The 115,343-nt window shown below is 58.0% G+C and carries 99 protein-coding genes, 2 tRNA genes, 1 other RNA gene and 2 pseudogenes (1 of these 104 running past the window's edge); 57 read left to right on the forward strand and 47 right to left on the reverse strand.

All coding sequences use genetic code 11. The features are described 5' to 3' along the window. The 5 genes from AWM69_RS18230 to garD form a co-directional block, all read left to right on the forward strand. Nucleotides 1-366 (forward strand): FadR/GntR family transcriptional regulator (locus tag AWM69_RS18230; protein WP_218727845.1); only part of this gene is annotated, 366 nt, incomplete at its 5' end. Between the two features lie 261 nt (nucleotides 367-627). Continuing rightward, entirely contained in the window at nucleotides 628-1,539 is a 912-nt protein-coding gene (kdgD, locus tag AWM69_RS18235) for a 5-dehydro-4-deoxyglucarate dehydratase (RefSeq protein WP_048383523.1), read from the forward strand. Between the two features lie 57 nt (nucleotides 1,540-1,596). Further along, nucleotides 1,597-3,042: an aldehyde dehydrogenase family protein gene (locus AWM69_RS18240; RefSeq protein ID WP_131654926.1), complete on the forward strand. Its 1,446-nt coding sequence runs from the start codon at nucleotides 1,597-1,599 to the stop codon at nucleotides 3,040-3,042. Nucleotides 3,043-3,133: 91 nt separating this feature from the next. Then, nucleotides 3,134-4,498, forward strand: a complete 1,365-nt coding sequence (locus AWM69_RS18245; protein ID WP_131654927.1) for an MFS transporter — start codon at nucleotides 3,134-3,136, stop codon at nucleotides 4,496-4,498. 11 nt (nucleotides 4,499-4,509) lie between these two features. Continuing rightward, nucleotides 4,510-6,063, forward strand: coding sequence for a galactarate dehydratase (gene garD, locus AWM69_RS18250; protein ID WP_218727846.1), 1,554 nt, complete (start codon nucleotides 4,510-4,512; stop codon nucleotides 6,061-6,063). 118 nt (nucleotides 6,064-6,181) lie between these two features. Here garD and cobA read toward each other — a convergent pair whose 3' ends face one another. From cobA to AWM69_RS18285, 7 genes and pseudogenes are all read right to left on the reverse strand, one after another. Then, complete coding sequence (gene cobA / locus AWM69_RS18255; protein ID WP_256930422.1) at nucleotides 6,182-6,970, reverse strand: uroporphyrinogen-III C-methyltransferase; 789 nt, start codon at nucleotides 6,968-6,970, stop codon at nucleotides 6,182-6,184. A gap of 10 nt (nucleotides 6,971-6,980) precedes the next feature. Continuing rightward, nucleotides 6,981-9,698 (reverse strand): nitrate reductase, encoded by a 2,718-nt coding sequence (locus tag AWM69_RS18260; protein ID WP_218727848.1) that lies wholly within the window; start codon nucleotides 9,696-9,698, stop codon nucleotides 6,981-6,983. Between the two features lie 47 nt (nucleotides 9,699-9,745). Next, nucleotides 9,746-10,999: pseudogene (locus tag AWM69_RS18265) on the reverse strand (NAD(P)/FAD-dependent oxidoreductase); the annotation flags it as partial. Nucleotides 11,000-11,322: 323 nt separating this feature from the next. Continuing rightward, the gene (locus tag AWM69_RS18270) at nucleotides 11,323-12,993 is read right to left on the reverse strand and encodes a bifunctional protein-serine/threonine kinase/phosphatase (protein WP_218727850.1); all 1,671 of its coding nucleotides are present in this window, start codon (nucleotides 12,991-12,993) and stop codon (nucleotides 11,323-11,325) included. Nucleotides 12,994-13,000: 7 nt separating this feature from the next. Further along, entirely contained in the window at nucleotides 13,001-14,212 is a 1,212-nt protein-coding gene (locus AWM69_RS18275) for a NarK/NasA family nitrate transporter (RefSeq protein ID WP_218727851.1), read from the reverse strand. Nucleotides 14,213-14,531: 319 nt separating this feature from the next. Next, entirely contained in the window at nucleotides 14,532-15,107 is a 576-nt protein-coding gene (locus tag AWM69_RS18280) for an ANTAR domain-containing response regulator (RefSeq protein ID WP_218727853.1), read from the reverse strand. 15 nt (nucleotides 15,108-15,122) lie between these two features. Then, a complete protein-coding gene (locus tag AWM69_RS18285; protein ID WP_218727855.1) occupies nucleotides 15,123-16,334 on the reverse strand; it encodes a CmpA/NrtA family ABC transporter substrate-binding protein in 1,212 nt (403 codons plus the stop codon). Nucleotides 16,335-16,601: 267 nt separating this feature from the next. On the opposite strand from AWM69_RS18285, the gene AWM69_RS18290 reads away from it, so the two are divergent. The 6 genes from AWM69_RS18290 to AWM69_RS18315 are packed head-to-tail and all read left to right on the forward strand — an operon-like array spanning nucleotide 16,602 to nucleotide 22,550. Next, on the forward strand, nucleotides 16,602-17,513 hold the full coding sequence (locus AWM69_RS18290; protein WP_131654932.1) for a TauD/TfdA family dioxygenase: 912 nt from the start codon (nucleotides 16,602-16,604) through the stop codon (nucleotides 17,511-17,513). A gap of 36 nt (nucleotides 17,514-17,549) precedes the next feature. Next, on the forward strand, nucleotides 17,550-18,653 hold the full coding sequence (locus tag AWM69_RS18295; RefSeq protein ID WP_218727856.1) for an ABC transporter substrate-binding protein: 1,104 nt from the start codon (nucleotides 17,550-17,552) through the stop codon (nucleotides 18,651-18,653). Nucleotides 18,654-18,709: 56 nt separating this feature from the next. Beyond that, nucleotides 18,710-19,615: an ABC transporter permease gene (locus tag AWM69_RS18300; protein ID WP_218727858.1), complete on the forward strand. Its 906-nt coding sequence runs from the start codon at nucleotides 18,710-18,712 to the stop codon at nucleotides 19,613-19,615. After that, entirely contained in the window at nucleotides 19,612-20,397 is a 786-nt protein-coding gene (locus tag AWM69_RS18305) for an ABC transporter permease (protein ID WP_218727859.1), read from the forward strand. Before AWM69_RS18300 ends, AWM69_RS18305 begins: the two co-directional genes overlap by 4 nt. A 25-nt stretch (nucleotides 20,398-20,422) precedes the next feature. Continuing rightward, on the forward strand, nucleotides 20,423-21,187 hold the full coding sequence (locus AWM69_RS18310; protein ID WP_048383769.1) for an ABC transporter ATP-binding protein: 765 nt from the start codon (nucleotides 20,423-20,425) through the stop codon (nucleotides 21,185-21,187). Nucleotides 21,188-21,218: 31 nt separating this feature from the next. Beyond that, nucleotides 21,219-22,550, forward strand: coding sequence for an LLM class flavin-dependent oxidoreductase (locus AWM69_RS18315; RefSeq protein WP_218727861.1), 1,332 nt, complete (start codon nucleotides 21,219-21,221; stop codon nucleotides 22,548-22,550). A 21-nt stretch (nucleotides 22,551-22,571) separates the two neighbouring features. On the opposite strand, the gene AWM69_RS18320 is transcribed toward AWM69_RS18315, so the two are convergent. Beyond that, nucleotides 22,572-23,216 carry a helix-turn-helix domain-containing protein gene (locus tag AWM69_RS18320; RefSeq protein ID WP_218727863.1) on the reverse strand — a complete coding sequence of 215 codons (645 nt, stop codon included), beginning with the start codon at nucleotides 23,214-23,216 and terminating at the stop codon, nucleotides 22,572-22,574. A 281-nt stretch (nucleotides 23,217-23,497) separates the two neighbouring features. On the opposite strand from AWM69_RS18320, the gene AWM69_RS18325 reads away from it, so the two are divergent. The 3 genes from AWM69_RS18325 (at nucleotide 23,498) to AWM69_RS18335 (ending at nucleotide 28,428) form a co-directional block, all read left to right on the forward strand. Further along, complete coding sequence (locus AWM69_RS18325; RefSeq protein ID WP_218727864.1) at nucleotides 23,498-24,520, forward strand: aldo/keto reductase; 1,023 nt, start codon at nucleotides 23,498-23,500, stop codon at nucleotides 24,518-24,520. Nucleotides 24,521-25,078: 558 nt separating this feature from the next. Then, nucleotides 25,079-27,352, forward strand: a complete 2,274-nt coding sequence (locus AWM69_RS18330) for an FdhF/YdeP family oxidoreductase (RefSeq protein WP_256930423.1) — start codon at nucleotides 25,079-25,081, stop codon at nucleotides 27,350-27,352. Nucleotides 27,353-27,486: 134 nt separating this feature from the next. Beyond that, entirely contained in the window at nucleotides 27,487-28,428 is a 942-nt protein-coding gene (locus AWM69_RS18335; RefSeq protein WP_048383554.1) for a Dyp-type peroxidase, read from the forward strand. Nucleotides 28,429-28,453: 25 nt separating this feature from the next. On the opposite strand, the gene AWM69_RS18340 is transcribed toward AWM69_RS18335, so the two are convergent. Both AWM69_RS18340 and mobA read right to left on the reverse strand, forming a co-directional pair. Continuing rightward, nucleotides 28,454-29,350 carry a LysR family transcriptional regulator gene (locus AWM69_RS18340; protein WP_048383556.1) on the reverse strand — a complete coding sequence of 299 codons (897 nt, stop codon included), beginning with the start codon at nucleotides 29,348-29,350 and terminating at the stop codon, nucleotides 28,454-28,456. A 63-nt stretch (nucleotides 29,351-29,413) separates the two neighbouring features. Next, the gene (gene mobA / locus AWM69_RS18345) at nucleotides 29,414-30,076 is read right to left on the reverse strand and encodes a molybdenum cofactor guanylyltransferase MobA (RefSeq protein WP_218727866.1); all 663 of its coding nucleotides are present in this window, start codon (nucleotides 30,074-30,076) and stop codon (nucleotides 29,414-29,416) included. A 230-nt stretch (nucleotides 30,077-30,306) separates the two neighbouring features. On the opposite strand from mobA, the gene moaB reads away from it, so the two are divergent. Together moaB and glp are read left to right on the forward strand one after the other, a co-directional pair. Continuing rightward, the gene (moaB, locus tag AWM69_RS18350) at nucleotides 30,307-30,846 is read left to right on the forward strand and encodes a molybdenum cofactor biosynthesis protein B (protein WP_048383560.1); all 540 of its coding nucleotides are present in this window, start codon (nucleotides 30,307-30,309) and stop codon (nucleotides 30,844-30,846) included. Further along, the gene (gene glp / locus AWM69_RS18355) at nucleotides 30,843-32,048 is read left to right on the forward strand and encodes a gephyrin-like molybdotransferase Glp (RefSeq protein ID WP_218727868.1); all 1,206 of its coding nucleotides are present in this window, start codon (nucleotides 30,843-30,845) and stop codon (nucleotides 32,046-32,048) included. Before moaB ends, glp begins: the two co-directional genes overlap by 4 nt. A gap of 75 nt (nucleotides 32,049-32,123) precedes the next feature. Here the strand turns inward: glp and moaE are convergent, their stop codons facing one another. The 5 genes from moaE to moaA are packed head-to-tail and all read right to left on the reverse strand — an operon-like array spanning nucleotide 32,124 to nucleotide 35,272. Beyond that, nucleotides 32,124-32,576, reverse strand: coding sequence for a molybdopterin synthase catalytic subunit MoaE (gene moaE, locus AWM69_RS18360; RefSeq protein WP_218727869.1), 453 nt, complete (start codon nucleotides 32,574-32,576; stop codon nucleotides 32,124-32,126). Between the two features lie 3 nt (nucleotides 32,577-32,579). After that, nucleotides 32,580-32,831, reverse strand: coding sequence for a molybdopterin converting factor subunit 1 (moaD, locus tag AWM69_RS18365; protein WP_048383565.1), 252 nt, complete (start codon nucleotides 32,829-32,831; stop codon nucleotides 32,580-32,582). Then, complete coding sequence (moaC, locus tag AWM69_RS18370; protein WP_048383567.1) at nucleotides 32,828-33,322, reverse strand: cyclic pyranopterin monophosphate synthase MoaC; 495 nt, start codon at nucleotides 33,320-33,322, stop codon at nucleotides 32,828-32,830. The genes moaD and moaC overlap by 4 nt, the downstream gene beginning before the upstream one ends. 13 nt (nucleotides 33,323-33,335) lie before the next feature. Continuing rightward, nucleotides 33,336-34,235, reverse strand: a complete 900-nt coding sequence (locus tag AWM69_RS18375; RefSeq protein WP_218727871.1) for a bestrophin family protein — start codon at nucleotides 34,233-34,235, stop codon at nucleotides 33,336-33,338. A gap of 38 nt (nucleotides 34,236-34,273) precedes the next feature. After that, the gene (gene moaA / locus AWM69_RS18380) at nucleotides 34,274-35,272 is read right to left on the reverse strand and encodes a GTP 3',8-cyclase MoaA (protein WP_218727873.1); all 999 of its coding nucleotides are present in this window, start codon (nucleotides 35,270-35,272) and stop codon (nucleotides 34,274-34,276) included. A 443-nt stretch (nucleotides 35,273-35,715) separates the two neighbouring features. Here moaA and AWM69_RS18385 point away from each other — a divergent pair, with 443 nt between their 5' ends. The 7 genes from AWM69_RS18385 (at nucleotide 35,716) to AWM69_RS18415 (ending at nucleotide 42,153) form a co-directional block, all read left to right on the forward strand. Next, a complete protein-coding gene (locus AWM69_RS18385) occupies nucleotides 35,716-38,040 on the forward strand; it encodes an FdhF/YdeP family oxidoreductase (protein ID WP_218727874.1) in 2,325 nt (774 codons plus the stop codon). Between the two features lie 131 nt (nucleotides 38,041-38,171). Then, nucleotides 38,172-39,593, forward strand: a complete 1,422-nt coding sequence (locus tag AWM69_RS18390) for a cytochrome ubiquinol oxidase subunit I (RefSeq protein WP_131654946.1) — start codon at nucleotides 38,172-38,174, stop codon at nucleotides 39,591-39,593. Nucleotides 39,594-39,608: 15 nt separating this feature from the next. Then, a complete protein-coding gene (gene cydB / locus AWM69_RS18395) occupies nucleotides 39,609-40,625 on the forward strand; it encodes a cytochrome d ubiquinol oxidase subunit II (protein WP_218727876.1) in 1,017 nt (338 codons plus the stop codon). Beyond that, nucleotides 40,612-40,749, forward strand: coding sequence for a hypothetical protein (locus AWM69_RS18400; RefSeq protein ID WP_218727878.1), 138 nt, complete (start codon nucleotides 40,612-40,614; stop codon nucleotides 40,747-40,749). Before cydB ends, AWM69_RS18400 begins: the two co-directional genes overlap by 14 nt. After that, on the forward strand, nucleotides 40,736-40,897 hold the full coding sequence (locus AWM69_RS18405) for a DUF2474 domain-containing protein (RefSeq protein ID WP_218727879.1): 162 nt from the start codon (nucleotides 40,736-40,738) through the stop codon (nucleotides 40,895-40,897). The genes AWM69_RS18400 and AWM69_RS18405 overlap by 14 nt, the downstream gene beginning before the upstream one ends. Before the next feature lie 61 nt (nucleotides 40,898-40,958). Further along, nucleotides 40,959-41,198, forward strand: a complete 240-nt coding sequence (locus tag AWM69_RS18410; protein ID WP_048383578.1) for a hypothetical protein — start codon at nucleotides 40,959-40,961, stop codon at nucleotides 41,196-41,198. A 517-nt stretch (nucleotides 41,199-41,715) separates the two neighbouring features. Continuing rightward, a complete protein-coding gene (locus AWM69_RS18415) occupies nucleotides 41,716-42,153 on the forward strand; it encodes an acetyltransferase (RefSeq protein ID WP_218727881.1) in 438 nt (145 codons plus the stop codon). Nucleotides 42,154-42,207: 54 nt separating this feature from the next. On the opposite strand, the pseudogene AWM69_RS18420 reads toward AWM69_RS18415, so the two are convergent. Next, nucleotides 42,208-42,297 (reverse strand): annotated as a pseudogene (locus AWM69_RS18420) (transposase domain-containing protein); the annotation flags it as partial. 560 nt (nucleotides 42,298-42,857) lie between these two features. Here AWM69_RS18420 and AWM69_RS18425 point away from each other — a divergent pair. Next, on the forward strand, nucleotides 42,858-43,661 hold the full coding sequence (locus AWM69_RS18425; RefSeq protein ID WP_218727882.1) for an HNH endonuclease: 804 nt from the start codon (nucleotides 42,858-42,860) through the stop codon (nucleotides 43,659-43,661). A gap of 73 nt (nucleotides 43,662-43,734) precedes the next feature. Here the strand turns inward: AWM69_RS18425 and AWM69_RS18430 are convergent, their stop codons facing one another. The 10 genes from AWM69_RS18430 to AWM69_RS18475 form a co-directional block, all read right to left on the reverse strand. Then, nucleotides 43,735-45,606 (reverse strand): DUF2075 domain-containing protein, encoded by a 1,872-nt coding sequence (locus AWM69_RS18430; protein ID WP_218727884.1) that lies wholly within the window; start codon nucleotides 45,604-45,606, stop codon nucleotides 43,735-43,737. 24 nt (nucleotides 45,607-45,630) lie between these two features. Further along, nucleotides 45,631-46,014, reverse strand: coding sequence for a nucleotide pyrophosphohydrolase (locus AWM69_RS18435; RefSeq protein WP_218727885.1), 384 nt, complete (start codon nucleotides 46,012-46,014; stop codon nucleotides 45,631-45,633). 224 nt (nucleotides 46,015-46,238) lie between these two features. Further along, complete coding sequence (locus AWM69_RS18440; RefSeq protein WP_373274338.1) at nucleotides 46,239-46,460, reverse strand: integrase arm-type DNA-binding domain-containing protein; 222 nt, start codon at nucleotides 46,458-46,460, stop codon at nucleotides 46,239-46,241. 187 nt (nucleotides 46,461-46,647) lie between these two features. After that, nucleotides 46,648-47,039, reverse strand: a transfer-messenger RNA (tmRNA) gene (gene ssrA / locus AWM69_RS18445). Between the two features lie 76 nt (nucleotides 47,040-47,115). Continuing rightward, nucleotides 47,116-47,397, reverse strand: coding sequence for a hypothetical protein (locus tag AWM69_RS18450; RefSeq protein ID WP_218727887.1), 282 nt, complete (start codon nucleotides 47,395-47,397; stop codon nucleotides 47,116-47,118). A gap of 220 nt (nucleotides 47,398-47,617) precedes the next feature. After that, nucleotides 47,618-50,422, reverse strand: coding sequence for an FAD-binding and (Fe-S)-binding domain-containing protein (locus tag AWM69_RS18455; RefSeq protein WP_218727888.1), 2,805 nt, complete (start codon nucleotides 50,420-50,422; stop codon nucleotides 47,618-47,620). Next, nucleotides 50,419-51,090 (reverse strand): lactate utilization protein, encoded by a 672-nt coding sequence (locus AWM69_RS18460; RefSeq protein WP_218727890.1) that lies wholly within the window; start codon nucleotides 51,088-51,090, stop codon nucleotides 50,419-50,421. The genes AWM69_RS18455 and AWM69_RS18460 overlap by 4 nt, the downstream gene beginning before the upstream one ends. Further along, complete coding sequence (locus tag AWM69_RS18465; RefSeq protein ID WP_218727892.1) at nucleotides 51,090-52,547, reverse strand: LutB/LldF family L-lactate oxidation iron-sulfur protein; 1,458 nt, start codon at nucleotides 52,545-52,547, stop codon at nucleotides 51,090-51,092. Before AWM69_RS18465 ends, AWM69_RS18460 begins: the two co-directional genes overlap by 1 nt. After that, entirely contained in the window at nucleotides 52,544-53,368 is an 825-nt protein-coding gene (locus tag AWM69_RS18470) for a (Fe-S)-binding protein (protein WP_218727893.1), read from the reverse strand. The genes AWM69_RS18465 and AWM69_RS18470 overlap by 4 nt, the downstream gene beginning before the upstream one ends. Nucleotides 53,369-53,511: 143 nt before the next feature. Next, a complete protein-coding gene (locus AWM69_RS18475) occupies nucleotides 53,512-55,206 on the reverse strand; it encodes a lactate permease LctP family transporter (protein WP_218727895.1) in 1,695 nt (564 codons plus the stop codon). 258 nt (nucleotides 55,207-55,464) lie between these two features. Between AWM69_RS18475 and AWM69_RS18480 the strand changes: the two genes are divergently transcribed. After that, nucleotides 55,465-56,232 carry a GntR family transcriptional regulator gene (locus AWM69_RS18480; RefSeq protein WP_218727897.1) on the forward strand — a complete coding sequence of 256 codons (768 nt, stop codon included), beginning with the start codon at nucleotides 55,465-55,467 and terminating at the stop codon, nucleotides 56,230-56,232. Nucleotides 56,233-56,286: 54 nt separating this feature from the next. Here AWM69_RS18480 and smpB read toward each other — a convergent pair whose 3' ends face one another. After that, the gene (gene smpB, locus AWM69_RS18485; protein ID WP_048383611.1) at nucleotides 56,287-56,769 is read right to left on the reverse strand and encodes an SsrA-binding protein SmpB; all 483 of its coding nucleotides are present in this window, start codon (nucleotides 56,767-56,769) and stop codon (nucleotides 56,287-56,289) included. 140 nt (nucleotides 56,770-56,909) lie between these two features. Between smpB and AWM69_RS18490 the strand changes: the two genes are divergently transcribed. The 3 genes from AWM69_RS18490 to AWM69_RS18500 are packed head-to-tail and all read left to right on the forward strand — an operon-like array spanning nucleotide 56,910 to nucleotide 59,065. Then, nucleotides 56,910-58,313: a sodium-dependent transporter gene (locus AWM69_RS18490; protein WP_218727898.1), complete on the forward strand. Its 1,404-nt coding sequence runs from the start codon at nucleotides 56,910-56,912 to the stop codon at nucleotides 58,311-58,313. Nucleotides 58,314-58,320: 7 nt separating this feature from the next. Next, on the forward strand, nucleotides 58,321-58,755 hold the full coding sequence (locus AWM69_RS18495) for a type II toxin-antitoxin system RatA family toxin (protein ID WP_218727900.1): 435 nt from the start codon (nucleotides 58,321-58,323) through the stop codon (nucleotides 58,753-58,755). After that, nucleotides 58,748-59,065 carry an RnfH family protein gene (locus AWM69_RS18500; protein WP_218727902.1) on the forward strand — a complete coding sequence of 106 codons (318 nt, stop codon included), beginning with the start codon at nucleotides 58,748-58,750 and terminating at the stop codon, nucleotides 59,063-59,065. The genes AWM69_RS18495 and AWM69_RS18500 overlap by 8 nt, the downstream gene beginning before the upstream one ends. A 58-nt stretch (nucleotides 59,066-59,123) precedes the next feature. Here AWM69_RS18500 and AWM69_RS18505 read toward each other — a convergent pair whose 3' ends face one another. Beyond that, nucleotides 59,124-59,648 carry an outer membrane protein assembly factor BamE gene (locus AWM69_RS18505; protein ID WP_218727903.1) on the reverse strand — a complete coding sequence of 175 codons (525 nt, stop codon included), beginning with the start codon at nucleotides 59,646-59,648 and terminating at the stop codon, nucleotides 59,124-59,126. 98 nt (nucleotides 59,649-59,746) lie between these two features. Between AWM69_RS18505 and fur the strand changes: the two genes are divergently transcribed. Continuing rightward, nucleotides 59,747-60,160, forward strand: a complete 414-nt coding sequence (gene fur / locus AWM69_RS18510) for a ferric iron uptake transcriptional regulator (protein ID WP_048362124.1) — start codon at nucleotides 59,747-59,749, stop codon at nucleotides 60,158-60,160. 96 nt (nucleotides 60,161-60,256) lie between these two features. Here fur and recN read toward each other — a convergent pair whose 3' ends face one another. Further along, entirely contained in the window at nucleotides 60,257-61,936 is a 1,680-nt protein-coding gene (gene recN, locus AWM69_RS18515) for a DNA repair protein RecN (RefSeq protein WP_131654964.1), read from the reverse strand. A 250-nt stretch (nucleotides 61,937-62,186) separates the two neighbouring features. On the opposite strand from recN, the gene grpE reads away from it, so the two are divergent. From grpE to greA, 7 genes are all read left to right on the forward strand, one after another. Next, entirely contained in the window at nucleotides 62,187-62,753 is a 567-nt protein-coding gene (gene grpE, locus AWM69_RS18520) for a nucleotide exchange factor GrpE (protein ID WP_131654965.1), read from the forward strand. A 102-nt stretch (nucleotides 62,754-62,855) separates the two neighbouring features. Next, complete coding sequence (gene dnaK, locus AWM69_RS18525; protein ID WP_048383625.1) at nucleotides 62,856-64,772, forward strand: molecular chaperone DnaK; 1,917 nt, start codon at nucleotides 62,856-62,858, stop codon at nucleotides 64,770-64,772. Nucleotides 64,773-65,093: 321 nt separating this feature from the next. Then, on the forward strand, nucleotides 65,094-66,218 hold the full coding sequence (gene dnaJ / locus AWM69_RS18530; protein ID WP_048383627.1) for a molecular chaperone DnaJ: 1,125 nt from the start codon (nucleotides 65,094-65,096) through the stop codon (nucleotides 66,216-66,218). A 10-nt stretch (nucleotides 66,219-66,228) separates the two neighbouring features. Continuing rightward, the gene (gene dapB / locus AWM69_RS18535) at nucleotides 66,229-67,035 is read left to right on the forward strand and encodes a 4-hydroxy-tetrahydrodipicolinate reductase (protein ID WP_131654966.1); all 807 of its coding nucleotides are present in this window, start codon (nucleotides 66,229-66,231) and stop codon (nucleotides 67,033-67,035) included. Nucleotides 67,036-67,293: 258 nt separating this feature from the next. Beyond that, on the forward strand, nucleotides 67,294-68,430 hold the full coding sequence (carA, locus tag AWM69_RS18540) for a glutamine-hydrolyzing carbamoyl-phosphate synthase small subunit (RefSeq protein WP_218727905.1): 1,137 nt from the start codon (nucleotides 67,294-67,296) through the stop codon (nucleotides 68,428-68,430). A 115-nt stretch (nucleotides 68,431-68,545) separates the two neighbouring features. Beyond that, complete coding sequence (carB, locus tag AWM69_RS18545; protein WP_048383642.1) at nucleotides 68,546-71,767, forward strand: carbamoyl-phosphate synthase large subunit; 3,222 nt, start codon at nucleotides 68,546-68,548, stop codon at nucleotides 71,765-71,767. Next, on the forward strand, nucleotides 71,764-72,240 hold the full coding sequence (greA, locus tag AWM69_RS18550) for a transcription elongation factor GreA (protein ID WP_020299921.1): 477 nt from the start codon (nucleotides 71,764-71,766) through the stop codon (nucleotides 72,238-72,240). The genes carB and greA overlap by 4 nt, the downstream gene beginning before the upstream one ends. Nucleotides 72,241-72,526: 286 nt before the next feature. Here greA and yhbY read toward each other — a convergent pair whose 3' ends face one another. Next, a complete protein-coding gene (gene yhbY / locus AWM69_RS18555) occupies nucleotides 72,527-72,835 on the reverse strand; it encodes a ribosome assembly RNA-binding protein YhbY (protein ID WP_218727907.1) in 309 nt (102 codons plus the stop codon). A gap of 106 nt (nucleotides 72,836-72,941) precedes the next feature. On the opposite strand from yhbY, the gene rlmE reads away from it, so the two are divergent. The 16 genes from rlmE to AWM69_RS18635 all read left to right on the forward strand — a co-directional run bounded on the left by rlmE (nucleotide 72,942) and on the right by AWM69_RS18635 (nucleotide 88,949). Beyond that, the gene (rlmE, locus tag AWM69_RS18560) at nucleotides 72,942-73,592 is read left to right on the forward strand and encodes a 23S rRNA (uridine(2552)-2'-O)-methyltransferase RlmE (RefSeq protein WP_048383672.1); all 651 of its coding nucleotides are present in this window, start codon (nucleotides 72,942-72,944) and stop codon (nucleotides 73,590-73,592) included. 191 nt (nucleotides 73,593-73,783) lie between these two features. Then, nucleotides 73,784-75,694, forward strand: coding sequence for an ATP-dependent zinc metalloprotease FtsH (gene ftsH / locus AWM69_RS18565; RefSeq protein ID WP_048383682.1), 1,911 nt, complete (start codon nucleotides 73,784-73,786; stop codon nucleotides 75,692-75,694). 8 nt (nucleotides 75,695-75,702) lie between these two features. After that, complete coding sequence (gene folP / locus AWM69_RS18570) at nucleotides 75,703-76,554, forward strand: dihydropteroate synthase (RefSeq protein WP_131654968.1); 852 nt, start codon at nucleotides 75,703-75,705, stop codon at nucleotides 76,552-76,554. Between the two features lie 20 nt (nucleotides 76,555-76,574). Then, entirely contained in the window at nucleotides 76,575-77,912 is a 1,338-nt protein-coding gene (glmM, locus tag AWM69_RS18575; RefSeq protein WP_218727908.1) for a phosphoglucosamine mutase, read from the forward strand. Between the two features lie 66 nt (nucleotides 77,913-77,978). Further along, nucleotides 77,979-78,734, forward strand: a complete 756-nt coding sequence (tpiA, locus tag AWM69_RS18580; protein ID WP_218727910.1) for a triose-phosphate isomerase — start codon at nucleotides 77,979-77,981, stop codon at nucleotides 78,732-78,734. A gap of 2 nt (nucleotides 78,735-78,736) precedes the next feature. Then, on the forward strand, nucleotides 78,737-79,120 hold the full coding sequence (secG, locus tag AWM69_RS18585) for a preprotein translocase subunit SecG (protein ID WP_131654971.1): 384 nt from the start codon (nucleotides 78,737-78,739) through the stop codon (nucleotides 79,118-79,120). A 28-nt stretch (nucleotides 79,121-79,148) separates the two neighbouring features. Beyond that, nucleotides 79,149-79,234: transfer RNA gene (locus tag AWM69_RS18590), tRNA-Leu, on the forward strand. A gap of 96 nt (nucleotides 79,235-79,330) precedes the next feature. Beyond that, nucleotides 79,331-79,407 (forward strand) — tRNA-Met (locus AWM69_RS18595). Nucleotides 79,408-79,548: 141 nt separating this feature from the next. Then, nucleotides 79,549-80,007 (forward strand): ribosome maturation factor RimP, encoded by a 459-nt coding sequence (gene rimP, locus AWM69_RS18600; RefSeq protein WP_048383693.1) that lies wholly within the window; start codon nucleotides 79,549-79,551, stop codon nucleotides 80,005-80,007. Between the two features lie 47 nt (nucleotides 80,008-80,054). After that, nucleotides 80,055-81,536, forward strand: coding sequence for a transcription termination factor NusA (gene nusA / locus AWM69_RS18605; RefSeq protein WP_048383696.1), 1,482 nt, complete (start codon nucleotides 80,055-80,057; stop codon nucleotides 81,534-81,536). A 27-nt stretch (nucleotides 81,537-81,563) separates the two neighbouring features. Continuing rightward, nucleotides 81,564-84,065, forward strand: coding sequence for a translation initiation factor IF-2 (gene infB, locus AWM69_RS18610; RefSeq protein WP_048383698.1), 2,502 nt, complete (start codon nucleotides 81,564-81,566; stop codon nucleotides 84,063-84,065). Nucleotides 84,066-84,223: 158 nt separating this feature from the next. Continuing rightward, nucleotides 84,224-84,625, forward strand: coding sequence for a 30S ribosome-binding factor RbfA (gene rbfA / locus AWM69_RS18615; RefSeq protein WP_048383699.1), 402 nt, complete (start codon nucleotides 84,224-84,226; stop codon nucleotides 84,623-84,625). A 3-nt stretch (nucleotides 84,626-84,628) separates the two neighbouring features. Beyond that, on the forward strand, nucleotides 84,629-85,546 hold the full coding sequence (gene truB, locus AWM69_RS18620; protein WP_048383701.1) for a tRNA pseudouridine(55) synthase TruB: 918 nt from the start codon (nucleotides 84,629-84,631) through the stop codon (nucleotides 85,544-85,546). Nucleotides 85,547-85,707: 161 nt separating this feature from the next. Further along, on the forward strand, nucleotides 85,708-85,977 hold the full coding sequence (rpsO, locus tag AWM69_RS18625; RefSeq protein WP_048383704.1) for a 30S ribosomal protein S15: 270 nt from the start codon (nucleotides 85,708-85,710) through the stop codon (nucleotides 85,975-85,977). 225 nt (nucleotides 85,978-86,202) lie between these two features. After that, the gene (gene pnp, locus AWM69_RS18630; protein WP_048383708.1) at nucleotides 86,203-88,308 is read left to right on the forward strand and encodes a polyribonucleotide nucleotidyltransferase; all 2,106 of its coding nucleotides are present in this window, start codon (nucleotides 86,203-86,205) and stop codon (nucleotides 88,306-88,308) included. 287 nt (nucleotides 88,309-88,595) lie between these two features. Beyond that, complete coding sequence (locus AWM69_RS18635; protein WP_048383710.1) at nucleotides 88,596-88,949, forward strand: BON domain-containing protein; 354 nt, start codon at nucleotides 88,596-88,598, stop codon at nucleotides 88,947-88,949. Between the two features lie 174 nt (nucleotides 88,950-89,123). On the opposite strand, the gene AWM69_RS18640 is transcribed toward AWM69_RS18635, so the two are convergent. From AWM69_RS18640 to dksA, 14 genes are all read right to left on the reverse strand, one after another. After that, complete coding sequence (locus AWM69_RS18640; protein ID WP_218727912.1) at nucleotides 89,124-92,048, reverse strand: DUF748 domain-containing protein; 2,925 nt, start codon at nucleotides 92,046-92,048, stop codon at nucleotides 89,124-89,126. A gap of 110 nt (nucleotides 92,049-92,158) precedes the next feature. Then, a complete protein-coding gene (locus tag AWM69_RS18645; RefSeq protein ID WP_048383715.1) occupies nucleotides 92,159-93,172 on the reverse strand; it encodes a class I SAM-dependent rRNA methyltransferase in 1,014 nt (337 codons plus the stop codon). A 165-nt stretch (nucleotides 93,173-93,337) separates the two neighbouring features. Then, nucleotides 93,338-94,519, reverse strand: a complete 1,182-nt coding sequence (locus AWM69_RS18650) for an acetyl-CoA C-acetyltransferase (protein WP_218727913.1) — start codon at nucleotides 94,517-94,519, stop codon at nucleotides 93,338-93,340. A gap of 122 nt (nucleotides 94,520-94,641) precedes the next feature. After that, nucleotides 94,642-95,511, reverse strand: a complete 870-nt coding sequence (locus tag AWM69_RS18655; RefSeq protein WP_218727915.1) for an oxygenase MpaB family protein — start codon at nucleotides 95,509-95,511, stop codon at nucleotides 94,642-94,644. A gap of 48 nt (nucleotides 95,512-95,559) precedes the next feature. Then, complete coding sequence (gene pgi / locus AWM69_RS18660) at nucleotides 95,560-97,224, reverse strand: glucose-6-phosphate isomerase (RefSeq protein ID WP_218727917.1); 1,665 nt, start codon at nucleotides 97,222-97,224, stop codon at nucleotides 95,560-95,562. 263 nt (nucleotides 97,225-97,487) lie between these two features. Continuing rightward, a complete protein-coding gene (gene panC / locus AWM69_RS18665) occupies nucleotides 97,488-98,348 on the reverse strand; it encodes a pantoate--beta-alanine ligase (protein WP_218727919.1) in 861 nt (286 codons plus the stop codon). Beyond that, on the reverse strand, nucleotides 98,345-99,145 hold the full coding sequence (panB, locus tag AWM69_RS18670) for a 3-methyl-2-oxobutanoate hydroxymethyltransferase (RefSeq protein WP_048383725.1): 801 nt from the start codon (nucleotides 99,143-99,145) through the stop codon (nucleotides 98,345-98,347). The genes panC and panB overlap by 4 nt, the downstream gene beginning before the upstream one ends. A gap of 204 nt (nucleotides 99,146-99,349) precedes the next feature. Beyond that, a complete protein-coding gene (gene folK / locus AWM69_RS18675) occupies nucleotides 99,350-99,850 on the reverse strand; it encodes a 2-amino-4-hydroxy-6-hydroxymethyldihydropteridine diphosphokinase (protein ID WP_218727920.1) in 501 nt (166 codons plus the stop codon). Nucleotides 99,851-99,853: 3 nt separating this feature from the next. Beyond that, nucleotides 99,854-101,248 (reverse strand): polynucleotide adenylyltransferase PcnB, encoded by a 1,395-nt coding sequence (locus AWM69_RS18680; protein WP_218727922.1) that lies wholly within the window; start codon nucleotides 101,246-101,248, stop codon nucleotides 99,854-99,856. Nucleotides 101,249-101,989: 741 nt separating this feature from the next. Beyond that, entirely contained in the window at nucleotides 101,990-103,423 is a 1,434-nt protein-coding gene (locus tag AWM69_RS18685; protein ID WP_131654981.1) for a sigma-54 dependent transcriptional regulator, read from the reverse strand. Between the two features lie 22 nt (nucleotides 103,424-103,445). Next, the gene (locus AWM69_RS18690) at nucleotides 103,446-106,400 is read right to left on the reverse strand and encodes a sensor histidine kinase (protein WP_162199361.1); all 2,955 of its coding nucleotides are present in this window, start codon (nucleotides 106,398-106,400) and stop codon (nucleotides 103,446-103,448) included. After that, a complete protein-coding gene (locus tag AWM69_RS18695) occupies nucleotides 106,384-106,560 on the reverse strand; it encodes a hypothetical protein (RefSeq protein WP_003176118.1) in 177 nt (58 codons plus the stop codon). The genes AWM69_RS18690 and AWM69_RS18695 overlap by 17 nt, the downstream gene beginning before the upstream one ends. Nucleotides 106,561-106,638: 78 nt before the next feature. Continuing rightward, nucleotides 106,639-107,535, reverse strand: coding sequence for a tRNA glutamyl-Q(34) synthetase GluQRS (gene gluQRS, locus AWM69_RS18700; protein ID WP_131654982.1), 897 nt, complete (start codon nucleotides 107,533-107,535; stop codon nucleotides 106,639-106,641). Nucleotides 107,536-107,722: 187 nt separating this feature from the next. Then, nucleotides 107,723-108,163, reverse strand: a complete 441-nt coding sequence (dksA, locus tag AWM69_RS18705) for an RNA polymerase-binding protein DksA (protein WP_003439669.1) — start codon at nucleotides 108,161-108,163, stop codon at nucleotides 107,723-107,725. 322 nt (nucleotides 108,164-108,485) lie between these two features. Here dksA and AWM69_RS18710 point away from each other — a divergent pair, with 322 nt between their 5' ends. Both AWM69_RS18710 and sfsA read left to right on the forward strand, forming a co-directional pair. After that, entirely contained in the window at nucleotides 108,486-109,658 is a 1,173-nt protein-coding gene (locus AWM69_RS18710; protein ID WP_218727924.1) for a pyridoxal phosphate-dependent aminotransferase, read from the forward strand. Continuing rightward, nucleotides 109,658-110,365 carry a DNA/RNA nuclease SfsA gene (gene sfsA / locus AWM69_RS18715; protein WP_218727925.1) on the forward strand — a complete coding sequence of 236 codons (708 nt, stop codon included), beginning with the start codon at nucleotides 109,658-109,660 and terminating at the stop codon, nucleotides 110,363-110,365. The genes AWM69_RS18710 and sfsA overlap by 1 nt, the downstream gene beginning before the upstream one ends. Here the strand turns inward: sfsA and AWM69_RS18720 are convergent. Then, complete coding sequence (locus AWM69_RS18720; protein WP_218727927.1) at nucleotides 110,348-110,686, reverse strand: Rieske (2Fe-2S) protein; 339 nt, start codon at nucleotides 110,684-110,686, stop codon at nucleotides 110,348-110,350. The two genes, sfsA and AWM69_RS18720, sit on opposite strands and share 18 nt — an antisense overlap. A 172-nt stretch (nucleotides 110,687-110,858) precedes the next feature. On the opposite strand from AWM69_RS18720, the gene AWM69_RS18725 reads away from it, so the two are divergent. The 3 genes from AWM69_RS18725 to AWM69_RS18735 are packed head-to-tail and all read left to right on the forward strand — an operon-like array spanning nucleotide 110,859 to nucleotide 113,535. Then, nucleotides 110,859-111,734 (forward strand): hemin ABC transporter substrate-binding protein, encoded by an 876-nt coding sequence (locus AWM69_RS18725; RefSeq protein WP_218727929.1) that lies wholly within the window; start codon nucleotides 110,859-110,861, stop codon nucleotides 111,732-111,734. 50 nt (nucleotides 111,735-111,784) lie between these two features. Next, nucleotides 111,785-112,768: an iron ABC transporter permease gene (locus AWM69_RS18730; RefSeq protein ID WP_218727941.1), complete on the forward strand. Its 984-nt coding sequence runs from the start codon at nucleotides 111,785-111,787 to the stop codon at nucleotides 112,766-112,768. Continuing rightward, nucleotides 112,768-113,535 (forward strand): heme ABC transporter ATP-binding protein, encoded by a 768-nt coding sequence (locus AWM69_RS18735; RefSeq protein WP_218727931.1) that lies wholly within the window; start codon nucleotides 112,768-112,770, stop codon nucleotides 113,533-113,535. The genes AWM69_RS18730 and AWM69_RS18735 overlap by 1 nt, the downstream gene beginning before the upstream one ends. Nucleotides 113,536-113,770: 235 nt before the next feature. On the opposite strand, the gene AWM69_RS18740 is transcribed toward AWM69_RS18735, so the two are convergent. Together AWM69_RS18740 and AWM69_RS18745 are read right to left on the reverse strand one after the other, a co-directional pair. Beyond that, nucleotides 113,771-114,043 carry a TfoX/Sxy family protein gene (locus AWM69_RS18740; RefSeq protein WP_131654989.1) on the reverse strand — a complete coding sequence of 91 codons (273 nt, stop codon included), beginning with the start codon at nucleotides 114,041-114,043 and terminating at the stop codon, nucleotides 113,771-113,773. 302 nt (nucleotides 114,044-114,345) lie between these two features. Beyond that, a protein-coding gene (locus tag AWM69_RS18745; RefSeq protein WP_131654990.1) for a bifunctional aminoglycoside phosphotransferase/ATP-binding protein crosses the window boundary here: on the reverse strand, nucleotides 114,346-115,343 show its 3' portion. The gene runs 559 nt beyond the window's last position; the window shows 998 of its 1,557 coding nt (coding positions 560-1,557); its start codon lies beyond the right edge, outside the window — the gene reads right to left on this strand; its stop codon occupies nucleotides 114,346-114,348.

Raw genomic sequence — 115,343 nt, forward strand, 5'->3', positions numbered from 1 at the left:
CTGGCGGGCATGCGGGCGGCGCTGGATGCGTTGAACGACAGCGCTGCCCGTGAGGGCGATGCGGTGGCCTCGGATTTTCAGTTTCACCTGCAGATCGCGCTGTCGACCGGTAACCGCTACTTCACGGACATCATGACCCATCTGGGCACCAGCATTATTCCGCGTACCCGGCTCAATTCGGCGCGCCTGGCCCACGATGACCAGCAGCACTACATGACGCGCCTGAACCGCGAGCATGAAGAAATCTACGAAGCCATTGCCCGCCAGGACGCCGAAGCTGCGCGCGCGGCCATGCGCCTGCACCTGACCAACAGCCGTGAACGTCTGCGCCATGCCCATGAAGAGGCGCAAGCGCAACGGGGTTGAACTTCCCCTTGGCGAGACTTGATCTCGCCAGTTCTCCGACAACGTATCACTATCATTAAAAATATTTTCTAGTCCGCGATACTTCCTGAAACCCCTGTAGCCAAGGCTTTATCTGACTTTTAGTGATCAGGTAAAGCCTGCTTTTGCCCGCGATTTGAAGAAATGGGATTGACGATACTTTTTTAAGTTGTACGATGACGTACGACACAGCCAACCGCTGCCGTTTTTTTCATCACTACAAGCTCCCAGGGTGTTCGAATAATGAATCCACAAGAACTGAAGTCCATCCTCTCTTCCGGCCTGCTTTCCTTTCCGGTGACGGATTTTAATGCCCAAGGTGATTTTCACCGTGAGGGTTACATCAAGCGCCTGGAATGGCTGGCTCCGTATGGCGCCTCGGCCTTGTTCGCAGCAGGCGGCACCGGCGAGTTCTTCTCCCTGGCAGCCAGCGAATATTCGCAAGTGATCAAAACCGCTGTCGATACCTGCGCCAACAGCGTGCCGATTCTTGCCGGTGTAGGCGGTTCGACCCGTCAGGCGATCGAATACGCTCAAGAAGCCGAACGTCTGGGTGCCAAGGGTCTGTTGCTGCTGCCGCATTACCTGACTGAAGCCAGCCAGGACGGCGTAGCCGCTCACGTTGAAGCCGTGTGCAACTCGGTCAAGATCGGCGTGATTATCTACAACCGCAACGTCTGCCGTTTGACCGCGCCGCTGCTGGAGCGTCTGGCTGAGCGCTGCCCGAACCTGATCGGTTACAAGGACGGCCTGGGAGATATCGAATTGATGGTTTCGATCCGCCGTCGCCTTGGCGATCGTTTGAGCTACCTCGGTGGCCTGCCGACCGCAGAAGTTTATGCGGCCGCTTACAAGGCGCTGGGTGTTCCGGTTTACTCTTCGGCGGTGTTTAACTTCATCCCGAAAACCGCGATGGATTTCTACCACGCCGTTGCCCGTGAAGATCACGCCACCGTAGGCAAGATCATCGACGACTTCTTCCTGCCGTATCTGGACATCCGTAACCGCAAGGCAGGTTATGCCGTGAGCATCGTCAAAGCGGGTGCCACCATTTCCGGTTACAGCGCTGGCCCTGTGCGCACCCCGCTGACCGACCTGTTGCCAGAAGAATACGAAGCGCTGGCGGCCTTGATCGACAAGCAAGGTCCACAGTAAACAATTGCCCAAGGCCGCTGAGAAATCAGCGGCTTTTTGCGTTTAAGGAAGCCTACCGTGTCTGCTACCCAACGATTTGATAACTACATTGGCGGCCAATGGGTCGCCGGTGCCGATTATTCGGCCAACATCAATCCGTCCGATCTGGCGGATGTGATCGGCGAATATGCCAAGGCCGACCTGGCTCAGGTTCACGCCGCAATCGATGCGGCCCGTGACGCGTTCCCGGCCTGGTCGACCTCGGGCATTCAGGCGCGACACGATGCGCTGGATAAAGTCGGCAGCGAGATCCTTGCCCGTCGTGACGAACTCGGCACGCTACTGGCCCGGGAAGAAGGCAAGACCTTGCCTGAGGCCATCGGCGAGGTGACTCGTGCCGGCAACATCTTCAAGTTTTTTGCCGGTGAATGCTTGCGCCTGTCCGGGGATTACCTGCCGTCTGTACGTCCGGGCGTTCATGTTGAAGTCACCCGGGAAGCACTGGGTGTTGTCGGTTTGATCACACCGTGGAATTTCCCGATTGCCATCCCGGCGTGGAAGATCGCCCCGGCGCTGGCCTACGGTAACTGCGTGGTGCTCAAACCGGCCGATCTGGTGCCGGGTTGCGCCTGGGCACTGGCTGAAATCATTTCCCGTGCAGGCTTCCCGGCCGGTGTTTTCAACCTGGTGATGGGCAGCGGCCGTGTGGTGGGTGATGCATTGGTGCAGAGCCCGAAAATCGACGGCATCAGCTTCACCGGCTCGGTGGGCGTGGGTCGCCAGATTGCCGTCAGTTGTGTTTCCCGTCAGGCCAAAGTCCAGCTGGAAATGGGCGGTAAAAACCCGCAGATCATTCTCGATGATGCCGACCTCAAACAAGCGGTCGAGTTGTCGGTGCAGAGTGCGTTCTACTCCACGGGACAGCGTTGCACGGCCTCCAGCCGCTTTATCGTCACCGCCGGTATTCACGATCGGTTCGTCGCGGCCATGGCCGAGCGCATGCAGTCGATCAAGGTCGGTCACGCCTTGAGCGCCGGTACTGATATCGGGCCTGTGGTGTCCCGGGCTCAGCTTGAGCAGGATTTGAGCTACATCGACATCGGGCAATCCGAAGGCGCTCGCCTGGTCAGTGGCGGTGCCGTGGTGACGTGCGACACCGAGGGTTACTTCCTGGCGCCGACCCTGTTTGCCGACAGCGAGGCATCGATGCGCATCAGCCGGGAAGAAATTTTCGGCCCGGTGGCCAATATCGTACGCGTGGCAGATTACGATGCGGCACTGGCAATGGCCAATGACACCGAGTTCGGCCTGTCTGCGGGTATTGCCACCACATCGTTGAAATATGCCAACCACTTCAAGCGTCACTCCCAGGCCGGGATGGTCATGGTTAACCTGCCAACGGCGGGCGTGGATTACCACGTGCCATTTGGTGGGCGTAAAGGGTCCTCTTATGGATCCCGCGAGCAAGGTCGCTACGCGCAAGAGTTCTATACGGTCGTCAAAACGGCCTACGTCGGCTCATAACGCAACACCCTGCAGGCGCGAGCACGCTTGTGCCTGCAGGGAGCACGACAGTTTCACCCGCGCATAAAAATAATCAGTGGGAGTTGTTCACATGCAAGCGACCAAGCCAACGCACGTCCGCTACTTGATTTTGCTCATGCTTTTTCTGGTGACCACGATCAACTATGCCGACCGTGCCACCATCGCGATCGCAGGCTCCAGCCTGCAAAAAGACCTCGGCATCGACGCCGTTACCCTCGGTTATATCTTCTCTGCCTTTGGCTGGGCCTACGTGGCCGGACAAATCCCCGGCGGCTGGCTGCTCGATCGTTTCGGTTCGAAAAAAGTCTACGCCCTGAGTATCTTCACCTGGTCACTGTTCACCGTGTTGCAGGGCTATGTCGGTGAGTTCGGCATGTCGACGGCGGTGGTTGCGCTGTTCATGCTGCGCTTTTTGGTCGGCCTGGCCGAAGCGCCATCCTTCCCCGGTAACGCGCGCATTGTGGCGGCGTGGTTTCCGACGGCGGAGCGCGGTACGGCATCTGCGATCTTCAACTCGGCGCAATATTTCGCCACGGTACTGTTTGCCCCATTGATGGGCTGGATCGTCTACAGCTTTGGCTGGCAGCACGTGTTCATCGTCATGGGCATGATCGGCATTGTGTTCTCGCTGATCTGGCTGAAAGTTATCTACAGCCCGCGCCAGCATCCGATGATCAACGAGGCCGAGTTCAAGCACATTGCTGACAACGGCGGCATGGTCGACATGGACCAGGACAAAGGCCAGGGTAAGAAAGGCGACGGCCCGAAATGGGACTATATCCGTCAACTGCTCACCAACCGCATGATGCTGGGCGTGTACCTGGGGCAGTACTGCATCAACGGCATTACTTACTTCTTCCTGACCTGGTTCCCGGTGTACCTGGTGCAGGAGCGTGGCATGACCATCCTCAAAGCCGGTTTCATTGCCTCGCTGCCCGCCATCTGCGGGTTTATCGGAGGGGTGCTGGGGGGTGTGATTTCCGACTATCTGTTGCGCAAGGGCCACTCGCTGACCTTCGCCCGCAAGGCACCGATCATCGCCGGCCTATTGGTTTCCAGCAGTATCGTGGCCTGCAACTACGTGGACATCGAGTGGATGGTGGTCGGCTTTATGGCCCTGGCATTCTTCGGTAAAGGTGTGGGTGCGTTGGGCTGGGCGGTGGTGTCTGACACCTCGCCGAAACAAATCGCCGGCCTGAGTGGCGGCCTGTTCAACATGTTTGGCAACATCGCTTCGATCACCACCCCGATTGTCATCGGCTACATCATCAGCTCCACCGGATCGTTCAAATGGGCGCTGGTGTTTGTGGGATGCAACGCGCTGGTGGCGGTGTTCAGTTATCTGGTGATCGTCGGCCCGATCAAACGCGTGGTGCTCAAAGAGCCGCCCACCAACGGTCCGTCTGTTACCGAACTTTCACCTGCCCATACCTGAGGAGCGGCGCCATGACTTTGATTGAACATTCTGATTCGCCGCGCTCGATTCGGTTGCACCCGCTGGACAACGTTGCGGTGGTGGTCAATGACCAGGGCGTGCCGGCCGGGACCGAGTTGGCAGGCGGTCTGGTCACTGTGGATTTTGTACCGCAGAGCCATAAAGTCACGCTGGTCGACATTGCCGAGGGCGGCCAGGTGATTCGCTACGGGCAGACCATCGGTTATGCCTTGCAGGCGATCCCGCGTGGCAGTTGGGTCAACGAAGACCAACTGCGCATGCCGACCGCGCCGCCGCTGGACAGCCTACCGTTGTCCACCGATGTGCCGGCGCCGCCGGAGCCGCTGGAGGGCTACACCTTCGAGGGGTATCGCAATGCCGACGGCACGGTCGGTACACGCAACATCCTGGGTATCACCACCACCGTGCAGTGTGTGACCGGGGTGCTGGACCATGCGGTCAAGCGCATCAAGGATGAACTGCTGCCTCACTACCCACATGTCGATGATGTGGTGGCGTTGACCCACAGCTACGGCTGCGGCGTGGCGATCACCGCCACTGACGCCTACATCCCGATTCGCACGGTGCGCAATCTGGCCCGTAACCCGAACCTGGGAGGGGAAGCCCTGGTCATCGGGCTGGGCTGTGAGAAATTGCAGGCCGGGCAGGTGATGCACGAGAACGACAGCTCAGTGGATTTGAGCGAGCCGTGGTTGTACCGCCTGCAGGATTCCACCCAGGGCTTCACCGAGATGATCGAGCAGATCATGGCCCTGGCCGAAGTGCGTCTAAAGAAGCTCGATCAACGCCGGCGAGAAACCGTACCGGCGTCGGAACTGATTCTGGGCATGCAGTGCGGTGGCAGCGATGCGTTTTCCGGGATCACCGCCAACCCGGCGCTGGGGTATGCCTCGGACCTGCTGTTGCGGGCAGGGGCTACGGTGATGTTTTCTGAAGTCACCGAAGTGCGCGATGCGATTTACCTGCTGACGTCCCGGGCCGAAACCGAGGCAGTCGCCAAGGAACTGGTGCGGGAAATGGACTGGTACGATCGTTACCTGGCCAAGGGCGAAGCGGACCGCAGCGCCAATACGACGCCGGGCAACAAGAAAGGCGGCCTGTCGAACATTGTCGAAAAATCCCTGGGGTCGATCGTCAAATCCGGCAGCAGCGCGATCAATGGCGTACTGGGTCCAGGCGAACGCTTCACGCGCAAAGGGCTGATTTTTTGCGCGACACCGGCCAGCGACTTTGTTTGCGGCACGTTGCAATTGGCGGCCGGAATGAACCTGCACGTGTTCACCACGGGGCGGGGCACGCCTTACGGCCTGGCGATGGCCCCGGTGGTCAAGGTTTCGACCCGCACCGAGCTGGCCCAGCGCTGGCCGGACCTGATCGACATCGATGCCGGACGAATCGCTACCGGGCGAGCTTCAATCGAAGACCTCGGCTGGGAGCTGTTCCACTACTACCTGGACGTCGCCAGCGGCAAAAAGCACACGTGGGCTGAGCAGCACAAATTGCACAACGACATTACCCTGTTCAACCCGGCGCCGATCACCTGACCCTTGTAGATACGCGGTTGCCGGTCAAGTACCGCAGCCTTCGTACCTCCACCCGGCCTGCCGAAAGGGGTGGGCGAGACCGGAAGACCGGACGCGGCCTCGCTTCGCTCGACTGCTGCTACGGGTTTGGGGGGATTCTGTAGCCGCTGCCGCAGGCTGCGACAAGGGCCGAAGGGCCTTGGCTTTCATGAGACGCAGCCGCAGCGGCCACCACGCGGCCGATCACCAGAATGGCCGGGCTTTTCAGCTGGAAAGCCTCGGCATCGCTGTCCATCGCGGCCAGATGGCTGCGGCATTCACGCTGGTGGGGCAGTGAGGCATTTTCGATCATGGCAACCGGCATATCGCTCGGCATACCGCCTGCCATCAACTGCTCGCGAATCTCATTCAGTTTGGCCACCCCCATGTACACCACCAGCGTGGTGCCGCTCTGTGCCAGCGCTTGCCAGTTCACGTGGCTGTCATCCTGAGTGTGTGCCGTCACCAGTGTCACGCCTCGGGCAACGCCGCGCAGGGTCAGGGGGATATCGCATTGGGTCGCGCCTGCCAGCCCGGCGGTAATGCCGTTCACCAACTCTACGACAACACCGCGCTCGCGCAGCCACTGCGCCTCTTCACCGCCACGGCCGAAAATGCACGGATCGCCGCCCTTGAGACGCACCACGCATTTGCCATGCCGGGCGTAACGCAGCATCAGGCGATGAATGAATGCCTGGGGCGTTGAGCGACATCCGCCGCGCTTGCCGACCCGAATGATTCGCGCATCGGGGCAATGCTCCAGCACGGCGGCATTGACCAGGTCGTCAATCATCACCACATCCGCTTCCTTCAGGGCCCGCACAGCCTTGAGGGTCAACAGTTCCGGATCACCAGGGCCTGCGCCCACCAGCCAGACTTTTGCACTCATTGTGTTTTCCTCACGCGATGACGGCGACCGGCTGCGGTTTGGCAGCCAGCAAGCGTTTGATTTCCGGAACGCAGGAGCCGCATTGCGTCCCGCAGCCCAAGGTGTGTTTTAACGCCTGCAAGTCCATGCCTTGGCCGATAGCGGCGCACACGGCGCCCTGGCTGACGTTCTTGCAGTTGCACAGGATGTTGTTGCCGCCGGTCAGGGTCTTGCCGTTGCCCGGTGGCGCGCTCAGCGGCGCCAGTAGCCAGCGGCGCAATTGCTCATCGACACGTCCTTCCAGCCACAGGTTGTGCAGCCAGTGCCGGGCCAGGGTTTCGCCGGCAAGTCGAATCGCAGTGATGCGGCCGTCTTCGAGACGCACCCGTTTGCCAATCGAGCGCCGTGGATCGTCATAGGCCAGCACCGGCCCGTGGCTAAGCCCCAGGCATTGGTCAATATCACGCAAGAGTTGCGCATCCGGAGGGCTGGCATGGGCTGCGCGGATCAGCAGCGCGGGCCGTTCACGACCGGTAAGGCTGAGGCTGACGTAAGAAAAACCTTCACACAGATGTCGCAACGTCTCGAAGTTCTGTTGAACATTGCCTTCGATTAGTGCGAACAAATGCCAGGGCAAATTCACCGGTTCCAGGCAGACACCGCTGTGTTTGAGTTCGGGTTGTTTCGATAGCGGATCGAAGGCCGGCAAGGTCAGGCTGTTCACGCCCCCCTTGAGAAAACGGTCGCCCCAGTGCATGGGCAAGAATGCCTGTCCCGGCCGCACGCTGTCGTCGCTGCTGACTGGAAGGATGATGGCGCCACGCCGACTTTTGAGGCGGATCAAGTCGCCCGACCGCAAGCGGTGGCGGCGCAGTTCATCCGGGTGCAAGGTCAGCACGGCTTCGCTGACATGGCCGAACAGTTGCGCGGCGGTGCCGGTGCGGCTCATGCCATGCCATTGGTCGCGCAGGCGGCCAGTGATCAGGGTTAGCGGAAAGTGTGCATCGCGTTGTTCTTTGGCGGCGCGGTAAGGGTCGGCAACAAAGTTCGCCCGGCCGCTGGCCGTAGGGAATACGCCGTCCAGGTACAGGCGCGCCGTGCCTTCGCGGGCACCGGCCGGGAAGGGCCATTGTTGCGGGCCGATGCGATCTAGCAGGGCATGACTGATGCCGGACAAGTCCAGATCACGGCCGCGGGTCAGGTGTTTGTATTCATCGAACACTTGGGCGGCGGTTTCAAACGCAAACAGGCTGCTCTGGCCTGGGCGCAGATGTTTTTCCAGGCGTTGTGCGAAATCAACCGTGATCGCCCAGTCGGAACGCGCTTCTCCCGGCGCGGCAATGGCCTTGCGGACGTGTGAAATACGCCGCTCTGAATTGGTCACCGTGCCGTCTTTTTCGCCCCAGCTGGCGGCGGGCAACAGCAAGTCGGCGAAGGCGGCGGTTTCGGTGGTGTGAAAGGCCTCTTGCAACACCACGAACGGGCAGGCCTGCAGCGCAGCGCGCACGGCGATCTGATCGGGCAAGGATTGCGCCGGATTGGTACAGGCAATCCATACCGCCTTGACCTTGCCGCTGGCCATCTGCTCAAACAGCTCGATGGCGGTGAGGCCGGTATTGTCCGGGAGTTGCTCAACGCCCCAGTAGGCCGCGACCTCTGCCCGATGCTCGGCATTGCCCGCCTCGCGGTGCCCGGGCAACAAATTGGAAAGGCTGCCGGTTTCCCGCCCACCCATGGCGTTGGGCTGGCCGGTGAGCGAGAACGGTCCGGCGCCTGGACGGCCGATCTGCCCGGTGGCCAAGTGCAGATTGATCAGCGCGCTGTTTTTCGCACTGCCGGCGGTGGACTGGTTCAACCCCATGCACCACAGCGAGAGAAAACTGCGCGAGGTGCCGATCCACTCGGCGCACTGCTGCAATTGCTCGACGCTGATGCCGCACAGTTGCGACACCCTCGACGGGGTGTAATCGCGCACCCGTTGTTTCAGTTCGGGCAAGCCCTGGGTGTGAGCCTGGATAAAGTCCCGGTCAATCCAGTCTTCCCTTAGCAGCAGGTGCAAAATCCCGTGAAACAAGGCCACATCTGTGCCGGGAAGAATCGCCAGGTGCAGGTCAGCCAAATCGCAGGTATCGGTACGGCGTGGGTCGATCACGATGACTTTCATTTGGGGACGACGGGCTTTGGCTTCTTCCAGTCGACGAAACAGAACGGGGTGGGCGTAGGCCATGTTGCTGCCGACGATCATCACGCAATCGCTCAGTTCCAGATCCTCATAGCTGCAAGGTGGCGCATCGGCCCCCAGGCTGCGCTTATAGCCGACCACGGCCGAAGACATGCACAGCCGCGAATTGCTGTCGATGTTATTGGTGCCAATCACGGCCCGGGCCAACTTGTTGAAGGCGTAGTAGTCCTCGGTCAGCAATTGCCCGGAAATATAGAACGCCACGCTATCGGGCCCGTGTTCAGCGATGGTCCGGGCAAATACGCTGGCGGCGTGATCAAGGGCGCTGTCCCAGTCTGTTCGGCCACGCGCCAGGTTTTTGCTCAGGCGCAGTTGTGGATACAGCGCACGGGCATGCCGGTCGCCGGTCAGGTGCAGCGTGGAGCCCTTGCTGCAGAGTTTGCCGAAGTTGGCCGGATGCGACGGATCGCCTTTGACGCCGAGAATGCGCTCGCCGTCATGCTCGATCAGCACGCCGCAGCCGACCCCGCAATAGCAACAGGTGGAAGCCGTGATCTGGCGGTTCATCAGCTTGCATCCCGCAGAGCCAGCAGCACTCGGCCCGGATGGTTCACAGGGATGGCTTCGACTTCACTCTGAGCTTGAGGGCCCGCGTCATCCATGATGTTTTCACCAAACATCAGGTGATCGCGGATTTCACCAATGGTGTGGTGCTCACGGATCTGGCGGAAGTACCAACCGCCGTCGACCGTGTCGCCATACAGGCAGGCGCCGACCAGAACGTCGTCTTTGATCACCAGCTTTTTGTAGATCCCGCCAATCGGGTCCGAAAGGGTGATGGTTTCGGTGCCTTCGCCCCCCATAAAGTCGCCGGCGGAGAACAGGTCGATCCCGGTGACTTTCAATTTGGTCGAGGTCACTGAGCCTTGATAGCGCGCGAAGCCCAGTTGTGCGAGGTGGTTGGCGCAGACTTTGGCTTGCTCGAACAGCGGGGCAACCAGGCCGTAGGCGATGCCGCGGTGGCTGGCGCATTCACCGATGGCGTAGATGCGCGGGTCATAGGTTTGCAGGGTGTCGTTGACCAGAATCCCGCGGCTGCAAGGCAGGCCGGAGCGTTCCGCCAGTTCGGTGTTGGGGCGGATGCCGGCCGCCATAACAACCAGGTCCGCGGGGATGATGTCGCCGTTCTTGAATTGCACTGAGCCGACCCGGCCATTGCCGGCGTCATGCAGGGCCTGGGTTTGTTCGCTCAGACGAAAATGCAAGCCGCGGGCTTCGAGTGCAGTTTGCAGCAACTGGCCACTGGTGTTGTCCAGTTGCCGCTCCAGCAGCCACTCACCATTGTGCACCACGGTCACGTGCATACCGCGCAGCATCAGGCCGTTGGCGGCTTCCAGACCGAGCAGCCCGCCACCGATGACCACGGCATGCTGATGGGTCCTGGCGATGTCGATCATGGTCTGGGTGTCGGCAATGTCGCGATAGCCGATCACGCCCTCCAGCGTGTTGCCCGGGATCGGCAGCATGAACGGGGTCGAACCGGTGGCAATCAACAGGCGATCGTATTCGGCCTCTGTGCCGTCCTCGGCAATCACCCGGCGTTTCACCCGGTCGATGTGCACCACCTTGCGGTTGAGCAGCAGCGTGATGTTGTTTCCCCGGTACCACTCCAGATCGTTGAGCACGATCTCTTCAAAGGTGTGTTCACCGGCCAGAACAGGCGAGAGCAGGATGCGGTTGTAGTTGGCGTGAGGTTCGGCACCGAAGACCGTGATGTCGTACAGCTCGTTGCTCAGTTTGAGCAATTCTTCCAGGGTACGAACCCCGGCCATGCCGTTACCGATCATCACCAGTTTTAGTTTTTTCATCAGGTCCTCCGGGGCTCGGGCCTGCCTCATCAGAGCATTCAGGCCTTGCTCGACAAATATGCGCAAACAAAAAAAGGCATCCCGCCAGTTACCTGGCGAGGACACCTTTGTCCTTGTCCCGTTCTCTCGGGAAACCCGTCCTTCGTCGTTGAGGGCCGGGTTTTATGATTGATGAATCAGCTAATGCAGTGGTTGTGCCAAGTTGGCAGAAGCCCGTGTTTACAGGAAGGAGGGACTTTTTGAGGTGAGATGCAGTGCACTGATTAAACGCGCAGCGCCCGTTATTGGGGCGGCGCAGCGGCCAGGGATGAGTGAGCGCTTTTTCATGCGTGAAGCAGCCAATACAGCAGCGTCAGGTTGATCAGCAACGAAACCAGCGCCACCGTGCGCCAGACCTTCAGCGGCTCGCGCTCCAGCAAGGGCCTGGGGCGTATGTTCAGGCTCTGGCGTTCTCCCTGTTCCAGTTGCAGCAGCCATTCTTCGGCGGTTTCAAAGCGCTGGGCCGGGTCTGCTGCAACGCCGCGCTCCAGGCCATGGGCAATCCACTCCGGCAGGTCGGGTCGATAGCGGCTGGCGCTGACCGGCACGCCAAAGCGGGGACGCTGGAAGGCTTCGATTTCACCGTAGGGATAATGCCCGGTCAGCAGGAAATACAAGGTTACCCCCACGGCGTACACGTCTTGTTGAGGGGTAGGCTTTTCGCCGCGAAAGGCTTCCGGGGCGATAAAACTGGGGGTGCCGGGCAGAAGCGAGGGTTGATCTTCAGACAGCCCCGGGCACCAGGCGAGGCCAAAATCCAGCAGGCGCAACTCGCCGTCGTCACCCAACAGCAGGTTTTGCGGCTTGATGTCGCGGTGCAGGATTTGCCGCCGATGCATCAGGCCCACCGCCCGCAGCAGGCGTTCGGCCAGGTCCAGCCATTGCACCAGCGGCAGCGGCCCGCCCTTGGTGTGCAGGTCTTCCAGCGTAGCGCCGCTGTATTCACGCATCACGTAGTACAAATGCTGGCGCTGACTGGCGGCATGCACCTCCGGAAAATGCCGCCCGGCCATGCGCTTGAGAAACCACTCTTCCGAGAGCAACGCTTGCCCGGCCTGGTGATGATCGTGCAAATGGGCCGGGAGGGTTTTCAGCAGCCAGGGCTGTTGTTGCCCATCGCGTACCCGATAAAGCAGCGATTGCTGACTTTGGCCCAGCAGGCGTTCAACCTGCCAGCCTTCGAAGGGCTGCCCCGGTTTAAGGGGCGGTGGCAGCGGCCATTGCTGCAGCTGGATCAGCGCATCGCCGATGCTGGTCTCGCCCAGGGTGTCGACCCGTACCAGCAGCGCGCTGGCATTGTCCTGGCTCCCGGCCAGGTGCGCGGCGGTGACCAGCGTCTGTGCCGCGCTCTGAAGATCGGGCTGGTCGCGCACAATGGCCGCGATGGCCGTATCGCCCAACACCGCCCATACGCCATCGCTGAGCAGCACAAAGGTTTCGCCCTGGCGCAACTCACCGTCGAGAAAATCCAGCACCACATGCTGGTCGAGCCCCAGCGCCCGCTTAAGCACATGCTGCATGCCCGGTTGTTCCCAGACGTGATCTTCGCTCACCCGCTGCAAAGCATCGGCCTGCCAGCGATAGACCCGGCAGTCGCCGACATGGGCAAGGGTAAAGCGCCTGCCGCGCAGGACCAGCGCACTGACCGTGGTCAGCAGCGGTTGCCCGCCGCCGTTGGCCTGTAACCAGCGATTCTGCGCGAGCAGCAAGCGCTCCAGGGCCTGCGCGACGCTCCAGGTTTCTGGCGTGGCGTAGTAGTCCAGTGCCAGGGCCTGCAAGGTCGAGCGCGCTGCCAGACCACCATCGGCGCATTGGCTCACGCCATCGGCGATAGCGAACAGATACCCTTTGCTGGCTGCCAGCGCGGGGACCGGCGTGACACCGCGCAACGCATCCTGATTCTCGTCGCGAGGGCCCGTGGCGCTGGCCTGGGCAAAGCTCAGTTGCAGGCTCATGGCGTGCTCACACCCGGGCGGCGGTCACGGCGGCCGAACCCCAGGTGGTTCTCCAGCGGCGCTTGACCCCGTGCAGGCCAAACCACGCCAGGACGCCGAGGCTGGCAAACAGCCACAAGGCCAGCTGATAGCTGCCGGTGCTTTGTTTGATCGCGCCCATGCCCGCCGCGAGGGCAAAGCCGCCGATACCGCCGGCCATACCGATCAAACCGGTCATGACGCCAATTTCACGTCGAAAGCGCTGCGGTACCAGTTGGAACACGGCACCGTTGCCTGCGCCCAGACCGAGCATAGTGCAGACGAACAGGGCCAGTGCTGCGTAAGAGCTGGGCAAGTTGAAACCGACCGCTGCGATGCTGATGGTGGCCACGGTGTACATGCCGAGCAAGGTCCGGATTCCGCCGAAACGATCGGCCAGTGCTCCGCCCAAAGGTCGCATCAGACTGCCGCCAAACACACAGGCGGCGGTGTAGTAGCCGGCGGTCACCGGGCTCAAGCCGTATTGGTCGTTGAAGTAGCCGGGCAGGGCGCTGGCCAGGCCGATAAAGCCACCGAAGGTCACGCTGTAGAAGAACATGAACCACCAACTGTCGCGGTCGCCCAGGGCTTTGAAGTAATCAGCCATGGATTTGGCTTTGGGCCGCTCGGGTGCATTTTTCGCCAGAAAGGCGAACACGCCAATGCACAGAATCAGCGGGATCAGGGCAAAGCCGAACACGTTGCTCCAGCCATACATCGCGGCCAGCACCGGGGCCAGCAGGGCGGCGAACACCGTGCCGGAGTTACCGGCTCCCGCGATGCCCATCGCTTTGCCTTGATGCTGCGGCGGATACCATTGCGAGGCCAGCGGCAACGCCACTGCAAACGACGCACCGGCCATCCCCAGGAACAGGCCCAGCAACAACGCGTGTTCGTAGGTGTGAATCCCGACCTTCCAGGCCACGAACAGCGCGCAGATAACGATGCTCTGGCCGATCAGCCCGGCGGTTTTCGGGGACAGGCGATCAGCCAGCAGGCCCATGACCAGACGCAGTATGGCCCCGGCCAGAATCGGCGTGGCCACCACCAGCCCGCGTTGCTGAGTAGTCAGGTGCAGATCGGCAGCGATCTGCACGCCCAGCGGGCCCAGTAGATACCAGACCATAAAACTCAGGTCGAAATAGAGGAAGGCCGCGAACAACGTCGGGGTATGGCCGGATTTCCAGAAGCTTGAATTCATCGCGCACCTCAGCTGTAAAAATCTCGAGAAGGAGTCATGAGCTTGCGATGGAGCGCCGTGACGGCCGCGCCACCGGCCCCGGGCAAGGGGGCCAAAACGAAAAAACGCCGCTGCCTGATCCGCGAGGTGCGAATGAGGTGGGCGACGTCTTTGTCGTGGGTGGGGCAACCGCCGTTGGTTACCGGTGACGATTACTTAGCGAGAACTGTGCCAACAGGTGAATAACCCAGGTTCATGGAAACGCGGTAGAGACGCGCTTGCCAGTCAAGTTGCGCAGCCCTCGGACGCCGCCGCGCTCTGCGGGTCAGCGGTAACGGCCTCAGCCAAGCAACTCGCTCATGGCGATGATCTGTTCGGCGACCTGAATCAGCTTTTGCTGGCGGCTCATGGCCTGGCGTCGCATCAAGGTGTAAGCCTCTTCTTCGTTACAGCTCTTCATTTTCATCAACATGCCTTTGGCCAGTTCAATGCGCTTGCGCTCGGCCAGTTGCAGGTCGCGGGCGTGCAGTTGTGCCCTCAGGTCCTGGTCGCTTTCAAAGCGCGCCATGGCCACATCGAGGATCGGCTGCAGGCGTTGTGCATGAATCCCTTCGACGATGTAGGCGCTGACCCCGGACTTGATTGCCTGGCGCATCACGTCGGGATCATGTTCGTCGGTGAACATGACGATCGGCCGCGGCTGGTCGCGTGACACCAGCACCACTTGCTCCATCACATCACGGCCCGGTGACTCGGTATCGATCAGGATCACGTCCGGGCGCACCGTTTCGACGCGTGCGGGCAGGTCGATGATCAGCCCGGATTCGTCGATGACCTCAAAGCCGGCTTCAACCAGCGCGGCTTTGAGGCGCCCGACTTTCCTGGCGGTGTCGTTGATCAGCAGGATACGCAACATGTTTGCAGGCTCCTGTCAGTGGCTGGCCACGAGCGGCACGTTGTCGCTCATGGCGTGCAACGCGAAACTACGGGCATAAGCGGCCGGGTCAGTGCCGTCCCAGATCTTGCCGTCGATCAACTGGCTGCTGCGCATGTCGTGTGTGCCGATGTTGACCCCGACGGCGCTTGCGGCGTCGCGGTAGAGCGCCAGTTGCTGGACCTGCCGGGCAACGCCGAGGTAGTCCGGGTCTTCGCGCAGCAAGCCCCAGCGCCGGAACTGGGTCATGAACCACATGCCATCGGACACGTACGGCAGATTGACCGCGCCGTCGCCATGAAAGCGCAGGGCATGCGGGTCCTGCCACTGATGACCCAGGCCGTCCGTGTAATTGCCGAGCAAACGCGGTTCGATGCAATCGAGCGGCGCATTCAGGTACTCGGGAGCCGTGAGCAATTGCGCGGTGCTGCGTCGGTTTTCGCGGCTTTGCTCGATGAAGCGGCTGGCCTCCAGAATCGCCATCACCAGCACCCGGGCGGTATTGGGGTATTGCTCTACGAAGGCGCGGGTGCAGCCGAGGACTTTTTCCGGGTGGTCTGGCCACAACGCCTGGGACGTGGCCAAGGTAAAGCCCAGGTTGTGTTTCACCGCACTCGCGGCCCACGGTTCGCCGACGCAGAAACCGTCAATTCGCCCGGCGTGCAGGTGCGCCACCATGTGTTGCGGCGGGACCACCACACTGTCGACATCTTGCAACGGATGAATGCCCTGGCTGGCCAGCCAGTAATACAGCCACATGGCGTGGGTGCCCGTGGGGAATGTCTGGGCAAAGGTCAGTTTTGGGCGAGTTTGGTGCACATGCCGTTCCAGTGCCTCAGGACAGGTCACGCCGCAGGCTTGCAAACCGTGGGAGAGGTTGATGCTTTGGCCGTTTTGATTCAGCCCCATCAACACCGCCATGTCAGTGGCGGCCACACCGCCAATCCCCAGGTGCACGGCATAGATCAGACCGTAGAGGCTATGGGCGGCATCGAGCTGGCCGCTGACCAGATTGTCCCGCAGGCTGGCCCAGGATGACTGGCGCTTGAGGTTAAGGGTCAGGCCGAAGGGCTGGGCGAACCCTTGAGTGGCCGCCACCACCACTGACGCGCAGTCGCTGAGGGCCATAAAACCGAGATTGATGGCGGATTTTTCCGGGGCATCGCTGCCGTTGACCCAGGCCAGGGGCCCTGCGCAGGGTTCGTTCATGTGGGCTGCACCTTCGATTAAAACGTACTGCCACGGTGCAAGGCACATGCCACCCGTTAGCCAATCGAATCGTTCGACGGTGAACGTGTTCACACGGGTTAAAAGTTATGAGCTTACAACTGAAAATTAATAACGATTTATTCAGCTAAGTCAGAGCTTAGTTCTATCAGGCTGCTCATATATCTTTATGTTAAATAGTGATTGGTAGCCCATGCTTTTATGCCTTTATGATCTGTCCACAACAACTCGTGAAGCAGGAGTGGGGCAATGACTATTCAAGTAAAACCCGTGGCGGGTCGAATTGGTGCACAACTTGAAGGCGTAAAACTGGGCGGGGATATCAGTGCCGAAACGTTCGAACTTATTAACCAGGCGCTGTTAAAACATAAAGTTCTGTTCTTTCGTAATCAGCATCTGGATGACGCCGAACATGAAGCGTTCTCCCGGCGCTTTGGCGACCAGGTGCCCCATCCGACGGTACGTTCGGCCGAGCAGAGCGCCGCGATCCTGCATCTGGACGCCAAGGAAACACGTGCCAACTCCTGGCACACCGATGTGACCTTTGTGGCCAACTACCCGAAGATTTCCATCTTGCGCGGAGTGGTCATTCCTCCTTATGGCGGCGATACCGTATGGGCCAATACGGCCTCGGCGTATGCCGACTTGCCTGAGCCGCTACAACAACTGGCCGACCGTTTGCGCGCTTTGCATACCAATGTTTATGACTATGCAGCCCCGCGCAATACCGATGAGTCGGGACTCAAACGTTATCGCGAGCAATTCACCGCGCAAGTGTATGAAACCGAACATCCTTTAGTTCGGGTACACCCGGAGTCGGGCGAAAAAAGTTTGTTGCTGGGGCACTTTGTCAAAGAAATTCAGGGTGTCAGCCACAACGACTCAAAACAACTGATCCGTCTGTTCCACGACCGTATTACCCATGTGGACAACACCGTGCGCTGGCGCTGGCAGGAAGGTGACGTGGTGATCTGGGACAACCGCGCCACTCAGCACATTGCAATCAACGATTACGGCGATGCCCAGCGCATCGTGCGCCGCACCACCATTGACGGCGATGTGCCTGTCGGCGTGGACGGTCGCCGGAGCCAGGCGCTCAAGCCGAGCCCGGACACCCGCTCGCCGAAAACCGAAGCTGACAAAAAACACCTCGCGGCCTGACAGCCCGACTCTCATTGCACCCAGGAAGACGTGTATATGGCCTCATTCAAAAGTAATCCCCTGTTTCGCAAAGGCCGTATCGCCGCTGTGCTGATGGCGGTTCTGGCAACGCCTTTGGCCCAGGCCGATGTCTTGCGCATCGGTGTCGCGACGGCTGGCGGCGGTGATCCGGTCACGTTCAGCGGCTCGTCGCTGGGCATCGTGCGTAACCAGCAGCTCCTGGAAAAAGCCTTCGCCGGGAGTGGAACCGAGGTGCAATGGTTTTTCTTCAAGGGGGCTGGCCCGGCGGTGAACGAAGCGTTGTCCAATCAGCAACTTGATTTCGCTTACCAGGGCGATTTGCCCGCAGTGGTCGGGCGCTCCAATGGCCTGGATACCAAATTGCTGGCGGCATTGGGCGTGCGCGCCAACCTTTACCTGGCAGTGCCCAAGGGCTCCGGGATCAAGAGCATCGATGACCTGAAAGGCAAAAAAGTTGCGGTCTTTCGTGGCACCAACGGCCATTTGGTCTCGATCAACCTGCTGGCGGAACACGGCCTGACCGAACGCGATATCAAGGTGATCAACCTCGATACCGGCAGCACCCAGGCCGCCCTGGTTTCCAATGGCGTGGATGCCGCCTTCGGCGGTCGTGAACTGTTCAAGCTGCGGGATAAAGGCCTGATCGACATCGTTTACGACAACCCCACTCAAGATGTGCGCTACACCCGCCAGACAGCCTTGGTGGTGCGCGGGGCTTATGAAAAAGAACACCCGGCCAACGTACAAAAGGTCGTCGACACGCTGGTGGATGCGGCGAAATGGACGTCGGAAGACAGCCATCTTGAGGCGGTACTCACTGAGTGGGCCAAGAGCAATGAACCGGTGGACTCTCTGCGTGCCGACCTGGCCGGGGTCAGTCTGCGGGACAAGGCTTCGCCTCTGATCGATAACTTCCTGCAGAGCCGCTATCAAGCGGTGGCAGAGCAGGCCAAGAAAGAAAAACTCATTCGCCGCCCCGTCAGTATCGATGGCTGGTTCGAGCCCGGCTATTTGCAGACTGCGCTCAAAGCCAAGGGACTTGAGGGCTACTGGATGGCCTATGGCCCGGATGGGAAGCAGCCGGCGGGCGATGCGCTCACCGCTGCAACCGGTAAGTAACGGCCTGATCCAGCTGGGGCGCGACTGTTTTTTGTAGCAACAAGAGGGATAAGTACATGGCCAGGGCACAGACTGTTACATCAGAACCGTACGCGGTGCCGGCGTTATCCAGAGACAACGTCAAGCGCTTGCCTCCGGCACCGACTCGCCCGGTTCGCACAGTCGAAGTAACGCGTACGACAGCCTGGACCACGACGCTCGGCGACCACGCTTTGCCCTGGCTGCTGCCGCTGCTCTTGCTGGGGCTGTGGTACATCGGGGTTGAACACGGCTGGCTGTCAGAGCAGGTGCTGCCGCCTCCGGCTTACGTTTACCAGACCCTGTCGGACCTGATCACCTCCGGCGACCTTTGGTTGAATGCGTCCGCCAGCCTGCTGCGGGTGGTGGTCGGGTTCGCCTTGGGCGCTTGTGTCGGCGTGGCGCTGGGGCTGGCGATGGGGCTGTCGAAAACCGTCGAAGATTATTTGCTGCCCACGTTCAACGCCTTGGTGCAGATCCCGGTACTGGGCTGGCTACCGTTTGCCCTGCTGCTGTTCGGTATCGGTGAGCCGCTTAAGTATGTGCTGATTGCCAAGGCGGCTACGGTGCCGATCACGCTGTGCACCTTGCAGGCATTTCATCAGGCGCCCAAAGGGCTGCTGGAAGCTGGCCGGGCTTACGGTTTCAGCCGCTGGCAAAGCGTTCTTTTCATTGTCTTGCCGTCAGCCGTTCCGACCTTGTTCACCGGCTTGCGCCTGGGCTTTACCAAAGCCTGGCTGTCGCTGGTGGTGGTTGAGCTGGTGGCTTCGAGCGAGGGCCTGGGCTACTTGATTGTCTATGGTCGGCAACTGTTTCAGCTGGATCTGGTGATGGCGGCCGTGGTGGTGGTCGGTGTGATCGGGCTGTTGATCGACCGCTCGTTCGATTACCTGGAGCGGCGCTTGAATCGCGGTCGTCCGACTGCTGCGGGGCGACTGTCATGAGCACAACGTTTGCTGTCAGTGGCGCAAGCCGTCGCTATCGCGGTTGGGTCTTGCCCCTCGCGGCCATCGCCGTGTGGTGGCTGGCCTCGAACCAGGGCTGGAGCCAGTCGGGCCTGCTGGTTTCTCCGGAAAAAGTCGCCGCCACGGCCTGGGAGCAACTGTCATCGGGCAAGTTCTGGCGGGCCATCAGCGCAAGCCTGGCGCGTAACCTCAGCGGCTTTTTTATTGGCACTGCGCTGGGCCTGGGGCTCGGGTGCCTGTTGGGTTTGTCGCGGGTGTTCGAGCGCCTGGTCGGGCCGAGCTTCAATACGTTCAAGCAGATTTCGCTGTTCGCCTGGATCCCGCTGATTTCGGTGTGGTTTGGCCTCGGGGATGTGGCCAAGGTGGTGTTCCTGTCGCTGGCGGCGCTGGTGCCTGTGGTGGTGAACACCTGCGACGGATTGCGCAATGTTCCGCCCAGCCTGCTGGAAGTGGCGCGGGTGTACCGCTTCACCCGCTGGCAAACTATTGTCGGGGTCATGCTGCCCGCGGCCTTGCCGTCGATCTTCACCGGGCTGTACCTGGCGCTGGTCTACTCCTGGCTGGCGACCATCGGCGCGGAATACCTGCTGGTATCGGGGGAGGGGATCGGCAACACGCTGATTGATGGCAGTGAGCATTTCATGATGGACCTGGTGTTGTTCGGCATGGTGGTGATCGGCCTGGTGGGCTGGAGCCTCAATGCACTGGCACGGGTATTTGAGCGACGGATGCAGCGCCTGTATGGCATCGCGCCTCGTTGACTGGCACTTACAAAAGGATCGCAACATGCTCAATAACGGCCTGACCCTGGAGCACATCAGCAAGCGCTTTGCTTCCCGCCCGGGTAGCTCGACTCACTTGCACGTGCTCGACAATATCCAGCTCAACATAGCCCCCGGCGAATTCATCAGCATCGTCGGCGCCAGTGGCTGCGGTAAATCCACGTTGCTGCGGCTGATTCTGGGCCTGGACGAGGAATACGACGGACGCATCCTGCTGGATGGCAAACCCATCGAAGGCACTGGCCTGGAGCGCGGCATCGTGTTCCAGGACCACCGGCTGTTCCCCTGGCTCAACGTTGAACAGAACGTTGCGGTAGCACTGAAGAACGCCCCGCTGAGCCCCAAGGCGAAGCGCGATACCGTGCGCGAACATATCGAGCTGGTCGGCCTGCAAGACTTTATCGATGCCTACCCGCATCAAATCTCCGGCGGCATGGCGCAACGCGTGGCCATCGCCCGTGGCCTGGTCAATCGCCCGCGGGTGCTATTGCTCGATGAACCCCTCGGCGCCCTGGATGCCTTGACCCGTGTGCGGCTGCAGGGCGAGCTGCAAAACATCTGGGCCAAGGAAAAAATCACCATGATCCTGGTCACCCACGATGTGGATGAAGCGGTGTTCCTGGGCGATCGCGTGGTGGTCATGCAGCCCAACCCCGGTCGCATCCGGCGGATCCTCGACATCGATCTGCCACGCCCGCGCAACCGCAGTGACAGCCGTTTTATCGCCCTGCGCGACGATGTACTGAGTGACTTTGCCGAGTTGCACTGAACCCCTGCGCCGTAAAATCAGAGTACGAATAATGTCCGAACGTCAGCTCAGCCTTAACCTTTTTATTTACCCCAATGGCCATCACGAAGCCGCCTGGCGCCACCCGCAGTCGGTGCCGGAATTTTCCATGGACATTGGCTATTACCAGCAACTGGCGTTGCGCGCCGAACGTGAAAAGCTCGATGCGATTTTTTTCGCTGACTCGCCATCATTGTCCGAGAGCGGCCGTGAAGGCGTGCGTATCCGTTTTGAGCCCATCACCTGGCTGGCGGCAATTGCGGCAGTTACCCAGCGCATCGGCCTGATCGCCACGGCCAGTACGACCTACAGCGAACCTTACAATCTGGCGCGCTCGTTCAGTGCCCTGGATCACCTGAGCAAGGGCCGCGCCGGCTGGAATATCGTGACCACTTCCATGGCGGCCGCAGCGGCCAATTTCGGCCTCGACGAACACCCGTCAGCGCATGACCGCTACGCCCAGGCCGAAGAGTTCGTGCAAGTGGCCTCAGACCTGTGGGACAGCTGGGAGGACGATGCGCTGGTGCTGGACAAGGCGGGCGGGGTGTTTGCCGACAGTGACAAGGTGCATTCGATCAACCACATAGGCACACACTACAAAGTCAAAGGGCCCTTCAACTCGCCGCGCTCGCCACAGGGCCGGCCGGTGCAGGTTCAGGCCGGGTCCTCCGAAGACGGCCGTGATTTCGCCTCTCGCCATGCCGAAGCGATTTTTACCGCGCACCAGACCCTGCAAAGCGCGACCGAGTTTGCCAACGATATTCGCGCCCGGGCGCAAGCGGTGGGACGCGACCCGCGCCAGCTGAAAATCCTCCCGGGGATTAGTCCGTACATCGCCAGCACCGAAGCCGAAGCCCGGCGCAAGTTCGATGAGCTCAACGAACTGGTGCTGCCTCACATTTCGCTGGGCCAACTGCGGCGCATGCTCGGTGTCGACCTGTCCGGGCATGATCTGGACGGGCCTTTTCCACGACACCTGATCAACTTCGACAGCGCCGAAAGCCAGTCCAGCCGCTTCAAGTTGATCATCGACATTGTCGACCGCGAGCAGCCGACGTTGCGCCAGTTGATCAACCGTCTTGCCGGTGCCCGCGGGCATTGGGTGCCTGTGGGGACACCGGTGCAGATCGCCGACCTGATCGAACAGTGGTTCCGCAGTGGCGCCGCCGATGGCTTTAACGTAATGCCGCCTGCGTTCCCCGAGGGCTTTGAGGTGTTCCTGGATGAAGTGCTGCCAATCCTGCGCCAACGCGGCCTGTTTCGAACCGAATACGCGGGCAGCACATTGCGCGAGCATTACGGCCTGAGCCGCCCGGCCTCGCGCTTTGCCCTGAAAACCGCCTGAGCCGATTGGCTGTACCTGGAGCTACGCCATCCGCTCATGCGCGGGGCTGGTCACCAGGTACGCGACAGCCTCGCTGTCCAGCGGGTTGCGGTAGGCGTGAGGCTGCTCTGCGCGGAACAGGATTGAATCGCCGACCTGCAGCACAAAATGCTCCTCGTTGATGTTGAGCTCCAGGCTGCCCTGGGCAACGACCAAATGTTTTTGCACGCACGGGTCGTGACCCGGGGCATGGGCTTCGGCGTGGGGGCTCAGGCGCAGTTCGAAAAACGCAACCAGCGGCTCGCCTTGTTCCGGGTGCAAGGCGCGGTGGACAACGGTGCCCGCGGCGTTGAAGTCACGTTTGCTGTGTTGCGCAGGCAGCAGGAGCACGCCATGACCTTCGCTCGGGACGAGCAACTCGGCGATCGACACCTTGAGGACGCTGGCGACCTTGCACAGCACCTTGATCGAAGGCTGGCTGCGGCCCGACTCTATTTGCGCAATCAGCGCCCGTCTGACACCACTGGCCTGTGCCAGCGCGTCCACTGACAGCTGGCGTCTGTCACGCAGGCGTCGCAGGTTCTGACTGATGCGTTCGGCAATCGGGTCGTCGTTCTGTTGTTCACGTTTGGGCAGGCTGAAAGGGACGCTGCCGCTGCTGTCGAGAAAACCGGTAGGAATGTTCATGGGCACGAACCTGCGGCAAGGGTGAATGCAGGTGGAAATTCAGGGCCATGAGGATGACGGCGCATGATGATTCCTTTTCATGGGATCAGAAAAAGTCTTGAGCTTACCGTTGGTTTTTTAGATCCATAAATAATTAATTCTGACTTTTATATTCTTTTAGTGAATAACTAACCGGGCGAAAAAACCGCACTATCGTTATGCTCCGCGCAAGGTTGACCGCCCCAATCCTGCTGACTACTGTTGGCACCACTGGATTTCAGGACGCAACGCAGGGAGTCATCATGAGCGACATTCCGTACCGCAATCTGGGCCGCAACGGTGTGAAGATTTCGCCGATCACCCTGGGCACCATGATGTTCGGCGGGCAGACCCCGGACGACGTCGCCCGGCGCATCACGGACAGTGCCTTCGAGCAGGGCATCAACGCTATCGACACCGCGAACAACTACAACGGTGGCGCTTCGGAAGAGGTGGTCGGCCGCCTGATTGCCGAGCGTCGCCAGCGCTGGGTCCTGGCCACCAAGTTCGGCAACCCCGACCCGAGTGGCGGTGGACCGAACAACACCGGCGCCTCACGCCAGAACGTCATTCAGTCGGTCAACGCCAGCCTCAAACGTCTGAACACGGATTACATCGACCTGTTCTACCTGCACCGTGAAGATCACGTCACGCCGGTAGACGAGACACTGCGCGCCCTCGATGACTTGATTCGAGCCGGCAAGATCCTTGGCTACGGGCTGTCCAACCATCGCGGCTGGAAGCTCGCCGAGTTCAGCCGTTCTGCTGACCTGCTGGGCATCCAGCGCCCCAGCGTCAGCCAGCCGCTGTACAACCTGGCCAACCGCCAGATCGAAGTCGAGCACCTTCCGGCTGCTGAGCACTACGGCATCGGCGTCATCTCCTACAGCCCGTTGGCACGGGGTGTACTCACCGGTAAATACGACCCGAACCAGCCACCGGGCCAGGACACCCGTGCCGGTCGAAATGACCCGCGATTGCAAGAAACAGAATGGCGCCCGGAGTCCCTCAACCTGGCGCGGCGCATACGCGAGCATGCCGAGCAGCGAGGCATCACCGCCGGTCAATTCGCCCTGGCCTGGGTACTCAACAACCGGCTGATCACCTCGGCCATCGCCGGCCCGCGTACCGAGGCGCAATGGGAAGACTACGTACCCGCCTTGAACTATGCATTCACTGCCCAGGATGAAGCATTCATCAATGACCTGGTCGTGACCGGACACTCCACGACACCCGGCTATAACGACCCGAGCCACCCTTTCTTCGGTCGACAATCGCGGGTGTGATCCAGGCGCTGATCATCCGCGTTACCCATGACAGGTACAAAAAAGACGTCCCCGGACGTCTTTTTTGTGTTCGGTTAGTTTGAGTTGTTCATTTAAGTTTTTGATTTTAGTCATCAACTTAAATGAGTGGCCCATGGAAAGGCTGTAGCAAGACTCAATATCATCTCTGCCGTCACTCAATATTAATAAAGTTATTGATAGGTATTCAGCCCGATTGAGCCTATGTGTGTTCTGCCTCAGGAACAGGGCAAGTACGGGGTAGGGTTGGGCGGGCAATGAAGTCTGCCCCCTTTGTACGGGCCGCCCCTTGTCTTGACTGGGGGGGATATGCCGCCTAGATTTTAGTTTCCGATATGACGTTATAAATAACTACCCTATTGAATAACAAGACGTGTTCTCAGTTGGAACAGGTTCTGGTTCAGTTTTTTTTGGCTGAGGGGTGTGATGCTTACTTGTCTTGCTCAGAGAGTAGAGCGTTACGTAATGCCGCGTTACAGCGGCAGCTAATAGGCAACTAACGACTCTCGCCATCGGCGGCGAGTTGCATACGGAGCGATCATGGCGATTAAACGCAAGGTTCCCGGTGTTCGTAACTACGACGGCCCGGCAGGAGGGTGGGGCGCCCTCAAAGCCACCGCAACGGCAGTACGCGAGCAGATGGATACGCTCAAGGCCCCCCTCACGTTGATGAGAACCAACCAGCCGGACGGATTCGATTGCCCAGGGTGTGCGTGGCCAGACAAAGAACACAAGTCAACGTTTCAGTTTTGCGAAAACGGCGCGAAAGCGGTGACGTGGGAGGCGACCAACAAGCGTGTAACGCCTGAGTTTTTCGCCAACCATCCGGTGTCGACCTTGCTCCACCGAAGCGACTACGAACTGGAGGATCTCGGACGCCTCACGCACCCGCTGGTTTATGACCGGGGCACCGACACGTATAAGCCGGTGGAATGGGAAACTGCATTTGCGCGAATCGGTGAAATCCTCCGCGGGCTGAAACCTGATCAAGTTGAGTTTTACACGTCCGGCAGAGCGTCCAACGAAGCGGCTTACCTGTATCAGTTGTTTGCCCGTGAATACGGCACCAACAACTTCCCGGACTGTTCAAATATGTGCCACGAGCCGACGAGTGTCGGTCTTCCTCGCTCCATCGGGATGGGTAAAGGCTCCGTATCACTGGAGGACTTCGATGACTGTGAGCTGCTTCTTTCCATTGGGCATAACCCGGGCACCAATCACCCGCGCATGATGGGTACGCTTCACGAGCTATCCCGGCGAAAAGTGCCAATCATGGTATTCAATCCGCTGCGCGAACGCGCACTGGAGCGATTTGCCGACCCGCAAGACATGATCGAAATGGCAACCTATGGTTCGACGCGTATTGCCTCCACTTATTTGCAAGTCAAGGCAGGTGGGGATGCCGCGGCCATTAAAGGTGTGATGAAAGCACTGCTGGAGCTGGAAGCATCAGTCGGGAAAGTCATCGACTATGAATTCATTGAGCAACACACCAATGGCTTCGAGGTACTCAAAGCGGATTTGCTGGCCACTGAATGGCCGGCTATCGAATTTGCCAGCGGATTGCTCAAGGCGGACATGGAGAAAGTAGCTGCCGCCTATGCCAAGTCCAATGCCACCATCGTGACCTATGGCATGGGTGTCACCCAGCACAACGAAGGCACTGCCAACGTCCGGCTGATCTGTGACCTGCTGCTGTTGCGCGGCAACATTGGCAAGCCGGGCGCGGGTATTTGTCCGCTGCGCGGGCACTCCAATGTTCAGGGCAACAGGACTGTCGGCATCACCGAGAAACCCTCCAGCAGCTTTCTCGAAAAAATCGAGGCGGTATTGGGCTTCAAACCACCCGCAGAACACGGCCACGATGCGGTACAGGCAATGCAGGCGATGATCGCCGGTGACTCTAAAGCCCTGTTCTGTCTCGGCGGCAACTTCGCCGTGGCGCTTCCGGATCCGGCCCAGTGTTTCCCGGCCATGAACCAACTGGATTTGAGTGTTCATATCGGTACGAAGCTCAATCGCACCCATCTTCTGGTCAGCAAGGAAACGTACCTGTTCCCTTGTCTGGGGCGCACCGAGCTGGATATACAAAACGGCATGCGGCAATCGATCACGGTTGAAGATTCGATGTCGATGGTTCATGCCTCGGCAGGCAAGTTGATGCCGGCTTCCGAGTTCTTGCGCTCGGAGCCTGCCATCGTGGCGGGCATGGCTAACGCGACATTGCCTGACAGCAAAGTGCCCTGGCTGGAACTGGCGGCTGATTACGACAAAATCCGCGATCTGATCGAGAAAACCGTCCCGGGCTTCGAGGCGTTCAATGAGCGCATCCGGGTTCCGGGAGGCTTTCGGATGCCGCTTCCCGCGACGGAACGTATCTGGATGACGCCCTCGGGCAAGGCCGAGTTCTTTGTATTCCCCGGTCTGCATGAAGACAAGGAAGTTGACGGTGAGGACGTCTTGCGGCTGATCACGCTGCGCAGTCATGACCAATACAACACGACGATCTATGCCCTGGATGATCGGTATCGCGGTGTATTTGGTCGGCGAGACGTGTTGTTCATGAACCCGGCTGATCTCGAGTCACGGGGGCTGGCTCACGGGGATTTGGTCGATATCGAAACGGTCACCCAGGGGCGCAAGATGCGCTACGAGAAAATAACGGCCATCGAGTACAAGATATCGGCGGGTTCGGTGGGCGCGTATTACCCGGAGGCTAACCAACTGGTGCCGCTGGACTATATCGACGTCGATAGCGGCACGCCGTCATACAAATCGGTCCCCGTAAGGGTCATGCGCTCGGAAGTTAACTGAGCGGCTGATCATGATCAAACAAGGGGCGTGAAGCCCCTTGTTAGCGGATGCCGTATTTCGACTCAGGCCGCTCTGCTAATCTCAACGGCTCAGCCCGGCACCCTATGGCGCCATCAATCACAAAGCGTGAATCCATGACCCACGAAACCTTCGAGCCTCAATCCGTTTGCAGCCCTGTAACCAGTAGCGCGATTTTCATCGTGGCAACGCTCAACCCGGGCATCGAAGCAGTCGAGACGGTTCGTGCCTGGTGTGGCGATATCGCAGCGCTTACACGCTCTGTTGGCAAGCGTGTGCCAGCGGGTAATCTGTCATGTGTGTGCGGCTTTGGTTCCAGCGCCTGGGACACGTTGTTTGGCGCACCACGCCCGGCTTCGCTGCATCCGTTTCGAGAGTTTGGTGTGGATGGACGTCGAGCGGTAGCCACGCCAGGCGATATCCTGCTGCACATTCGAGCCGATCAGATGGATCTGTGCTTTGAACTGGCAACACAGCTGCTTTCCGCCTTGGGCGACGCTGTCACGGTGGTCGATGAAGTCCAGGGTTTCCGCTATTTCGACATGCGCAGCATCATCGGTTTTGTCGATGGCACAGAAAACCCGGCCGGTCGCAAGCTGGAGCATTTCACCCTCATCGGTGATGAAGACTCCGCATTCAGCCAAGGCAGCTATGTGCTGGTGCAGAAGTACCTACACAAAATGACCGAGTGGAACGCGTTGCCTGTTGAAGCCCAGGAGCGGGTCATTGGCCGTACCAAACTGGCCGATATCGAACTGGGTGAAGCGGTCAAACCCAGTTGTTCGCACAGCAGCCTGACCACTATTACCAAGGACGGCGAAGAGGTGAAGATCCTGCGCGACAACATGCCGTTTGGGCGACCAGGAGCAGGCGAGTTTGGCACCTACTTTATCGGCTATGCCCGCTCGCCCGAGCCGATTGAACAGATGCTGGAAAACATGTTCGTGGGCAAGCCGGCAGGTAACTATGACCGCTTGCTGGATTTCAGCACGGCGGTGACCGGCGGATTGTTTTTCGTGCCTTCTGCGGACCTTCTCGAAGCGCTGGCTGACCGGTAGCGTTCATGAGCTAACCGGCCACCGGTTAGCTCATGCTCTGGGGGGTGAATAACTTTTTGGCTTCTGCAAAACACTTTTCGGCGATGGCCGAACGGGGCTCGGTTTTGCGCATCACCATCCCCAGAGGCGCGAGCACGCTGGCGTCCGGCAGATTGATAAACGCCAGATTCTCGATCGGGCTCTCCAGGCCGCTGTCCAGCGGCATGATCGAGCAGCAAAAGCCTTCATGGATCGCCTGGAACAACTGGTACGTCGAATCGCTTTCGAGGATGGGTTGGGGGTCGAGACCGCGACTGCGGAAGCTCAGGTCAATGGATTTGCGATAGTGCATGCCATTGCTGATCATGCCCAAAGGCAGTTCGGCGGCGTCTTCCCAGCTCATTTCAGTGCCTTCGAAATGGAAGTGCCGCGTGTCGTACAGCAGGCCGACACGGGTCTCGCCCAGTTCGAAAAACTCCAGGTAATTAGGGTTTACGTGGTCCAGATAACACACCCCCAGATCAAGCTGGTTGGTGCCCAAGGCTTCGATGATCTTGTCCGAGCTCATGGACGTCAGGCTGAACTTGAGTTCCGGAAAGGTATGGGACAGGCCCTGAATGTAGCTGATCGGATTGAAACCGCTGAGCGGCACCAGGCCCAGGCGCAAATTACCGACCAGTTGGCCGCGACAGGCGGCAGCTTCGGCGAACAACCCGTCATGGGCGGCGAGCAAGGTCCTGGCCCAGGCGAGCACACGTTCACCGGCCTCTGTGAACCCTTCGAAGCGCTGGCCCCGGGTAACCAGTTCCAGGCCCAGCTCATCCTCCAGATTACGCAAACGCATCGACAAGGTCGGCTGGGTGATGTGGCAGCGCGCAGCCGCTTGGCCGAAGTGTCGGGTCTGCTCCAGCGCGATGAGGAATTTAAGCTGCTTGATATCCACTAAGGCACCTGCTGCGGGATTAATGAGAGGTAATTATTAACGCGAGTGTTCAGAAACCGTGGATTATTTTAGCGATTCTGTTCCGGCCCCTTTAACCAATGCGGCATCGAGGCCTTCGGTGCACGCCAATGATTGCCCGGCCAGCCATTCAGGCGTATTGAAATTGCTCAGGCGCAGGTCATCGCCAGCACAGGTCAATGCCAGCAGCTCATGCTTGAGCAGCGCGCGCAGCAGGCTGCGTTCGCCGTCATCCCAGGCCTGTTTCAACTGCGGCAACAACGCCGTGGGGATCAGGCTGAACATGGGCTGCCATTGCCCGGCCTGCTGGATCATCAGCGTGGCGCCGCTCGCAGGTCGCGCCTCGAGCATGGCCTTGATCAGTGCGGCATCGATATTCGGAGCATCACAGGCAAGCACCAGCAGCCAGGGATGGTGCGCAACGGCAAGTCCGGCCAGAACACCGGCCAGGGGGCCCGGGAAGTCCTTCTGTGAATCTTCGACCAATTGATCGGCATATGCGCGATAACGCGCTGCATTGCGGTTGCAGGAAATGATCAAGTCGTCGGTGAACGGACGCACGATGGCCTGTACATGGGCAATCAGCGGCTTGTCCTTCCACACCAGCAATCCTTTGTCCCGCCCGCCCATACGTGCCCCGCGCCCGCCCGCCAGCAGGAGTACCGAGCAGGGGCTGGATGCAGCTTCAGGAGAGCAGGTCGATGGCATGACGGGAACACCGTGAATAGAGAGAGGCAGACGATCTCACTCTCGCGCCTGTTCGTCCAATCATGGCTATTGAAGGGATGATCGACTCACTCGATCACCGGCCAATTGCGCCCGGAAAAATCAGTGATAGAAGCGCTCGATAATCCGGTCAACCGTAACGATTAGACAGTGGTTGTTTGGGCGCTTTAGCCTCTGGTAATCGTTTCAATAATGGCTTGCAGGAGAGTGACATGAGCGTGAAGTCGGATGCATTGTTTGTACCGCTGAATATGGCCGTGCTAACCGTCAGTGATACCCGTGAATATGCCAACGATACCTCCGGGCAACTGCTGGTCACCCGGCTGCTGGAGGCGGGTCATCGTTTGAGCGAGCGCAACTTGCTAAAGGATGACCTGTATAAAATCCGCGCGCAGGTGGCGACCTGGATCGCCGACGAGCAGATTCAGGTGGTACTGATTACCGGGGGCACAGGCTTCACCGGGCGCGACAGTACGCCTGAAGCGGTCAGTTGCTTGCTGGACAAGCAGATCGACGGTTTTGGTGAGTTGTTCCGTGCAATATCCATCCTCGATATCGGCACCTCCACGGTACAGAGCCGTGCCTTGGCCGGTCTGGCCAACGGAACGCTGGTGTGCTGCCTGCCGGGCTCGACGGGCGCTTGCCGCACGGCGTGGGAGGGTATCCTCGCCGAGCAGTTGGATGCGCGCCACAGGCCATGCAATTTTGTGCCGCACCTCAAGTCGGTGGCCTTGTGCGAGTCTCGGGGATGAGCCCGTCACCGCTGATGTCAGTGGAGGAGGCCAGCGCTTCACTGTTGACCATGGCGCAGGCGCAACGCCTGCAAGACAGTGAGTCGGTAGCACTGAGCGACGCACGGCAACGGGTGCTGGCCAATGACTTGATCGCAACCCTGGATCTGCCGCCGTGGCCGAACAGTGCCATGGACGGGTACGCCTTGAACGTCGACGACTGGAAGGGCCAGCCGCTGACCGTATCGCAACAGATTTTCGCCGGGCAGACGCCTGAGGCATTGTTGCCGGGCACCTGCGCTCGAATCTTCACCGGCGCACCGGTACCCGATGGGGCCAACTGCGTCGAGATGCAGGAGAACGTCGAGCGGCTGGAGGACGGTCGGGTGCGCTTCAAGCAGGCCCTGAGCGCGGATCAGAATATCCGCCCGCAAGGCCAGGAAAACCGTGCCGGGCAGGTGTTGCTCGCTGCCGGCAAGCGACTCGGGCCTTTCGAACTGGCCGTCGCGGCGGGGCAAGGCTGCACCCATGTATCGGTGGTACGGCGTCCACGGGTGGCAGTGCTGTCCACGGGGGACGAACTGACTGAGCCGGGGACGCCGCTGAAGCCCGGCTGTATCTACAACAGCAATCGCATCCTGCTCAGCCATTGGCTGAGTGCGTTGGGTTGTGAGGTGATCGATGGCGGTATTCTTCCCGACCAGCCGCAGCATACGCGGCTCAAGCTGGAACAGTTGCAACATGCCGCCGACTTGATCCTGACCACCGGTGGCGTGTCAGCCGGAGACGCCGACTGCCTTGGCCAGGTGCTGCGCGATAGCGGCAAGCCGTTATTCTGGAAACTCGCGATCAAACCGGGAAAGCCTTTGACCGTGGGCTACTTCGGCAACGTGCCGGTCATCGGCTTGCCCGGCAATCCGGCCTCGGCGTTGGTGACGTTCGGCCTGCTGGCAAGGGCCTACCTGTTGCGCATCCAGGGTGTCGATGACGTCACGCCCTTGAGCTTCCCGATTAACGTCGGGTTTGACTGGCCGAAAGCAGGCAGCCGTCGCGAATACCTGCGGGCCAGGCTGGAGGAGGGGCGGGCGATTCTGTATCCGAACCAGAGCTCAGGCGTGCTGCTGGGAGCTTCGTGGGCGGACGGGCTGCTTGAAATTCCCGAGGGCTGCACCCTGCAGCGCGGTGACACGGCGCGGTTCATTCCTTTCTGCGACTTGTTCTGACGCGGCATGCACCGCTCTCAACTCCCGCCACCGCCCCTCTAGGCACGAGCCAGCTTGCTCCTGCCGATGGGGGCGTCATGCAGTCCAGCGGTTGACCGCCAGTTGGTCACTTTCTCTTCCCTCTACCCAGCGCTCTCCGGACGGCGTGTGTTCACGCTTCCAGAACGGTGCGCGAGTCTTCAGGTAGTCCATCACAAAGTTGCAGGCATCGAAGGCTTCCTGACGATGTTCGCTGGCAACGCCGACAAACACGATGGGCTCACCGACCTTCAATGCCCCCACGCGGTGGACGATGGTCACCCGTTGCAACGGCCAGCGTTGATGGGCTTGATCGATGATCTGCTGCAGTGAGCGTTCGGTCATTCCCGGGTAATGTTCAAGGAACAATTCGCTGACCTGATCCCCCTGATTGAGATCGCGCACATAGCCGACAAAGGTGGCGACGGCGCCGACGCCCGGGTCTTCGGCGTGCAGGCTGCGGGTCAGCTCACCCAGATCAAACAGCTCGGTCTGAACCTGAACAGTCATCGCTCAACCTCCGGTCACTTGAGGGAAGAAGGCGATCTCGTCGAAGTCTTCTATCGGAGCATCGGGCGTACACAACTCCTGATTCAGCGCGCACATGAGGCTGGATTCACCGAGCACTTGCTGCCAAATCCCGCCTCTGGCCCTCAGCCGTTGCCTGACGTCATCCAGGGTGCGCAACGAGCCGTCCAGCGCGAGCTTTTCATCACCGATGCCAAGTTGTTCCCGGTAGCGCGCAAAGTAGTTGATAAGGATCATTGGGCGTCACCGGCTACGAAAGTCCCCGATTTCCCACCCTGTTTTTTCAGCACCTGGATCCGGTCGATGACCATCCCCCGATCCACGGCCTTGCACATGTCGTAGATCGTCAAGGCGGCCACGCTCGCGGCGGTCAGGGCTTCCAGTTCGACACCGGTCTGGCCGTTGAGCCGGCAGGTGCTGACGATCCGCACGCTGTCGGGCTCGACAACGCTCAGTTCGAGGTGGATCGAGCTGAGCATCAGCGGGTGGCAGAGCGGGATCAGTTCATGGGTTTTCTTTGCAGCCATGATCCCGGCGATACGGGCGACCGCAAATACGTCGCCCTTGGGGTGCCCATTGTCCTGAATCAGCTTCAACGTGGACGGCTGCATGCGTACCCAGGCCTGTGCCTGTGCCTCACGGGTGGTGGCGGCTTTGTCCGTAACATCGACCATGTTGGCCCGGCCTGCGGCATCCAGATGCGTCAGTGTGTGTTGGAGGTCGTTCATGGAGGTCCTCGGATCAGTTCAGTACAAAGTCGATGGGTTGAAGCACGGGAGGCAGCTCTGTCGCGCCATTGGCGTGGAGAACTTCACGTTCGATCGTGCGCACGATGGCATTGGTCGGCAGGTCGTTTTCGTCGTAGCCGAACGGGTCTTCCAGTTCATCGCCAATCGCGTCCAGGCCAAAAAACGTGTAGCTCACAATCGCCGTGAAAATCGGTGTCAGCCAGCCCAATGGCTCGGCCATTGCGAAGGGCAGCAGGATGCAGAACATGTAACTGGTGCGGTGCAACAAGAGCGTGTAGGGGAAGGGCAGCGGGGTGCTTTTGATGCGCTCGCAAATCGTCTGGGTCGTGGTCAGGTTGCTTAAATGGCGGGCCATCAACTGGTAGCGCCATTCATTGAGCTCCCCTGATTCGGTGAGCGTCGAGCACTGCTGGGTGACGTGGCTTAAAATGCTTTCCGGAATGTTCGGGGTGTTGGCTGACGGCAGCTTGTCCAGCCAGGGCCCGGCCACGCTTAACTCGTCTTCATGACGAAGCCTGGCGTTCAGCGCATGGGCAAATCCGCACAGGTTGCGAAGGAGATGGCGGCGCTGGCTGGCGTCCTTGATGACCTGGGTTTCCCGAATCATCGCCCGCACATCCATCACCATCGCCCCCAGCGCTTTGCGACCTTCGTACCAGCGGTCGTAGCACGCGTTATTGCGAAAACTCATGAAGATAGAGAGCGACAGGCCCAACAGCGTGAACGGCGTGGCGTTGACCTTGGAGAAGTACGCTGGATGAAGGGTTTCCACCAGCACAATCACCGAGGCCAGCAGTGTCACCAGCAGGCTACGCAGCGCGATGCGCCGGGCAACGGAGCCCTTGAGCGACGTCAATACACCGATCAGGTTGGGTTTGGCTCTGACGATCATGGGAAACAGCCTTCTGCATAGGGATAAAACCGGGGCGGTCAGCCGCCCGTCATGTTCATGAAACGGACCACTTGCACGTCATCGTTGAGCTCGAAGTTGTGCCGATACGGCTTGAGCTTCATCGACTCGATGATGGCGCTTTCCAGCCGTTTCGCATCACCCGGATAACGGCGCAGAACGGCCTTGAGGTCGACTGAATGCTCGTTGCCCAGGCACAGTAACAACCGGCCTTCAACGGTCAGGCGCACCCGGTTGCAGGTGCCGCAGAAGTTGTGGCTGTGGGGGGAGATAAAGCCCAGGCGAATATGCGGCGCCTCGGCCAGGCGCCAGTAACGCGAAGGCCCCTGGGTCGACTCCGCAGAGTCGATCAACGTGTAGCGTTCGGCGATACGCTCGCGCACTTGCGCGCTGGAGTAGAACGCTCCGGCGCGACTGTGTTCGCTGATGACACCCAATGGCATTTCTTCGATGAAGGAAATATCCAGTCCCCGGTCGATGGCGAACGCCACAAGGTCGTTGATCTCGTGATCGTTGCGGTCTTTCATCACCACGCAGTTGAGCTTGGTGCGCTGGAAACCCGCGGCATTCGCGGCATCGATACCGGCGATGACCTTGGCCAGGTCACCGGTGCGCGTCAGTTCGCGAAAGCGAACGGGATCAAGGCTGTCGAGGCTGATGTTCAGGCGCTTGAGCCCGGCATCGAATAACGGTGCGGCCAGCTTGCCCAGCTGTGAACCATTGGTGGTCATGCACAACTCACGCAGCCCTGGCAGCAGCGCGATGCGCTTGCACAGCTCAACCACGCCAGGACGAACCAGCGGCTCACCACCAGTCAGGCGGATTTTCCGAGTGCCCAGCGTCACAAAGCTTTCAGCCAGTTGGTAAATCTCTTCCAGCGTCAGGATCTGCTGTCGCGGCAGGAACTCCATGTCTTCTGCCATGCAATACACACAGCGAAAGTCGCAGCGGTCGGTCACGGACAGTCTGAGGTAGTCGACCCGGCGAGAAAAACTATCCATCAAAATTTGATCGGTCATTACAACCTCCGGCTCAACTAAACATCGTGGCCATGGCGCTGGTTTTTAGAGGGGGCGATTTATATAAAGGGATGTAGTTGAGTCAAGACTAGAGTTGTTTTCAGGTGCCGTCTAATCACTATTAACAACCGGGTGATCGATGAAATCTATGAGGTTTTACTTTGTTGGCCCGGTTAAAATTTTCGCGCCTATGCCATTGAATTTGAACAGTATTTTTCGTGATAGAGCATTTCGATGAGTTGGTCATTATTTGTGATTGGACAGCGTACTCATGCGCGCAATAGGCTGAAAACGTAACCCGATACGAACCCGTTTTAACGGGGCGGCGCGAATCATGTTTAGTGGTTTTAAATGTGTTTGCGTTTGTCGGTGCCTGAAAAACAACCATCAATAAGGGCTTTAAGTTAGGCCGCCGCCTACGCGTGAAGTCTTAGGGAAGTGCCATGAGCGAAATTGAACGTTATAAACCGTACAAGGGGGCGGCCGCAGGTTGGGGCGCGCTGATTGCGGTGACGAAAAACTGGCTGGGCAGTGAAAACGCGTTCAAGAACATCCGCGCGATGCTCAAGACCAACCAGAATGGCGGTTTCGACTGCCCGGGTTGTGCATGGGGCGAGTCGCAGGAAAGCGGCCTGGTCAAGTTTTGCGAGAACGGTGCCAAAGCGGTCAACTGGGAAGCCACCGGGCGCCTGGTCAACCCGGCGTTTTTCAATAAGTACACCGTGTCGTCGCTGGCGGCGCAAAGTGACTACTGGCTTGAATACCAGGGGCGTCTGACGCACCCGATGCGCTACGACGCTTCGCTGGATCGTTATGTCGAAACCAGTTGGGACGATGCCTTTGCCCTGATCGCCAAGCATCTCAAAGAGCTGGAATCGCCGGATCAGGCCGAGTTCTATACCTCGGGCCGGGCCAGTAACGAAGCGGCCTATCTGTATCAGCTGTTTGTTCGTGCCTACGGCACCAACAACTTTCCCGATTGCTCGAACATGTGCCATGAAGCGAGCGGCCTGGGCATGGGCGACAGCGTCGGCGTCGGCAAGGGGACGGTGACCTTTGATGACCTGGAAGAGTCCGATGCGATTTTCGTCATCGGGCAGAACCCCGGAACCAACCACCCGCGCATGCTTGAGCCGCTGCGCGAGGCGGTGAAACGCGGCGCCCAGGTGATTTGTTTCAACCCGCTGAAAGAGCGCGGGCTGGAACGCTTCCAGCACCCGCAGCATCCACTGGAAATGCTCACCAACGGATCTGAACCCACCTCGTCGGCGTACTTTCGTCCGGCCCTGGGTGGCGACATGGCGGCTTTTCGCGGCATCGCCAAGTTCCTGCTGGAATGGGAGCGTGATGCCCTGGAAAACAACGGCGAGGCGGTATTCGACCGTGCATTCATTGCCGAACACACCGCGGGCCTCGACAGCTACCTGGCGGAGGTGGATGCCACGTCGTGGGAGCACATCGTCGAGCAGTCCGGCCTGAGTCTTCAGGACATCGAACTCGCTGCGCGGATGTACCGCCGTGCCAAGCGGGTGATCATGTGCTGGGCGATGGGTGTGACCCAGCACGCACACTCGGTGGTGACCGTGCAGGAAATCATCAACGTGCAGTTGTTGCGCGGCAATATCGGGCGGCCCGGGGCAGGGCTGTCGCCGGTGCGCGGGCACAGTAACGTGCAGGGCGACCGCACCATGGGCATCAACGAACTGGCGCCGCCGGAGTTGATCCATGCGCTGGAAGCACGCTTTGACTTCAAGGTGCCGCGTCATCATGGTCACAATACCGTGATGGCCATTGCCGCCATGGAAGAAGGGCGCTCAAAGGTCTTCATCGGCCTTGGCGGCAACTTCGCCCAAGCCACGCCAGACACCCCGCGCACCCATGATGCATTGCGCAAGTGCGACCTGACCGTACACATCGCCACCAAGCTCAATCGCAGCCATTTGGTGATGGGCCGTGAAGCACTGATCCTGCCGTGCCTGGGCCGTACCGATATCGACATCCAGGAGGAGGGGCCACAAGGTGTGACCGTGGAAGACACCTTCAGCATGGTGCACATTTCCCACGGCCAACTGAAACCCAAATCGCCGCTGATGCGCTCGGAGCCAGCGATCATTGCCGGGATTGCCAACGCCACTCTGGGTAAACACCCGATTGACTGGCTGTGGACCGTCGCCGACTACAGCCGAATCCGTGACTTGATTGCCGACACCATTCCGGGCTTCGAGGACTTCAACAACAAACTGCTGCACCCGGGCGGCTTTCATTTGGGCAACGCTGCCGCGCAGCGCATCTGGGAAACCGCCAGCGGTAAAGCCCAGTTTGTCTCGAGTGTCCTGCCTGCTCACCTGGTCAGCGAAGGCGTGCGCAATCTCGACGTCAAACCGGACCTGATCCTGCAGACCATGCGCTCCCACGACCAGTACAACACCACGTTGTACGGCCTCGATGACCGTTATCGCGGGGTCTACGGCATGCGCGATGTGGTGTTCGTCAACGAACAGGACATTCGCAAGCTGGGCTACGAGCCAGGGCAAAAGGTCGACATGGTGTCGTTGTGGGGCGATGGGCGTGAGCGTCGGGTCAGCGGCTTTACCTTGATCGCTTACGACATTCCACAGGGCCAGGCCGCTGCCTATTACCCGGAAACCAACCCGCTGGTGCCACTGGAAAGCTACGGCGACCGTACCTACACACCGACGTCGAAGTTCATCGCTATTCGCCTTGAACCGGCTCCGGCCAGCAACCTGATTCAGTCCCTCGGCGCTTGAGCCGGACCGGGGCGGCCTGAGCGTCGCCCCGGTGTTTCCTGATCACTGGACATCTGTTCGTCGCGGGCCAAAAGGCTCAAGGCGTCCGGGCTTGGTGTACACGCGCACCGAGTCACTATGAGGGTATCGTCATGTTAAATATTGAGGCGCTCGACCTGGCACGCATTCAATTCGCGTTCACGGTCTCGTTTCACATCATCTTCCCGGCCATCACCATCGGCCTGGCCAGTTTCCTGGCCGTGCTTGAAGGCATGTGGCTGAAAACCAACAACCCGGTCTACAAGGACCTGTACCACTTCTGGTCGAAAATATTCGCCGTCAACTTCGGCATGGGCGTGGTCTCGGGCCTGGTCATGGCTTACGAGTTCGGCACCAACTGGAGCCGTTTCTCGGACTTTGCCGGGAGCATTACCGGGCCCTTGCTCACCTATGAAGTACTGACTGCTTTCTTCCTGGAAGCAGGCTTTCTCGGGGTCATGCTGTTCGGCTGGAACCGGGTCGGACGCGGCTTGCACTTCTTCTCCACGGTGATGGTTGCCATCGGCACGTTGATCTCGACGTTCTGGATCCTGGCCTCCAACAGCTGGATGCAGACCCCGCAGGGCTTCTCCATCGTTGACGGCCGGGTGATGCCGCTGGACTGGCTGGCCATCGTCTTCAACCCGTCGTTCCCGTTCCGCCTGGCGCACATGGCCATTGCGGCGTTCGTCGCCACGGCGTTCTTTGTCGGGTCCTCTGCGGCCTGGCATCTGCTGCGCAAAAACGACACGCCGGCGGTGCGCAAAATGCTGTCGATGGCGATGTGGATGGCGCTGATCGTAGCGCCGATTCAGGCAGTGGTCGGTGACGCCCATGGCCTCAATACCCTGGAGCATCAACCGGCAAAAATTGCCGCGATGGAAGGGCACTGGGAAAACGTCGGTAACGAACCCTCGCCGCTGGTGCTGTTCGGCATCCCGGACATGGAGGCCGAGAAGACACACTTTGCGATCGAAGTCCCGTACCTGGGCAGCCTGATCCTGACCCACAGCCTGGATAAGCAGATCCCCGCGCTGAAAAGTTTTCCGAAGGAAGACCGCCCCAACGCGACGATCATTTTCTTCAGCTTTCGGATCATGGCCGGGCTGGGCATGTTGATGATCCTCACCGGGTTGCTGGGCTTGGCGTTGCGTCGTAATGGCGCGTTGTATCGCAATCGACTGTTCCTGCGACTGGTGTTGTTCATGGGCCCTACCGGCCTGATCGCGATGCTGGCGGGCTGGATCACCACCGAGGTTGGTCGCCAGCCCTGGGTGGTCTACGGGCTGATGCGCACCGCAGATGCGGTGTCCAATCACACCGTCGCGCAGCTCAGCATCTCCCTGGCGTTGTTTGTGGTGATCTACTTCTCGGTGTTTGCCGTAGGCATCGGCTACATGATGAAACTGGTCCGCAAAGGCCCGCAGCCTCATCACGACCATCCGCCCCAAGGCGGCCCTGGCCAGGAGCGTACGCCACGCCGTCCCCTGTCCGCCGTCACCGAGACGCTGGCGTCCGGCGACCACACCAACTGATCAAGGGGAATGAGCATGGGTATTCAAGGTATAGATCTGTCATTGATCTGGGGCGTGATCATCGCCTTCGGAGTGATGATGTACGTGATCATGGATGGCTTCGACCTGGGGTTGGGCATCCTGTTTCCGCTGATCCCGGAGGAGCAGGAACGCGACGTGATGATGAACACCGTCGCACCGGTCTGGGACGGCAACGAAACCTGGCTGATCCTCGGCGGTGCGGCGCTGTACGGCGCCTTTCCGCTGGCTTACTCGGTGATTCTGGAGGCGTTGTACCTGCCGCTGATTTTCATGCTGGCGGGGTTGATCTTTCGCGGTGTCGCCTTTGAATTCCGGTTCAAGGCCAGCCCGCAAAAGCGCCACATCTGGGACATGGCCTTTATCGGGGGATCATTCCTGGCAACGTTTAGCCAGGGCGTGGTGATCGGCACATACATCTCGGGTATTCCAGTGGTCGACCGCCAGTTCGCCGGCGGCACCCTCGACTGGCTGGCGCCATTCCCGTTGTTCTGCGGCGTGGGCTTGATCGTCGCCTATGCATTGCTGGGCAGCACCTGGTTGCTGGTCAAGACCGAAGGCATGCTCGAATCGCGGATGCGTCTGTTCACCCATTACCTGGCGTTCGCCCTGATGGCAGTGGTGGCCGTGCTCTGTGTCTGGACACCCTGGCTGCACCCGGAAATCGCCCTGCGCTGGTTCGCCCATGCCCATATCGTGGTCTTCGGCGTCCTGATGCTGCTGGGCGTACTGGCGCTGATCGGCTTACTGAAGACCTTGCGCCAGCACCACTCCCACTGGCCCTTTGTCTTCACCCTGGTGCTGGTATTCCTCGGCTACATCGGCCTGGCCTTCAGCATCTGGCCGAACATCGTCCCGCCGTCCATCAGCCTGTGGGAAGCCGCCTCACCCGCTTCCAGCCAGTTGTTTATCCTGATAGGCACCTTATTCATCCTGCCGATCATCCTGATGTACACCTGCTGGAGCTACTACGTATTCCGCGGCAAAGTGAGGATTGGTGATGGCTACCATTAACGTTGAAAAAACAATGCCGTTTTACAAACAGGTGGCGCAGCTAAGCCTGCTGTTTTGCACGGCACTGATCATGCTGGCCGCCGCCACGGCCCTGACAATGGAGTTTGCCCATGGAACGCTCTGAAGTGTCACAGACTCAACATCAGACAGGCCCTTGGTACAAACGAGTGTTTTGGCTGATCGCTATCTGGCTTGCCAGCGTAGCTACACTCGGCATTGTGGCCAGTGGCATTCGCGGACTGATGCACATGGCCGGTATGACCAGTCATTGACGGGGCAATTCACCCAATCAACGTCCGGCGCTTAACGCAGCGCCGGAACGAGGAGCGACATATGTCAGAACGTATTGATAAAAATCATCCCGTTAAATACGTGACGAAAAGTGGTGTCACCGTAATGATCGGATTCAGCTGGAGCCCACCGCTTGATATCCCTGTAGGGGCCAGGTTAACCATGCCAGACACCGTTGCCCGCCCGGCCTACGTCGAGGGCGATCATTGGGAGAGTTATGAACAAGCGGTAAAAGGCGCGCAAGAAGCAGCCGAGCGCTGGGTGAATTCTCCGCTTCGATGAGGGGGGATGGGGCTGGCGCGGTGGGTGGTTGAACTGCTGCGCCTGGCTTTATGATCGTTACTGGGTTTGAGGTACAAAAAAAGACGTCCGGGTGACGTCTTTTTTTGTTGGGACGGGGGCATTTGAACCAGGCTCACTTGTACCTGTAGTCATTGGATTCTTCCTATAGGAACGTTAGAAGGGATACGCAGTGGTTCCCGCTGGCAAGATCAACTACTCGGCACTGAGGACTTTTGCCGAATGTGCCTGTAAGCGTCATGGTCAGTCACCGTATGCTCCTGACGACGGCATGACCCGCTTCTAGCGTTGCGCAACAGATCCCTACCGACCCGATCGTCATTTTTATTGACCCTGCGAAAACCTGTCAGTATCGTCCTCCATCCCTCCTTTCCGGCTACCTCTGCCGTGAACCGCCCAGGCGTTAACTCGCGAAGCGGTCATACACGTTGCCGACACTTATACGGTCGCTATCTTCAAGCGCGCCTCATTTCCGATATCCAGTGTAAAGGATGATTCTATGATCATTCGTCAGGCGACTAATGCCGACCACCCGCAACTGCTCAACATTTGGCTGCGCTCTGTTCGCGCCACACATCACTTCCTGCAAGAATCCGATATTGAGGCATTGCTTCCTCAGCTCCGCGATATCTACCTACCCGCTGTTGAATTATGGGTTGCGGTAAATACCGAGGACAATCCGACAGGCTTTATCGGGCTCAATGAAAACCACGTAGAAATGCTCTTTATCGAGCCAGACCTGCGAGGGAAAGGTATTGGCCGCGCGCTGTTGAATCATGCCCGCAGCTCTCGCAATCCGATGAGTGTTGACGTGAATGAGCAGAACCGCGAAGCGGTAGGCTTCTATTTACATTACGGGTTTGTTCAAACAGGTCGTTCCCCGCTGGATGGCGAGGGCCGCCCCTTCCCGTTGCTACACTTGAGCCTGCCCGGCTAGGGCTTTAATCGTGAATCGCTCCTAAGCTTGCGCTTCGGAGCGATTCATAACCCATCAGGTCAGCATCCATTGATGCGGTAGCAATTGCCCGATCTCACTGGCCCGCTGCATCGGCAGCCGCGTTAGAACATCTTTCAGATACGCCTCCCTTCACCGTTACCGGCGCCGCCACGCTCATTCAGCCATGCGTTGAGGCAGACACAGGCTGCTGTGGTCGCCGTGCCGTCAGGCCAGCGCGGTAGCTGGTTCAGCCGTAGCGGCCGCACACTTGAGCCTGTCGGCGCATATTGCGAGTGCGAGCAGGGTTGGCAGTGGCGAGCACACAGGGTACGACTCGTTATGTTCAGGGGAGATACACGGCGGGAAGGTGTAGAGGGAGACAGGAACGGATAGCCAGAAACAAGAAAGCCCGCACGGGGCGGGCTTCTTGGGTGTTTCGCAGACTGTCTGAGACAGATATTTGGTGGGGCCGGGGGAAGCTGAAAAGCTTTCTCATCTTATTAATTTATATAAAGAATAATAATCTTAAATTGTTGCTGGAATACCAATTGGAATACCGCTCTACCGGGCGATACTCACCACGATCGGTGGTATGAGTTCACCAGAGCGGAGCTGACGTTAAGCAAGGATGTAAATCTTTAAATATCTTGTAAGAAACTTCCTCATTTTTGGTAGGCTTTTGCCATCAGTCTAGAGGAAATGGAATGCCCGCAGTCATCGTTGAAAACGACACATCGCAATGGCAAGACGAAACCGGTGCTGTCTATCATTTCCCCAAGCGGTACCAAGCCTGGCTTGCTGAAGGAACCGAAGTGATCTATTACAAAGGACGCATCAAGGACAAAACCTTTGCTTCTGTCCGCCTCAGCGCCGATCCGCATTATTTTGGTATGGCACGCATCGGCAAGGTCTACGCAGACCGGAGGAGTGATAAGGGTGACCTTTTTGCTTTGATCGAAAACTTCACTCCGTTTGAAGACGCTATCCCCTCGAAAATTAACGGAGTGTACCTAGAGACGATCCCCGCTACTCGAGTGAACAACTATTGGCGTGACGGGGTTCGGTCCATTTCCCAACTGGATTACGATGCAATCCTAAGTCATGCGAAGCTCCTGTCTTCCCAGGCTGACCAGGTCGCACCAAATTCCGAAGGCGATCCATTGACCTTTGAATCGGCCAATGAAGGCAGCAAATTAAGTTACTTTGGAACCCGCTACGAGCGCCGGAAAGATCTGAGGGTGAAGGCCATTGCTATCCACGGCCTTGACTGCAAGGCATGTGGCTTTGATTTCGAACAGGCGTATGGCGAGCACGCGAAGGGGTTCATTCACGTTCACCATATAGTGCCGATTTCTGACTTTGGTGGTGAGAAATCCGTGAATCCTGAGACTGACCTCGTTACGTTGTGCGCGAACTGTCACGCGGTTGTCCATCGCAAGCGGCATATGACTCTGAGCGTTGATGAGCTGAAAGGAATGTTGCGCGGGCGATGGGTAATCGAGCCTTAGTTTTCTGCTGTGTTCAACCTACGTTTTTTTGTGAGGCTGAACCCTGGATAGTGACATCCTACTGGCGGGCCCATCAGCCGTTACTGTGCCTGGCAAGTCGGCTCTCAAAGTATTGCGCGGTTTCCTGATCAGTACAGTATAGGTAGCAGCCTTTCATCCCACGAGTCATCAATGTTCGATACGTGTTTTTGATGATCAGGTCTGTATCTTGCTGCGCCAGAGCAGGTTGCTCCTTCATCAACTTCTTCCAGCCACGAATCGATTTATCGTTCTTATCTCGCTCATGCGGCGACGTTACCACCTGCCCATCACGCACGACTAGATCTGGTCCGATGATCACTCCAATATAATCAACTTCCAGCCCTTGGCAGGTGTGGATACAACCGACCTGTTCAATGGAATTCTCAGCGATGATCCACAAGCTGCCATCCTGATCCAGATTCCATTGGCGTGCGTAGTCATTGCCGATAACGATGTCAGTGGCCTTGGAGTCTTTCTTGCTGAGCCACGGCCAGCAATAGCCCGCGACCACACGAGCCTTGTTTCCATGGTTTTTCTCGTCAATGGCGTCATGCAGCGCCTGAGGTGAGTCGAATACCTTGAACTCGTACTCCGAGGTGTTGAGCGTCGGATTTGCTGTCGAGCGAATGCCAAGCACGTCATCCAGCCATGCCATGTAACCGTCAGAACCACTGCAGCGAAACTGTGAAGACAGCACATATTCCTCGACCACAGCACCCTTGGCTTTGGCAAAGGCGCGTATTGCCTGCTTGCTGCCTATGTCGCTCAGGGTCACACGCTGATCTTCATCGATGAAGAAAATTGAGCATTTCGCTGATTCAATCAGCTCCTTGATCTGGTTTTCGCCAAGGTTCCCATAAAGCCCGCTTTTCTCATTCAGTCGGTGGGCTTCGTCCACGATAAGCGCATCGAATGTGTTGGGCTCAGTGTCGATGAACGCCCCAGAGCCTGAAAAGAAATTCGAGAAATGGCTGCGTTTGATGGTGCCAACCAGTTTGCTTTCGTAGACCTTGCGTGGGGCGGCATTCTTCGAGACATATTTGCTTAACAGCCTCAATTCTGTGAGCCTCACCAGTAAATTGATAGCCAGAACAGTTTTCCCGGTGCCCGGCCCCCCCTCAATGATCAGCACCTTTGGTGCCTGGTCCGAGGCTTCGCTTGCTGCCGCAAGCGCTGATTCAAAAATTGCTTTTTGATCGTCAATCAATACGAACTCTGGCTTGCCTGTCATCAGCCCTTCGAGGGCTTCGGCTAGCGCTTTGGACGGACGGATTTTCCCATCGGACAGTTCGTAGAGAACCTCTTTGTTGTCGCCGTGAGCAATATGCTTTTTCAGGAAGCTTCTGAGTTTGGTGAGCTCATTCGGCCCTTTCAGGAACAGTGGTGCTTTGCTGATGTGGGGCTCGTAGTGAGCTGAGTCGATGATGCCGTCGCTGACGTAGTTATGAAGGTAGGCACACGGACGGATCTCGATGCTTTTGTCATACACCGCCTCGTTGAAGCCCTCCAGCAGAGCGGCGTATGACCATACTTGATAGGACGGGTGAATGGTCTCAACGAGGCCGCCACCCAATGCCGTTTTGACGATGGCATCCTTGGTAGTGGCGCTGGCCTTGCTCCATTGTTTCAATTCGATCAAGACGGCTTTTTTTGCCTGATTTTCGTCGCGACCGGTGAGCAGAAAATCGATTCGCTTCGACGACTGCGGAATGTGCAGCTCAATGGCCAGGCCCGCGTCGCTCGGCAGGCCTTCATCCCTAAGGACCTTGGCCATATACGTTAGAGATCCTTGCCACGACCTGACTTCCGACCTGCCAACGGTCTTGCCGGTGGCTTCCTTGAAATGCCTGAGGATCACCTCCTCAATGTCATCGTTATCGTTGTCTTTAAGAAATTGCTGTTTGGTCGCAGCGTAGACGATCACGGGCTGTCCTTAGATTCGAGTTGTTCAGAGTCGGTCGTACTTTTTGCTGCTGCTTTTGGCTTTATCCACGGGGTACTTCTGGCCGTTCGAGGCGAGTTTCCGTGTCACCGCCTCGTTGAGGTCGATGCCGAGCACGCTGCTCAGGCGAACCAGGTACATCAGTACGTCCGCCAGTTCGTCTTTTACGGCTAGGCTGATTTCGGGATCTTTAGCTACGGAGAGCGAATCGGCATCGCTCATCCATTGGAAAATTTCGCACAGCTCTCCTACCTCGCCAGTGAGCGCCAAGATGAGATTTTTTGGGGAGTGGAACTGATGCCAGTCGCGATCATCTGCGAAACGCTGAAGGGATGCGGCAAGCTTCACTACGTCAACCAGTGGCGCGGATGAGCTGTCTGAGTCACTCACGGGGCTATCTCTTGAGTATCGGGGAGGGGGCAAAAAAAATGTGTAGGAAATCTAGCGTAAGATTGTAAGAGTTTTCGCCGCTTGCGCAGCTTTTTTGTGTTTTTTCTCACACGCTCTCTGAAGGCCGCATTGCTTGCCAGTATTCGCTAGATACTTTGAGCGTTGCTAAGCAGGCCGCGACGACCCCCATGCCCACCGACTAGCGGCCTTTTTCCCTCTGTTCGTTAGTTTGCAGAATGGGCCGTTTCTGGGCTAGCAGGTGATGGCAAGCCGATGTTGATGCGCTTCTTGGTCATCGGTTCGCGGTAGTTGAAACTCCACAGCAACGAGCCGTTGCTGCGTACGCGGAGCTGCGAACCGTCACCGTCCGTGAGGACGTAATCCTTGGACGCGGGTTTGACTCCCTTGAGTTGACGATCGGAGAGGCGGAGGTTTTGAGCAGGCATGAGATTGTCCTCAAGCACTGATTCGGTATTCCAAAGATTAGCTCCGGGCGAGCTGGAATACCGCCTGGAATACCCGAACGGCTGGTACTCCAAAACTCTCAAAAGACCGCAAAAGCGCTGGAAGCCGCGTATTCACTGGATTTCAGGCACAAAAAAAGACGTCCGTGGACGTCTTTAGATGTAAATTTGGTGGAGCCGGGGGGATTTGAACCCCCGTCCGCCAGTACTCCGCTGTCGGTACTACATGCTTAGCCGTTTCTATTAAGTTAACCCTCAGCGACCCGAAGGGCAGGGTGCTTTGGGCGAGTTGTGTAAGTTTTAGCCGATTCGTCCACAACGTACTGCACGGCGATCCTGTTCTATATGACAATCACTTCAGGTTTACAGGCATCCCCTAGTGATTGCTGGACCCGAAGGTACCAGGAGGATGGCTAAGGCAGCTTACGCTGCGAGAGCTTGACCCTCGTAGGTTTCGTCATTGGCAACTATAAGTAGTTGCAACAGTGGATTTACGAGTTCTGTTACCAACTCGGCATGCACCTAGAGTTTCGCAACCGGCGTCGAATCCTAAACGGCCCCGATGCTTGCTGTGTATAACCAGCAAGCTAGACGAGTCTACGCCAATCCGACGCAGAAGGCCAACCTCAACAAAGGCTTACTGACCGCCTTTGGTGTTGTTCTGGAGTTTCTGGAGGGCTTGGGAGGTCAGTGAGGTGCAATTTTTCTCACCTTCCTCAGTGCCTTTGGCTTTTTCGGTCTGGGCTTCTGCTACCAGTTCATTGATGTCGCTTTTCAAGTCTTCGCTCATGACTTCAGTGCTGACCACCGTGTCCTTGATTTTTTGCAGGTTGATGTCGCACAGGCTTTCACTCGCAAACACGGGAGACGTCAGCATTGCAGCAGCGATAAACAAGCCAGCAAGAGCGGTACGCTTCATGGAAAAACTCCTTGTGCAGAGATAAGGCCCTGTGTCGTCAGGTGCCGTGATATGCCCCAATGCAAGGGCGTTAAGCCTATTGAATATAGCTGCGCTCAAGGGCTTTGCTTTTATTTTGCTATCACTCTGCAGAGGTGGGCCTGTCTCGCGATGCAGGGACCACGTTATCCGCGGATGCGGCGGTGATGCTATCGCGAGGCAAGGCTGTTGCAGCGGCGGTTTAACGGGCGTGGGTCACCCGGTCTACGAGGTACACCAGGCTGTGGTAATCGATTCCGCCGTGCTGGCTCAAACCGATCTCACAGGTGCGGCTGGTGGAAATCCCTTCGCTGCAATGTTGCACGGCCTCTTTCAAGGTGCGCAGCGAGTGGGCATTCAACTCCGGCGTGGTGAAGCCTTTGTCGCCGGCAAAGCCACAGCAATGGATGCCTTCGGGGATTACGACGTCGTGGCTGCACAGCCGCGCAATGTCGATCAGCGCCTGGCTTTCACCCAGGTGCTGGGTGCTGCAGGTGACGTGAACGGCAATGGGGGCCTGTTGTGGCGTGAAGTTGAGTTTGTCCACCAGATGGGTGCGGATGAAGCGTACCGGGTCATACAGGTCGAGGCGGGTTTCGCCGATGTCCTGCACCAGGCGCAAGGTGCACGGGCTGGTGTCGCAGTAGATCGGATCAAGCCCGCCACGGCTGGCCTGCAGCAGCGCGTCAATCAGCTCCTGACGTTTGTGCTCGGCTTGTTCGGTGTAGCCTTTGGACGCAAAAGGCTGACCACAGCAGAGGTTGTCGAGATTGTCGGGGAATATCACCTGATAGCCGGCTTTTTCCAGCAGGCCGCGGGTTTTTGCCTGCAGCGACATTTGTTCGCCGTCCCCGGCAGCGGGGCCCATGACCCGCGACACGCAGGCCGCCAGGTACACCACCCGCGGCCGTACATCCAGCACTTGCGGGCTGAAGCGAATCGCGCGTTCCGGCTGGGGCATGGCGTTGGTCCACAGCGGTACCCGGCCTTTACTGGCGCGGGTCAGTGCGGCGGACAGTTTCGTCAGCCGTGGAGCCCCGAGCAGCATGCGCGCGCCATTGGCCACGTGCAGGGTGAAGCGGGCCCCTTGCAGCGAGGTTGCAAAATGGCTGGCCAGCCACTCGGCGGTTTTCACGTTATCGGCACTGCGCGCACGGAGCTTTTTCACCAGCTCGCCGGTGTTGATGCCTACAGGACAACGCTGGGCGCATAACCCGGTCGCTGCGCAGGTATCGATGCCCTGGTAGGCGTAGGCTGCTTCCAGCTCACGGGTGTCGATGCCTGCACGTTTTTTCGCCTGGATATCGCGCCAGATCACAATCCGCTGGCGCGGGCTGAGGGTCAGGCCTTTGGAAGGGCACACCGGTTCGCAAAACCCGCATTCGATGCACTTATCCACAATCTCGTCGGCGGCGGGCATGGGTTTGAGGTGCTTGAGGTGGATGTGCGGGTCTTCGCTGAGCACCGCGTCGGGGTTGAGAATGCCCTGCGGGTCGAGCAAGCGCTTGAGCTGCCACATCAACTGGTAGGCATCGCTGCCCCATTCCAGCTCGACAAACGGCGCCATATTGCGACCGGTGCCGTGTTCGGCCTTGAGTGAACCGCCGAATTCCACGGCCACCAATTGCGCCACGTCGTCCATGAACGCTTCGTAGCGCGCCACTTCTTCAGGGTTGTTGAAGCCCTGAGTGAAGACAAAGTGCAGGTTACCCTCCAGCGCATGGCCGAACAGGATGGCTTCGTCATAGTGGTGTTTGTCGAACAGCGCGATCAGGCGGTTGACGCCGATGGCCAGTTGTTCAACCGGGAAGGTCACGTCTTCGATGATCACCGTGGTCCCGGTTTTGCGCACCGCGCCGACGGCCGGGAAGGTGTCTTTGCGGATCGCCCAGAGCTTGGCGTTTTCGGCCGGGTCTTCGGTGAAATCCACTTGTTTCTCGACCGGGAAGGCCGCGAGCGAAGCCATGATTTGCCCCAGTTGCTCGTGCAACAAGGTGCGCGAGGCGGCGCGGGATTCGATCAGCAGGGCGCAGGCATTGGCCGACAGTTGCTGTACGAACGCCGGCATTCCGGGTTTGTCCTGGACGGAGCGCAGGCTGCGCCGGTCCAGCAGTTCAACGGCGGACACCGGCTGGCTTTTGAGCACGGTGACGGCGGTGCAGCAGGTTTCCACGTCCGGGAACACGATCAGCGCCGACGCTTTGTTCGGGTGATCGATGACCGTGTCGTAAGTGACCGAGCTGATAAAGCCCAGTGTGCCTTCGCTGCCCACCAGCAAGTGGCTGAGAATATCCAGCGGGTCGTCGAAATCCACCAGGGCGTTGAGTGACAGGCCTGTGGTGTTTTTCAGACGGTACTTGTGGCGAATTTTTGCGGCTAATTCAGAATTGGCGCGGGTTTGGCGGGCCAATGTTGCCAGCTGTTCGAGCAATGGCCCGTGGCTTTGACGAAAGGCCGCGATGTTGGCCGCGTCTTCGGTGTCGACCCGGGTGCCATCGGCCAGCACCACACGCAAGCCTGCCAGGGTGTGATAGGTGTTTTGCGCGGTGCCACAGCACATGCCGCTGGCGTTATTGGCGACGATTCCGCCAATTTTGCAGGCGTTGATCGAGGCCGGGTCGGGGCCGATCTTGCGCCCGAACGGGGCCAGCCAGGCATTGGCCTGTGCGCCAATAACGCCGGGCTGCAAGCGTATCTGGGTACCCTGGCCGCGGATTTCTTTCGCGTTCCAGTTATCCCCCAGCACAATCAGGACCGAGTCGCTGATGGCCTGGCCGGACAAACTGGTGCCCGCAGCGCGGAAGGTCACCGGCACCTGGTCACGACGGGCCAGTCGCAACAGCTCGACCACTTCGTCTTCGGACTCGACGCGGATCACCAGCTTGGGGATCAGCCGGTAAAAACTCGCGTCGGTGCCGAATGCCAGCGTCGAAAGGGCATCGGTAAAACGCCGGTCCTGCGGGATCAGCCGTTCAGCATCACGGATAAAGGCGGCAGGCAGGCTCATGCGTCCTCCAGGATCAGCACCACCAAGTCTTTCGGACCGTGGGCACCGTAGGCCAGCACTTGCTCGATGTCGGCGGTTTTCGACGGGCCGGATACCAGTAAAGCGTTGGTGGGCATGCCTGCGGCCCAGTTCATTTCGCGTTGTACTTGATAGAAGTTGTCGCGGATTTCACTGGCCTTGAGCAGGGCGAAATGCACGGGCGGCACCAGGCTCATCAGCCGTGGTTCTTCAGGCGTCGGCCACATGATCAGGCTGCCGGTGGCAGCAATCGCACCCAGGGTGTTCGTGAGGCTGGCAGGCGTGTCGTTGAACAACTCGTCCTTCCACTCTTCTACGCGTCGGTCGTAGGCCTTGAGTGCAGGCAGTGCAGGGTTTTGTGCCCAGTGCGCGGTCACTTTTTGCCCGTGAGGGGTCGTCGGGGCGATCAGCAGGCTTGGCAACTGTCGGTCTGTCACCAGTTGCGCGAGCAAGGCGGGCCAGCCCTGCTCGGTGCTGAGATGAATTTCGGTATGCACGGCTTCCATCAACTTGCGCAGTTGCGGGATGCGCTGCTCCGGTGTGTAAGTCCAGGGCTCGGTCACCAGCGCTACGTCGAAATCGTCAGGGACCGGTGTGGTGCCGGTCAGGCTGTTGCGCAGTTTGTTGAGGATGTTCTGCTTGGCGCTCATCACTGGTCTCCCGACTTTTTAGCCATGTGTTCGCGGGCCATATCGTGTAGCGAACGGGCTGCGGGTTTAGGGGCGCTGTGGTTTTGCGTCCACGGCCCGACATTGTTCGGGGTCAGTCCGCGCAGACGAGTGGCGGCCTTGAGAAAGACGCGGTACAGCGTGGGTGAGCTGTTGAGCCTGGCCCACATGTTCCAGATCAAGCGCTCTTTACGTGAATACTTGCTGCCTTGGCCACGCATGATGCGAGGCGAGCTGTCCGGCGCCTTGACGTTCTCTTCGCGCAGACGGCGCAGCAGGGCGGGAATCGGAATTTTTACCGGGCACACTTCGCCACATGCACCGCACAGCGACGAGGCGCTCGGGTGATCCGGAACTTTCGCCAGGCCCACCATGTGCGGCGTGATGATCGCGCCGATCGGACCGGGGTACACCTCGCCGTAGGCATGGCCGCCGATGCGGGTGTAAACCGGGCAATGGTTCATGCAGGCACCGCAGCGAATGCAGTTCAGGGTCTGGCGCAGTTCACTGTCGGCAAAGGCCTGGCTGCGACCGTTGTCGAGCAGTACCAGGTGCACTTCTTCCGGGCCATCCAGCTCGCCGGGCTTGCGCGGGCCGGAGATCATATTGACGTAGGTGGTGATCGGTTGGCCAAGGGCCGAACGGGTCAGCAACGATACCAGCGGTACCACATCGCGCAGGTTTTCGACGACCTTCTCGATGCCGGTCACGGCAATGTGGACCGGGGGCACGGTGGTCGACATGCGACCATTGCCTTCGTTTTCGACCAGCAGCAGGGTGCCGGTTTCAGCGACGGCGAAGTTGACTCCGGACACGCCGATGTCAGCTTCAAAGAACTTCTGACGCAGGACACGACGCCCGATCTGGATCAGTTGGTCGACGTCCTTGGTGTATTCCACGCCGAGCTTTTCGTGAAACAAGTCGGCCACTTGCCCGGCGTTTTTGTGGATCGCGGGCATGATGATGTGGGACGGCTTTTCGTTGTCGAGTTGAACGATGTACTCGCCCATGTCGGACTCAAGGCATTCAATGCCCTGGGCGCCGAGCACGTGGTTCATCTCCATCTCTTCGCTGACCATGGACTTGCCCTTGATGACTTGCCTGGCTGAACGCCGGCGGGCAATCGACATGACGATCTCGTTGGCTTCATCGACGGTTTCAGCCCAGTGCACCTGCACGCCGTTGCGGGTCAGGTTGGCTTCCAGCCGTTCAAGCAGTTCGGGCAGCTTGGACAGGGCTCGGGCCCGCACTGCGTTGCCCAGTGCCCGCAGATGTTCGCGCTCATGGGCATCACTGAAGGACGCGGCGCGTTTGGTCATCAGCGAATCCATAGCACTGCGAAAGTTGTTTCGCAGTTGTTTGTCGCCTAACGCTTCGTGGGCGCGCTCGCGGAAGTCTTCTTCCACGGCAACGGTGGGAATCAGTGTGCTGCTGCTCATTGCTCACCTCCGGTACGGTTCCACAGAAAGCTGGCCAGGTGCTGGCCGCGCAGGGCTTGTTTCTGTTTTTCCAGCGAGCCATTGATGTTCATCAGGCAGCCGCAGTCGGCGCTGAGCACCTGGTGCGCGCCGGTTTCAATCAGCGAGCGGGTTTTGTCAGCGACCATCGCCCCGGAAATATCCGGCATGCGTACGCTGAATGTCCCGCCAAAGCCGCAGCACTCACTTTCGTGGCTGTGGTCGATGCGCTCGACATTGCTCAATTGCGCCAACAGTTCGCGACCGTGCAGGTGGGTGTTCATTTCACGACGGGCCGAGCATGAAGTGTGCAGCGCGACTTTGACCGGTGCGCCGCTGTCCTTGAATTGCACCTTGCACACAAACAGCAGGAACTCGGTCAGTTCAAAGGTGCGCTCGGCCAGCGCGTGGACTTTTTTCAGTGTGTCGGGCTCGTCTTTGAACAGGTCTTCATAGTGTTCGCGCAGCATGCCGGCGCAAGAGCCGGACGGCACGACCACAGGGTAATCTTCGGCGAACAGCGCCAGTTGGGAGCGAGCGACTTCGCGTGCCTGATCGGTATAACCCGACGTGTAGGCCGGTTGGCCGCAGCAGCTTTGACCTTGCGGGTAGTCGACTTCGATACCTTCGCGCTCGATCAGGTGAATCGCATCCATCCCTGCTTCGGGGTAGAACAGGTCGACCACGCAGGTGCCAAACAGGTAGACCTTGCGTGGCTTTTGCTCGGGATAGCGGCGCGGTGTGGGCAGGGGCGGGGCGACGCGGGTCGCGTTAGGCACGGCGTTGTAGAAAAGCTCGCTCATCAGGCGTCTCCGGGTGGTCCCGGTTATGTGTCTGCCCCAGCGATGGCTTATCGCTTTCGCCGCAGGGGCAGACCGGGTATTGAATGGCTGGCGCCGACGTTGAGTCCGGCGCCCTTAACGTGCTGTAACCATAGCGCTATTTATTAATGCACCAGCATGCCGGTGAACCAATACGCCTGAGCCAGGGTGATCAGGCCGACGATCGTGGCGAAGAACAGACTGTGCTTCAGGGTAAAGCGGAACAGGTCGGACTCTTTGCCCACCAGGCCGGTGGCGGCACAGGCAACGGCAATGGACTGCGGGGAAATCATTTTGCCAGTCACGCCGCCGCTGGTGTTCGCGGCCACCATCAAGGTGTCGCTGACACCGATCTGGTGTGCAGTGGTGGCCTGCAGCGAGCTGAACAGTGCGTTGGACGAGGTGTCGGAACCCGTCAGGAATACGCCCAGCCAGCCGAGGAACGGCGAGAAGAACGGGAATGCCGCCCCTGTGCCTGCCAGAACCAGCGCCATGGTCGAGGACATGCCCGAGTAGTTGGTTACGAAGGCAAAGGCCAGCACCATACCGATGGACAGGATCGGCCAGCGCAGTTCAAAAAAGGTCTCTTTCAAAGTGGTCAGACCAGTCTTGATGTTGATTTTAAGAACCAGCATCGAGATGAGCGCAGAGAAGAAGATCGCTGTGCCCGTGGCTGAAATCGGGTCAAGTTTGAACACGGCCGCAATGGCGGTCGGGCTATTCACGATCGGCGCGACCTTGACCACCAGTTGATCGAGGTGCGGGATCGCAAAGTTGAACACCCAGCCGTACATCGAACCGCCCGGCGAGAACATGGCTTTGAACGGTTTCAGGGTCCAGATGGTAACCAGCACGGTCAGGATCAAGAACGGCGACCAGGCCTTGAGGATTTGCAGCAAGGAGTAAGGCGAAGCCATCAGGTTACTTGGCTTGCCGAAACCACCGACGCTGGCGGTAACGGCTACGTCAGAGCTGACACCCGCAATCTGCGCGCCTGCAGTGCGTTTAGGCTGCCAGACTTTCAGGAACAGCGTCAGGCTGATCAGGGAGGCAAGGGCCGAAGTAATATCCGGCAGCTCCGGGCCAATGTAGTTCGAGGTGAAGTACTGGGTCACGGCGAAACTCAGGCCCGCCACCAGGGCGGCTGGCCAGGTTTCGCGTACGCCACGCAGGCCGTCCATCATGAACACCAGCCAGAACGGTACGAACAGTGACAGCAGCGGCAATTGACGGCCGGCCATGGCGCCGATCTTGAACGCGTCGATCCCCGTGACCTGGCCGGCGACGATGATCGGAATGCCCAGCGCGCCAAAGGCCACGGGGGCGGTGTTGGCAATCAGGCACAACCCGGCGGCGTACAGCGGGTTGAAACCCAGGCCTACCAGCAGGGCAGCGGTAATGGCGACCGGTGCACCGAAACCGGCAGCGCCTTCAAGGAACGCGCCGAAGCAGAAGCCGATCAGCAGCACTTGCAGGCGTTGGTCGTCAGTGATCGACAGTACGGAGCTGCGGATGATTTCGAACTGGCCGCTCTTGACGGTCAGTTTGTAGAGGAACACCGCGGCAACGATGATCCATGCAATCGGCCAAAGGCCGTAGGCAAATCCATAGCCCGCTGCTGCGAAGGCCATGTCGACAGGCATCTGGAAGGCGAAAATGGCCACCAGAATCGACAGGGCAAGCGTAATGCTGCCAGCGACGTGTCCTTTGAGACGGAACACGGCCAAGGCCATAAAGAAAAACACAATCGGGATAACGGCGGCGAGTGCGGACAGACCGAGACTGCCGAGCGGACTATAGAGCTGTTGCCAGGTTTGCATATGGGGTGGCCCCTAATTGTTATTGGTCGTTGCAGCGTAGCATGTTGGGTAATTGGTATTACCAATTTACAAGCGCTGTTGGCTAGGTTAAAAGCCTTATGTGGTATGTGTCAATTTGCCGCCCCTAAATCTTTGGTCGCAGTGTTCGTTGCCGGGCATCTGATTCGGTCTTGGGGAGCGTCACTGACAGGTGTGAGGGCGGCGCGAATCGGCGAGAATAGAGGGCCCGGCGTGTGGTCGGGATGATGGAGAGCAGTTATGGGGTTTGATCAAATTCGTCAGCGCCGTTTGTCTGACGATATTGTCGAGCAGCTTGAGGGCATGATTCTCGAGGGCACGCTGAAGTCGGGTGAGCGTCTTCCGGCTGAACGTGCGCTGGCTGAGCAATTCGGGGTGTCGCGGCCATCGTTGCGCGAAGCGATTCAAAAATTGTCAGCCAAGGGCTTGCTGGTCAGCCGCCAGGGCGGTGGTAACTACGTCGCCACATCGCTGGGCTCGACGTTCAGTGACCCGCTGCTGCAATTGCTGGAGAGCAACCCGGAGGCACAACGCGATTTACTTGAGTTTCGCCATACCCTTGAGGCGTCATGCGCCTTTTACGCGGCATCGCGGGCAACGGAGATGGACCGGGATCGCTTGCGGGTGGCTTTTGAACGGCTTCAGGACTGTTACACCCGGGTCGATGAAGTGAGCCGGGCAGAAGAGGGCGAGGCGGATGCAAATTTCCATCTGGCCATTGCCGAGGCAAGTCATAACGCCGTGTTGCTGCACACGATTCGTGGGTTATTTGACCTGTTGAAGCGTAACGTCGTGACCAACATCGGTGGCATGTACCAGCAGCGCAGTGAAACGCGCGACATGTTGATCGGTCAGCACCGTGAGCTGTATCTGGCGATTATCGAGGGGCGGGCAGACGATGCCCGGGAGATTTCCAGTCGGCATATTCTGTATGTGCAGGAAGTGCTGGAGGAGGTGCGTCAGGAAGTGCAGCGCATGGCGCGGGCCGAGCGACGCAACGGGTTATGAGGGCGTACGCCTGCAGGAACGAGCACGCTCGCCCCTGCAGAAGGCTGAGAAGAACTAGTCTTCCTTGCCTTTGTTGCGCACCGCACGCTGCAACTCGCGATCAGAGTCGCGCTCGCGCTCGGTATGACGCTTGTCGTATTCCTTCTTGCCTTTACCCAGGGCAATTTCGCACTTGATCAAGTGCTTGCTCCAGTAAAGGGAGAGGCAAACGCAGGCGTAACCCTTCTGCTGCACTGAAGCAAACAGCTTTTCCAGCTCGCGCTGGTTAAGCAGCAGTTTGCGGCTGCGCGTCGGGTCGGCGATAACGTGGGTGCTGGCGGTCGTCAGAGGCGCAATATGGCTGCCGAGCAACCATGCTTCACCATCTTTGAGCAGCACATAGCTGTCGACCAGCTGTGCCTTGCCTGCACGCAGACTTTTTACTTCCCAGCCGGCCAGGACCAGACCAGCCTCGAACCGATGTTCGATGAAGTAATCGTGTCGCGCTTTTTTGTTCTGCGCGATGGTCCCTGTGGGGTGTTTCTTCTGTTTAGCCATAGGGCCGGCATTATAGGCAGTTGCGCGCGTGTCGGCTACGGGCATCCTGCGTGATTGAGTGCTAAGGACTGCGTGCTTGAGGACATAGGGTGAATCCCGGACAATGCGCGCTCTTTTTTGATCGGTTGGGCGTAGTAACGATGTCGACAGACAAGGTTTCTGTCCACGGCAGTTGGGCAAGCCGTTGGGTCTTTATTCTCGCTGCGACCGGATCTGCCGTGGGTTTGGGCAGTATCTGGAAATTCCCTTACATGGTTGGCGTCTATGGTGGCGGCGCTTTTGTGTTGGTTTTTTTGGCGTGTATCGCGCTGATCGGTGTTCCTGTCATGCTGGCTGAAACCCTGATCGGGCGACGGGCGCGGCTGAGTCCGGCCAATGCCTTGAAGGTGCTGGCAGTTGAAGCGGGGCACTCGGGGCGTTGGTCGTGGGGCGCATTTGCCGGGATGATTACGGCATTGCTGATCCTGTCTTTTTACAGCGTGGTGGGCGGCTGGTCGCTGGATTACATCATCAATATGGGCAAGGGCGACTTTGAAGGTGCGACAGCCGGCCAGGTCGGTGCGTACTTCAGCGATGTCATTTCCAACCCCTGGCGCCTGACGTTCTGGCATACCGCCTTTATGTTGCTGTCCGCGTACGTGATTGCAAAAGGCGTCGTGGCAGGGCTTGAGCGCAGTCTGCGGATCATGATGCCGATTCTGTTTGTGCTGTTGCTGGTGCTGTTGGGTTACAGCATGACCACGGGGCACTTTATGGAAGGCGTACATTTCATGTTCGACTTCAACCCGGATCGCGTACTCGACGGTTTGCTGGCGGCGATGGGCCATGCGTTCTTTTCGCTGAGTGTGGGCGTAGGTTCGATCATGATCTATGGCGCATATATGCCCAAAAATGCGTCGATCTCCGGAACCGTGGTGGGCGTAGCGTTGATTGACACTTTCGTCTCATTGCTCGCCGGGCTGGCATTATTTCCAATTGTGTTCGCGTCAGGGCTCAACCCGAGCGAGGGGCCGGGCCTGATGTTCGTGACCTTGCCGTTTGCCTTTGGCAACGTGGCGTTTGGTCAGTTGATGGGCGTAGTGTTCTTTGTACTGGTGGCGGTGGCGGCCTGGAGCTCGGCCATTTCGTTGCTTGAGCCCATGGTTGCGTATCTGGTGGAGCGAACCAAAGTCAGGCGCCTATGGGTCACCTTCTGGCTGGCTTTCAGCTGCTGGTTTGTCGGGCTGGGTACGGTGTTCTCGTTCAACATCTGGAAGCAGGCCAAGTTTTTTGTGAGCGAAGAATCGGGCTTCCATCTGTATCAGTGGGGTACTGCGAGCGGCCTGGATTTCTTTGGTGTCGTCGATTTCTTAACCTCGCGTATCATGTTGCCGTTGGGCGGGCTGTGCTTTGTGGTCTTCGCCGGCTGGATCATGGGGCGTGGCGCGGTACGCGACGAGTTGTCGATGCGCAGCCCGGTTTTGTTCGCCCTGACTCTTTTTTTGATGCGCTATGTGGCGCCACTCGGCATCCTGATTGTGTTTGCCGCCCAGCTGTGGAAATAACGCTGACATGACTACACATATTCAACGTTCCGCGCTGCTGCCTTACCCGGCACAGGCGCTCTATGACCTGGTTAACGATGTTGCGCGTTATCCGGAGTTTCTGCCGTGGTGCTCGTCTGCCGAGGTTCTGGAAAGCACCGAAGTTTTGATGCGTGCCAGTTTGGGGGTGGCCAAGGGAGGCTTGAGCCAGCACTTCGTCACCCGAAATACGCTGGTGCCCGGGCAGTCGATTGAAATGAACCTTGAAGAAGGTCCGTTCACCAAGCTGCACGGCCTTTGGGTGTTCAAGCCGCTGGGTGAGAAAGCCTGCAAAATCAGTTTGGACATGACCTTTGATTACGCGGGCGCGCTCGTCAAAGCGACCCTGGGTCCTTTGTTCAATCAGGCTGCCAATACGCTGGTGGATGCATTTTGCCAGCGCGCCAAGCAGTTACATGGCTGAGCCGGTGATTGAGATTGAAGTGGTCTATGCGGCGGTCGATCGTCAGCGGCTGATGGCTCTGCTGGTACCCGAAGGCACGACAGTGCGGGCGGCAGTGCGTGTGTCGGGCATAGGGGACGAGTTCCCCGAGCTTGATCTGGCTACCTGTCCGGTGGGGATTTTTGGCAAGCAGGTGACCGAACCTGAAGCCCGGGTGCTTAAATCGGGCGAGCGGATCGAAATTTATCGTCCACTATTGGCTGACCCCAAAGAGATTCGCCGCTTGCGTGCTGCTAAAGCAGCCGAGGCCAAACGATTGAATCAGGCTTGAAGCACTGAATGGCAGACAACAAAAAGCCCGGCATGCCGGGCTTTTTTGTGCCGAACACTTATTGTTCGGAAGTATCCAGAGCCTCGGGTGTCGGCACTGGAACGGCTTCGACGCCGTCGACATCCTTCTGGATTTGATCCAGCAGAGAACCAGGCTTGGCTGGAACCTCGCTCGGCTCGGCCGGCGCTTCTTCAGGGCTGACCACGTTAGTGGCACCGTCCTGACCAAGAATCGCTTCATCGCGACTCACGCCAGGCTTGAAATCACCTGACAAGCTGACGAGCTGGTCGCTTTCATTGAAGAACACACTCATGCGCTCTTGTTGGCGTTCACCGCCGCCGGGCTGCAGGCTATACAGATAATCCCAGCGATTTGGGTGGAATGTGTCGGTCAACAGGGCGTTGCCCATGATAAACCGCACTTGCCGACGGGTCATTCCCGGGCGTAACTGGTTTATCATGTCCTGTGTGACGACATTGCCCTGTTGGATGTCGATTTTGTAAACCCCGGGGAATGAACAACCGGCGAGTGCGAGCAGTCCCACAAAGGTGAAACTGGTTAGCAAGAGCTTGGTGTTTTGCATCGGTGGGCGACTTCCACTATCTTGGCTGGGACAACGTAAACGCCGATCATACCCGTATTAAGAGGAGCTGCGAAGCAGCTTCCGCGAGAAAGCTAACCATGGTTGAAAATAGCGAACTGCGTAAAGCCGGTCTTAAGGTGACTCTGCCACGAGTCAAAATTCTACAGATGCTCGATTCTGCCGAGCAGCGTCACATGAGTGCCGAGGATGTTTACAAGGCCCTTATGCAAGCTGGAGAGGACGTCGGTCTGGCCACGGTTTACCGTGTACTGACTCAGTTTGAGTCAGCCGGGCTGGTGATTCGTCATAATTTCGATGGCGGTCATGCGGTCTTCGAATTGGCAGATGCCGACGGTGGACACCACGACCATATGGTCAACGTGGACAGCGGTGAGGTGATCGAGTTTTTCGACGAAGACATCGAAAAACTGCAGCACGCCATTGCTGCCAAGCACGGCGTAGAGTTGGTGGATCACAACCTCGTGTTGTACGTGCGCAAGAAAGTAAAATAAGCATGTCGCGCGAATTTCGGTTCGCGAAACGATCGAAGGCGACTCAAGAGTCGCCTTCGTGCCGTCTGGATATCGGCTTTTTCTGACCGTTCGTCGTTAAGCGGCGTTCTTGGCAGTGACCACCATTTTTTTGGCGTGAGCCAGCGACTCTTTGGTGAGGTCAATGCCGCCGAGCATGCGTGCGACTTCTTCGACGCGTTCTTTTTTGCTCAGCTTGGACACGGCTGTGCGCGTGGTGTCGCTGTCACGCACCTTGTGGACAAACAAGTGCTGGTGGCATTGCGCAGCTACCTGCGGCAAGTGAGTCACGGTCAGCACCTGACCCCGTTCGCCAAGGCGGCGCAACAGTTGGCCTACGATCTCGGCGGTCGGCCCGCCAATTCCCACGTCCACTTCGTCAAATACCAGGGTAGGCACGCGCGAGGTTTGCGCGGTGATGACCTGAATGGCCAGGCTTATACGTGACAGTTCACCACCGGAAGCAACTTTTGCCAGAGCCTTGAGGGGCTGTCCGGGGTTGGCACTCACCAGCAATTCGACGTGTTCCAGGCCGTGAGGTGTCGGATCGCTGCTGTTATGGGGGCGCAATTCGATGACAAAGCGTCCTCCCGGCATGCCCAGACGCTGAATTTCTTCTTCGACCGCGCTTCCCAGGCGAGTGGCGGCATGGGTGCGCAGATTGCTGAGCTCGCGTGCGCACTCTTGATAGTGGCGGGTGTAGCTGGCCAGCTCATTACCCAGACGCTCGATGGATTCATCATTGGCGTTAAGGGTTTCGAGTTCTTCCAGCAGTTTCTGTTGCAGGGCGGCGACGTCGGTGGGTTGTACGCGGTGTTTGCGCGCCAGGGTATAAATGGCATCGAGCCGCTCTTCGAGGTACAGCAGGCGTCCGGGATCGGCATCAAAGTGGTCGAGAAAACGATTGAGTTCACCCACGGCCTCTTCGACCTGGATCTGGGCGCTGGCCAGCAGGTCGGTGGCTTCGCTCAAGGAGCCGGAGTTGTTATTGATGCTTGAAAGGCGGTTCAGGCTCACCGTGAGTGCATTGAGCACGTTGCCGGAATCGTTTTCGCTGCATTGTTCGACCACCTGGCGGCAAATGGTCAGCAGGGTTTCGGCATTGGTCAGGTTTTTGTGTTCCTGCTCGAGCTCTTCCAGTTCGTTTTCGCCCAGCGCCAGGTTTTCAAGCTCTTCAAATTGATAGCTGAGCAATTGATGGCGTGCACGCTGCTCATCACCCGAGTTGGACAGGTGCTCAAGTTCCTGTCGGGTCTGGCGCCAGCGTTGTGCAGCCAGTTGCACCTGGCGGGCCAGATCCGTTGCCCCGGCATACTCGTCCAGCAGGCGGCGGTGGGTATCGGGCTTGAGCAGGGATTGATGTTCATGCTGACTGTGGATATCAATCAGCAGCTCGCCCAGGGCTTTCAGGTCGCCCTGGGGGCATGGTGTACCGTTGATATAGCCACGGGACCGGCCTTCGCTGGTGATGACGCGGCGCAGGATGCACGGGCCGTCGTTTTCGAGGTCGCGCTCAGCCAGCCAGGCGCGGGCTTCAGGTATGTCATGCAGGTCGAAGGTGGCGAGAATGTCGGCCTTTTCGGCGCCCGGACGCACCACGCCACTGTCGGCCCGGTCCCCAAGGGTCAGCCCCAATGCATCGAGCATGATCGATTTGCCGGCGCCTGTTTCACCAGTGATTACACTCATCCCGCGATCGAGTTCAAGATCGAGGTGTTCAACGATGGCGTAGTTATGTACGGACAAGTGCACCAGCATGGGGGCAGCTCCAAAACGTAATGTCTGGTTATTTATACAGTGTTTTTAATCGTCCTGACAATGGGCTGGCTTAGTTCTATTTGCTTGCGATTTTCTGTTTTTTAAGCCGTTCTGGATTTTCGCGCCGGGAAGAGATGGCTGCAAACTGGCACCTTCGTGTTTTTGGCTCTTGAACCTGGGAATTGCGACCCCATATACGTTGGCAGAAGCGCGAGTCGAGCTCGCGGACAAAGTTTGAAAGGAGAAATCTATGGCAGACGAACAGACTATGGATACGCAGAACCAAGACGCTAATCAGGCCGCCGACGTTGCAGGTGAAGATCTGGTAGCCCGTGTGAAGGTGCTTGAAGAGCAGCTGGCAGCCGCTAATGATCAGGCTCTTCGCGTAGCTGCCGATCTGCAGAACGTCCGTCGTCGAGCTGAGCAGGATGTTGAAAAGGCACACAAGTTTGCCCTGGAGAAGTTTGCAGGCGATCTGTTGCCGGTCATCGACAGCCTGGAGCGCGGTCTTGAGCTCTCCAATGCGGATGACGAAAACATTCGTCCTATGCGCGAAGGGATCGAACTGACCCTGAAAATGTTCCAGGACACCCTGAAGCGCTATCAGATGGAAGCTATCGATCCGCACGGCGAACCCTTCAATGCCGAGCATCATCAAGCCATGGCAATGCAGGAAAGCGCTGACCTGGAGCCAAACAGTGTGCTCAAGGTGTTTCAAAAAGGTTATCAGCTCAATGGTCGCTTGCTGCGCCCGGCTATGGTCGTAGTCAGCAAGGCGCCAGCGCCGGTTTCGCCAACGATTGACGAGCAGGCTTGAAATCGGCCGTAAGGCCCCCATTTAGAAGTCAAGCGTTTAAGTGCTACCGCAGGTTAGTCATTACTGCTGCGGCAACAAAATCCAAATTTCGGGAGAGTTAACATGGGCAGAATTATCGGTATTGACCTCGGGACCACCAACTCGTGTGTTTCGGTTCTTGAAAACGGTAAAGCAAAAGTTATCGAAAACGCAGAAGGCGCGCGCACTACGCCGTCGATCATCGCGTACGCCAACGATGGCGAAATTCTGGTTGGTCAGTCGGCCAAGCGTCAGGCTGTGACCAATCCGCATAACACCCTGTACGCGGTGAAGCGTCTGATCGGTCGTCGTTTTGACGAAGAAGTTGTACAGAAAGACATCCAGATGGTGCCTTACAAGATCGCCAAAGCTGACAACGGCGACGCTTGGGTTGAAGTGAACGGCCAGAAAATGGCTCCGCCACAAATCTCGGCTGAAATTCTGAAGAAAATGAAGAAGACCGCCGAAGACTACCTCGGCGAGCCAGTGACTGAGGCTGTGATCACCGTTCCGGCCTACTTCAACGACAGCCAGCGCCAGGCGACCAAAGACGCCGGCCGCATCGCGGGCCTGGACGTAAAACGCATCATCAACGAACCAACCGCGGCCGCTCTGGCTTACGGTATGGACAAAGCGAAAGGCGACCACACTGTCATCGTTTATGACTTGGGTGGCGGTACTTTCGACGTATCGGTCATTGAAATTGCCGAAGTGGATGGCGAGCACCAGTTTGAAGTGCTGGCGACCAACGGCGACACGTTCCTGGGTGGTGAAGACTTTGACATTCGTCTGATCGACTACCTGGTTGACGAGTTCAAGAAAGAAAGCGGCATGAACCTGAAAGGTGATCCGCTGGCAATGCAGCGTCTGAAAGAAGCCGCTGAAAAAGCCAAGATCGAACTGTCTTCGAGTCAGTCGACCGACGTGAACCTGCCGTACATCACTGCAGATGCCACGGGTCCTAAGCACTTGAACGTGAAGATTTCCCGCGCCAAGCTGGAATCGCTGGTTGAAGATCTGGTTCAGCGCACCATCGAGCCTTGCCGTATCGCTCTGAAAGACGCCGGCATCGACGTAGGTGCAATCAACGACGTGATTCTGGTCGGTGGTCAGACTCGTATGCCGCTGGTACAGAAGCTGGTTACCGAGTTCTTCGGCAAGGAAGCACGTAAAGACGTGAACCCTGACGAAGCCGTGGCAATGGGTGCTGCTATCCAGGGCGCGGTATTGGCTGGCGATGTTAAAGACGTTCTGCTGCTGGACGTGAGCCCGCTGACTCTGGGTATCGAAACCATGGGCGGCGTGATGACTGCCCTGATCGAGAAAAACACCACGATTCCTACCAAGAAATCGCAAGTGTTCTCGACTGCTGACGACAACCAGGGCGCTGTGACCATTCACGTGCTGCAGGGTGAGCGTAAGCAGGCTGCTCAGAACAAATCGCTGGGCAAGTTCGATCTGGCTGACATTCCGCCAGCTCCACGTGGCGTGCCTCAGATCGAAGTGACCTTCGATATCGATGCCAACGGCATCCTGCACGTAAGTGCAAAAGACAAGGCGACTGGCAAGTCTCAGTCCATCGTGATCAAGGCTAACTCGGGTCTGTCCGAGGAAGAAATTGCTCAGATGGTTCGTGACGCTGAAGTCAACGCTGAAGAAGACCGCAAGTTCGAAGAGCTGGCAGCTGCGCGTAACCAGGGCGATGCACTGGTTCACTCGACGCGTAAAATGATCGCCGATGCGGGCGATAAAGTGACCGAAGACGAGAAAGTGGCAATCGAAGCTGCAGTGGTTGCTCTTGAAGCGGCCGTTAAAGGCGACGACAAGGCTGCTATCGAAGCCAAGGTTGAAGAGCTGTCCAAGGTGTCTGCTCCAGTGGCACAGAAAATGTACGCTGAGCAAGCGAACCCGGCAGACGCAGCGGCCAAGCCTGCTGATTCGGCTGAAAAGGCTGACGACGTAGTCGACGCCGAGTTCGAAGAAGTAAAAGACAACAAGTAAGACGCTTGTTTGTCGGCCGGTTGACCGTGTTTGAGCGGTGACTGGTAGGATGTCGCCGCGCGGGAGCTTGCTCCCGCGTTGGCGTGTCTGGAGTAGAGGAATTTTTACAGCATGCGACAAGGTCGAGTGCTTGCGGTTTGGCCCGGATCTTTTGTTGTGTCCGGCCTGAGATAGCCGCGCCTGTCGGCCACTGCATTGGCTGTTTAACAGAAACCAATATCGTTGAAAAAGACGTGAGTCAGGCCTGGTTTGTAGTGGGGCTGGCGGGTTTGGTGAGGCTCGGGAGGGTTTTGCCGAACGTCCTTGAGAGTGCAAAGAATTATGGCAAAGCGCGATTATTACGAAATATTGGGTGTCGAACGTAGCTGCACTGAGGTGGAGTTAAAGAAAGCGTATCGTCGTCTGGCAATGAAGCATCACCCGGACCGTAATCCGGATGACAAGGCTTCGGAAGAGCTGTTCAAAGAGGCTAACGAGGCTTACGAGGTTCTGTCGGACTCCAGCAAGCGCTCGACCTACGATCAATATGGTCATGCTGGCGTTGATCCCTCCATGGGTGGCGGCGGTGCCGGTTTTGGCGGGCAGAACTTCTCCGATATTTTCGGCGACGTGTTCAGCGATTTCTTTGGCGGTGGCCGGGGCGGCTCCCGGGGCGGGGCTCAGCGCGGTAGCGATTTGCGCTATACGCTGGACCTGAGTCTGGAAGAGGCTGTTCGGGGTACCACAGTCAATATCCGCGTTCCGACGCTGGTTAATTGCAAGCCGTGCGACGGTTCTGGCGCCAAGAAAGGCTCTTCGCCCGTTACCTGCACAACCTGTGGCGGTATTGGTCAGGTACGCATGCAGCAGGGGTTCTTCTCTGTGCAGCAGGCATGCCCGCGTTGCCATGGGCAGGGCAAAGTCATTTCCGATCCGTGCGACAGCTGCAATGGCGCCGGTCGTGTAGAAGAATACAAGACCCTTTCCGTCAAGGTGCCGGCAGGCGTTGATACGGGCGACCGCATTCGTCTGTCGGGTGAGGGTGAGGCCGGCGTACAGGGCGGGCCGACGGGTGACCTGTACGTAGTGATTGAGGTGCGTGAGCACGATATCTTCCAGCGCGACGGCAAGCACCTGTTCTGTGAAGTGCCTATCAGCTTTGCTGATGCCTCGCTGGGCGCTGAGCTGGAAGTGCCGACCCTGGATGGTCGGGTCAAACTGAAAGTGCCGGAAGGTACCCAGACCGGCAAGCAGTTCCGTTTGCGTGGCAAGGGTGTTGCGCCGGTGCGTGGCGGTGGTGCGGGCGATTTGATGTGCCGTGTCGTGGTCGAAACGCCAGTGAAGCTGAGCCGCCGTCAGCGTGAGCTGATGGAAGAGTTCCGCTCAACCCTGGAGGGCGATAGCTCTCACTCGCCTAACGCCACTGGCTGGTTTGAAGGCGTGAAGCGATTCTTCGGCGATCTGTAAGGAGCGGGGCATGCGACGTATAGCTGTGATGGGCGCTGCAGGGCGCATGGGCAAGACGTTGGTCGATGCGGTACAGCAGCGTTCGCCGCTGTGCGGTCTTACGGCGGCCATCGTTCGTCCGGGCAGCTCGCTGATCGGCGCCGATGCCGGCGAGCTGGCTGCAATCGGTCGGGTAGGTGTGCCGCTGTCTGCCAGCCTCGAGGCGGTTGTCGAAGAGTTCGATGTGCTGATCGACTTCACGTTGCCAGAGGTGATGCTGAAAAACCTGGCAATGTGTCGCGCCTCGGGCAAGGCGATGGTGATTGGTACTACGGGTCTGAGCCCGGCCCAAAAGCAGTTGCTGGCCGAGGCGGGCAAGGACATTGCGATCGTGTTTGCGGCCAACTTCAGTGTTGGGGTGAATTTGTCGCTGAAGCTGCTCGACATGGCTGCCCGCGTAATGGGTGATGATGCGGACATCGAGATTATCGAGGCTCACCACCGACACAAGATCGATGCCCCTTCAGGCACAGCGCTGCGCATGGGTGAAGTCATTGCCGATGCGTTGGGGCGTGACCTGCAAAAGGTCGCGGTCTACGGTCGGGAAGGCCATACCGGTGCCCGCGACCGCGAAACCATCGGTTTCGCGACTGTTCGCGGAGGCGATGTGGTCGGGGATCATACGGTTCTGTTTGCCGCAGAGGGTGAGCGTCTTGAAATCACTCACAAAGCATCCAGCCGCATGACCTTTGCCAAGGGTGCCGTTCGAGCTGCGCTTTGGCTGGAAGGGCGCGAGCCTGGTTTGTATGACATGCAAGATGTGCTCGACCTGCGTTGAGTTGTCTCTGTAAAATCGGGCTGTTGCTACCTTGGCAGCCCGTTTTTAACCGCTAAGCGATGTTCTGTCGCATTCCTCTGCCTTTTAGGCTCTTTAGCGGTAGACCAAAAAAGCCTTTTTCTGTAAGCTACAGCTTTAGTGTGTCCACTAAAAGCGCGCAGATAATTCGATGAAGAAGCGGGGTGACGTGTCCATACGTCACTCCGCTTTTTTACAACCTGCGATCGCCCTTTCAGGCTTTATTTACGGGAGGTCTTCTTGACTAAGCAAGCCATACTCGCCCTTGCTGATGGCAGCATTTTTCGCGGCGAAGCCATTGGGGCCGACGGTCAGACCGTTGGTGAGGTGGTGTTTAACACCGCAATGACCGGCTACCAGGAAATCCTTACCGATCCTTCCTATGCTCAGCAAATCGTTACCCTGACTTACCCGCATGTTGGCAATACTGGCACTACGCCGGAAGATGCCGAGTCTGATCGTGTCTGGTCCGCAGGTTTGGTTATTCGTGATCTGCCGCTGGTTGCCAGCAACTGGCGCAACACGATGTCGCTGTCGGATTACCTGAAAGCCAACAATGTTGTCGCGATCGCCGGCATTGATACGCGCCGCCTGACCCGCATCCTGCGTGAAAAGGGTGCGCAGAATGGCTGCATCATGGCCGGTGACAACATCTCCGACGAAGCCGCCATCGCGGCAGCGCGCGGCTTCCCGGGCCTGAAAGGCATGGATCTGGCCAAAGTGGTCAGCACCGAGAAAGCCTATGAGTGGCGCTCCAGTGTCTGGAACCTGGCCACTGACAGCCATCCGACGATCGAAGCGTCGGAACTTCCGTACCATGTCGTTGCTTACGACTACGGTGTGAAGTGGAACATCCTGCGCATGCTGGTTGAGCGTGGCTGCCGCGTGACCGTTGTGCCGGCACAAACCCCGGCCAGCGATGTGCTGGCACTCAATCCGGATGGCGTGTTCCTGTCTAACGGTCCTGGCGATCCGGAGCCGTGTGACTATGCAATTACCGCCATTCAGGAAGTACTCAAAACCGAGATCCCTGTGTTCGGTATCTGCCTGGGTCACCAACTGCTGGCTCTGGCCTCCGGCGCCAAGACCGTAAAAATGGGGCATGGTCACCACGGTGCCAACCACCCGGTTCAGGATCTGGACACGGGTGTGGTCATGATCACCAGCCAGAACCACGGTTTTGCGGTTGATGAAACGACCTTGCCGGCCAATGTGCGTGCGATCCACAAGTCGTTGTTCGACGGTACCCTGCAAGGTATCGAGCTGACCGACAAGAGTGCTTTCAGCTTCCAGGGTCACCCTGAAGCCAGCCCGGGCCCGAGCGACGTTGCACCGCTGTTCGATCGTTTCATCAATGAGATGGCCAAGCGCCGCTGATCACGTCCTTGTTGTAGCGAAGCCCTGAGGTGGCCCCGGAATCCGGTGGCCCCCGGGGTTTCAGGAACCTGATCGACGGCTTGCCGACTGACCTGCGGATTTGAGTGACAAACCCATGCCAAAACGTACAGACATTAAAAGCATCCTGATTCTCGGCGCTGGCCCGATTGTGATCGGCCAAGCGTGCGAATTCGACTACTCCGGCGCCCAGGCCTGCAAGGCTCTGCGCGAGGAGGGTTACCGCGTCATCCTTGTTAACTCCAACCCGGCCACCATCATGACCGACCCGGACATGGCCGACGCGACCTACATCGAGCCGATCAAGTGGCAAACCGTTGCCAAGATCATCGAAAAAGAGCGTCCGGACGCGCTGTTGCCAACCATGGGCGGCCAGACTGCGCTGAACTGTGCCCTGGACCTGGAGCGCGAAGGCGTTCTGGAGAAGTTCGGTGTGGAAATGATCGGCGCCAATGCCGACACCATCGACAAGGCTGAAGACCGTTCGCGTTTCGACAAGGCCATGAAGTCCATCGGCCTTGACTGCCCGCGCTCCGGCATCGCCCACAGCATGGAAGAGGCCAATGCGGTCCTCGAAAAGCTGGGCTTTCCGTGCATCATTCGTCCGTCGTTCACCATGGGCGGCACGGGTGGCGGTATTGCTTACAACCGCGAAGAGTTCGAAGAGATCTGCTCGCGCGGTCTGGATCTGTCGCCAACCAAAGAGCTGCTGATCGACGAATCGCTGATCGGCTGGAAAGAGTATGAGATGGAGGTTGTCCGCGATAAGAAGGACAACTGCATCATCGTGTGCTCGATCGAAAACTTTGACCCGATGGGTGTGCACACCGGTGACTCGATCACCGTTGCTCCGGCACAAACCCTGACGGACAAGGAATACCAGATCATGCGTAACGCCTCGTTGGCGGTACTGCGTGAAATTGGCGTCGAAACCGGCGGTTCCAACGTTCAGTTCGGCATCTGCCCGGATACTGGCCGTATGGTCGTCATCGAGATGAACCCGCGCGTTTCCCGCTCTTCGGCGCTGGCCTCGAAAGCCACTGGCTTCCCGATTGCACGTATCGCGGCAAAACTGGCGATTGGCTACACCCTCGACGAATTGCAAAACGAAATCACCGGCGGTGCTACTCCGGCGTCCTTCGAGCCGTCGATTGACTACGTTGTGACCAAGCTGCCTCGCTTTGCTTTCGAGAAATTCGCCAAGGCGGATGCGCGCTTGACCACGCAGATGAAATCCGTGGGTGAAGTCATGGCCATTGGCCGGACTTTCCAGGAGTCCCTGCAAAAAGCCCTGCGCGGTCTCGAAGTGGGCGTCAGCGGTCTTGATCCAAAGCTCGACCTGAGCAACCCGGAAAGCATGGCCGTGCTCAAGCGCGAGCTGACCGTGCCGGGTGCCGAGCGCATCTGGTATGTGGCTGACGCGTTCCGCGCAGGCATGACCGTTGAAGATATCTTCGGCATGAACATGATCGATCCATGGTTCTTGGTACAGATCGAAGATCTGATCAAGGATGAAGAGAAGATCAAGACTCAGACCCTGACTTCGATCGATCGCGACGCCATGTATCGCCTCAAGCGCAAGGGTTTCTCCGATGCGCGTCTGGCCGTGCTGCTGGGTGTGAGCGAGAAGAACCTGCGCCGTCACCGTCACAAGCTTGAAGTGTTCCCGGTCTACAAGCGCGTTGATACCTGCGCGGCCGAGTTTGCCACTGACACTGCTTACATGTACTCGACCTATGAGGAAGAGTGCGAAGCCAATCCTTCGGACCGTGACAAGATCATGATCCTGGGCGGTGGCCCGAACCGTATCGGCCAAGGTATCGAGTTCGACTATTGCTGCGTTCACGCCGCTCTGGCGCTGCGTGCCGATGGTTACGAGACCATCATGGTCAACTGCAACCCGGAAACGGTTTCCACCGACTACGACACCTCGGATCGCTTGTACTTTGAATCCGTAACACTGGAAGACGTACTCGAAATCGTTCGTGTCGAGAAGCCAAAAGGCGTGATCGTCCAGTACGGCGGCCAAACCCCGCTGAAACTGGCGCGTGCCCTGGAAGAAGCTGGCGTACCGATCATCGGTACCAGCCCGGATGCCATCGACCGTGCAGAAGACCGTGAGCGCTTCCAGCACATGGTTGAGCGTTTGAACCTGCGTCAGCCGCCAAACGCCACTGTGCGCAGCGAAGACGAAGCCATTCGTGCTGCGGGCAAGATCGGTTACCCGCTGGTAGTTCGTCCTTCCTACGTGTTGGGCGGTCGGGCGATGGAAATCGTCTACGAAGAAGAAGAGCTGAAGCGCTATCTGCGTGACGCAGTGAAAGTCTCCAACGACAGCCCGGTGCTGCTGGATCACTTCCTGAACTGCGCAATCGAGATGGACGTTGATGCTGTCTGCGACGGTACTGACGTAGTGATCGGCGCGATCATGCAGCATATCGAACAAGCCGGTGTTCACTCCGGTGACTCTGCGTGCTCGCTGCCTCCTTACTCGTTGCCGCTGCACATCCAGGACGAGATGCGTGAGCAGGTCAAGAAAATGGCACTGGAGTTGGGCGTAGTAGGCCTGATGAACGTGCAATTGGCCCTGCAAGGCGAAGATATCTACGTGATCGAAGTGAACCCGCGTGCCTCGCGTACCGTTCCTTTCGTATCCAAGTGCATCGGCGTTTCCCTGGCGATGATCGCTGCGCGCGTCATGGCGGGTAAAACGCTGAAGGAAATTGGTTTCACCAAAGAAATCATTCCTAACTTCTACAGCGTAAAAGAAGCCGTTTTCCCGTTCGCCAAGTTCCCGGGCGTTGACCCGATCCTCGGCCCGGAAATGAAATCCACCGGTGAAGTGATGGGCGTGGGTGACACGTTCGGTGAGGCATTCGCTAAAGCCCAGATGGGTGCCAGCGAAGTGCTGCCAACTGGCGGTACCGCGTTCATCAGTGTGCGAGATGATGATAAGCCGCTGGTGGCGGGTGTTGCCCGTGACCTGATCAGCCTGGGCTTTGAAATTGTTTCGACGGCTGGAACGGCCAAGTTCATCGAAGCTGCCGGCCTGAAAGTGCGCCGTGTGAACAAAGTGACCGAAGGTCGCCCTCACGTTGTCGACATGATCAAGAATGACGAAGTCACCCTGATCATCAACACGACCGAAGGCCGTCAGTCGATTGCTGACTCTTACTCCATTCGCCGCAACGCCCTGCAGCACAAGATTTACTGCACCACGACCATTGCTGCTGGCGAAGCGATCTGCGAAGCGCTTAAATTCGGTCCTGAAAAAACCGTACGTCGCTTGCAGGATCTACACGCAGGATTGAAGGCATGATCAAATACCCAATGACGGTCCAGGGCGCGAAGGCCCTGGAAGAAGAACACGCACATCTGACCAAGGTTGTCCGTCCCAAGCTGAGCCAGGATATCGGCACTGCACGTGAGCTGGGCGACCTGAAGGAAAACGCTGAATACCATGCTGCCCGGGAGCAGCAAGGTATGGTTGAGGCGCGTATCCGTGACATCGAAGGCCGTATGCAGAATGCGGTGATCATTGATGTGACGACTATCCCTCATACCGGCAAGGTGATTTTCGGTACTACGGTTGAGATCGCCAACGTCGAGACAGACGAAAGCGTGACCTATCAGATCGTGGGAGAAGATGAGGCTGACTTCAAACTCGGAAAAATCTCCGTAGGTTCGCCGCTTGCTCGCGCCTTGATAGCCAAGGAAGAGGGTGATGTGGTTGCGGTGAAAACGCCGGGTGGCGTCATTGAGTACGAGATCGTTGAGGTACGCCACATCTGACTCAGGGTGCCCGCTTCGTGCGGGCACACTGCTTCAAGGCTGACCCGGAAGTGCCCGGGTTGGCTGATGATGGCCACAGAATTGTTTCAGGTGCTGGCTCGAACAGGGCTGGCATCGTTGTTGTACGAGAGGCGTGCAGTAAGCAGCGCATGGACGTGTTGGTTGCGGGATGCAGGCGTTGGGCGTCTCTGGCTGCCTGATGCGTTGCGCGGGCAGTTATTGCTTGCTACATGTCTCGGGCAAGAGTGTCAGGGCGCGCCAGGCGCGCCCTTGACCCTTGTCGGCATCACTTGAAACGATGGATGTTCGACAGTTGCTTGTTAACGTTGACGTTCTTGCGGTACAGAAGCGCCATTTTACCGATAACCTGTACCAATTCCGCTTTGCCGGCCTTGCACATTTCTGCAACGGCCTCCAGGCGGGATTCGCGATCCAGGATGTTGACTTTGATTTTAATCAGCTCGTGATCGCCCAGTGCGCGTTCGAGTTCGGTTAAAACACCCTCAGTCAAACCATTATCAGCCACAGTCAATACTGGTTTCAGATGGTGGCCAATGGATTTGTACTGTTTCTTCTGCTCTTGAGTGAGCGGCATAATCTGACCCCTGTGTCTGATCTTGTAAAAAGCGGCGGCCAGTTTACCCGAGCGAGTCCGGGACCGCCCAGTTAATCACGACCCGTTTATTTTTTTGAGGTGGCCCGTGGCCCGTTCCAAGACTAGCCTTAACTGGCTTAAAGAGCATTTCAACGACCCATACGTCAAAATGGCGCAAAAAGATGGGTATCGTTCGCGTGCCAGCTACAAACTGCTGGAGATTCAAGAGCGGGATCGTTTGATTCGTCCCGGCATGACCGTTATTGACCTCGGGGCTGCCCCGGGTGGCTGGTCACAGGTGACCAGTCGTCTGATCGGCGGCCAGGGGCGTCTCATCGCTTCCGATATTCTGGATATGGACAGCATCCCGGATGTGACCTTCATCAAGGGTGACTTTACCGAGGATGCGGTGCTGGCGCAGATCCTTGAAGCCGTCGGAAATACGCAAGTAGACCTTGTGATTTCAGATATGGCCCCCAATATGAGTGGGTTGGCAGCTGTAGACATGCCTCGGGCGATGTTTCTCTGCGAACTGGCACTGGATCTGGCCGGACGAGTCTTACGTCCAGGTGGTGATTTTCTGATTAAGGTTTTCCAGGGCGAAGGCTTCGATCAGTACCACAAAGACATTCGCAAGCTGTTCGATAAAGTGCAGATGCGTAAGCCGTTGTCTTCGCGAGACAGGTCCCGCGAGCAGTATTTGCTGGGGCGTGGCTTCCGTGGCATCGAAGGTTCTGCCAGTGATGAGCGTCTCTGACCAGGGCGATAGTTTTTTTTGTATCGCTTTACAGATCTGGCATAACGAATATTGTGTAGTCAAAGTTTCACAAAGGGTTACAGACGGAGCCTGCAAGAGCTGTAGGCAATGTAGTAAGTTATGCCGGTGAATATCATGCGAAGCACGCTTCAGTAGCGGGGCTTGCTTCAGAGGGTAGCTAATTGAACGATATGGCAAAGAATCTGATCCTGTGGTTGATCATCGCCGCTGTCCTGGTGACAGTGATGAACAACTTCTCCAGTCCAAACGAGCCACAAACCCTCAACTATTCCGACTTCATCCAGCAAGTTAAGGATGGCAAGGTCGAGCGCGTTGCCGTGGATGGCTACGTGATTACCGGCAAACGCAGCGATGGCGACACCTTCAAGACCATTCGTCCGGCCATTCAGGACAACGGTTTGATCGGTGATCTGGTTGATAACCATGTGACCGTTGAAGGCAAATTGCCTGAACAGCAAAGCATCTGGACTCAACTGCTGGTTGCGAGCTTCCCGATTCTGGTGATTATCGCGGTCTTCATGTTCTTCATGCGTCAAATGCAGGGCGGAGCCGGCGGTAAAGGCGGTCCGATGAGCTTTGGCAAGAGCAAGGCGCGTCTGTTGTCCGAAGATCAGGTCAAGACGACACTGGCTGATGTGGCCGGGTGCGATGAGGCCAAGGAAGAAGTAGGTGAGCTGGTTGAGTTTTTGCGTGATCCGGGCAAGTTCCAGCGTCTGGGCGGCCGGATTCCTCGCGGTGTGCTGATGGTAGGCCCTCCAGGTACGGGTAAAACCCTGATCGCCAAGGCGATTGCCGGCGAAGCCAAGGTGCCGTTCTTCACGATCTCCGGTTCCGACTTTGTTGAAATGTTTGTGGGTGTCGGTGCGAGCCGTGTCCGCGACATGTTCGAGCAGGCCAAGAAACACGCGCCTTGCATCATCTTCATCGATGAAATCGATGCTGTTGGTCGTCACCGTGGTGCCGGTATGGGCGGCGGTCATGATGAGCGTGAGCAAACGCTCAACCAGTTGCTGGTTGAGATGGACGGCTTTGAAATGAACGATGGCATCATCGTGATTGCTGCCACCAACCGTCCGGATGTACTCGACCCGGCGCTGCTGCGTCCAGGCCGTTTTGACCGTCAGGTTGTAGTTGGCTTGCCGGACATTCGTGGTCGCGAGCAGATCCTCAAGGTGCACATGCGCAAAGTGCCGATGGGTGACGACGTTCAGCCCGCTGTGATTGCTCGTGGTACTCCAGGCTTTTCGGGTGCGGATCTGGCTAACCTGGTCAACGAAGCTTCCTTGTTCGCCGCGCGCACCGGTAAGCGTGTTGTTGAAATGAAGGAATTCGAGCTGGCCAAAGACAAGATCATGATGGGCGCCGAGCGCAAATCGATGGTCATGTCGGATAAAGAGAAGCGCAACACGGCTTACCATGAGGCGGGTCACGCCATTGTGGGGCGTGTGGTGCCGGAGCATGACCCGGTGTACAAGGTCTCTATCATTCCTCGCGGTCGAGCGTTGGGTGTGACCATGTTCCTGCCGGAAGAAGACCGTTACAGTCTGTCCAAGCGTGCACTGATCAGTCAGATCTGTTCGCTTTATGGGGGGCGTATTGCCGAAGAGATGACGCTGGGCTTTGATGGCGTTACCACTGGCGCGTCCAATGACATCATGCGTGCAAGTCAAATTGCGCGGAACATGGTCACCAAGTGGGGGTTGTCCGAGAAGCTTGGCCCGCTTATGTATGCCGAAGATGACGAGTCGTATCTGGGGCGTGGCGGCGGCGGTCAGGGTGCAAGCGTTTCTGGCGAGACAGCCAAGCTGATCGACTCTGAAGTACGCAGCATCATTGATCAGTGCTACGGCACGGCCAAGCAGATCCTGACCGACAACCGTGACAAGCTTGAGGCCATGGCTGACGCGTTGATGAAATACGAAACGATTGATGCTGATCAGATCGATGACATCATGTCCGGTCGTCCACCTCGCGAGCCTCGTGACTGGGAAGACGGCGGTTCGGGTAAACCGACAGCGCCAACGCTGGATAAGCCCGAACGTCCGGAAGCTCCTATCGGCGGCCCTGCTGCTGATCACTAAGGCTTGAAATGACCTCTGTTCAGTCCTCTACCCGGTTGCCTTGCGGCAACCGGGTTCTTGATTTGGCCCATACGCATGTTATGGGTATTCTCAATGTAACCCCTGATTCCTTCTCTGATGGCGGACGTTTTGCTCCGCTGGATGCGGCTTTGCGGCATGCCGAGTCGATGGTTCTGGCCGGTGCGACCCTGGTTGATGTTGGCGGCGAGTCAACGCGTCCGGGGGCTCCCGTGGTTTCGCCGCAGGAGGAACTCGATCGGGTTGCTCCTGTTGTTGAGCGCATCAGCCGTGAACTGGATGTCATTATTTCGGTCGATACCTCCGCGCCAATCGTCATGACTGAGGTTGCGCGCCTGGGTGCCGGGCTTATTAATGATGTGCGCTCGCTGCGCCGTGAAGGTGCTTTGCAAGCGGCTGCAGCTACGGGCTTGCCGGTGTGCCTGATGCATATGCTCGGTGAGCCGGGCGATATGCAGGACAATCCGCATTACGAAGACCTGGTGGGTGAGGTGTCGACGTTCCTCGCGGATCACATGGCTCGCTGTGTGGCTGCGGGAATTGCCCCAGAGCGTATAGTGCTTGACCCTGGATTTGGCTTTGCCAAGACATTGCAGCACAACCTCAGCCTGTTCAAGCACATGGATGCCCTGTTTTTATTGGGGCGGCCATTGCTGGTGGGAGTGTCACGTAAAAGTATGATCGGTCAGACCTTGGGTCGGCCTGTGAATGAGCGGCTGTTCGGCAGCCTGGCTCTTGCAGCGCTGGCCATGACCAAAGGCGCGCGAATCCTGCGCGTGCATGATGTGGCTGAAACAGTTGATGTGGTACGGATGATCGCAGCGGTAGAGTCCGCCGACTAAGTAAGAATGATGGAGCGCTTATGACAAAGAAATATTTTGGCACCGACGGTATTCGTGGCCGGGTCGGCGTTTATCCGATTACCCCTGACTTTATGCTCAAGTTGGGTTGGGCAGCGGGTATGGCGTTTCGCAGCAAGGGTGCCTGCCGGATTCTGGTAGGCAAGGACACCCGTATTTCGGGTTATATGTTTGAGTCAGCCCTGGAGGCCGGTTTGTCGGCGGCAGGCGCAGATGTGATGTTGCTGGGGCCAATGCCCACCCCGGCTATTGCCTACCTCACGCGCACCTTTCATGCGGAAGCAGGCATCGTAATCAGTGCTTCGCACAATCCCCATGACGATAACGGTATCAAGTTCTTTTCGGGAGACGGTACCAAGCTGCCCGATGACGTTGAGCTGATGATCGAGGAGTTGCTCGACGCGCCCATGACGGTTGTCGACTCTGACAAGCTCGGCAAGGTGTCGCGTATCAATGACGCTTCGGGCCGCTACATCGAGTTCTGTAAAAGCAGCGTGCCAAGCAGCACCAAGTTCAGCGGTCTCAAAATTGTTGTCGACTGCGCGCATGGTGCTACCTACAAGGTGGCTCCGAGCGTATTCAAAGAGTTGGGCGCACAGGTCACTGTGTTGTCGGCACAGCCCAATGGCTTGAACATCAATGACAATTGCGGCTCGACCCATATGGGTCAACTGCAGGCTGCTGTCCTGGCTGAGCAGGCTGATCTGGGCATCGCTTTCGATGGTGATGGCGATCGCGTGCTCATGGTCGACCACACAGGCGCCATTGTTGATGGTGACGACCTGCTGTTCATTATTGCGCGCGATATGCATGAGCGTGGCAAGTTGCAGGGTGGTGTCGTCGGTACGCTGATGAGTAATCTCGGACTTGAGCTGGCGCTGGCCGACCTTGGTATTCCGTTTGTGCGGGCCAATGTTGGCGATCGTTATGTCATTGCCGAGTTGCAAGAGCGCGACTGGCAGGTAGGTGGTGAGAACTCCGGGCATATCGTCTGCTTCCAGCACACCACGACCGGCGATGCGATTATCGCTGCACTGCAAGTGCTGCTGTCGCTGCGCCGTCGTGATGAAAGCCTCGCTCAGGCGCGTCAGGCATTGGGCAAGTGCCCACAGGTCCTGTTGAATGTTCGCTTTGCAGGCGGGGTGAATCCCGTTGAGCATCCTGTGGTCAAAGAGGCGTGCGCACGAGTGACTGAGGCGATGCAGGGCCGTGGTCGCGTACTGTTGCGCAAGTCGGGTACCGAACCTTTGGTGCGCGTCATGGTGGAAGGCGACGACGAAAACATGGTTCGTGGCTATGCAGAAGAGCTGGCGAAGCTAGTAAGTGAAGTTTGCGCCTGAATTCGGCTTGCAAGCGCGGATTTGGTTGGGTAACATCTGCGCCCACTTTGACCGACGAGGTAAAGCATGCGTCGCACTATGGTAGCTGGTAACTGGAAGATGCACGGTACCTGCGCCAGCGTCGTTGAGCTGATCGACGGTCTGCGTACGCTGACCTTGCCAGGCAATGTCGATGTCGCAGTATTTCCACCTGAGCTGTTTATTGATCGTGTGATCAATGGCTTGCAAGGTGCACTGATTTCGGTCGGTGCTCAGAATGCTGCGATCGAGTCCAAGCAGGGCGCACTGACTGGCGAGATTTCATCGAGTCAGTTGGTGGATGCGGGTTGCAAGTTTGTGTTGGTAGGTCACTCCGAGCGCCGCCTGATTCTGGGTGAGTCGGATGAGACACTTAACCGCAAGTTTGCAGCTGTCCAGGCTTCTGGCTTGACGCCAGTGCTGTGTATAGGGGAAACCCTGGAGCAGCGTGAAGCAGGGCAAACGCTTGAGGTTGTAGAGCGTCAGCTGAATGTCGTCATTGATGAGTTCGGTATTGAGGCTTTTGCAAATGCAGTGATTGCATATGAGCCGGTCTGGGCCATTGGTACCGGGCTGACTGCATCACCGCAGCAAGCGCAAGATGTGCATGCGGCCATTCGCACACAGCTGGCGAAAAAGAATTCTGAAGTGGCGCAAGGTGTGCGGCTTCTATACGGCGGCAGCGTGAAGGCGGCCAATGCGGTCGAACTGTTCAGCATGCCGGATATCGATGGGGGACTCATTGGCGGGGCTTCCCTGAATGCAGATGAGTTCGGTGCGATTATTCGTGCCGCAGGAAACTGAAAATGCTGGATAACGTCGTAACTGTTTTTCATCTGCTGACAGCATTGGGTGTAATTGCCCTGGTTTTGCTGCAACAGGGTAAAGGGGCGGATGCTGGAGCATCTTTTGGTGCAGGCGCATCAAATACTGTGTTCGGAAGCCAAGGTTCCTCTACCTTTCTTAGTAAGTTTACTGCTATACTTGCCGCAGGTTTTTTCATAACCAGCTTGGGGTTAGGTTACTTTGCTAAAGAGAAGGCTGAACAGCTGACTCAAGTAGGTTTGCCAAATCCAGCAGTGTTGGAAGTTCCAAAGCAACAACCGGCTTCAGATGATGTTCCGGTGCTTCAAGAGCAAAAGTCGGCAACTCCTGCGACTGACGTACCTCCAGCTCAAGAGCAAAAGTAAAACGGGTTTCATGATGTAACGTAGTATTGCCGAGGTGGTGGAATTGGTAGACACGCAACCTTGAGGTGGTTGTGCCCATAGGGTGTAGGGGTTCGAGTCCCCTTCTCGGTACCAATTATCAAGAATGCCCGCAGTAGCGGGCTTTCTTGTATGTGGAAGGTTGGATTGACCCTGAAAAGGATCAACCGTATACTTCCGCTCCAGCTTTGTCGCGGGATGGAGCAGTCTGGTAGCTCGTCGGGCTCATAACCCGAAGGTCGTCGGTTCAAATCCGGCTCCCGCAACCAGTTTTAGCGGAGCCCCTTCTTAGGGGCTTTTTGTTAACTGGACACTTTATAACGCCGGTATTCAACGGCGTTTCAGGGATGGGCGCTTCGCCCATTTTTTCATTCTGCATAGCATGCACAAACATGCACTAGGGGGTTCAGGTGTCGAGCAAGCTAGAACAGTTGCAGGCCTTGTTGGCCCCGGTGGTCGTGGCCCTTGGCTATGAATGCTGGGGTATTGAATTTTCGGCTCAAGGCCGCCATTCAATGTTGCGTGTGTATATCGACAAGGAAGGCGGCGTATTGGTGGATGACTGCGCCATCGTCAGCCGCCAAATCAGCGGCGTACTGGATGTCGAAGATCCTATCGCTGTTGAATACACCCTTGAGGTTTCTTCTCCTGGCATGGAACGCCCACTGTTCACGATTGAACAGTATGCGCAATTTGTCGGTGAGCAAGTGAAGATCAAGCTGCGCTCGCCTTTTGAAGGGCGACGCAACTTTCAGGGCCTTCTGCGCGGCGTAGAGGAGCAGGATGTTGTGGTGCAGGTTGAAGACCACGAATTCCTGTTGCCGATCGATATGATCGACAAGGCCAACATTATTCCCAGTTTTGACTGAGACGCGGATCCCGCGGATCCAATGGCTTGCGAAAGGCGAGGCGTACGATGAGCAAAGAAGTACTGCTGGTTGTTGAGTCGGTGTCCAATGAAAAGGGCGTACCGGCAAACGTTATTTTTGAAGCGCTGGAGCTGGCTCTGGCCACCGCTACTAAAAAGCGTTTTGAAGACGAAGTCGAACTGCGTGTGGAAATCAATCGCCACACCGGTAACTATGAGACTTTCCGTCGCTGGACTGTGGTCGAAGACGAAGATCTGGATGATCCAGCAATCGAGTTGGCGGTAGACCAGGCCCAGGCGAAACAGCCAGGCGCGAAGGCCGGCGATATTATCGAAGAAAAAATCGATTCTATCGAATTCGGTCGGATTGCTGCACAAACTGCCAAGCAGGTTATTGTGCAAAAAGTCCGAGAAGCTGAGCGCGCTCAAGTAGTCGATGCTTATCGTGAGCGTCTGGGCGAAATCATTTCTGGCACAGTCAAGAAAGTGACCCGTGACAATGTGATCGTTGACCTGGGTAATAACGCTGAAGCGTTGCTGGCCCGTGAAGACATCATTTCGCGTGAAACTTTCCGTGTTGGCGTACGCCTTCGCGCACTGCTGAAAGAAATTCGCACCGAGAACCGCGGTCCTCAACTGATTCTGTCGCGTACTGCGCCAGAAATGTTGATCGAGCTGTTCCGTATTGAAGTTCCAGAAATCTCCGAAGGCCTGATCGAAGTGATGGCGGCCTCCCGCGATCCTGGATCTCGCGCTAAAATAGCCGTTCGCTCCAAAGACAAACGCATCGATCCGCAAGGTGCCTGCATCGGTATGCGCGGTTCGCGTGTCCAGGCAGTGTCCGGCGAATTGGGCGGTGAGCGAGTGGATATCGTCCTTTGGGATGACAACCCGGCGCAGTTTGTGATCAACGCCATGTCGCCCGCAGAAGTGGCGGCAATTATCGTCGACGAAGATGCCCATGCAATGGACATCGCCGTTGGCGCAGACAATCTGGCCCAGGCGATTGGTCGCGGCGGTCAGAACGTACGTTTGGCCAGCCAGTTGACCGGCTGGACCTTGAACGTGATGACCGAATCGGACATCCAGGCTAAGCAGCAAGCAGAAACCGGCGACATCCTGCGCAACTTCATCGAAGAGCTGGAAGTTGATGAAGACCTGGCGCAGGTGCTGGTAGATGAAGGCTTTACTAGCCTGGAAGAGATTGCCTACGTACCGGTGGAGGAAATGCTCAACATCGATGGCTTTGACGAAGATACCGTCAACGAGCTTCGCGCTCGGGCCAAGGATCGCTTGTTGACTAAAGCCATCGCTACTGAGGAAAAGCTGGCAGACGCCCATCCGGCCGAAGACCTGCTCTCGCTTGAGGGTATGGACAAGGATTTGGCGATGGAACTGGCGGTGCGCGGCGTAATTACCCGCGAAGACCTGGCCGAGCAGTCTATTGACGACCTGCTCGACATCGACGGCATTGACGATGATCGTGCCGGCAAGTTGATCATGGCCGCCCGAGCCCATTGGTTCGAGTAATTAGGCGCGGCCTGAGGAGAGAAATGCATGACGCAAGTCACGGTGAAACAACTGGCCGATGAGGTCAAAACACCGGTTGAGCGCCTGTTGCAGCAGATGCGTGAGGCAGGTCTGCCGCACAACGCCGCCGAGCAGAATGTGACCGACAGTGAGAAGCAAGCTCTGCTGACTCACCTGAAAAGCAGCCACAAGGCTAAAGTGGAAGAACCGCGCAAGATCACTTTGCAGCGTAAAACCACCAGTACCCTGCGTGTAGCTGGCAGCAAAAGCATCAGCGTTGAAGTACGCAAGAAGAAAGTCTTCGTACAACGCAGCCCGGAAGAAATCGAAGCCGAGCGCAAGCGTGAGATGGATGAACGCCGTGCAGTAGAAAATGCCGCACGTCAGAAGGCTGAAGAAGAGTCCAAGCGTCGCGCCGAAGAAGAAGCGCGCCGTCAGCCTGCATCTACTCCGTCCGCAGCGCCAGCCGTTGCTGCACCTGCACCTGTGCAAGCAGCACCGGCTGCAGCCCCTGCACCGGCAGCAGATGCACGCAAGCGTGACGAGCAGCGTCGCCCTGACAAGCCACGTGCTGACGATAGCAATCGTCGCGGCAGTGGTGACGGCGATCGCAAGAACGCACCGCATCGCGCATCGGTTAAAGAAAAAGCACCGACTCCACGTGTTGCTCCACGCACTTCCGACGAAGAAAGCGACAGCTTCCGTCGCGGCGGTCGTGGCAAGGGCAAGCTGAAGAAGCGTAACGCTCACGGTTTCCAGAGCCCAACCGGCCCTGTTGTTCGTGATGTACAGATTGGCGAGACCATCACTGTTGGCGATTTGGCTGCACAGATGTCGGTCAAGGCTGCTGAAGTCATCAAGTTCATGTTCAAGCTGGGTACTCCAGCCACCATCAACCAGGTACTTGATCAGGAAACTGCTCAACTGGTTGCTGAAGAACTGGGCCACAAAGTGACTCTGGTCAGCGACAACGCCCTGGAAGATTCCCTGGCCGAGTCCCTGAAGTTTGAAGGCGAGTCGTTCTCCCGTGCTCCGGTTGTGACCGTAATGGGCCACGTTGACCACGGTAAAACGTCCCTGCTCGACTACATCCGTCGTGCCAAGGTAGCTGCTGGCGAAGCCGGTGGTATTACTCAGCACATCGGTGCGTACCACGTTGAAACCGAACGCGGCATGGTCACTTTCCTCGATACCCCGGGTCACGCTGCGTTTACCGCAATGCGTGCACGTGGTGCCAAGGCGACTGACATCGTGATTCTGGTTGTTGCAGCAGATGACGGCGTAATGCCGCAAACCGTTGAAGCTGTTCAGCATGCCAAGGCTGCTGGCGTTCCACTGGTTGTTGCAGTGAACAAAATCGACAAGCCAGGTGCTGATCTTGATCGCATCCGCAGCGAGTTGTCCGTTCATGGCGTGACATCGGAAGAGTGGGGTGGTGATACTCCATTCGTTTCGGTTTCGGCCAAAATGGGTACCGGCGTTGACGAGTTGCTCGAAGCCGTATTGCTGCAAGCCGAAGTCCTGGAACTCAAGGCCACTCCATCGGCTCCTGGCCGTGGCGTAGTTGTTGAATCCCGTCTGGACAAAGGTCGCGGCCCTGTTGCAACGGTTCTGGTTCAAGACGGTACTCTTCGCCAGGGCGACATGGTTCTGGTCGGTTCCAACTATGGCCGTATCCGCGCCATGCTCGACGAGAACGGCAAGCCTATCAAGGAAGCCGGTCCATCCATCCCGGTCGAGATTCTCGGCCTGGACGGTACGCCAGATGCTGGCGACGAGATGAGCGTGATGACTGACGAGAAGAAGGCGCGTGAAGTTGCCCTGTTCCGTCAAGGCAAGTTCCGCGAAGTGAAACTGGCGCGTGCTCACGCAGGCAAGCTGGAAAACATCTTCGAGAACATGGGCCAGGAAGAGAAGAAGACGCTTAACATCGTCCTCAAATCTGACGTCCGTGGTTCGTTGGAAGCTCTGCAGGGCGCTCTGAGCGGCCTGGGTAACGACGAAGTGCAAGTGCGCGTAGTCGGCGGCGGTGTCGGTGGTATCACCGAGAGCGATGCCAACCTGGCACTGGCCTCCAACGCTGTATTGTTCGGCTTCAACGTGCGTGCCGATGCCGGCGCTCGCAAGATTGTCGAGCAAGAAGGCCTGGACATGCGTTACTACAACGTCATCTACGACATCATCGAAGACGTCAAGAAAGCCCTTACCGGCATGCTTGGCAGTGACGTCCGGGAAAATATCCTGGGTATCGCTGAAGTCCGCGACGTGTTCCGTTCGCCCAAGTTTGGCGCGGTTGCAGGTTGCATGGTGCTGGAAGGTGTTGTTCACCGTAACCGTCCAATCCGCGTACTGCGTGAAGACATCGTTATTTACGAAGGCGAGCTGGAATCCCTGCGTCGCTTCAAAGATGACATGTCCGAAGTGCGTGCCGGCATGGAATGCGGTATCGGCGTCAAGAGCTACAACGACGTTAAAGTCGGTGACAAGATCGAAGTGTTCGAGAAGGTCCAGGTTGCTCGCAGCCTCTAAATCGCGAGCCTCAAGAGCGAGGACGGGCTACGGCATGCAAATGCTTTACGCTCGGCCTGGACTCTAAACGCAACGCCCGGTCCGGCTTCTGTCGGGCCGGGCGTTTGCCGCTTTCAGACCGCATGGGTTTCCCATGGGTGAGTAACAGGTAACAAGACATGGCAAAAGAATATAGCCGTACCCAACGTATTGGCGATCAGATGCAGCGCGAGCTGGCCCAGCTGATCCGTCGTGAAGTCAAAGACCCGCGTGTGGGTCTGGTCACCATTACAGCCGTTGAAGTCAGCCGTGACGTCGGTCATGCGAAGATCTTCATCACCGTGATGGGTCAGGATAATGCTGAAGATATCGCTCAGACCATCAAGGTGCTGAATTCGGCTGCAGGTTTCCTGCGCATGCAACTGGCGCGCGAAATGAAACTGCGCAGTGTTCCTCAGCTGCACTTCCACTACGACGAAAGTGTTGTGCGTGGTGCTCACCTGTCCGCTTTGATCGAGCGTGCAGTGGCTGAAGACAATCAGCATCCTGAAGCCACTGCTCCTGAAGACACCAAGGAGTAACCGGTGGCTCAGGTCAAGCGTATCCGTCGTAACGTCAGCGGTATCATCCTGCTCGACAAGCCTCTTGGATTTACATCCAACGCTGCCTTGCAGAAAGTCCGCTGGCTGCTCAATGCCGAGAAGGCAGGGCACACCGGTAGCCTAGATCCATTGGCGAGTGGCGTACTGCCATTGTGCTTTGGTGAGGCCACCAAGTTTTCGCAATACCTGCTCGATTCCGACAAGGGTTATGAAACCTTGATGCAATTGGGCAAGACCACCACCACAGCGGACGCTGAAGGTGACGTTTTGCAGACGCGCCCAGTGACCGTTGGTCGCGCCGATATCGAAGCTGTTTTACCCAAGTTTCGTGGGCAAATCAGTCAGATACCGCCGATGTACTCGGCGCTCAAGCGTGACGGCCAGCCGCTTTACAAGCTGGCTCGTGCAGGCGAAGTGGTGGAGCGTGAACCACGTTCTGTTACTATTACCCGCCTCGAATTACTGGCCAGCGAAGGCGACACTGCGCGCTTGGCCGTCGACTGCACCAAAGGCACCTATATCCGTACCCTTGTGGAAGATATCGGTGAGGCGCTGGGGTGTGGTGCATATGTTGCAGAGCTGCGTCGTACGCATGCCGGACCTTTCAGCCTGGCCCAAACGGTGACGCTGGAAGAGTTGGAGGCAGTACATGCCGAAGGCGGCAATGAGGCGGTTGATCGCTTCCTGATGCCATCGGACAGCGGTTTGCTGGACTGGCCGTTGCTGCACTTCTCGGAGCACAGCGCGTTCTACTGGCTGAATGGCCAACCGGTACGCGCTCCGGATGCTCCGAAGTTCGGAATGGTGCGGGTACAAGATCACAACGGTCGCTTTATCGGTATCGGTGAAGTGAGCGAAGACGGGCGCATCGCGCCGCGTCGACTGATTCGGTCAGAATGACCGGAACAGGCCGGATCAGGATGTAACTGTCCTGTTCCGTACTGGAACGAGGGTGGCTGTTATTAGGCACGGTCACATCTCACTTTTAAATACGAGGATTTGTCCTCGGCCTATTGGATCTGTCTTGTTCGCAAGCAGCTCCTTAATGAAAGGAAAGCCACATGGCACTGACAATCGAACATAAAGCAGAAATCGTAGCCGACTACCAGCGCGCTCCAGGTGATACAGGTTCTCCAGAAGTGCAGGTTGCACTGCTGACCTTTAACATCAACACGCTGCAAGGTCACTTCAAGGCTAACGGTAAAGATCACCACTCCCGTCGTGGTCTGATCCGTATGGTAAACCAGCGTCGCAAGCTGCTGGACTACCTGAAGGGTAAAGACATCAGCCGTTACGCAACGCTGATCGCTCGCCTGGGTCTGCGTCGCTAATAGCGATGTTGCTAGAGGCTGGTTGGCTGTTGTGCGCTTGCGGGTTTCCCGCAGGCGTACGGCAGGCTTCCAGCCTCAAGTTTTATCTGGACCAGCAGGACCTTTACGAAAGCTCGCCGTACAGGCCGTTTCCGTAAGCATCTTGAGTCGGGTCATGCCCGACAGTGCACACGTATTTCGCAAGAAACCCGTTCCCCAAGAGCCACAAAGAGAAGGTAGGACACCGTGAACCCGGTTATCAAAAAATTCCAGTTCGGTCAGTCGACCGTCACCCTCGAGACTGGCCGTATCGCCCGTCAGGCCTCCGGCGCAGTATTGGTCACCGTTGACGACGACGTCAGCGTGTTGGTGACTGTGGTCGGTGCCAAGCAAGCCGATCCAGGCAAGGGCTTCTTCCCTCTGTCTGTTCACTACCAGGAAAAAACCTACGCCGCGGGCAAAATCCCGGGCGGTTTCTTCAAGCGTGAAGGTCGCCCTTCCGAGAAAGAAACCCTGACTTCGCGACTGATCGACCGTCCGATCCGTCCTCTGTTCCCGGAAGGCTTCATGAACGAAGTGCAGGTTGTCTGCACCGTTCTGTCCACCAGCAAGAAAACCGATCCGGACGTCGCTGCGATGATCGGTACTTCGGCTGCGCTGGCAATCTCCGGTATTCCTTTCGATGGTCCGATCGGCGCTGCCCGTGTCGCTTACCACGAAAGCACCGGCTACCTGCTGAACCCGACTTACGAGCAACTGGCTGCTTCCAGCCTGGACATGGTTGTAGCGGGTACTTCTGAAGCCGTATTGATGGTTGAATCGGAAGCCAAAGAGCTGACCGAAGACCAGATGCTGGGCGCTGTACTGTTTGCCCACGACGAATTCCAGGTTGTTATCCAGGCTGTCAAAGAGCTGGCTGCCGAAGCTGCAAAACCAACGTGGGACTGGGCTCCACAGCCAGAAGCGACCGCACTGCTGGGCGCTATCCGTGCCGAGTTCGGCGAAGCGATCTCCCAGGCTTACACCATCACCATCAAGGCCGATCGCTACGCGCGTCTGGGCGAGCTGAAAGACCAGGTAGTTGCCAAGCTGTCGGGCGAAGAAGGTCAGCCGACTTCCTCTGAAGTCAAAGCTGCATTCGGCGAAATCGAATACCGCACCGTTCGCGAAAACATCGTAAACGGCAAGCCGCGTATCGATGGTCGTGACACCAAAACTGTTCGTCCCCTGAACATTGAAGTCGGCGTTCTGCCAAAGACCCACGGTTCGGCTTTGTTCACCCGTGGCGAAACCCAGGCACTGGTTGTTGCAACTCTGGGTACTGCCCGTGACGCGCAGCTGTTGGACACCCTGGAAGGCGAGAAAAAAGACCCGTTCATGCTGCACTACAACTTCCCTCCGTTCTCGGTAGGTGAGTGTGGTCGCATGGGCGGTGCCGGTCGTCGTGAAATCGGTCACGGCCGTCTGGCGCGTCGTTCGGTTCAGGCCATGCTGCCTGCTGCCGACGTGTTCCCGTACACCATCCGTGTTGTATCGGAAATCACCGAATCCAACGGTTCCAGCTCCATGGCTTCGGTCTGCGGTGCTTCCCTGGCACTGATGGACGCGGGTGTTCCGATGAAGGCACCGGTTGCCGGTATCGCCATGGGTCTGGTTAAAGAAGGCGAGAAGTTCGCCGTCCTGACCGACATCCTGGGTGACGAAGACCACCTGGGCGACATGGACTTCAAAGTAGCCGGTACCTCTAAAGGTGTTACCGCGCTGCAGATGGACATCAAGATCAAAGGCATCACCGAAGAAATCATGGAGATCGCCCTGGGCCAGGCCCTGGAAGCTCGCCTGAACATCTTGGGTCAGATGAACCAGATCATTGGCCAGTCGCGTAACGAACTGTCGGCCAACGCTCCGACCATGATCGCGATGAAGATCGACACCGACAAAATCCGTGATGTTATCGGTAAAGGCGGCGCAACCATTCGTGCAATCTGTGAAGAAACCAAGGCTTCGATCGACATCGAAGACGACGGTTCGATCAAGATCTTCGGCGAGACCAAAGAAGCAGCAGAAGCGGCGCGTCAGCGCGTTCTGGGCATCACTGCCGAAGCCGAGATCGGCAAGATCTATGTGGGCAAGGTTGAGCGTATCGTCGACTTCGGCGCATTCGTAAACATCCTGCCGGGCAAAGACGGCCTGGTTCACATCTCCATGCTGAGCGACGCTCGTGTAGAGAAAGTGACTGACATTCTGAAAGAAGGTCAGGAAGTGGAAGTGTTGGTACTGGACGTGGACAACCGCGGCCGTATCAAGCTGTCCATCAAGGACGTAGCAGCAGCCAAGGCATCGGAAGCGTAATCGCTTCGATGCCCGGGTAGAAAAAAGGATCCTTCGGGATCCTTTTTTTATGCCTGCAGGAATATCGCGGCCTTGGGCGAAAGGCCATGAGCTGAAAGCCGCAAGTTGCACGCATTTTTGCCGGATGTCATGCATTCTGCACGACCTGGCGAATTAATATAATTGTTAACTTGTTGATTTATAAGGGTTTTGTCTGGCGATGGAAGTTGGCACAGAGACTGCAATATTACTGGTAACCCTGCTGCCATAAGACGGCGCAGATTTTAAAGAAGACAGGAGTTACTCGTATGAAGAAGTTCGCTATCGCTGCTGCAACTGCTACCGCTCTGACCCTGACCATGGCCAATGCTGCATTTGCCGCCCAGGCTTCTACTCAAGCCCCGATGACTGTGGCTGCAGGTGAAGTAGAGAAAGCCAAGGAAGCTACTTCTGATACCTGGATCACCACCAAGGTCAAGTCGGACCTGCTGACTGAGAAAGGCATTCCGGGCAGCGACATCAAGGTTGAAACCAATAAGGGCGTAGTTTCCCTGTCATCAGACGTAGCAATCACCGACGCGCAGAAACAACTCGCTGTCGACATCACCAAAAAGATCAAAGGTGTTCAAGCCGTTTCGGCTGATGGCCTGAAGTCTGAGTAATTACACTTTCTCGTAGAGCCGGGGGAAAGCAGGAGCAGATGATTCAAGTGAAGCATCTGCTGGCTTTCAAATAGGTTCATGCGACGGCCATATGGATATGGCCATTACAGCCCTCGGCGCTTGCGTCGGGGGCTGTTCTATTTTGGCGGGATTTTGCCGTCAGGCAGGTTGTCGTTATTCGCTGTCCAGATGCAGGGGCGAGATTACTCGACCGTCGCTCTCGGGCTCACCCAGCGTGGCATCGACGAAGTAAACGCGTTCGTCAGCCAGTTGGCCCTTGTCCACCAGATAGTCCTTGATACTGCTGGCGCGCTCTTGTCCCAGCTGACGCAGCAAGACTTCGCTTGTTCCCCAGAAGGTGATCAAGGCGTCGCTCATTTTGCTGGTCCGCTCGGTACGACTCAGGTCAGCCCACTCAGCTGGCGGTTGCTGTTTCAGACGGGCGCGATAAATGCCTTCAAGCAAGGCGCCTTTCTCATCATCAGGAACGTTGAGTTCGGATGCCTGTGCGGGAACTTTCTCGCCGCGACGCTGAAGAATCTTGTAGTAGGTGTATTGGTATTCCCGTTCAAGTCGCTCTTGGGCAATCGGTGGCCCGTCGCTTTTTTGCGCGGCGGTGCCTTCGATCTCCAGACGCAGTGCAGGACGCTCTTTAAGGGCGCTGGCAAGCGTTGTGAGCGACTTTTGGGCATCAGGGCTCAGCTCGCTCGAGCCTGAGGTGAATGACACCGTACCCAGGTCCTCAGCGCCTCCGCCGCTAATCAGCCCGCCAATGAATTTGAAGGGTGCCTGAGCCGCCCGTACCACCAGATTACGCAGGGTTTGCCAGACGATAGGCATGACGCTGAACTGAGGGTTGTTCAGGTCGCCCGTGACCGGCAGTTCAATGGATATCTTGCCGTCGGAGTCCTTGAGCAGGGCGATGGCCAGCTTTAAGGGCAAATTGACGGCATCCGGGCTGTCGACTTTCTCACCCAGTTGCAATTGCTCGACCACTACTTTGTTCTCGGCCTTGAGCTGCCCATTGGTGATCAGGTAATGCAAGTCGAGGTTCAGGCGGCCTTTACGGATACGGTAGCCGGCGAACTTGCCTGAGTAGGGTGTCAGGGTGGTCAGCTCGACACGTTTGAAACTGGTCGCAATATCGAGACTGGCCATTGGATCGAACGGATTGACGCTGCCTTTGATCGTGACGGGAGCATAACGGTCGACCTTGCCTGCGATATTAACCGAGGCCGGCTTGGCCTGACGGCTGTCAATGGTGCCGATTTGCCCGTTGAGCTGCTGGACGGCCGTGGCGAAGTTGGGGGTCAGGCTGAAGTCGGCAAAGTTGGCCGAGCCATTGTTGATAACAATCCCGCCGACATGGATGCCCAGCGGTTTTTCCTGACTGGCAGCCGGCTTGGCAGCACTGGTGCTGCCACTGTTTGCGGGTTGCGGGATCAGCAGGTCATCCACGTTGGTGGTGCGATCATCATTGATCATGAAACGCACGTAAGGCTGGGTGAGGTTGACCCGGCTCATCGACAGGCTGTCGCCGTGTTGGTACTTGAGGTTCTCCAGAACCAGGCGTTGCCACTTGAGGAAGTCGCGATTCTTGAGGGTGTCGAGCGTGTGCAACTGATCGACCTGAACCTGGCCATCCACGGTAAAGGCTAAAGGCTCGACGTTCGTGAGGTCGACGGCCAGATCACTCCCGAGCATGCCGCTGCGCAGTTCGAGTCGCACAAACGGGTCGATGTAGGCTTGAGCGACACGCAGGTCGATGTCTTTGGTGGTGACCTTCAGCTTGGCGCTAATGGGACTCAGGTTAACGTCACCGCTGGCAGTGAGCTTGCCTTGCTTGCCGATGCCCGTGTCGAGCTTGAGGCTGAAAGGGGACTGATTCAGGCTGTCGAAGTTTTTCAGATCCAGGTTCAGTGGGCCGATATCCAGCGCCACAGGCGTTTTTGGTTCTTTGTCCGCGAGGTGAACCCGATAATCGCGTAGCTGGACGTCCTTGAGCAGCACTTGCCAGGGTTTGCCTGGTGCCACGGGCTCAGGTTTCGGTGCTTCGACGGTTACTGGGTCTGTGGAGGTGGGTGCGGTCCTGGCCGGTTGGCCGGCAAACAGCTTTTGCCAGTCGAGCTGGCCATCGCTTTCACGGGTTGCCCAGGTTTCAAGGTTTTTGCTGTCGATTTTACCGACGACAACTTTCTGCTTCGCCAGGTCAACGGTGGTGTCGCTGACATTCAGCCGTTCAAGGCGTGCCAGGGGGCGACCGTCGGGAGCGTTGATCCTGAAAGGGGCAATACTGGCTGAGGCGTTGCTCAGGACCATTTCGGTCTCTTTGGCCAGATTCAATGTGTAGTCGGTGCTGAAGTTAAGGACGCCGTCTTCAAGGACCAGTGGTAGCGCGTCACGGACATAAGGCCACCAGACTTTCATCTTGCCATCGGTGACCTTGAGCGAGCCTTTGGAGGCAATCGGTACCAGGCTCAGTGTGCCGTTCCAGTCGATACGGCCACCCTCGGGCCCCGCTGCAACCAGCGTCATGTCGGCATTGTCATCGGGCAAGGTGCTGAGGTTCTTCAGCTCAAGATTCATTGCGTCATACAGGAACTCGATGGGCTCGCCGGGACGCTTGTCGACGAAGTGCAGATAGCCGTCTGCGAGCTTGATGTTATCAATGCGCACCGGGAACGGTTTGCTGTCTGGATCGCTCGGTGTGGGTTCGCTGGCAGGGAGTTTGAACAGCTGGGTCAGATTGAGTGTTCCGTCCTTGGCAAACAGCAATTCTGTCTTGGGCTTGTCCAGTTGCACCTCGGTGAGGTGCAAGGCTTTGGTCCACAGGCTGTCTACCTGCAGATTGGTGTAGAACCGCTCAAAGCCGACTTGTTCCTTGCCCGGCTCGCCAACGGTCAAGCCCCACAAGGTCAGCTCCAGGCTGAAGGGGTTAAGCTCCAGCCTGTCGAGTTTGGCGGGGACAGTGGCGTAGTTGGCCAGTTGCTGGTTGATAATTCTCAAGCCAATTCCGGGCAAGATCAGGAAGCCCAGCAAACTATAAAGTGCGAGAGCAATCAGTGCGGCGCCGAGGGCGCGGATCAATCCTTTGAGCATGTGCTGGCGTCGTCTTATGCAGTCGGAGGTGCCTTTGAGTATGGCACGCGTTTCTGGTTCCGATACGAAGGCCTTATTTCCTCGAAGTCGTTCGTATCCTGCCAGGCTTTTTAAAACTGGAGAATCAGTGTTTTCAATGGCGGTTGCTGGTCCAGGGACGGAAAATCGCTGGCCGGTGTCAGAACCTGCCAGTCGCGAACCGGGCGTCCAGCCTTCTCGGCACATCGTAGAACCTGTTCGCGCCAGTCGTCCATGCTGACTTTTGCCAGATTATTGCAGCAAATCAGCACGCCATCAGGCGCGGTGGCCAGTACCGCCGGCTTGAGCAAGCTTTGGTAATCACGCAGTAGGTCGACAGTCCCGAAAGCACTCTTGGCCCATGCCGGCGGGTCGAGCAGCACCAGGTCATATTCACGGGGTTCAAGGCGCGGATAGGCCGGCAGTTTGTGGCGGCGTTGAATGATCGGCAGGCCGGCCAACTGGCGGATAGCCGCAAAGTAATCCGACTGCACGAACTTCATCGTTTTCAACTCCGGGTTCAGCAGGCCATTTTCGCGGCCTACCGCCAGGTTGCCTTCGGCAAAGTCCAGGTTGCAGACTTCACGCGCGCCGCCCGCAGCAGCACTCAGGCCGACGCCACAGGTGTAGGCGAAGAGATTGAGTACGCTTTTGCCAGCGCTGTGTTGTTTGACCCAGCCGCGAGCGTTGCGCAGGTCAAGAAACAGCAGGGGGTCTTGACCGGCATGACGCCCGCGTACGCGGTAGTTGAGCCCCCATTCATGCCCGACCATATCGGCCAGTGCGGCGTCCTCGGCGCGGTACACGGTGTCATCCCGATCAATGCGCGAGTTGCCTTGGGAGCGGTCGTTGTATACCAGCAGCAAATCCAGGTCCAGATGGCGATTGATCGTCTCATGCAGTTGCAAGAGATCATCGCGTTCAAGCCGTTGATGGAAGCTTTGGACCAGTAGCTGTGGGCCATAACGGTCAATGGTCAGACCGCCGGCACCTTCCTGGCTACCGTGAAACAGGCGATAACAATCCGTGCCCTGAGTGTGCAGTTCGGCCAGCAGGTCGTGACGGTTATCGAGGGCGGCGCGCAGCGCCTGATTCAAGGAAGACATGCGGTGCGCCTTGGGGGATGGATAAGGCGCGGCAGTTTAACAGAATAGAAGGGGCGGGTTTGCAGCCGCTGCCGAAGGCTGCGATAAGGCCCCGCAGGGCCTTCTGAGTGTCAGGCAGGCGGTGCAGTCCATTGCAGTCTGCGGCAGCGGCAGCGGCTGCGGTTTTTACTCGCGTTCGATTGCCAGTGCCACGCCTTGGCCACCACCGATGCACAAGGTGGCGAGGCCTTTTTTGGCGTCACGTTTGAGCATTTCATGAAGCAGAGTGACGAGGATCCGGCAACCTGATGCACCGATCGGGTGGCCGATGGCAATGGCCCCGCCGTTGACATTGACCTTGTTGGCATCCCACGCCAGCTCTTTGCCGACTGATAGCGCTTGGGCAGCGAAGGCTTCGTTGGCTTCGATCAGGTCCAGTTGCTCAAGGTTCCAGCCGGCTTTGCTCAGGCAGCGTTGAGTGGCACTCACCGGCCCGATCCCCATGATGGCCGGGTCAACGCCGGCATTGGCGTAAGCGGCGATTCTGGCCAGCACCGGCAACCCCAGGGCTTTGGCCTTGGCCGCGCTCATCAGCATGACCGCTGCCGCACCGTCATTGAGTGAGGAGGCGTTGCCTGCGGTGACAGTACCGTCTTTTTTGAACGCGGGTTTCAATTTGCCCAGTGCTTCGGCGGTGGTGCCTGCACGAGGTTGTTCGTCGGTGGCGAACGACAGTGGGTCGCCCTTGCGCTGGGGAATTAGGATCGGCGTGATTTCATCCACAAAACGCCCCGCCGAGATGGCCGCGATTGCCTTTTGTTGAGACAGGGCGGCGAAGGCGTCCTGATCTTCACGGCTGATGTTGTACTTATCCACAAGGTTTTCGGCAGTGATGCCCATGTGGTAATCGTTGAACGCATCCCACAGGCCATCGCTGATCATGGTGTCGACGATCTGGCTGTGACCCATGCGCAGGCCGGTACGTGCGCCAGGCATGACGTAATGGGAAAGGCTCATGTTTTCCTGGCCGCCGGCAATGATCACCTCGGCATCGCCGCAGCGAATGGCCTGTGCCGCCAGGTGCAAAGCCTTCAAACCGGAGCCGCAGACCTTGTTCAGGGTCAGTGCCGGTACGGCGAAGGGCAGCCCTGCTTTGATCGCGGCCTGGCGTGCAGGGTTCTGGCCGGCACCGGCGGTCAAGACCTGGCCCATGATCACTTCGTCGATCTGAGCACCGTCCACACCGGTTTGTGCCAGCAACTGGCGAATGACCGCCGCGCCAAGTTCTACGGCAGGTACCTGGGCCAGCGAGCCCTGAAAGCTGCCAACAGCAGTGCGGGTAGCGGCAACAATTACGACGTCTTGCATGACGGGAGTCCCCTTTATTATTGGAATGCAGTGCCTGAAAACTGGCGGGCATGTTGGCATAGAAATGGCCAAATCGTGTAGCCGCTACGGGCTTCGGGCTTTATCGCAGCCTTTGGCAGCGTCTACAAACGTCCCATCCGCCGCCGTGCCCGCTGCACCGAGCCATTGCGTACAGCCCAGCGCAGGATGGGCGCCGTACTGTTAACGCCGGTACGAATCAGCTGACGAGTCAGCGGGCGTTGAGAAAGCCCCAGTTGATCACTGGCCCAATCCGGCAGCAGGTCAATTCCGGCTTGCATCATCAGGGCGCGGAAGGGTTTGGCGAGCCGGCTGGGGGAGGGGGCGTTCAGCAGCAACCGGATAACTTCATGGCTGCGCTCGTCACACTGTAATTGCGGGCGAATGTCCTTCAGGTAAGTCGCAACTTGCTGGCGCGTGCGCGGCACGTGGGTGGCGCCCAAGTGTTCCGCCACCAAGGCTATTTCGTCGTAGTAACGGTCCTGGTCAGCCTCGGACAAGTGCGGGTTGCGATAACGCAGGTGGGCAGCAAGGAAATTGCTGACTTCAGCCACGTGTACCCAGGTCAGCAGCTCGGGATTGCTGGCAGCATAGGGGCGGCCATCGAGGGCGGAGCCTGTTACTTGCAGGTGAATGGTGCGTACTTTGTCGATCAGCCAGTTGGCGTCCTGGGTGGCGCCAAAGGTCGTGCCGGAAATGAACTGTCCGGTGCGGCGTAGCCGTCCGAGCATGTCCTGGCGAAAGTTGGAGTGATCCCACACCCCGGCCAGAGCCAGAGGGTGCAAGGCTTGCAGCATCAAGGCGCTGATGCCGCCAATCAGCATGCTGGTGAAATCACCGTGTACCTGCCAACTGATGGACTCCGGGCCAAACAGGCCGGGGTCGCCTTTGGGATTTTCGAGATCGAGCTGGCCGAGTGAAAGCCCGCTCAGGCTCATGATCTGGCGTTCGATGGGGCGGCGGATGAATTCCATGCGCTCTCGGTTGTGCCGGCCAGTCGCAGGCGACTGGCCGGCTATCAATCAACCGCGATGACGGCCGCGGAAGTAGTTGATCAGGCCTTGGGTCGAAGCATCGTCGGCAGGCTCTTCCTGGAGACCGGTCAGGCGGTTGTAGACACCCTTGCCGAGCTCTTTGCCCAACTCGACACCCCATTGGTCGAAGGCGTTGATGCCCCAGATCACGCTCTGTACGAAGACCTTGTGCTCGTACAGTGCAACCAGTGCCCCGAGGCGACGTGGGCTGATGCGCTCGACCACCAGAGTGTTGCTCGGGCGGTTGCCCGGAATCACCTTGTGCGGTGCGAGTTTTTGCACCTCGGCCTCGGACATGCCTTTGTCGCGCAATTCAGTTTCGGCTTCTTCAAGGGTTTTACCCAGCATCAGCGCCTGGCTCTGCGACAGGCAGTTGGCGTACAGCCACTGATGGTGATCGGCCACCGGGTTGAAGCTAACAATCGGCACGATAAAGTCGGCCGGGATCATTTGCGTACCCTGGTGCAGCAACTGGTGATACGCGTGCTGGCCGTTACAGCCTACACCGCCCCAGATGACCGGGCCCGTATCGGTAGACACCGGTGTGCCGTCCTGCCGAACACTCTTGCCGTTGGACTCCATGTCCAGCTGTTGCAGGTGCTTGGTGATGTTGCGCAAGTAGTGGTCATACGGCAGGATCGCGTGGCTCTTCGCGCCCCAGAAGTTGCCGTACCAAACGCCTAGCGCGGCCATCAAGACCGGCATGTTCTGTTCGAAGGGGGCGTTCTGGAAGTGCTGATCCATGCTGTAGGCGCCGGACAGCAGCTCCTTGAAGTTGGACATGCCGATGGCCAGCGCAATCGGCAAGCCAATGGCGGACCACAGCGAGTAACGACCGCCCACCCAATCCCACATCGGGAAGATGTTTTCTTCACGAATACCGAACGCTACCGCCGCCGCGTTATTGCTCGATACGGCGATGAAGTGGCGATGCAGTTCTGCTTCCGAACCACCCTGTGCCAGGTACCAGGCGCGGGAGGCCTGGGCGTTTTTCAGGGTTTCAAGGGTGTTGAAGGATTTGGACGAAACGATAAACAGCGTGGTTTCGGCACGAATCTTGTGGGAAAGCTCATGGAACTCAGTGCCATCGATGTTCGCCAGGTAATGGCAGCGAACACCTTTTTGCGCGTAGGACAACAACGCTTCAGACACCAGCTCAGGGCCCAGGAACGAGCCGCCAATACCGATGTTGACGATGTCAGTGATAGGTTTTTCGGTGTAGCCGCGCCACAGGCCATCGTGAATCCGACCGACCAGTTCGGTCATCTGATTCAGGACTTTATGCACCTCAGGCATGATGTTCACGCCATTCACCGACAGTTTGTCGGCCACGGGGCGGCGCAAGGCGGTGTGCAAGGCCGGGCGGCCTTCAGAGGCGTTGACTATTTCGCCCGAGAACAGCGAATGGATCGCCCCTTTGAGGTCGACCTCATTCGCCAGGTCAACCAGCAGTTCACGGGTTTCGTTGGTGATCAGGTTTTTCGAGTAATCCAGAAACAACCCGCAGCTGCTCAGAGTGAACTCTTCAAAGCGTTTCGGGTTGCTGTTAAACGCATCGCGCATGCTGAAGTTTTGCATGTCGGCGCGGTGGAGTTTCAACGCTTGCCAAGCGGGCAGAGCGGTAACGTCGTGAGGAGTGCGGTAGTACGCCATCGCTGCGAATATCCTTTTGCTTGAACTGCCTTTTGGACACCGGAAACATCGAAACCTCCGATTTGACATCGGGGTATTCGGTCAGTCTGTTTCTGCACGTCAGTCAGAAGCAGGGCGATTACATTAAACCCCGCGCCTGCTTCTGTCTTGCTTTTGTCTGACAACGCGGACTGACTTTTGTCACGGCGGTGTGACGCAAGCTGAAGCGTTTCAGTATCGTTGAAGGAAGACGGGTGAATCAATGATCCCGGCAACCGCTGATATCAGAGCACGCTGTCGAGATTGAGGTGCACATTGTCGATGAGACGCGTGCTGCCCAGATAGGCGGCAACCAGAATGACCACATCACGGTCAGTGACGTGTGCCGGGAGCAATGTCCGCGCGTGGCGCACTTCCAGATAATCCGGGCGAAACCCGGCGGCTTCGATTTCACCCGCGTGCTGGCTCACCAGCGCGGGGTAATCGCGCTCTCCTGCTTCAACGGCACGGGCCATTTCGCTGAGGTGGCGATACAGCGCTGGCGCTACAGCGCGTTGCTCTTCGCTTAAATAGCCGTTGCGTGAAGACAAGGCCAGCCCATCGTCGGCCCGTACTGTCGGCTCGCCAATAATCTGGATCGGCATATTCAGGTCATGCACCATGGCGCGAATGACCGCCAACTGCTGATAGTCCTTTTGTCCGAAGATGGCCAGGTCGGGCTGAACCATGTTGAACAGCTTGCTGACGACCGTGGTCACGCCATCGAAATGCCCGGGGCGGCGGCTGCCGCACAGTTCATTGCTCAGTTCAGCGGCCTTGACTCGCGTCAGGCCTGACATGCCATGGGGGTACATCTCTTCCACGGAAGGTGCGAACAACAAATGACAGCCCGCCTGCAGGAGTTTCTCCTGATCGGCCGCGAGCGTGCGCGGGTAGGTATCGAGGTCTTCGTTGGCGCCAAACTGCAGCGGATTGACGAAAATGCTCGCGACCACAAAATCGGCTTGCTGAGCTGCCGTGGTGACCAGGGCAGTATGCCCGCTGTGCAGATTGCCCATCGTCGGGACGAGGCCGATCTGCTTGCCTTCGCTGCGCGCCCGGGCGACAGCGGCGCGTAACTCGCGGACGGTTTTTACAGTGTTCATGCAGAGAATCCGTGTTCAGTGCCAGGAAAGCTGACGGCTTTGACTTCAGTCACGTACGCGCTGATTGCCGATTGAATGTCAGGTTGGCCCGCCATGAAGTTCTTTACGAACTTGGGCATGCGCCCGGTGAGTGACAAGCCGAGCATGTCATGCAGCACCAGCACCTGGCCGTCAGTATCGCTGCCGGCACCGATGCCGATGACCGGGATATTCACGGCGTGGGTGATTTCCTTTGCCAATTCGCTCGGTACGCATTCAAGCAGCAGCATCGCCGCGCCCGCCTGTTCCAGTGCAATGGCATCGGCACGCATCTGGCGAGCCTGGTTCTCGCTGCGCCCCTGGACTTTGTAACCGCCCAGGACATTCACCGTCTGTGGCGTCAGGCCCATGTGTGCACACACCGGGATGCCGCGCTCGGTCAGCACTCGGATCGACTCGGCCAGCCAGACGGCACCTTCGACCTTGACCATGTGCGCCCCTGCTTTCATCAGTTGAGCGCTGTTGTTCAGGGTTTGTTCGAGCGTGGCATTCGCCATGAAGGGCAGGTCAGCAATGATCATGGCGTCCTGGTTGCCGCGTTTGACGCATGCCACGTGATACGCCATCTCGGCGTTGGTGACTGGCAAAGTGCTGTCATGTCCTTGTAAAACCATGCCCAGGGAGTCGCCGACCAGTAACACTTCGACACCGGCCTGATTGCAGGTGTGGGCGAAGGTGGCGTCATAGCACGTCAGCATGGTGATTTTTTCACCTTTTTGCTTAAGGCTTTGCAGGGAGGTCAAGGTGATAGCTGGCATGAAAAGGGTCCTCGTCAGGCAGTGTGATAACCACTGCGAGTAACGCGCGTGATTCATCGTTATAAACAGGCACACCTTATAGAGGGTGCTTGGAAAGCCTGCATTTCACATTGCGCCGTCCAGTGAACGGCAGCGGGATGCCTATAGTCGTGACGAGGACTCTGGAAGTCAATTCCGGGTGTTACCGCACAGGTGTTACCGCGGTTATTGATTCGATTCAGCGCTGGGGTTGACCCGTTCCAGCCCGACAAATGGGCACTCAGCCAAGAGTTGCTCGAGGCTGCGGCCATCCGCGAGTTCGAGGGAGGCGGGTGCCAGCTCGGCCAGCGGGTAAAGCACGAAGGGGCGGGCATGCATGTGGTAGTGCGGGACTTTGAGGCGTGGTTCGTCGATCAGTCGATCACCGAACAGCAGGATGTCCAGGTCCAGTGTGCGTGGGCCCCAACGCTCGTGCCGTTCACGACCTTGATCACGCTCAATGGCTTGCAGGGCATCGAGCAAGTCCAGAGGCGCAAGTGTGCTGTCGATGGCCGCCACGGCATTGGTATAGCGTGGCTGGCCGGGCAGTAGCGAATCACTTTGATAGAACGCCGAAACCCCGACAAATCGGGACTCGGGCAATTGCGTCAACGCCTGGACAGCGCTGCGCAATTGATCGTGTGGGTCAGCCAGATTGCTGCCCATACCGATGTAGATACGCTCCATCGCTTACTCGTCCGCGGCGCTGCTGCGTTTGCGTTTACTGCTGCTGGTGCGGCGACGCTTGCGCGGTGCAGGCCCTGCGCCATCATCTTTGGCGTTGCTCAGGTCGCGGATCATATCGCGGCGGCCACTTTCGTTGGCATCCTGGTAATCCGTCCACCACTCACCCAGGCCATTGGTCTGCTCGCCTGCGGCTTCGCGCAGCAGCAAGAAGTCATAGCCTGCACGGAAACGCGGGTTGTCCAGCAGCATATCGGCGCGTTTGCCGCTGCGACGCGGTAGACGTTCCTGCATGTCCCAGATCTCGCGGATCGGCATGGTGAAGCGCTTGGGGATTGCAATCCGCTGGCACTGTTCGCTGATCAGTTCGTGGGCGGCTTCCTGCATTGCCGGAATTGGCGGCATGCCACGATCCTGCAGACGCAGGACGCGCGCTGGCAGGGCAGGCCACAGCAAGGCTGCAAACAGGAACGCCGGCGTGACCGGTTTACCCTGTTTGATCCGCAGATCAGTGTTGCGCAGTGCTTCGCTGATCAACGTATGGGTGTACGTCGGGTTGTGTTCCAGTGCCTCGGCGCTGGCCGGGAACAACGGATCAAACAGCTCGAGATCAACCAGCATTTCAAAGGTGTCGGAAGCACTTCCCGAGAGGAACAGCTTGAGGACTTCTTCAAACAGGCGGGCAGACGGGATCTCGCGCAACATCGGCGCCAGTTCACGAATCGGGGCGGCGGTGTGCTTTTCGATGCCGAAGTCGAGCTTGGCGGCAAAGCGCACAGCCCGCAGCATGCGCACGGGGTCTTCCTGATAGCGCTGTTGCGGATCGCCAATCAGGCGCAGCAGGCGATTGCGAATATCGTGTACGCCGTTGGCGTAATCGAGGATGCGCTCGCTGACCGGATCGTAATACAGGGCATTGATCGTGAAGTCTCGACGCTGGGCGTCTTCTTCAAGGGTGCCATAGACGTTGTCGCGCAGAATGCGCCCGCTTTCGTTACGCGAGGACTGGTTGCTGTCTTCCTCTTCGTCGTTTTGCGGGTGATTGGCGCGGAAGGTCGCAACCTCAATGATTTCACGACCGAAATGGATGTGTACCAACTTGAAGCGCCGACCGATGATCCGCGCATTGCGGAACTCGGCACGCACTTGTTCTGGCGTCGCGCTGGTGGCGACGTCAAAGTCCTTGGGCGTGATGTTGAGCATCATGTCGCGTACGCAACCACCGACCAGATAGGCCTGGTACCCGGCGTTCTGCAGGCGCTCGACGATATTGACTGCGTACCGGCTGAACTGGGCACGTTGCAGCGAGTGTTGGCTGCTGTTGAGCACTTCAGGGGTGCTACGCAGTTGTTGCGTATGACGCTTGGGGGAACGGAATGACTGGAACAGCTTCTTCAGCATGGGATGCACTGTTTGAAGGAATGTTCGGCCAAAACGAGGAATGACCGCATGATGGGCGGGGATTCTAGCATTTAGTCAGGGGATGGTGTAGGAAGCTGAGCCGTTCAGCCTGCCGAAGCTGCGTCCGGACAGTGAAAATAGCGGTAAAAGGCAGGGTTTAGACAGGTTGACGATTTTGCTGAAAGGCAGAAACCACAAGGGGAGCCGAAGCTCCCCCAGAAGTAGTTGCGTGCTCTATTTTTATTATTGATTGCGGGCTTCTTGTTTTTGTTAATCGCCCTGGCTACAGAGGTTTTGCCTGTGTAGCCCTCCCAATCGGGAGATAAGAGCAAACGGATTGCTTTGGTCGCTGTGTTGATGTGATCAGTGATCCAACTAGTTCAGGCTCTGCTTTAAGTGCAGTTTTTGTTGTTCTCTGCCTAGTCGTGGGGCTGGCCCCAATATCAACGCCTCTCCAAAAGAATCAGTTAGCTGCGCCTCCGCCGTGTTGTTTTTGTTATGCGTGAGCCGATACGTCTTATTTTTATTGTGTGCTGCTGTGATTCTTATTGTTCTTGTACGGATACATATAGCAGGGGTCGTGCCAACTTTTGTGAGGGCCAGCAAAATAAGGGGGTTTCTAGGTTTTTGCTTTTTTGAGGGCCAAAAAAAGCCGGGTCTTCGTTACCGTAAGACCCGGCTTTTGTTACGTGTTTAGACGGAGGTAACAGTTTTTTCACGTTGGGGAGTGTTACCTCCTCCTCAGTTCTCGCTGGCGACGCCGGTTTTCCTGCGTGGAATACCCAGGCGCTGGCGGCGTTCCCACAGACATTTACGGCTAACCCCGAGTTTACGGGCCAGCTCGGTCTCGGTCATGTGGTCCTGATGTTCCAGAACGAAATGCTGGAAGTAGTCCTCCAGCGACAGGTCTTCGCTCGGGTCCAGGCTGGTGTTACCGCTACCGATGCTTTGCTGGGGAGCCAGACCGATGAAGTCGTCATCTTGCAGATCGCTCAGCTCGATATCGATGCCCAGCAGGTCGGCCGAGATTTCCGGGTTTTCGCACAGGATTACGGCACGCTCTACAGCGTTTTCCAGCTCGCGAACGTTACCTGGCCATGAGTAATGGCTGATGGCACGCTCGGCATCAGGGGCGAACTTCAAGTCGGTGCGGCCTACGCGGGCACTTTGACGAGCGAGGAACGCATGGGCAATTTCGTTGACGTCGGCGCCACGCTCACGCAAGGCGGGGAGCTTGAGCGCGATGACATGCAGGCGGTAGTACAAGTCTTCGCGGAACTGACCGACCTTGGCCAGGCTTTTGAGATCCCGGTGGGTTGCTGCGATCAGGCGCACATCCACTTTTTGCGATTGCACGGAGCCCACGCGGCGAATCTCACCTTCTTGCAGCACCCGCAGCAGTCGCGCCTGGGCTTCGAGCGGCAACTCACCGATTTCATCGAGGAACAGCGTCCCGCCATCGGCCGCTTCGACCAATCCGGCACGTCCTGCGCTGGCGCCGGTAAACGCCCCTTTTTCGTGGCCGAACAGTTCGGATTCGATCAGCGATTCAGGGATCGCAGCACAGTTCACCGAGATCATCGGCGCTTTGGCGCGCTTCGACAGGTTGTGCAGTGCGCGGGCGACCAGCTCCTTGCCGGTACCGGACTCGCCTTGAATCAGGACATTGGAGTCGGTGGGCGCGACTTTGCGGATTTTGCTGTACATGTCGAGCATCGGCGGACATGAACCGATGATGCCTATTTCGGCGTTGCTGTTATCCACACCGGGTTTATCGGCGGCAGCCGTTTTGGCAGTGCGCTCGGCGGGAACACTTTGGGCGTTCTGCCGGTCACGCAGGATGCGGGCAACGGCCTGCAGCATTTCGTCATGATCAAAGGGTTTGGCGATGTAATCGACAGCCCCCATTTTCATCGAGTCAACGGCTGAGCGCAGGCTGGCATAGCTGGTCATGATCAGCACCGGCTTGCCTTGACCCAGCTTTATCAGTTCGGTGCCCGGGGCGCCAGGCAGGCGCAGGTCGCTGACAATCAAGTCGAACGAGGGAATGCTGAAACGCTCTTGCGCCTCCTGCACCGAGCCAGCTTCGCTGACCTGGTACTGATTACGCTCCAGTAAACGGCGTAATGCGGAGCGGATGATGGTTTCATCTTCGACGATCAAAATATGCGGCATTGATTCGGTTCTCTCGACGGTCTCAGTTCACAGCGGACGTCGCTTCGACATGACGCGGTAATGTCACCCGGATACGGGTTCCGCGTTGGCTTTGAATGTCAGCCGGGCTGTCGATGGTGATCTGTCCATAATGCTCTTCAACGATGGAATAGACCAGTGCAAGGCCCAGACCGGTGCCTTCGCCAGGGTCCTTGGTGGTGAAAAAAGGTTCGAACAATCGGTCCATGATGTTCTTCGGAATACCTGTACCTTCGTCTTCCACAATCAGGTCGACGGTGTGTTCGCTGATTTCACTCTTGACCCTCACTGCACAACCGGCAGGGGAGGCATCACGGGCGTTGGACAGCAAGTTGATCAGCACTTGGGCCAGACGTTGAGGGTCGCCATCGACCCAGTGGTCGGGATCGCAGAGGTTGTAAAACTGCACCTCGAAATTGCGCCGGTTCAAGGCCAGCAGTCCGATGGCATCCTGGGCTACTTCGGCCAGACAAACGGGCTCATCGTTGTGTTGATGACTGCCGGCATGGGCAAAGCTCATCAAGGACTGGACGATGCGAGAGATGCGTTTGGTCTGCTCAAGAATCTGACTGCTGATTTCGGTCAATTCGCTGTCGTCTTCCCGTTCTTCGCGCAGGTTCTGCGCCAGGCAGGCGATGCCGGTGACCGGGTTGCCGATTTCATGAGCCACCCCCGCCGCAAGGCGTCCGATACTGGCCAGGCGCTCGGAGTGCACCAGTTTGTCTTCGAGCATCTGCGTTTCTGTCAGGTCTTCGACCAGTAACACCAGGCCACTGTTACCTGGGGCCAAGGGTTCATCAATGGCCGCCTTGTGCAAATTCAGCCAGCGAGTCTGGCCATCGAGGGCCAAATGCTGCTTGTGCAAGTGTTCGTCGGGCAGGTCGATGAAGCCTTGCAGCAGCTGGCGCCAAGGGTCGCCCAGAGTGTTCAGTCGTGAGCCCACCACCCGTTGCGCCGGGATGCCGGTCAGCTCTTCCATGGCCTTGTTCCACATCAGGATTTCCTGATCCTTGGCCAGCGAACACACGCCCATGGGCAGTTCTTGCAAGGTTTGGCGGTGATAGCGGCGCAATGCATCAAGTTCGGCGGCCAGGCCTGTGAGGCGTGAGTGATAGTCTTCCAGCCGGCTTTCAATGAAGTGAATGTCTTCGGTGACGTAATTTTCGCCGCCTGATTTGTAAGGCAGGAAGGTTTCGACCATGTCTTGCGCGACGCTGGGGCCCATCAAGCCGGAGAGGTTGGCTTCAATCCGGTCCCGCAGGCGCCGCAAGGCATATGGCCGTCGTTCATCGAAGGGAAGGTAAAGATCGCGCAAGGCTTGCTCGACTTCCTTTTGCGCAGCCTTGGCCCCCAGCGGCTTGGCCAGTTGCGTGGCAAATTCTTGTGGCGAGGCCGCATGCAGTTCACGACGTTGCGGGCGCCGCACGTTGTCGACGGCACACGCTTCTGCGGCGCTGGTTTCTTCAGCGCTGGCATTGGTGAACAGCGAAATCAGGGTGAACATCAGGACGTTGGCGGCCAGCGACGCGATGGCTGCCATGTGCCAACTGGTTTCGTCCAGCACGTAGATCATGTTCAGCCACGGGATGTAGAACCCCTGGAAGTTGCCGACCAGCGGGAACAGCATGCTGATCATCCAGACGCTGATCCCCGCCAATAGCCCGGCGATGAAGCCGCGACGGTTAGCGGTTGGCCAGTACAGTACCGAGAGTACGCCCGGCAGGAACTGCAGCGTGGCCACAAAGGCGACAATGCCCAGGTTGGCCAGGTCCTGCTCGGCACCCAGCAGCAGGTAGAAACCATAGCCGGCCATGATGATGGCCACGATCAGTGCCCGACGGGTCCATTTCAGCCAGCGGTAGATATTACCTTCGGCTGGTGGTTGGTACAGCGGCAGCACCAGGTGGTTCAAGGCCATGCCGGACAGCGCCAGGGTGGTGACGATAATCAGGCCGCTGGAGGCGGACAGGCCGCCAATATAGGCCAGCAATGCCAGGGATTTGCTGTTTGCAGCAATGCCGATACCGAGGGTGAAGTACTCGGGGTTGGTGGTGGCGCCGAGTTTGAGTCCCGCCCAGAGAATCAGCGGTACGGCCAGGCTCATCAACAGCAAAAACAGCGGCAAGCCCCAACTGGCACTGACCAGCGCTCGCGGGTTGAGGTTCTCGGTGAAGGTCATGTGATACATGTGCGGCATGACAATGGCGGAGGCAAAAAACACCAGCAGCAGCGTGCGCCACGGCCCTTCTTGCAGGGGCGTGTGCAGGGCGGCGAGGGCGGTCTGATTTTGCAGCAGCCACACTTCAAGTTGCTGCGGGCCATCGAACACACCGTACAGCGCATAAAGGCCGACGCCGCCAATGGCAATCAACTTGATCACTGACTCAAAGGCAATGGCAAACACCAGGCCTTCATGTTTTTCACGGGTTGCGATATGCCGCGAGCCGAAGAAAATCGTGAACAGGGTGATCAGTGCGCAGAAACTCAGGGCGACACGATGCTGTACCGGCTCGCGGGTCAGGATGCTGATGGAGTCTGCTACCGCCTGGATTTGCAGGGCTAGCAGCGGCAGCACGCCAATCAACATGAAAATCGTGGTGAGCGCTCCGGCCCAGGTGCTGCGAAAACGAAAGGCGAACAGGTCGGCGAGCGATGAGAGTTGATAGGTGCGGGTGATTTTCAGAATCGGGTACAGCAGCACCGGGGCCAGCAGAAAGGCCCCGGAAACGCCGAGGTAGCTGGAGAGGAACCCGTAGCCGTACTCGTAAGCGAGGCCGACCGTGCCATAAAACGCCCAGGCGCTGGCGTACACGCCAAGTGACAAGGTGTAGGTCAGCGGGTGACGAATGATTGCGCGCGGGATCATGCCGCGTTCACTGATCCAGGCTACGCCAAACAGCACCGTCAGATAAGCGGCGCTGATGAGGATCATCTGGGTCAGGCTAAAGCTCATCGGCATCTTTTTGGCTCTGCAGAATAAAGGTCACAACGATCAGAATCAGCCAGAGCAGATAGGGCCTGTACCAGGCGCCCGTCGCGTCGATCCACCAATCCATGATGGCGGGAGAAAACAGGTAGATCCCGACAACCAGTAACAGGACCAATCGATAGATATACATCCTGCCCTCACTTTTACAGGCCGCATGCCCAAAAACGTGCGGCGATGGTAACGGATGGCTGGCAACCTGCAAGGGCTGTCAGCGTAATTGCGCTTCGGCCAGGGTCAGCGTACGCGGGATAAGGTTAGCGTCCCAGTGCGTGATCGCCCAATCGAGGACTTCACGCGGGGTGGCATCATTCAGGCAGTCATCGGTGACCTGGCCCAATGTGCGCAGGGCACGAAGCAGTAACGGTGTGGCCTGATCGGGTGTCAGGGGCGGCGAGCGGTAGGATTTTCCGAGCTTGTGGCCATCGGGTTGCACGATCAGCGGCACATGCAGATAACGGGGCTGCGACAATCCCAGCAGTTCTTGCAGATAGAGCTGACGCGCAGTGGAGTCGAGCAAATCGGCCCCGCGCACGATATCCGTCACTCCCTGCCAGGCATCATCCAGCACCACGGCCAATTGATAGGCATACAGGCCGTCGCGGCGGCGAATCACAAAATCCCCCACCTCCCGACCCAGATGCTGTCGATACTCACCCTGCACCCGGTCTTCGAAGGCATAGGTCAATTCGGGAACGCGCAGGCGTATGGCGGCATTGTCCATCGAATGGCCCGCGTTTCGGCACAGCCCCGGGTAAATGCCGTTGTATCCCTCCAGTTGCTTGCGCGAACAGGTGCAGGCGTAAGCCAGCCCCAGGCTGAACAGTCGATCCAGCACTTCGGCGTAAGCAGCGTGTCGGTCGCTCTGGCGAACCAGCTCGCCATCCCATTCAAAACCATAGCGCTCAAGGGTCTCGAGAATCGCGGCCTGGGCACCGGGCATTTCCCGCGGCGGATCGAGGTCTTCCATGCGCAGCAACCAGCGGCCGCCCACTGCACGGGCATCAAGATAAGAGGCGAGGGCGGCGACCAACGAGCCAAAATGCAAGTGGCCACTGGGCGTTGGGGCGAAGCGCCCGATGTACGAAGGGTTGGAGGAAACCGTCATGACATAAATCCTGTAACCGCTACCGCAAGCTGCGATGAGGGTGGTGCGCTACGCAGATGCAGTAACCCCGATACTTTGTAGACCCTTCGGTTCTTAGCGTTGCCTACGGCAGCGGCTACAGAGCGGGTGACCAAACTTCAGAAACAAAAATGGGGCGTTCGCACGCCCCATTCGATCAAACCGGCGATTATTTGCCGACTTGTTTTTCCTTGATTTCAGCCAAGGTTTTGCAGTCTACGCACATGTCGGCAGTAGGACGGGCCTCGAGTCGACGGATACCGATTTCAACGCCGCAGGATTCGCACCAGCCGTATTCTTCGTCTTCGATCAGTTGCAGCGTCTTGTCGATTTTCTTGATCAGCTTGCGCTCGCGATCACGAGCACGCAGTTCCAGGCTGAATTCTTCTTCCTGGCTGGCGCGGTCGGCCGGGTCAGGAAAGTTTGCCGCTTCGTCTTTCATATGATCAACGGTGCGGTCGACTTCCTGCATCAAGTCCTGTTTCCACTTTTGCAGAATTTTGGTGAAGTGCTTGCGCATGGGCTCGCCCATGTACTCTTCGCCTTTCTTTTCAACGTAGGGTTCGAACCCGCTAAGTTGACTATTCTGTTGCTTTGCTTGTGTGGGCATGAAATGGACCGCCTCTCATTCTTCTAATCCATTGCGCAGGATTGCAACATCACCGACACCTGCCGGCCCTGCGGCTGCAAGCGGGCGAACTTACCAGATCAAATCGGGCCGCGCTACTCCCGGTTGTCTAGCTCGCTGTCAGTGGTTGTACGCAGAGCCTGTGATCCTTGAGATTAGTGGCTGATTAATAATTCTAGTCGAGCTATGACGGGCGCTTGCGCCGTTTGGTTCTACTGGGCAGCCGCTTAAGACAGTAATTCGCTCTCCCTTAGGGCCTTGCTTGGGTAGAATCGGCCTTTTGCTTACCCAGGAAGGCAGGCTCATGGCTCAGTCATACAGTGCGCGCAGCCGCGCGATCGAACCGTTTCACGTGATGGCGTTGCTGGCGCGTGCCAACGAGCTCCAGGCGGCGGGGCATGATGTGATTCACCTGGAAATCGGTGAGCCGGACTTCACCACTGCTGAGCCGATCATTGCTGCGGGTCAGGCGGCACTGGCTGCCGGAAAGACCCGCTATACCGCGGCTCGCGGCTTGCCTGAACTGCGCGAGGCGATCTCGGGCTTTTACCGTGACCGCTACGGGTTGAACATTGACCCTTCCCGTATTCTGATCACGCCCGGAGGTTCCGGGGCTCTGCTTTTAGCCAGCAGCTTGCTGGTCGATCCTGGAAAGCACTGGTTACTTGCAGATCCGGGCTACCCTTGTAACAGGCATTTCTTACGCTTGGTTGAAGGTGCCGCGCAGTTGGTGCCCGTGGGGCCCGATGTGCGTTACCAACTGACTGCCGAACTGGTCGAGCGCCACTGGAACCAGGACAGCGTTGGGGCGTTGGTGGCATCTCCGGCTAATCCGACCGGTACGATTCTGACCCGCGACGAGTTGGCGGCACTGTCGGCCGCGGTCAAGGCGCGCAACGGGCATTTAGTGGTGGACGAGATTTATCACGGCCTGACATACGGCTGCGATGCGGCCAGTGTGCTGGAAGTCGATGACAGCGCCTTTGTGCTCAATAGTTTCTCCAAGTATTTCGGCATGACAGGCTGGCGCCTGGGTTGGCTGGTGGCGCCACCTGAGGCGGTGGCCGACCTGGAGAAACTCGCGCAGAACCTCTATATCAGCGCTCCCAGCATGGCCCAGTACGCCGCGTTAGCCTGCTTCGAGCCGCAGACGCTGGCCATTCTTGAAGAGCGCCGGGCCGAATTTGGGCGCCGTCGGGATTTCCTGTTACCCGCCTTGCGTGAGCTGGGCTTCGGTATTGCGGTGGAGCCGGAAGGCGCGTTTTACCTGTATGCCGACATCAGTGCTTTTGGCGGTGATGCCTTTGATTTTTGTCGGCATTTTCTTGAAACGGAACACATCGCCTTTACCCCGGGCCTGGATTTCGGTCGCTTTCAGTCCGGGCACCATGTGCGCTTTGCCTACACGCAAAGTCTGCCACGGTTGCAGGAGGCTGTTGAGCGAATCGCCCGCGGGCTCAAGAGCTGGAGCAACTGATGCAGTTTTTGCCTGTGCTGGAAGAAGGGCGTTTGCTGAAGCGCTACAAGCGTTTTTTGGCCGACATCGAAACCGTGACAGGGGAACTGATGACAATCCACTGTCCGAACACCGGCTCAATGCTCAATTGCATGGTCGAGGGCGGGCAAGTCTGGTTCAGTCGTTCCAATGACCCAAAGCGCAAGTTGCCCGGCACCTGGGAGATCAGTGAAACCCCGCAAGGTCGATTGGCGTGCGTGAACACCGGGCGCGCCAATCGTTTGATCGAGGAAGCCCTGCTGGCCGGGGTGATCACTGAATTGAACGGCTTTACCGCCCTCAAGCGAGAAGTGGCGTACGGGCAGGAAAACAGCCGGATTGATTTTCGCCTGGAATACCCCGAAGGTTTTGCTTTCGTGGAGGTCAAAAGCGTCACCCTGGGGTTTGATGGGTCGCGTGTGGCGGCCTTTCCGGATGCCGTGACCCAGCGTGGCGCCAAACATTTGCGGGAGCTGGCGAGCCTGGCTCGGGATGGCGTGCGGGCGGTGCAGTTGTATTGCGTCAATCTCACGGAGGTCGACGCCGTGCGCCCGGCCGAAGAAATCGACCCGGGGTATGCCGCAGCCTTGCGCGATGCCATGGCTGCCGGGGTACAGGTGCTGGCCTATGGTGTGAGCCTGAACGCTGATGCAGTGGTGGTCGATCGTCGTTTAGAGGTCATCATCTGAGGTTTCAGGCATAAACCAGACACCTTGGCTGTCTTCTTGGCAGGCAAGGGCCGTCAGTGATTGCCCGGCGCAAGGTCCGGCAACACATTCCCCGGTTTCAATCAAAAACAGCGCGCCGTGGGTGGCGCACTGGATGAGGCTGGCGCTGGCGTCTAGAAACTGGTCCGGTTGCCATTCCAGTGGGACGCCCCGATGGGGGCAGCGGTTTTGGTAGGCGTATACCCGGCCTTCTCGTCGAACCGCGAACACACGAAGCCCCGCGTATTCGAAACCACGGCTGCAGCCTTCGGACAGCGCTTCTGAGGGGCATAGGAACTTCATTTCAATCCTTAAATAGCGACCGCATGTGGGGAGACGGTTGTTTCAGAGCGGGTTAAGAGGTTGACGTGCAAATGCAAACAATTATCAAATGGCCGGATGCCCTGTGATGTGTTGTTTTATGGTGCGGGATTTAACCTGTCCTGCCGAGCCCTCTTTTCAAGGAACGCCCTGTATGCGCCTGAGTACCCGCCTGATAACGCTCTGTGCAGGTCTTGTGATCAGTCATGTCGGCCTGGCTGGCGAATTGCCGCAACGTTGGGTCAGTGCGGGCGGAGCGCTCTCTGAGTGGGTCACTGTCCTGGGCGCGGAGTCTAAATTGGTTGGGGTCGATACCACCAGCCAGCACCCTGAATCACTTAAGGCATTGCCCAGCATCGGGTATCAGCGTCAGCTGTCTGCTGAAGGGATTCTGAGCCTGAAACCGGACATTCTGATTGGCACGCAAGAGATGGGGCCACCCACCGTATTGACGCAGATTCGCGGCGCGGGTGTGCCGGTTGAGGTGTTCTCTGCGAATCCTGATGTGGCAAGCCTTGAAACTACACTCACGCACTTGGGGCGTCTGTTGGGTGAAGAGGATAAAGCCGCGCAGGTGTTGGAGGATTATCGCCAGCAACTGGAACAGCACCAGCAGCGGGTCATGCGAGCACAAGCCGCGCACCCGGCGCCTGAAGTGTTGTTGCTGTTGGGCCATGCCGGCGGCAAACCATTGATTGCCGGCAAGGACACGGCGGCGGACTGGCTGTTAACGCAGGCCGGTGGCCGTAACCTTGCAACCCATACGGGCTACAAGCCATTTTCGGTGGAAGCGCTGGCAGGTTTGAATCCTGAGGTCCTGGTGTTTTCGGATCGCAGCCTGACGGGGGAGGCCGCACGTGAAGCGTTGATGAAGGAAAACCCGATCCTGGCTTCCACACGCGCAGCCAAAAACGCTCGAGTATTCGAACTGGACCCTACGTTGTTGGTGGGGGGGCTGGGGCCGCGTTTGCCGGCCAGCTGGAAGCGACTGACGGCTGAGTTTTACCCTTCGGTCCCGGTCAGCGAATGAGAACCAAGGTCAAACCCCGTACCTTATTTATCAGCCTGACGGCGCTGTGCCTGTTGGCGACCTGGTTATCGCTGGCGCTGGGGCCGGTGAGCCTGCCGTTATTTGACACCTTGCGGGCTGCCTTACGCTTGGTCGGCCTGCCGGTCAAAGGCGAGGGGCTGGAGCAGGCCGAGCTGATTCTGGGGCAGATTCGTTTGCCCCGGACGTTGCTGGGGTTGGCGGTCGGCGGCGTTCTGGCACTGTCGGGCGTGGCGATGCAGGGGCTTTTCCGTAACCCGCTGGCCGATCCCGGATTGGTCGGTGTGTCCAGCGGCGCGGCATTAGGGGCGGCAATCGCGATTGTCGGCGGGGCCGCATTGGGCGGCTTGCCAGATTTTCTTGGGCCGTACGTGCTCTCCTTATGTGCGTTTCTGGGTGGATTGGGTGTGACGGCGCTGGTGTATCGATTGGGGCGCCGTAATGGGCAGACCCATGTTGCCGTGATGCTGCTGGCAGGGATTGCGCTGACGGCATTAGCCGGTTCGGCGGTGGGGTTATTCACGTATCTGGCTGATGACGCGACCTTGCGCACGCTGACGTTCTGGAATCTGGGCAGTCTGAATGGCGCCAGTTATGCCCGACTTTGGCCACTGCTGATTGTCACGGCAGGCGTAGCGTTGTGGTTGCCCCGACGGGCGAATGCACTCAATGCGCTGCTCCTGGGTGAGTCGGAAGCCAGTCATTTGGGGATCAATGTTGAGGGCCTCAAGCGCGAATTGGTGTTTTGCACAGCCCTGGGCGTGGGGGCCGCAGTCGCGGCTGCCGGGATGATCGGTTTCATCGGTCTGGTGGTCCCGCATCTGGTGCGATTGCTGGCGGGGCCCGACCATCGGGTGCTGCTACCCGCTTCCGTACTGGCTGGCGCGTCCTTGCTGTTATTCGCCGACCTGATCGCGCGGTTGGCCCTGGCGCCCGCTGAGCTGCCTATCGGCATCGTGACCGCTTTTCTGGGGGCGCCGTTCTTCCTTTATCTTCTGCTGCGAGGCCGACACTGATGCTGCGAACGGAAAACCTGCAGATTCGCCGCGATCGCAACGTCGTGCTGGCGGGGGTCAGTCTGGAGGTTCGTCCTGGCGAAGTGCTGGGTGTGCTGGGTCCCAATGGTGCGGGTAAAAGCACACTTTTGGCGGCACTCTGCGGCGAGCTGGCGCCGAGCGAGGGCCAGGTCTGGCTGGATGAGCAAGCATTAGGCCAATGGACGGGTGTGCAGCGAGCGCAGCGCCTTGCCGTTCTTCCACAAACCTCGACCCTGGATTTCGCCTTTCGGGTTGAAGAGGTGGTCGGCATGGGCCGCTTGCCCCATCAGACCGGCCGTGTGCGTGATGCAGAGATCATTCACGCAGCCTTGCAAGCGGCCGATGTCGAACATTTGACGGGGCGCAGTTATCTGGCGCTGTCCGGTGGCGAGCGCCAGAGGGTGCATTTGGCTCGGGTACTTGCGCAATTGTGGCCGGGTCAGGACGGGCAAACGCTGCTGCTCGATGAGCCGACCTCCATGCTTGACCCTTTGCATCAACATACGACGTTAAAGGCCATTCGTGCGTTTGCGGATCGGGGCGCTGCGGTGTTGATCATCCTGCATGACCTGAACCTGGCTGCGCGGTACTGCGACCGACTGTTGTTGCTCGAAAAGGGGCGTCCACGAGCGCTCGGGTGTCCGCAAACAGTATTGCAGCCGGGTGTGTTGAAGGCCGTGTTTGGGCTGGATGTATTGGTGCAGCCGCATCCGGAGCTGGGCCATCCGCTGATTATTGCGCGCTGAATGATTGCGCCAGATGCCTGCTGCCCGGCACTTTAGAGCAGGCAAAAAAAGACCCGGCAAGAGCCGGGTCAAATAACCGTGATTAGCCTGATGAGGAGATTTTCTGAGAGTCCGAACCAAGGGCCTTCCAGAAGATCGGCTGGTCTCGCGACCAGATGGCGTAATCATAACAATTCTCATTTCCAAGTCAACAGCTGTTTTCTGCCTTTCATCACATCCATTGTAAATAGTCGTTTCAGCCCTTCAGAGACGTCGATAAGTTGTTGACCTGCTGGTTCAGTGCTTCTTTACGTTCAGCTGGAATATCGTTCCAGTGAACATCCAGCAGGGCGCCCTCTATTGCATAAAGCAGCACTTTAGAAGCTCTGAAACCACGGGCCTTGACGGCTCTGTAAGCATCGACTGCGCCGAGGCGTTTCAAATCCGAGGCGCTATGAATGCCTACCGCATGCAGCCACTGCGCAGATGTCTTTCCCAGATTCTTCAAGTGCTGGAGTTCATCGTTCATCAGCGCTCCTTGCGACGGCGTGAGCTCAGCGTTTATTGGACGAAGCGGGTCTAATACGAGTGTAGCGCCGGATAGGAAAATCGCAGTGCGTTAGTCGCTTTTGGAACAAGGAGCGTAGACCAAAAGCGTTCGCCGGTTGTCAGCGCGTGCTTGAAAAAGCTTAAAGGCGAGAGGGTAGAGCGTTTTTGGTCAGTGGCCACATTGGGCAGGCAACGATGGGGGCATCTGGATCATGTGTCGTATTTGTCGGGTACGGTGGGAGCGGGTCGTGAAACCAGGGCGGTTCCACGACCTGCTTATGCTTACAACCCCGGCAAACGCTGACGGATATCAGCGATCAGAGTGTCCAGGCTTTTACTGTTATGCGTTTCAACACGCTTGCTGTGCAAAACCTCATCGGCCCCCAGGGCTTCACGACTGGCCTGCTGAGCCTTGACGACTTCGAGGGTGGCATCCGATGGATCAGAGCCAATGGCTTGGCGGTGAGCCAGCCAGCCTTCGATGACAGCGTCTGGCGCGGTGCAATCAAGAATCAGGCAAGGCACACCCGTGGCCTCGGCCACTTTGGCTGCAGCATCGCGTTGTTCGCGCTTGAGGTAAGTGGCATCAATTACGACGGGGAAGCCCGCACGCAGTACGGTGCCTGCCATTTCGTGCAGTTTTTTGTAGGTCACAACGCTGGCGTCAGCATTATAAATGCCGCCCCCCAGGCTGTTATCCGCCGTCTGCTCACCAAACAATTGCTTGCGTACCACATCCGAGCGCAAGCGAATTGCGCCGAGGGATTCAACCAGTCGCATGGCTACCGAGCTTTTGCCTACAGCTGATACGCCGTGGGTGATGCTCAGGAAGCGTGAAGGAATGGTGCTATAGCTCTCTGCCAGATTGGCGTAGTTGCGGTATTGGCGCAGGGTTGCCGCGCGCTGAACGGGGCTGGCCTCGGTAGGCATGCTGAACAGGCTGACCTTGGCGCGAACCAGCGCACGGTAGGCTTTATAGAAGTTCAGCAACTCAAGCCCCTGGTAATCACCGGTCAGCTCCAGGTACTGGCTGATAAAGCGTCGAGCCAGCGACTTCAGGCCGCGGTCTTCAAGGTCCATCGCCAGAAAAGCGGTGTCGGCATAAACATCGGTGAAGCGGAAAGGTTCGTTGAATTCGATGCAATCGAAAATGACGACCTTGCCGTCGATGATCGTGGCGTTGCCCAGGTGAATATCCCCGTGGCATTCCCGGATAAAGCCTTCAGCCTTGCGCTGTTCGAACAGTGGCTTAAGCCGGGTAAAGCTCGCCTCTGCCCAGG

Origin of the sequence: Pseudomonas sp. D1HM (assembly GCF_019266105.1) — a bacterium.
Classification (GTDB): Bacteria; Pseudomonadota; Gammaproteobacteria; order Pseudomonadales; family Pseudomonadaceae; genus Aquipseudomonas; species Aquipseudomonas taetrolens.

Coding starts and splice junctions, on each gene's coding strand:
- AWM69_RS18285 (WP_218727855.1), bottom strand. CDS start 16,334: ATGAACGAACCCTGCGCAGGGCCCCTGGCCTGGGTCAACGGCAGCGAT.
- nusA (WP_048383696.1), top strand. CDS start 80,055: ATGAGCAAAGAAGTACTGCTGGTTGTTGAGTCGGTGTCCAATGAAAAG.
- AWM69_RS18335 (WP_048383554.1), top strand. CDS start 27,487: ATGACCCACGAAACCTTCGAGCCTCAATCCGTTTGCAGCCCTGTAACC.
- AWM69_RS18305 (WP_218727859.1), top strand. CDS start 19,612: ATGAGCACAACGTTTGCTGTCAGTGGCGCAAGCCGTCGCTATCGCGGT.
- AWM69_RS18450 (WP_218727887.1), bottom strand. CDS start 47,397: ATGAAGCGTACCGCTCTTGCTGGCTTGTTTATCGCTGCTGCAATGCTG.
- rbfA (WP_048383699.1), top strand. CDS start 84,224: ATGGCAAAAGAATATAGCCGTACCCAACGTATTGGCGATCAGATGCAG.
- AWM69_RS18400 (WP_218727878.1), top strand. CDS start 40,612: ATGGCTACCATTAACGTTGAAAAAACAATGCCGTTTTACAAACAGGTG.
- AWM69_RS18695 (WP_003176118.1), bottom strand. CDS start 106,560: ATGTATATCTATCGATTGGTCCTGTTACTGGTTGTCGGGATCTACCTG.
- carB (WP_048383642.1), top strand. CDS start 68,546: ATGCCAAAACGTACAGACATTAAAAGCATCCTGATTCTCGGCGCTGGC.
- AWM69_RS18475 (WP_218727895.1), bottom strand. CDS start 55,206: ATGCAAACCTGGCAACAGCTCTATAGTCCGCTCGGCAGTCTCGGTCTG.
- secG (WP_131654971.1), top strand. CDS start 78,737: ATGCTGGATAACGTCGTAACTGTTTTTCATCTGCTGACAGCATTGGGT.
- AWM69_RS18260 (WP_218727848.1), bottom strand. CDS start 9,698: ATGAACCGCCAGATCACGGCTTCCACCTGTTGCTATTGCGGGGTCGGC.
- mobA (WP_218727866.1), bottom strand. CDS start 30,076: ATGCCATCGACCTGCTCTCCTGAAGCTGCATCCAGCCCCTGCTCGGTA.
- dnaJ (WP_048383627.1), top strand. CDS start 65,094: ATGGCAAAGCGCGATTATTACGAAATATTGGGTGTCGAACGTAGCTGC.
- AWM69_RS18645 (WP_048383715.1), bottom strand. CDS start 93,172: ATGTCTTCCTTGAATCAGGCGCTGCGCGCCGCCCTCGATAACCGTCAC.
- moaD (WP_048383565.1), bottom strand. CDS start 32,831: ATGATCCTTATCAACTACTTTGCGCGCTACCGGGAACAACTTGGCATC.
- AWM69_RS18460 (WP_218727890.1), bottom strand. CDS start 51,090: ATGAGCGCCAAGCAGAACATCCTCAACAAACTGCGCAACAGCCTGACC.
- AWM69_RS18410 (WP_048383578.1), top strand. CDS start 40,959: ATGTCAGAACGTATTGATAAAAATCATCCCGTTAAATACGTGACGAAA.
- moaC (WP_048383567.1), bottom strand. CDS start 33,322: ATGAACGACCTCCAACACACACTGACGCATCTGGATGCCGCAGGCCGG.
- AWM69_RS18330 (WP_256930423.1), top strand. CDS start 25,079: ATGGCGATTAAACGCAAGGTTCCCGGTGTTCGTAACTACGACGGCCCG.
- panC (WP_218727919.1), bottom strand. CDS start 98,348: ATGAACACTGTAAAAACCGTCCGCGAGTTACGCGCCGCTGTCGCCCGG.
- AWM69_RS18655 (WP_218727915.1), bottom strand. CDS start 95,511: ATGGAATTCATCCGCCGCCCCATCGAACGCCAGATCATGAGCCTGAGC.
- AWM69_RS18470 (WP_218727893.1), bottom strand. CDS start 53,368: ATGAGCGAGCTTTTCTACAACGCCGTGCCTAACGCGACCCGCGTCGCC.
- tpiA (WP_218727910.1), top strand. CDS start 77,979: ATGCGTCGCACTATGGTAGCTGGTAACTGGAAGATGCACGGTACCTGC.
- AWM69_RS18690 (WP_162199361.1), bottom strand. CDS start 106,400: ATGCCGATGAGCTTTAGCCTGACCCAGATGATCCTCATCAGCGCCGCT.
- cydB (WP_218727876.1), top strand. CDS start 39,609: ATGGGTATTCAAGGTATAGATCTGTCATTGATCTGGGGCGTGATCATC.
- AWM69_RS18385 (WP_218727874.1), top strand. CDS start 35,716: ATGAGCGAAATTGAACGTTATAAACCGTACAAGGGGGCGGCCGCAGGT.
- kdgD (WP_048383523.1), top strand. CDS start 628: ATGAATCCACAAGAACTGAAGTCCATCCTCTCTTCCGGCCTGCTTTCC.
- AWM69_RS18300 (WP_218727858.1), top strand. CDS start 18,710: ATGGCCAGGGCACAGACTGTTACATCAGAACCGTACGCGGTGCCGGCG.
- AWM69_RS18495 (WP_218727900.1), top strand. CDS start 58,321: ATGACTACACATATTCAACGTTCCGCGCTGCTGCCTTACCCGGCACAG.
- panB (WP_048383725.1), bottom strand. CDS start 99,145: ATGCCAGCTATCACCTTGACCTCCCTGCAAAGCCTTAAGCAAAAAGGT.
- greA (WP_020299921.1), top strand. CDS start 71,764: ATGATCAAATACCCAATGACGGTCCAGGGCGCGAAGGCCCTGGAAGAA.
- AWM69_RS18685 (WP_131654981.1), bottom strand. CDS start 103,423: ATGCCGCATATTTTGATCGTCGAAGATGAAACCATCATCCGCTCCGCA.
- AWM69_RS18455 (WP_218727888.1), bottom strand. CDS start 50,422: ATGAGCCTGCCTGCCGCCTTTATCCGTGATGCTGAACGGCTGATCCCG.
- AWM69_RS18310 (WP_048383769.1), top strand. CDS start 20,423: ATGCTCAATAACGGCCTGACCCTGGAGCACATCAGCAAGCGCTTTGCT.
- moaE (WP_218727869.1), bottom strand. CDS start 32,576: ATGACTGTTCAGGTTCAGACCGAGCTGTTTGATCTGGGTGAGCTGACC.
- glmM (WP_218727908.1), top strand. CDS start 76,575: ATGACAAAGAAATATTTTGGCACCGACGGTATTCGTGGCCGGGTCGGC.
- moaB (WP_048383560.1), top strand. CDS start 30,307: ATGAGCGTGAAGTCGGATGCATTGTTTGTACCGCTGAATATGGCCGTG.
- AWM69_RS18490 (WP_218727898.1), top strand. CDS start 56,910: ATGTCGACAGACAAGGTTTCTGTCCACGGCAGTTGGGCAAGCCGTTGG.
- AWM69_RS18740 (WP_131654989.1), bottom strand. CDS start 114,043: ATGAACGATGAACTCCAGCACTTGAAGAATCTGGGAAAGACATCTGCG.
- AWM69_RS18270 (WP_218727850.1), bottom strand. CDS start 12,993: ATGAGCCTGCAACTGAGCTTTGCCCAGGCCAGCGCCACGGGCCCTCGC.
- glp (WP_218727868.1), top strand. CDS start 30,843: ATGAGCCCGTCACCGCTGATGTCAGTGGAGGAGGCCAGCGCTTCACTG.
- AWM69_RS18680 (WP_218727922.1), bottom strand. CDS start 101,248: ATGCTGAAGAAGCTGTTCCAGTCATTCCGTTCCCCCAAGCGTCATACG.
- AWM69_RS18320 (WP_218727863.1), bottom strand. CDS start 23,216: ATGAACATTCCTACCGGTTTTCTCGACAGCAGCGGCAGCGTCCCTTTC.
- AWM69_RS18315 (WP_218727861.1), top strand. CDS start 21,219: ATGTCCGAACGTCAGCTCAGCCTTAACCTTTTTATTTACCCCAATGGC.
- recN (WP_131654964.1), bottom strand. CDS start 61,936: ATGCTGGTGCACTTGTCCGTACATAACTACGCCATCGTTGAACACCTC.
- AWM69_RS18275 (WP_218727851.1), bottom strand. CDS start 14,212: ATGAATTCAAGCTTCTGGAAATCCGGCCATACCCCGACGTTGTTCGCG.
- folK (WP_218727920.1), bottom strand. CDS start 99,850: ATGGAGCGTATCTACATCGGTATGGGCAGCAATCTGGCTGACCCACAC.
- AWM69_RS18440 (WP_373274338.1), bottom strand. CDS start 46,460: ATGCCTGCTCAAAACCTCCGCCTCTCCGATCGTCAACTCAAGGGAGTC.
- AWM69_RS18725 (WP_218727929.1), top strand. CDS start 110,859: ATGCGCCTGAGTACCCGCCTGATAACGCTCTGTGCAGGTCTTGTGATC.
- AWM69_RS18500 (WP_218727902.1), top strand. CDS start 58,748: ATGGCTGAGCCGGTGATTGAGATTGAAGTGGTCTATGCGGCGGTCGAT.
- AWM69_RS18405 (WP_218727879.1), top strand. CDS start 40,736: ATGGAACGCTCTGAAGTGTCACAGACTCAACATCAGACAGGCCCTTGG.
- smpB (WP_048383611.1), bottom strand. CDS start 56,769: ATGGCTAAACAGAAGAAACACCCCACAGGGACCATCGCGCAGAACAAA.
- AWM69_RS18245 (WP_131654927.1), top strand. CDS start 3,134: ATGCAAGCGACCAAGCCAACGCACGTCCGCTACTTGATTTTGCTCATG.
- AWM69_RS18280 (WP_218727853.1), bottom strand. CDS start 15,107: ATGTTGCGTATCCTGCTGATCAACGACACCGCCAGGAAAGTCGGGCGC.
- sfsA (WP_218727925.1), top strand. CDS start 109,658: ATGCAGTTTTTGCCTGTGCTGGAAGAAGGGCGTTTGCTGAAGCGCTAC.
- AWM69_RS18290 (WP_131654932.1), top strand. CDS start 16,602: ATGACTATTCAAGTAAAACCCGTGGCGGGTCGAATTGGTGCACAACTT.
- dnaK (WP_048383625.1), top strand. CDS start 62,856: ATGGGCAGAATTATCGGTATTGACCTCGGGACCACCAACTCGTGTGTT.
- garD (WP_218727846.1), top strand. CDS start 4,510: ATGACTTTGATTGAACATTCTGATTCGCCGCGCTCGATTCGGTTGCAC.
- AWM69_RS18325 (WP_218727864.1), top strand. CDS start 23,498: ATGAGCGACATTCCGTACCGCAATCTGGGCCGCAACGGTGTGAAGATT.
- AWM69_RS18650 (WP_218727913.1), bottom strand. CDS start 94,519: ATGCAAGACGTCGTAATTGTTGCCGCTACCCGCACTGCTGTTGGCAGC.
- cobA (WP_256930422.1), bottom strand. CDS start 6,970: ATGAGTGCAAAAGTCTGGCTGGTGGGCGCAGGCCCTGGTGATCCGGAA.
- dapB (WP_131654966.1), top strand. CDS start 66,229: ATGCGACGTATAGCTGTGATGGGCGCTGCAGGGCGCATGGGCAAGACG.
- AWM69_RS18640 (WP_218727912.1), bottom strand. CDS start 92,048: ATGCTCAAAGGATTGATCCGCGCCCTCGGCGCCGCACTGATTGCTCTC.
- AWM69_RS18375 (WP_218727871.1), bottom strand. CDS start 34,235: ATGATCGTCAGAGCCAAACCCAACCTGATCGGTGTATTGACGTCGCTC.
- fur (WP_048362124.1), top strand. CDS start 59,747: ATGGTTGAAAATAGCGAACTGCGTAAAGCCGGTCTTAAGGTGACTCTG.
- yhbY (WP_218727907.1), bottom strand. CDS start 72,835: ATGCCGCTCACTCAAGAGCAGAAGAAACAGTACAAATCCATTGGCCAC.
- AWM69_RS18480 (WP_218727897.1), top strand. CDS start 55,465: ATGGGGTTTGATCAAATTCGTCAGCGCCGTTTGTCTGACGATATTGTC.
- AWM69_RS18425 (WP_218727882.1), top strand. CDS start 42,858: ATGCCCGCAGTCATCGTTGAAAACGACACATCGCAATGGCAAGACGAA.
- dksA (WP_003439669.1), bottom strand. CDS start 108,163: ATGCCCACACAAGCAAAGCAACAGAATAGTCAACTTAGCGGGTTCGAA.
- AWM69_RS18465 (WP_218727892.1), bottom strand. CDS start 52,547: ATGAGCAGCAGCACACTGATTCCCACCGTTGCCGTGGAAGAAGACTTC.
- AWM69_RS18390 (WP_131654946.1), top strand. CDS start 38,172: ATGTTAAATATTGAGGCGCTCGACCTGGCACGCATTCAATTCGCGTTC.
- AWM69_RS18295 (WP_218727856.1), top strand. CDS start 17,550: ATGGCCTCATTCAAAAGTAATCCCCTGTTTCGCAAAGGCCGTATCGCC.
- ftsH (WP_048383682.1), top strand. CDS start 73,784: ATGGCAAAGAATCTGATCCTGTGGTTGATCATCGCCGCTGTCCTGGTG.
- moaA (WP_218727873.1), bottom strand. CDS start 35,272: ATGACCGATCAAATTTTGATGGATAGTTTTTCTCGCCGGGTCGACTAC.
- AWM69_RS18735 (WP_218727931.1), top strand. CDS start 112,768: ATGCTGCGAACGGAAAACCTGCAGATTCGCCGCGATCGCAACGTCGTG.
- grpE (WP_131654965.1), top strand. CDS start 62,187: ATGGCAGACGAACAGACTATGGATACGCAGAACCAAGACGCTAATCAG.
- folP (WP_131654968.1), top strand. CDS start 75,703: ATGACCTCTGTTCAGTCCTCTACCCGGTTGCCTTGCGGCAACCGGGTT.
- AWM69_RS18635 (WP_048383710.1), top strand. CDS start 88,596: ATGAAGAAGTTCGCTATCGCTGCTGCAACTGCTACCGCTCTGACCCTG.
- rpsO (WP_048383704.1), top strand. CDS start 85,708: ATGGCACTGACAATCGAACATAAAGCAGAAATCGTAGCCGACTACCAG.
- infB (WP_048383698.1), top strand. CDS start 81,564: ATGACGCAAGTCACGGTGAAACAACTGGCCGATGAGGTCAAAACACCG.
- gluQRS (WP_131654982.1), bottom strand. CDS start 107,535: ATGACGGTTTCCTCCAACCCTTCGTACATCGGGCGCTTCGCCCCAACG.
- AWM69_RS18505 (WP_218727903.1), bottom strand. CDS start 59,648: ATGCAAAACACCAAGCTCTTGCTAACCAGTTTCACCTTTGTGGGACTG.
- pgi (WP_218727917.1), bottom strand. CDS start 97,224: ATGGCGTACTACCGCACTCCTCACGACGTTACCGCTCTGCCCGCTTGG.
- AWM69_RS18720 (WP_218727927.1), bottom strand. CDS start 110,686: ATGAAGTTCCTATGCCCCTCAGAAGCGCTGTCCGAAGGCTGCAGCCGT.
- AWM69_RS18710 (WP_218727924.1), top strand. CDS start 108,486: ATGGCTCAGTCATACAGTGCGCGCAGCCGCGCGATCGAACCGTTTCAC.
- AWM69_RS18415 (WP_218727881.1), top strand. CDS start 41,716: ATGATCATTCGTCAGGCGACTAATGCCGACCACCCGCAACTGCTCAAC.